General features: G+C 66.0%; 88 protein-coding genes and 1 tRNA gene. 34 read left to right on the top strand and 55 right to left on the bottom strand.

Features of this window, described 5'->3' with window-relative positions:
* The first annotated feature begins 235 nt into the window (after nucleotides 1-235).
* The 4 genes from BDI24065_RS31405 (at nucleotide 236) to BDI24065_RS31390 (ending at nucleotide 4,048) form a co-directional block, all read left to right on the top strand.
* A complete protein-coding gene (locus tag BDI24065_RS31405) occupies nucleotides 236-1,453 on the top strand; it encodes a DUF2863 family protein (protein WP_175034482.1) in 1,218 nt (405 codons plus the stop codon).
* A 212-nt stretch (nucleotides 1,454-1,665) separates the two neighbouring features.
* Nucleotides 1,666-2,502 (top strand): response regulator transcription factor, encoded by an 837-nt coding sequence (locus BDI24065_RS31400; RefSeq protein WP_175034481.1) that lies wholly within the window; start codon nucleotides 1,666-1,668, stop codon nucleotides 2,500-2,502.
* A gap of 75 nt (nucleotides 2,503-2,577) precedes the next feature.
* Nucleotides 2,578-3,252 (top strand): energy-coupling factor ABC transporter permease, encoded by a 675-nt coding sequence (locus BDI24065_RS31395; protein WP_175034480.1) that lies wholly within the window; start codon nucleotides 2,578-2,580, stop codon nucleotides 3,250-3,252.
* Between the two features lie 139 nt (nucleotides 3,253-3,391).
* Complete coding sequence (locus BDI24065_RS31390; protein ID WP_175034486.1) at nucleotides 3,392-4,048, top strand: BspC domain-containing protein; 657 nt, start codon at nucleotides 3,392-3,394, stop codon at nucleotides 4,046-4,048.
* Nucleotides 4,049-4,130: 82 nt separating this feature from the next.
* On the opposite strand, the gene BDI24065_RS31385 is transcribed toward BDI24065_RS31390, so the two are convergent.
* Together BDI24065_RS31385 and yaaA are read right to left on the bottom strand one after the other, a co-directional pair.
* Nucleotides 4,131-5,285, bottom strand: a complete 1,155-nt coding sequence (locus BDI24065_RS31385; protein ID WP_175034479.1) for a M14 family metallopeptidase — start codon at nucleotides 5,283-5,285, stop codon at nucleotides 4,131-4,133.
* Between the two features lie 88 nt (nucleotides 5,286-5,373).
* Nucleotides 5,374-6,156 carry a peroxide stress protein YaaA gene (gene yaaA / locus BDI24065_RS31380; RefSeq protein WP_175034478.1) on the bottom strand — a complete coding sequence of 261 codons (783 nt, stop codon included), beginning with the start codon at nucleotides 6,154-6,156 and terminating at the stop codon, nucleotides 5,374-5,376.
* A 57-nt stretch (nucleotides 6,157-6,213) separates the two neighbouring features.
* Between yaaA and BDI24065_RS31375 the strand changes: the two genes are divergently transcribed.
* Together BDI24065_RS31375 and BDI24065_RS31370 are read left to right on the top strand one after the other, a co-directional pair.
* Complete coding sequence (locus tag BDI24065_RS31375; protein WP_089450945.1) at nucleotides 6,214-6,693, top strand: putative toxin-antitoxin system toxin component, PIN family; 480 nt, start codon at nucleotides 6,214-6,216, stop codon at nucleotides 6,691-6,693.
* Nucleotides 6,694-6,726: 33 nt separating this feature from the next.
* Nucleotides 6,727-7,899 (top strand): pyridoxal phosphate-dependent aminotransferase, encoded by a 1,173-nt coding sequence (locus BDI24065_RS31370; RefSeq protein ID WP_175034477.1) that lies wholly within the window; start codon nucleotides 6,727-6,729, stop codon nucleotides 7,897-7,899.
* A 42-nt stretch (nucleotides 7,900-7,941) separates the two neighbouring features.
* On the opposite strand, the gene BDI24065_RS31365 is transcribed toward BDI24065_RS31370, so the two are convergent.
* Nucleotides 7,942-8,598: a glutathione S-transferase gene (locus BDI24065_RS31365; RefSeq protein ID WP_175034476.1), complete on the bottom strand. Its 657-nt coding sequence runs from the start codon at nucleotides 8,596-8,598 to the stop codon at nucleotides 7,942-7,944.
* 14 nt (nucleotides 8,599-8,612) lie between these two features.
* Between BDI24065_RS31365 and BDI24065_RS31360 the strand changes: the two genes are divergently transcribed.
* The 3 genes from BDI24065_RS31360 (at nucleotide 8,613) to BDI24065_RS31350 (ending at nucleotide 10,533) form a co-directional block, all read left to right on the top strand.
* A complete protein-coding gene (locus BDI24065_RS31360) occupies nucleotides 8,613-8,804 on the top strand; it encodes a hypothetical protein (RefSeq protein WP_175034475.1) in 192 nt (63 codons plus the stop codon).
* Nucleotides 8,801-9,592 carry an oxepin-CoA hydrolase, alternative type gene (locus tag BDI24065_RS31355; protein WP_175034474.1) on the top strand — a complete coding sequence of 264 codons (792 nt, stop codon included), beginning with the start codon at nucleotides 8,801-8,803 and terminating at the stop codon, nucleotides 9,590-9,592. The genes BDI24065_RS31360 and BDI24065_RS31355 overlap by 4 nt, the downstream gene beginning before the upstream one ends.
* Before the next feature lie 248 nt (nucleotides 9,593-9,840).
* Nucleotides 9,841-10,533, top strand: a complete 693-nt coding sequence (locus tag BDI24065_RS31350; RefSeq protein ID WP_175034473.1) for a glutathione binding-like protein — start codon at nucleotides 9,841-9,843, stop codon at nucleotides 10,531-10,533.
* 47 nt (nucleotides 10,534-10,580) lie between these two features.
* Here the strand turns inward: BDI24065_RS31350 and BDI24065_RS31345 are convergent, their stop codons facing one another.
* The 28 genes from BDI24065_RS31345 to BDI24065_RS31210 all read right to left on the bottom strand — a co-directional run bounded on the left by BDI24065_RS31345 (nucleotide 10,581) and on the right by BDI24065_RS31210 (nucleotide 37,275).
* Entirely contained in the window at nucleotides 10,581-11,057 is a 477-nt protein-coding gene (locus BDI24065_RS31345; RefSeq protein WP_175034472.1) for a MaoC family dehydratase, read from the bottom strand.
* Nucleotides 11,054-11,515 (bottom strand): MaoC family dehydratase, encoded by a 462-nt coding sequence (locus BDI24065_RS31340; RefSeq protein ID WP_175034471.1) that lies wholly within the window; start codon nucleotides 11,513-11,515, stop codon nucleotides 11,054-11,056. The genes BDI24065_RS31345 and BDI24065_RS31340 overlap by 4 nt, the downstream gene beginning before the upstream one ends.
* Before the next feature lie 37 nt (nucleotides 11,516-11,552).
* Nucleotides 11,553-12,686 (bottom strand): acyl-CoA dehydrogenase family protein, encoded by a 1,134-nt coding sequence (locus BDI24065_RS31335; RefSeq protein WP_175034470.1) that lies wholly within the window; start codon nucleotides 12,684-12,686, stop codon nucleotides 11,553-11,555.
* A gap of 19 nt (nucleotides 12,687-12,705) precedes the next feature.
* Nucleotides 12,706-13,902, bottom strand: coding sequence for an acyl-CoA dehydrogenase family protein (locus BDI24065_RS31330; protein ID WP_175034469.1), 1,197 nt, complete (start codon nucleotides 13,900-13,902; stop codon nucleotides 12,706-12,708).
* 54 nt (nucleotides 13,903-13,956) lie between these two features.
* Nucleotides 13,957-14,379 (bottom strand): DUF1178 family protein, encoded by a 423-nt coding sequence (locus tag BDI24065_RS31325; RefSeq protein ID WP_122945890.1) that lies wholly within the window; start codon nucleotides 14,377-14,379, stop codon nucleotides 13,957-13,959.
* 136 nt (nucleotides 14,380-14,515) lie between these two features.
* Nucleotides 14,516-15,106, bottom strand: coding sequence for an NUDIX domain-containing protein (locus BDI24065_RS31320; protein ID WP_175034468.1), 591 nt, complete (start codon nucleotides 15,104-15,106; stop codon nucleotides 14,516-14,518).
* A gap of 36 nt (nucleotides 15,107-15,142) precedes the next feature.
* On the bottom strand, nucleotides 15,143-15,439 hold the full coding sequence (locus BDI24065_RS31315; RefSeq protein WP_046544751.1) for a DUF2818 family protein: 297 nt from the start codon (nucleotides 15,437-15,439) through the stop codon (nucleotides 15,143-15,145).
* On the bottom strand, nucleotides 15,439-16,893 hold the full coding sequence (gene nuoN / locus BDI24065_RS31310; protein ID WP_175034485.1) for an NADH-quinone oxidoreductase subunit NuoN: 1,455 nt from the start codon (nucleotides 16,891-16,893) through the stop codon (nucleotides 15,439-15,441). Before nuoN ends, BDI24065_RS31315 begins: the two co-directional genes overlap by 1 nt.
* Before the next feature lie 36 nt (nucleotides 16,894-16,929).
* Nucleotides 16,930-18,420 carry an NADH-quinone oxidoreductase subunit M gene (locus BDI24065_RS31305; RefSeq protein ID WP_043188824.1) on the bottom strand — a complete coding sequence of 497 codons (1,491 nt, stop codon included), beginning with the start codon at nucleotides 18,418-18,420 and terminating at the stop codon, nucleotides 16,930-16,932.
* A gap of 16 nt (nucleotides 18,421-18,436) precedes the next feature.
* The gene (nuoL, locus tag BDI24065_RS31300) at nucleotides 18,437-20,491 is read right to left on the bottom strand and encodes an NADH-quinone oxidoreductase subunit L (RefSeq protein ID WP_175034467.1); all 2,055 of its coding nucleotides are present in this window, start codon (nucleotides 20,489-20,491) and stop codon (nucleotides 18,437-18,439) included.
* Nucleotides 20,492-20,508: 17 nt separating this feature from the next.
* Entirely contained in the window at nucleotides 20,509-20,814 is a 306-nt protein-coding gene (nuoK, locus tag BDI24065_RS31295; protein WP_006478272.1) for an NADH-quinone oxidoreductase subunit NuoK, read from the bottom strand.
* 17 nt (nucleotides 20,815-20,831) lie between these two features.
* Nucleotides 20,832-21,482 (bottom strand): NADH-quinone oxidoreductase subunit J, encoded by a 651-nt coding sequence (locus BDI24065_RS31290; protein ID WP_046544750.1) that lies wholly within the window; start codon nucleotides 21,480-21,482, stop codon nucleotides 20,832-20,834.
* A gap of 112 nt (nucleotides 21,483-21,594) precedes the next feature.
* Nucleotides 21,595-22,083 (bottom strand): NADH-quinone oxidoreductase subunit NuoI, encoded by a 489-nt coding sequence (gene nuoI / locus BDI24065_RS31285; protein ID WP_011352695.1) that lies wholly within the window; start codon nucleotides 22,081-22,083, stop codon nucleotides 21,595-21,597.
* 12 nt (nucleotides 22,084-22,095) lie between these two features.
* Entirely contained in the window at nucleotides 22,096-23,163 is a 1,068-nt protein-coding gene (gene nuoH / locus BDI24065_RS31280) for an NADH-quinone oxidoreductase subunit NuoH (protein ID WP_122945895.1), read from the bottom strand.
* On the bottom strand, nucleotides 23,164-25,494 hold the full coding sequence (nuoG, locus tag BDI24065_RS31275) for an NADH-quinone oxidoreductase subunit NuoG (RefSeq protein ID WP_175034466.1): 2,331 nt from the start codon (nucleotides 25,492-25,494) through the stop codon (nucleotides 23,164-23,166).
* Nucleotides 25,495-25,576: 82 nt separating this feature from the next.
* A complete protein-coding gene (gene nuoF, locus BDI24065_RS31270) occupies nucleotides 25,577-26,887 on the bottom strand; it encodes an NADH-quinone oxidoreductase subunit NuoF (protein ID WP_006478267.1) in 1,311 nt (436 codons plus the stop codon).
* Nucleotides 26,884-27,369 carry an NADH-quinone oxidoreductase subunit NuoE gene (nuoE, locus tag BDI24065_RS31265; protein WP_006750460.1) on the bottom strand — a complete coding sequence of 162 codons (486 nt, stop codon included), beginning with the start codon at nucleotides 27,367-27,369 and terminating at the stop codon, nucleotides 26,884-26,886. The genes nuoF and nuoE overlap by 4 nt, the downstream gene beginning before the upstream one ends.
* Nucleotides 27,370-27,541: 172 nt before the next feature.
* The gene (locus BDI24065_RS31260; RefSeq protein ID WP_175034465.1) at nucleotides 27,542-28,795 is read right to left on the bottom strand and encodes an NADH-quinone oxidoreductase subunit D; all 1,254 of its coding nucleotides are present in this window, start codon (nucleotides 28,793-28,795) and stop codon (nucleotides 27,542-27,544) included.
* A gap of 9 nt (nucleotides 28,796-28,804) precedes the next feature.
* Complete coding sequence (locus BDI24065_RS31255) at nucleotides 28,805-29,407, bottom strand: NADH-quinone oxidoreductase subunit C (RefSeq protein WP_043188849.1); 603 nt, start codon at nucleotides 29,405-29,407, stop codon at nucleotides 28,805-28,807.
* 21 nt (nucleotides 29,408-29,428) lie between these two features.
* On the bottom strand, nucleotides 29,429-29,908 hold the full coding sequence (locus BDI24065_RS31250) for a NuoB/complex I 20 kDa subunit family protein (RefSeq protein WP_006398799.1): 480 nt from the start codon (nucleotides 29,906-29,908) through the stop codon (nucleotides 29,429-29,431).
* A gap of 62 nt (nucleotides 29,909-29,970) precedes the next feature.
* Complete coding sequence (locus BDI24065_RS31245; protein WP_006398798.1) at nucleotides 29,971-30,330, bottom strand: NADH-quinone oxidoreductase subunit A; 360 nt, start codon at nucleotides 30,328-30,330, stop codon at nucleotides 29,971-29,973.
* A gap of 154 nt (nucleotides 30,331-30,484) precedes the next feature.
* Nucleotides 30,485-30,569, bottom strand: a tRNA-Leu gene (locus BDI24065_RS31240).
* Nucleotides 30,570-30,681: 112 nt separating this feature from the next.
* Nucleotides 30,682-31,059 (bottom strand): preprotein translocase subunit SecG, encoded by a 378-nt coding sequence (gene secG, locus BDI24065_RS31235; protein WP_011352700.1) that lies wholly within the window; start codon nucleotides 31,057-31,059, stop codon nucleotides 30,682-30,684.
* 72 nt (nucleotides 31,060-31,131) lie between these two features.
* Nucleotides 31,132-31,887 carry a triose-phosphate isomerase gene (gene tpiA / locus BDI24065_RS31230; protein WP_175034464.1) on the bottom strand — a complete coding sequence of 252 codons (756 nt, stop codon included), beginning with the start codon at nucleotides 31,885-31,887 and terminating at the stop codon, nucleotides 31,132-31,134.
* Nucleotides 31,888-32,028: 141 nt separating this feature from the next.
* Nucleotides 32,029-33,048 (bottom strand): NAD(P)H-quinone oxidoreductase, encoded by a 1,020-nt coding sequence (locus BDI24065_RS31225; RefSeq protein ID WP_175034463.1) that lies wholly within the window; start codon nucleotides 33,046-33,048, stop codon nucleotides 32,029-32,031.
* Between the two features lie 152 nt (nucleotides 33,049-33,200).
* A complete protein-coding gene (gene pnp, locus BDI24065_RS31220) occupies nucleotides 33,201-35,348 on the bottom strand; it encodes a polyribonucleotide nucleotidyltransferase (protein ID WP_175034462.1) in 2,148 nt (715 codons plus the stop codon).
* A gap of 290 nt (nucleotides 35,349-35,638) precedes the next feature.
* Complete coding sequence (gene rpsO, locus BDI24065_RS31215; RefSeq protein ID WP_043188860.1) at nucleotides 35,639-35,908, bottom strand: 30S ribosomal protein S15; 270 nt, start codon at nucleotides 35,906-35,908, stop codon at nucleotides 35,639-35,641.
* 107 nt (nucleotides 35,909-36,015) lie between these two features.
* Complete coding sequence (locus BDI24065_RS31210) at nucleotides 36,016-37,275, bottom strand: branched-chain amino acid ABC transporter substrate-binding protein (RefSeq protein WP_175034461.1); 1,260 nt, start codon at nucleotides 37,273-37,275, stop codon at nucleotides 36,016-36,018.
* Nucleotides 37,276-37,444: 169 nt separating this feature from the next.
* On the opposite strand from BDI24065_RS31210, the gene BDI24065_RS31205 reads away from it, so the two are divergent.
* The 3 genes from BDI24065_RS31205 (at nucleotide 37,445) to BDI24065_RS31195 (ending at nucleotide 40,564) form a co-directional block, all read left to right on the top strand.
* On the top strand, nucleotides 37,445-37,957 hold the full coding sequence (locus tag BDI24065_RS31205; protein ID WP_175034460.1) for a hypothetical protein: 513 nt from the start codon (nucleotides 37,445-37,447) through the stop codon (nucleotides 37,955-37,957).
* 383 nt (nucleotides 37,958-38,340) lie between these two features.
* Complete coding sequence (locus BDI24065_RS31200; RefSeq protein ID WP_175034459.1) at nucleotides 38,341-38,982, top strand: carbonic anhydrase; 642 nt, start codon at nucleotides 38,341-38,343, stop codon at nucleotides 38,980-38,982.
* 31 nt (nucleotides 38,983-39,013) lie between these two features.
* Complete coding sequence (locus BDI24065_RS31195; RefSeq protein ID WP_175034458.1) at nucleotides 39,014-40,564, top strand: SulP family inorganic anion transporter; 1,551 nt, start codon at nucleotides 39,014-39,016, stop codon at nucleotides 40,562-40,564.
* Between the two features lie 71 nt (nucleotides 40,565-40,635).
* Here the strand turns inward: BDI24065_RS31195 and BDI24065_RS31190 are convergent, their stop codons facing one another.
* The 6 genes from BDI24065_RS31190 to BDI24065_RS31165 form a co-directional block, all read right to left on the bottom strand.
* Nucleotides 40,636-42,180: a 2-isopropylmalate synthase gene (locus BDI24065_RS31190; RefSeq protein ID WP_175034457.1), complete on the bottom strand. Its 1,545-nt coding sequence runs from the start codon at nucleotides 42,178-42,180 to the stop codon at nucleotides 40,636-40,638.
* Between the two features lie 319 nt (nucleotides 42,181-42,499).
* On the bottom strand, nucleotides 42,500-43,372 hold the full coding sequence (pssA, locus tag BDI24065_RS31185; protein WP_175034456.1) for a CDP-diacylglycerol--serine O-phosphatidyltransferase: 873 nt from the start codon (nucleotides 43,370-43,372) through the stop codon (nucleotides 42,500-42,502).
* Nucleotides 43,373-43,387: 15 nt separating this feature from the next.
* Nucleotides 43,388-44,032 carry a phosphatidylserine decarboxylase gene (locus BDI24065_RS31180; protein ID WP_039370565.1) on the bottom strand — a complete coding sequence of 215 codons (645 nt, stop codon included), beginning with the start codon at nucleotides 44,030-44,032 and terminating at the stop codon, nucleotides 43,388-43,390.
* A 127-nt stretch (nucleotides 44,033-44,159) separates the two neighbouring features.
* Nucleotides 44,160-45,176, bottom strand: coding sequence for a ketol-acid reductoisomerase (ilvC, locus tag BDI24065_RS31175; RefSeq protein ID WP_098551046.1), 1,017 nt, complete (start codon nucleotides 45,174-45,176; stop codon nucleotides 44,160-44,162).
* A 95-nt stretch (nucleotides 45,177-45,271) separates the two neighbouring features.
* Nucleotides 45,272-45,763, bottom strand: coding sequence for an acetolactate synthase small subunit (gene ilvN, locus BDI24065_RS31170; RefSeq protein WP_011352712.1), 492 nt, complete (start codon nucleotides 45,761-45,763; stop codon nucleotides 45,272-45,274).
* 112 nt (nucleotides 45,764-45,875) lie between these two features.
* Nucleotides 45,876-47,639 carry an acetolactate synthase 3 catalytic subunit gene (locus BDI24065_RS31165; protein WP_046544741.1) on the bottom strand — a complete coding sequence of 588 codons (1,764 nt, stop codon included), beginning with the start codon at nucleotides 47,637-47,639 and terminating at the stop codon, nucleotides 45,876-45,878.
* 355 nt (nucleotides 47,640-47,994) lie between these two features.
* Here BDI24065_RS31165 and BDI24065_RS31160 point away from each other — a divergent pair, with 355 nt between their 5' ends.
* The 11 genes from BDI24065_RS31160 to BDI24065_RS31110 all read left to right on the top strand — a co-directional run bounded on the left by BDI24065_RS31160 (nucleotide 47,995) and on the right by BDI24065_RS31110 (nucleotide 57,487).
* The gene (locus BDI24065_RS31160; RefSeq protein ID WP_043188875.1) at nucleotides 47,995-48,558 is read left to right on the top strand and encodes an RNA polymerase sigma factor; all 564 of its coding nucleotides are present in this window, start codon (nucleotides 47,995-47,997) and stop codon (nucleotides 48,556-48,558) included.
* Nucleotides 48,555-48,980, top strand: a complete 426-nt coding sequence (locus BDI24065_RS31155; RefSeq protein ID WP_175034455.1) for a DUF3619 family protein — start codon at nucleotides 48,555-48,557, stop codon at nucleotides 48,978-48,980. Before BDI24065_RS31160 ends, BDI24065_RS31155 begins: the two co-directional genes overlap by 4 nt.
* A 26-nt stretch (nucleotides 48,981-49,006) precedes the next feature.
* On the top strand, nucleotides 49,007-49,765 hold the full coding sequence (locus BDI24065_RS31150; RefSeq protein ID WP_175034454.1) for a DUF3106 domain-containing protein: 759 nt from the start codon (nucleotides 49,007-49,009) through the stop codon (nucleotides 49,763-49,765).
* 6 nt (nucleotides 49,766-49,771) lie between these two features.
* A complete protein-coding gene (locus tag BDI24065_RS31145) occupies nucleotides 49,772-50,278 on the top strand; it encodes an RDD family protein (protein WP_175034453.1) in 507 nt (168 codons plus the stop codon).
* Between the two features lie 225 nt (nucleotides 50,279-50,503).
* Complete coding sequence (locus tag BDI24065_RS31140; RefSeq protein ID WP_175034452.1) at nucleotides 50,504-51,442, top strand: UDP-2,3-diacylglucosamine diphosphatase; 939 nt, start codon at nucleotides 50,504-50,506, stop codon at nucleotides 51,440-51,442.
* Nucleotides 51,443-51,471: 29 nt separating this feature from the next.
* Nucleotides 51,472-52,506, top strand: coding sequence for a glycosyltransferase family 4 protein (locus BDI24065_RS31135; protein WP_175034451.1), 1,035 nt, complete (start codon nucleotides 51,472-51,474; stop codon nucleotides 52,504-52,506).
* Nucleotides 52,503-53,039, top strand: coding sequence for a diacylglycerol kinase (locus BDI24065_RS31130; protein ID WP_175034450.1), 537 nt, complete (start codon nucleotides 52,503-52,505; stop codon nucleotides 53,037-53,039). Before BDI24065_RS31135 ends, BDI24065_RS31130 begins: the two co-directional genes overlap by 4 nt.
* Before the next feature lie 205 nt (nucleotides 53,040-53,244).
* Entirely contained in the window at nucleotides 53,245-54,003 is a 759-nt protein-coding gene (locus BDI24065_RS31125) for a TetR/AcrR family transcriptional regulator (RefSeq protein ID WP_175034449.1), read from the top strand.
* Entirely contained in the window at nucleotides 54,000-54,581 is a 582-nt protein-coding gene (locus BDI24065_RS31120) for a TIGR00730 family Rossman fold protein (protein ID WP_048020480.1), read from the top strand. The genes BDI24065_RS31125 and BDI24065_RS31120 overlap by 4 nt, the downstream gene beginning before the upstream one ends.
* Before the next feature lie 22 nt (nucleotides 54,582-54,603).
* On the top strand, nucleotides 54,604-55,365 hold the full coding sequence (locus BDI24065_RS31115; RefSeq protein WP_175034448.1) for an SDR family oxidoreductase: 762 nt from the start codon (nucleotides 54,604-54,606) through the stop codon (nucleotides 55,363-55,365).
* Nucleotides 55,366-55,594: 229 nt separating this feature from the next.
* Nucleotides 55,595-57,487, top strand: coding sequence for an ArnT family glycosyltransferase (locus BDI24065_RS31110; protein WP_175034447.1), 1,893 nt, complete (start codon nucleotides 55,595-55,597; stop codon nucleotides 57,485-57,487).
* A gap of 186 nt (nucleotides 57,488-57,673) precedes the next feature.
* On the opposite strand, the gene BDI24065_RS31105 is transcribed toward BDI24065_RS31110, so the two are convergent.
* The 16 genes from BDI24065_RS31105 to BDI24065_RS31030 all read right to left on the bottom strand — a co-directional run bounded on the left by BDI24065_RS31105 (nucleotide 57,674) and on the right by BDI24065_RS31030 (nucleotide 74,952).
* Nucleotides 57,674-58,291 (bottom strand): DUF924 family protein, encoded by a 618-nt coding sequence (locus BDI24065_RS31105; RefSeq protein ID WP_175034446.1) that lies wholly within the window; start codon nucleotides 58,289-58,291, stop codon nucleotides 57,674-57,676.
* Nucleotides 58,288-59,019 (bottom strand): alanyl-tRNA editing protein, encoded by a 732-nt coding sequence (locus BDI24065_RS31100; RefSeq protein ID WP_175034445.1) that lies wholly within the window; start codon nucleotides 59,017-59,019, stop codon nucleotides 58,288-58,290. Before BDI24065_RS31100 ends, BDI24065_RS31105 begins: the two co-directional genes overlap by 4 nt.
* Before the next feature lie 106 nt (nucleotides 59,020-59,125).
* The gene (locus BDI24065_RS31095; RefSeq protein WP_175034444.1) at nucleotides 59,126-59,536 is read right to left on the bottom strand and encodes a group II truncated hemoglobin; all 411 of its coding nucleotides are present in this window, start codon (nucleotides 59,534-59,536) and stop codon (nucleotides 59,126-59,128) included.
* Nucleotides 59,537-59,579: 43 nt separating this feature from the next.
* Entirely contained in the window at nucleotides 59,580-62,195 is a 2,616-nt protein-coding gene (locus BDI24065_RS31090) for an ABC transporter permease (RefSeq protein WP_175034443.1), read from the bottom strand.
* Entirely contained in the window at nucleotides 62,192-62,809 is a 618-nt protein-coding gene (locus tag BDI24065_RS31085) for a DUF4126 domain-containing protein (protein WP_011352729.1), read from the bottom strand. Before BDI24065_RS31085 ends, BDI24065_RS31090 begins: the two co-directional genes overlap by 4 nt.
* Before the next feature lie 210 nt (nucleotides 62,810-63,019).
* The gene (sugE, locus tag BDI24065_RS31080) at nucleotides 63,020-63,340 is read right to left on the bottom strand and encodes a quaternary ammonium compound efflux SMR transporter SugE (RefSeq protein WP_175011672.1); all 321 of its coding nucleotides are present in this window, start codon (nucleotides 63,338-63,340) and stop codon (nucleotides 63,020-63,022) included.
* Between the two features lie 145 nt (nucleotides 63,341-63,485).
* Nucleotides 63,486-63,770, bottom strand: a complete 285-nt coding sequence (locus BDI24065_RS31075) for a putative hemolysin (protein ID WP_175034442.1) — start codon at nucleotides 63,768-63,770, stop codon at nucleotides 63,486-63,488.
* Nucleotides 63,771-63,928: 158 nt separating this feature from the next.
* Nucleotides 63,929-64,627, bottom strand: coding sequence for a two-component system response regulator KdpE (gene kdpE, locus BDI24065_RS31070; RefSeq protein ID WP_011352732.1), 699 nt, complete (start codon nucleotides 64,625-64,627; stop codon nucleotides 63,929-63,931).
* Nucleotides 64,620-67,463 carry a DUF4118 domain-containing protein gene (locus BDI24065_RS31065; protein ID WP_175034441.1) on the bottom strand — a complete coding sequence of 948 codons (2,844 nt, stop codon included), beginning with the start codon at nucleotides 67,461-67,463 and terminating at the stop codon, nucleotides 64,620-64,622. The genes kdpE and BDI24065_RS31065 overlap by 8 nt, the downstream gene beginning before the upstream one ends.
* A 164-nt stretch (nucleotides 67,464-67,627) precedes the next feature.
* Nucleotides 67,628-68,209: a potassium-transporting ATPase subunit KdpC gene (kdpC, locus tag BDI24065_RS31060; RefSeq protein ID WP_175034440.1), complete on the bottom strand. Its 582-nt coding sequence runs from the start codon at nucleotides 68,207-68,209 to the stop codon at nucleotides 67,628-67,630.
* Nucleotides 68,210-68,234: 25 nt separating this feature from the next.
* On the bottom strand, nucleotides 68,235-70,319 hold the full coding sequence (gene kdpB, locus BDI24065_RS31055; protein WP_175034439.1) for a potassium-transporting ATPase subunit KdpB: 2,085 nt from the start codon (nucleotides 70,317-70,319) through the stop codon (nucleotides 68,235-68,237).
* A gap of 54 nt (nucleotides 70,320-70,373) precedes the next feature.
* Complete coding sequence (kdpA, locus tag BDI24065_RS31050) at nucleotides 70,374-72,179, bottom strand: potassium-transporting ATPase subunit KdpA (protein ID WP_175034438.1); 1,806 nt, start codon at nucleotides 72,177-72,179, stop codon at nucleotides 70,374-70,376.
* Entirely contained in the window at nucleotides 72,176-72,268 is a 93-nt protein-coding gene (gene kdpF, locus BDI24065_RS31045; RefSeq protein WP_006752209.1) for a K(+)-transporting ATPase subunit F, read from the bottom strand. The genes kdpA and kdpF overlap by 4 nt, the downstream gene beginning before the upstream one ends.
* Before the next feature lie 311 nt (nucleotides 72,269-72,579).
* On the bottom strand, nucleotides 72,580-73,554 hold the full coding sequence (locus BDI24065_RS31040; RefSeq protein WP_175034437.1) for a quinone oxidoreductase family protein: 975 nt from the start codon (nucleotides 73,552-73,554) through the stop codon (nucleotides 72,580-72,582).
* A 177-nt stretch (nucleotides 73,555-73,731) separates the two neighbouring features.
* A complete protein-coding gene (locus tag BDI24065_RS31035) occupies nucleotides 73,732-74,124 on the bottom strand; it encodes a methylglyoxal synthase (protein WP_011352738.1) in 393 nt (130 codons plus the stop codon).
* Nucleotides 74,125-74,172: 48 nt separating this feature from the next.
* A complete protein-coding gene (locus tag BDI24065_RS31030) occupies nucleotides 74,173-74,952 on the bottom strand; it encodes an SDR family oxidoreductase (RefSeq protein WP_175034436.1) in 780 nt (259 codons plus the stop codon).
* Between the two features lie 230 nt (nucleotides 74,953-75,182).
* On the opposite strand from BDI24065_RS31030, the gene upp reads away from it, so the two are divergent.
* The 9 genes from upp to rng all read left to right on the top strand — a co-directional run bounded on the left by upp (nucleotide 75,183) and on the right by rng (nucleotide 83,038).
* The gene (upp, locus tag BDI24065_RS31025) at nucleotides 75,183-75,833 is read left to right on the top strand and encodes a uracil phosphoribosyltransferase (protein ID WP_011352740.1); all 651 of its coding nucleotides are present in this window, start codon (nucleotides 75,183-75,185) and stop codon (nucleotides 75,831-75,833) included.
* Between the two features lie 217 nt (nucleotides 75,834-76,050).
* On the top strand, nucleotides 76,051-76,779 hold the full coding sequence (locus tag BDI24065_RS31020; RefSeq protein ID WP_174942685.1) for a YebC/PmpR family DNA-binding transcriptional regulator: 729 nt from the start codon (nucleotides 76,051-76,053) through the stop codon (nucleotides 76,777-76,779).
* A 104-nt stretch (nucleotides 76,780-76,883) separates the two neighbouring features.
* A complete protein-coding gene (gene purD, locus BDI24065_RS31015; protein ID WP_175034435.1) occupies nucleotides 76,884-78,161 on the top strand; it encodes a phosphoribosylamine--glycine ligase in 1,278 nt (425 codons plus the stop codon).
* 115 nt (nucleotides 78,162-78,276) lie between these two features.
* The gene (gene hemF / locus BDI24065_RS31010) at nucleotides 78,277-79,200 is read left to right on the top strand and encodes an oxygen-dependent coproporphyrinogen oxidase (RefSeq protein ID WP_175034434.1); all 924 of its coding nucleotides are present in this window, start codon (nucleotides 78,277-78,279) and stop codon (nucleotides 79,198-79,200) included.
* 3 nt (nucleotides 79,201-79,203) lie between these two features.
* Nucleotides 79,204-79,929 (top strand): nicotinate-nucleotide adenylyltransferase, encoded by a 726-nt coding sequence (locus BDI24065_RS31005; protein ID WP_175034484.1) that lies wholly within the window; start codon nucleotides 79,204-79,206, stop codon nucleotides 79,927-79,929.
* A 4-nt stretch (nucleotides 79,930-79,933) separates the two neighbouring features.
* Entirely contained in the window at nucleotides 79,934-80,380 is a 447-nt protein-coding gene (rsfS, locus tag BDI24065_RS31000; protein ID WP_175034433.1) for a ribosome silencing factor, read from the top strand.
* 25 nt (nucleotides 80,381-80,405) lie between these two features.
* Entirely contained in the window at nucleotides 80,406-80,876 is a 471-nt protein-coding gene (gene rlmH / locus BDI24065_RS30995; RefSeq protein ID WP_011352746.1) for a 23S rRNA (pseudouridine(1915)-N(3))-methyltransferase RlmH, read from the top strand.
* Nucleotides 80,877-80,927: 51 nt separating this feature from the next.
* Nucleotides 80,928-81,560, top strand: a complete 633-nt coding sequence (locus BDI24065_RS30990) for a Maf family protein (protein WP_175034432.1) — start codon at nucleotides 80,928-80,930, stop codon at nucleotides 81,558-81,560.
* Nucleotides 81,561-81,568: 8 nt separating this feature from the next.
* On the top strand, nucleotides 81,569-83,038 hold the full coding sequence (gene rng, locus BDI24065_RS30985) for a ribonuclease G (protein WP_069248507.1): 1,470 nt from the start codon (nucleotides 81,569-81,571) through the stop codon (nucleotides 83,036-83,038).
* An 82-nt stretch (nucleotides 83,039-83,120) separates the two neighbouring features.
* On the opposite strand, the gene BDI24065_RS30980 is transcribed toward rng, so the two are convergent.
* Together BDI24065_RS30980 and BDI24065_RS30975 are read right to left on the bottom strand one after the other, a co-directional pair.
* The gene (locus BDI24065_RS30980; RefSeq protein ID WP_175034431.1) at nucleotides 83,121-83,501 is read right to left on the bottom strand and encodes a DUF1493 family protein; all 381 of its coding nucleotides are present in this window, start codon (nucleotides 83,499-83,501) and stop codon (nucleotides 83,121-83,123) included.
* Between the two features lies 1 nt (nucleotide 83,502).
* Nucleotides 83,503-83,958: an STM2901 family protein gene (locus BDI24065_RS30975; RefSeq protein WP_175034483.1), complete on the bottom strand. Its 456-nt coding sequence runs from the start codon at nucleotides 83,956-83,958 to the stop codon at nucleotides 83,503-83,505.
* A gap of 272 nt (nucleotides 83,959-84,230) precedes the next feature.
* On the opposite strand from BDI24065_RS30975, the gene BDI24065_RS30970 reads away from it, so the two are divergent.
* Both BDI24065_RS30970 and BDI24065_RS30965 read left to right on the top strand, forming a co-directional pair.
* The gene (locus BDI24065_RS30970; protein WP_039370464.1) at nucleotides 84,231-84,566 is read left to right on the top strand and encodes a YggL family protein; all 336 of its coding nucleotides are present in this window, start codon (nucleotides 84,231-84,233) and stop codon (nucleotides 84,564-84,566) included.
* Nucleotides 84,567-85,044: 478 nt separating this feature from the next.
* Nucleotides 85,045-86,199: a collagen-like triple helix repeat-containing protein gene (locus tag BDI24065_RS30965; protein WP_175034430.1), complete on the top strand. Its 1,155-nt coding sequence runs from the start codon at nucleotides 85,045-85,047 to the stop codon at nucleotides 86,197-86,199.
* Nucleotides 86,200-86,326 lie beyond the last annotated feature (127 nt).

Genomic DNA, 86,326 nt, shown 5'->3' with positions numbered 1-86,326 from the left:
CTCCAGACTCCAGCACACCACCAGCCCTGCTTCCCTCTTCCGCGCCGCGTTTCCGTTAGCGCGAAAGAGGCGTGATTGTAGGCAGCTCCCGGCATTCGCGCAAGGGGTTTGAAGCAACTTTTTTACAAAAGCTGCAATTCGGCCGGCCTGCCACGCCTCGGCACGAGACCGCTTATGGTGCAAAGAACGGACTAGAATGTGAGGTTCTTCGCCTCTTTCTATATACGTCTTTAATATGCGCCAGCGAATCGCCAAACGCCTCCCCCCCGATGCCGACAAACTGGTCGGTCTGTCGCTTGCGCTCTTCGCCTCGGGCAGCCGCATCGAGGATCGCTTCTGGGAAGCGAAGCTCGACGCGCTGCTCGCCAAGATTGTCCGCAACGGCAACCAGACTACGCTCGACGCAGCGCTCGACCATCTTCAGCAGAATCATCCCGACGCCTATGGCGCGCTCGCCGACATGGCCGAGACGCACAGCGAATCGATGGTGATCGAGCACGACGGCCAACCGTACGATGCGCTGCTGGTCGCCGTCCCGGTCCTCGCATGGACGCGCTACATGATTCCGTCGGGCCCGCTCAAGGGTGACGTTGCCGATGCGCTGCGAACGCACCTGCAAGCCCACGTCCTTGCGAACGGCACCCTCGTCGGGCTTGCGCCGTTCCTCTACAGCATCGACCAGTTGCCGCGACATCACGTCGAAACCTACCGGCTGGCCCAGCAGCTCGCGCATGCGGCGATCAGCCAGCACACGCCCAAGCTCAGCTTCGGCGACCTGCCCGAAACGTCGCCGATCCTGGCCGACCCGCGCTTCCTGCTCGCCGTCGTCGCGGCCCCCGCCGGCGCACCGCTGTTCCGCTGGCAGGAAGAAGAAAACGGCAGCCGGATCGAACGTGGCCAGTGCCTCGAGCAATGGACGGCCCAGGGCGGCCCGAACCTGTCGATTGCCCTGCCCGGCTGCGAATTCGAATGCCTACTTCCGGACGCGTACTATTCGGCCTGCCGCGATGCGGACGAACGCGTGCGTCCGCACACGGTCAGAACGGCCATTCGTTATCTTTTCGACACACTTGGTGTAGCGCCGCAAGAGCTGCGCGCGGTGGTCGCCGGCTTCGGCGAACGCCGTATCGACGAGTACCGTGTCGGCTTCACGCGGCGTGCCAGCAACGACGTAATCTACGGCGTCGTGTGGCCGCTCTACGGCCGTGAAAACGGCGACATGTCGATCGACAGCGCGACGCTCGAGGGCGAAGCGCCGATCGAAGGACCGGTCGAGGAAATCGTGAGCCTGCTGAAGGAATGCGGCGTAACCGACGTCAGGCGGCACGCGGGCCGCTTCGAACCCGAATACTGCGATGACTGCGGCGTACCGCTCTACGCAGATCCGCTCGGCGAAATCGTCCACGCGGAAATGCCGGAAGACGCGTCACCCTCCCAGCCGCACTTCCACTGATCCCCACGGCAGTGCCCTGACGGGCACGCCCATTCGAAGCCGCTCACGGTTCCCGCCGGAGCGGCTTTTTACTTGTCCGACCTCCCGCCGCCCGAAATTTCATACTTTTCCTAAGCCTTTCAGCCAAGCAGACATCGTGTAAGGTCTTTGTCATTATCAGACCCAACGCATGCCAGACGGCAGATCAATGGCTCACATTACGGAGGTTGAATATGCGGTTCCTGATGCTCAATTCAGACGCCGAGCGGCGTGACGGACTGAAGGCCCTGTTGCGACAGATCGACCGTCACGCCAGCATCAACGATGCGCCCGACAGCTTCCAGGCGCGCAGGCTGTTGCGAAACCAGCGATTCGACCTCGTCGCGATCGACTGGCTCGACGTCGGCCGCCTCAGCGAGCTTCAGGCGCTCTGCAGCGCGTGCTCGCCGACACCCGTCGCCGTCCTGGTCGACGAAACATCGCCGGAAGCCATCAAACGCTTCTTCAACTACGGCGTCTCGGGTGTGATCCCGCATTCCACCCGGCCGCACCTGATCGTGCGTGCACTCGAGATCGTGCTGCTGGGCGGGCACTACATCCCGCCGATCGCGCTCCGCCTGCTGCCTTCCACCGCAGCGGCGCGCTACGATGCCCATTTCCAGACACTTGCCGGGTCGCTTCCCCGCCGGCCGCCGAACGGCCTCTTGTCGCCGCGGCAAGCGCAGATCATGCGCTTCGTCCACATGGGCAGCACCAACAAGATGATCGCCCGGACGCTCGGCATCAGCGAAGGCACCGTCAAGATCCACCTCGCCAGCATCTTCCAGCAGCTTGGTGCCGCCAACCGCGCCGCCGCGGTCGCGATCTACAACGGCTGGCTGTCGCCCCACCTCGAGGTGCTGCTGGCGAACCGCAGTCGCACACGCAAGCCGCCTATCGGCGAACACGGCCCGGTTCCGCTGCGTACGCAACGGAATGACCGCCCGTACCCGTTGCAGGCCTCGATCGACGGCGGACAGGACCTGCCGATCGCTGCCGAGCCGCCGGCGCGGTTCCGGCGCGAACGCTAGGCAAACAGTCTCGATATTGCGACGGTCGGCGTGTGCGGATTCCCACCTTTGATGCTCAACGAGTAATATGAACGCATGGGTTTTCTTTTCACACCGCTTCCGCTCTGGGTTGGCATCGGCGGCTGGATCGCCGCCGTGGCCCTGCTCGCGCTCGCGATCTGGAAGCATCCCTTCGTGCGCCTGCAGGACGCCACGCTCCAGCACGTGTGGCTCGCGCTCGTCACCGCCATTGCGGTCCTCTGGGCCTCGAATGCGTGGCTCGAAGATGGCATCGTCATGCATCTGCTCGGCGCGACGCTGCTCGTCACACTGTTCGACTGGACACTCGCCCTGATCGCGATGGGCGCCATCACGGCGGTCGCCGCGATCATGTTCGACGCGCCGTGGCAGGGCATTGGCCTGACCTATCTGGTCTACGGCGCGCTGCCGGTCGCCGTGTCGGCATTGCTGCAGCGCGCCGCGCTCGCATGGTTGCCGCACAATCTCGCGTCGTTCATCACCGGCCAGGGATTCCTGTCGCCGGCCATTGCGATCGTCGCGGTTGCCGCTGCCGCGGCCGGGGTCCAGCTCGCGCTCGCCGATGGCGTGCCCGTCGTGATCCCGGCCGGCTATCTGCTGAACACTGCGCTGCTCGCCCTCGGCGAAGCGTGGTTCACCGGCATGGCGACGGCACTCATCGCCGTCTACCGCCCCGCATGGGTCACGACCTTCGACGTCCGGCGCTATCGCCTCGGCGGCCCGCGCGCCTGAATTGCCCGCCTGCCGCGGCATCGTCATCATGTGCCGGCAGTACCTCGCGCGGTGCGGCAGAATGCGACATCTACTGCCGCACAACTTTTTTACGCTAAGATTGAACTCCGGTTCTTCATCGGGCATCTATACGTGCCCGATGTCTCATTCGCTCCTCACCAATAACCAGATGGACAGCTCTCCTGCGTCGCTCCGGATTTTCCGGGCGCTCGGCAAGCTGGCAGCCTGTATTGCGGGCCTGTCACTTGCGCTTCCGACACCGGCATTCGCCGACCTGCTCGACCAGCGCTCCGAACTGATCAACAAATTCGTCAACGAAATGCATGCCGATCCGCTCGCCGCCGATTGTGCGGCGCACGGCAGCTTCATCGCCAGCACGTCGTCGGCCTTCGATCGTGTCGACTTCGCGCCGAACGCCTTCGACAGCGGCAACGCGACGATCACGCCATGGAACGACTCGTTCGACCAGGGCAAGCAGCGCGTGAAGGTCGACAATATCGTCACCGTCGACGGGCTCGGCATCCACAGCGACGGCAGCGACCCGACACCGCTGAAATTCCGGTGCGGCTATGTCGGTCAGCAAATGCTCGCGTTCAGCTGGAACGATCCGGTTCCGCCGCTGAAGCCGCGCGCCGAGCGCTCCACGTCCTCGACGAAGAAATTCAAGGGCAAGTCGCACCACGGCAAGGGCAAGGCAAAGGCATCGGGCCGCACCGGCAGCAAGAAAGCCGTCGCAACGAAAAAGTCGAGCGGCCAGAAGAAGGTCGTGAAGAAGAAAACCGCGAAGAAGTCCTGATACGACGAAGCCGCGTCGACAAAAGCAAAAAAGCCGGGGCATCCTGAGATGCCCCGGCTTTTTTCATACGGCGACGCTACGCTTACGCGAACGTGTCGACGTGCACCAGGATCGCCGCCAGCATCGCCGCGCCAAGCGCCGCGCTTCGCTCGCCGTTCCAGCCGACTCGCTCGTCGGGCAGGTTCGCGTTGTCCTTGAACGGCATCTCGAGCGTCAGAGACAGGCAGCCGAACTGGTGGCCGATGTACTTCGACGCGAGCTTGAGCGCGTCCTCCTTGTACTTGCTCGCCGCATAGCCGTGTTCGGTCTGGAAGTCGGGGCTCGCGACCTTGAACGCTTCGATGAACGCGGTCTGCTCCTTGCCCTGCTGCTCGGTAAAGCTCGGCAGCATCTCCGACCCGGCAACGAACACGTACGGCAGATCCTCGTCACCGTGAATGTCGAAGAACATGTCGCAGCCGATCGCATGGATCGCATCGCGCACGGCCAGCACCTCGGGGCTGCGCTCGGCATCGGGCGCCATCCACTCGCGGTTCAGGTTCGCGCCAACCGCATTGGTACGCAGGTTGCCGTGCACGCTGCCGTCCGGGTTCATGTTCGGGACAATGTGGAACGTCACGCGATCGTAGAGCTTGCGTGCGACCGGATCGCCGGCCCAGTCGCCCCATCCGGCCAGCCGCTTGACGAGGCCTTCGACGAACCACTCGGCCATCGACTCGCCGGGATGCTGACGCGCGATGATCCACACCTTCTTCTTCGGCGCGCCGTCGGTGTCGGGCGTACCGAGCGTGAGCAGCGACATCGGGCGACCTTCGACCGTGCGGCCGAGCTCGACGACGCTCGCCTGCGGCAACTGCTGGACTGCGCCGAGAAACGCCGCGTGACGCTCTTCCGAGTACGGTTCGAAATATGCGTAGTAGATGCTGTCGAATTCCGGCGTATGGTCGATGGTCATCGTCTTGCCGTCGAACGTCGTCGGCACGCGGAACCAGTCGACGCGGTCATAGCTCGCCACCGCGCTGTAATTGCGCCAGCCCGACGGATACGCGCATTCGGCAGCATTCTCGAACGTCATCACGCAGCGCTCGCCGCGCGCGCCCGTCAAGCGGTAATAGAACCATTGCGCGAATTCCGAGCGGTTGTCGCCACGCACGCGCAGCCGAATCGCATCGGGGCTGTCGCACGACACGACGTCGATTGCGCCTGCGTCGAAATTGCTGGTGATCGAAAGGGCCATCTGTCTCTCCTTGGGCGACCGGAACAGGCGGTGTAGCGCTTGCCCGGCCTCATGCATGCGCCGGCCGTCTCGTGAACGGCCGGCAGGGTCACTCGCCGACTCGCCGGCGATATACGTAAGTCGAATCGTTCGACGCAGCCGCATCGAACGCATAGCCTTCCGTCGCGAAATCCTTCAGCGCCGTCGGGTCGGTAATACGGTTCTCGACGATAAAACGCGCCATCAGGCCGCGCGCACGCTTCGCATGGAAGCTGATGATCTTGTAGCGGCCGCCCTTCCAGTCCTCGAACACCGGGGTAATGACGGGCGCGGCCAGCAGTTTCGGCTTGACCGACTTGAAGTATTCGGTCGACGCGCAGTTGACCAGCACGCGCGCCGCGCCGCTGCGCGTTTCGAGCTGCTCGTTCAGCGCCCGCGTGATGCGGTCGCCCCAGAACGCGTACAGGTCCTTGCCGCGCGCGTTCGCGAAGCGCGTACCCATCTCGAGACGGTACGGCTGCAGCAGGTCGAGCGGGCGCAGCAGCCCGTACAGGCCCGACAGCACGCGCACGTGCTGCTGCGCATAGTCGAGATCGGCGGACGACAGCGATTTGGCGTCGAATCCCTCATATACGTCGCCGTTGAACGCGAGCACGGCCTGCTTCGCATTGGCCGGCGTAAAGGTCGGCGACCAGTCCGCGTAACGCTGGAAATTCAGGCGCGCGAGCGGATCGGAGATATCCATCAGCGTCGCGATGTCCTGCGGCGAAAGCTTGCGCAGGCCGTCGATCAGTTCCGACGCGTCATCGACGAATGCAGGCTTCGTGTAAGACTGGACGTGCGCGGGCGTATCGTAGTCGAGGGATTTGGCTGGGGAGAGAACGATTATCATAGAGGCTCGCTGGCACGCCGTGCCTTGCGGTCAGACGAAAACCACCGATTGTAACGAATGACCCGCTCTCTCGCCCCGCATGCCGCACATCGCGTCGTGCTCGACTCGAACGTCTGGATCGACATCCTCGTATTCGACGACCCTGCTACGCGCCCGATCCGTGCCGCGCTCGAACGTGGCACGCTTGCCGCCGTGATCGACGGTCGCTGCCTGACCGAACTCGAGTATGTACTCGACTATCCTCAGTTCCAGTCGCGCGCTGTCGACAAGGCGGCCGCGCTCGCAACCGTCGCCCGCCTCGCGAGCCTCGTCGAGCCGCCGGCCATCGACGCCGACGCGCCGCCACTGCCGAAGTGCAAGGACCGCGACGACCAGAAGTTTCTTGAACTCGCCCGCGCCGCGCAGGCCGAGTGGCTCGTGTCGAAAGACCGCGCGCTGCTGAAGCTCGCGAAGCGGACCGCACGCGACTTCGGCTTCCGGATCGCACAACCCGCGCCCTTTGCCGAGGCCTGCGCGCTCGACGCCACGCCTGCCTGACGCACGCACCCCCACCCGATTTCGACCGTATCGATGAACGCTCCTTCAGACATGCCAACGACTCCCGTTTTCCCCTCGCGCCTGCCGAACGTCGGCACGACGATCTTCACGGTCATGAGCGCGCTTGCCGCAGAAAAAGGCGCGGTGAACCTCGGTCAGGGCTTTCCGGATTTCGACTGCGATCCGCGCATCGTCGATGCGGTTGCCGGCGCGATGCGCAACGGGCACAACCAGTATCCGCCGATGGCCGGTGTCGCGCCGCTGCGCGACGCGATCGCGGACAAGATCGCGCAGGTCTACGGCCGGCGTTACGATCCGGCAACCGAAATCACCGTGACGGCCGGCGCGACGCAGGCGCTGCTGACGGCGATCCTGTGCACGGTGCATCCGGGTGACGAAGTAATCGTCGTCGAACCGACCTACGACAGCTACCTGCCGTCGATCGAACTCGCGGGCGGCAAGCCCGTGTTCGTCACGCTGGAGGCGCCCGACTACGCGATCCCGTTCGACCGTCTGGCGGCCGCGATCACGCCGAAAACACGCATGATCCTGATCAACACGCCGCACAACCCGACGGGTACCGTGTGGCGCGAGGCGGACATGCGCAAGCTCGAGGAGATCGTGCGCGGCACCAACGTGCTGATCCTGTCCGACGAGGTCTACGAGCACATGGTCTATGACGGCGCGCGCCACGAGAGCGTCGCACGCTATCCGGAACTCGCCGCGCGCAGCTTCATCGTGTCGAGCTTCGGCAAGACCTATCACGTGACGGGCTGGAAGGTCGGCTATGTCGCGGCGCCTGCCGCGCTGACCTCGGAATTCCGCAAGGTCCACCAGTTCAACGTATTCACGGTGAACACGCCGATGCAGATCGGGCTCGCCGACTACCTGCGCGACCCGGCGCCGTACCTGACGCTCGCCGACTTCTACCAGAAGAAGCGCGACTTCTTCCGGGCGGGCCTCGAGCGCACGCGCTTCAAGCTGCTGCCCTGCACGGGCACGTACTTCCAGTGCGTCGATTATTCGGCGATCAGCGACCTTCCGGAAGCGGAATTCTCGAAGTGGCTCACGTCGGAGATCGGCGTGGCCGCCATTCCGGTGTCGGCGTTCTATCACGAGCCGCACGAATCGGGCGTCGTCCGATTCTGCTTCGCGAAGCAGGAAAGCACGCTCGCGGCCGCGCTCGAACGACTCGCCCGCCTGTAAGGCCCGCACGGGCGGCCGTACGCCGCCCTGCGGGAACCGCGCTTACGAACGCGCGACGCTCGTCGCGTCGATATACGCCTTGCGCTCGGCCGCCACGCGCTGCGCGACAGGGCGCTCGCCCACCTGCTTCGCATGCGCCTTCCAGTCGATGCCGGCGTCGAGCAGGAAATCGCGTCCGAATATCGCCTTCGTCGCCATGCCGATGACCGGCAGATGGACCCAGGCGGCGATGTCTGCGAGTCCGAACGACTCGCCGAGCACATACGGAGAAAACTGCGTCATCTGCTTGAACGCATCGATCGCGCGCGGCAGGCGCTTCTCGACGTGGGCCTTCATCCCGTCGCTGACCTTGCCGCCGAAAAACGCTTCGGTATAGACCTCGCGCGCCGTCCATTCGAGATACAGCTCGAGTGTCTCGATCAGTTCGCGCACCTTCGCGCTCGCAAACGGGCTTGCCGGAAAAATGCCTTTCTCGGGATAGCGCGCCGCCAGGTACTCGATGATCACCTGCGACTCGAACAACGCGCCTTCTTCGGTCTTCAGAAACGGAATCTTGCCGAGCGGCGAATCGGCGAGCTGCGCCGGATCGCTGATCGGCAAACCGCACACCGACTCCTCGAACGGAATGTCGTGCTCGAGCAGGACGAACTTCACCTTGTTGTAATAGTTGGACAACGGAATACCGCACAGCTGTAGCATCGGAGTCTCCTTCCTTGCTGAAGCGCGGCCGCATCGATGCCGGCCGCATCGGGATTCATCGCGCTGAAAAGCACGTTCGTGCTAGTCTAAAGCAAGTTTTGCGTCCGTCACGACAACATTACATCCGCTACGGCATCGGCTGCATCAGCAAGCGCTACGCGCGCGGCGCCGCAGCCCCGCCATCCGATGGAGACACCCTCGCATGAGTGCTGAACTGCTGGCCTCGCGTCCGCCCGAGAGCGAATCGACGCTCGTCCTCACGCTATCCAATCCCGGCGCACGCAACGCGCTGCATCCGGACATGTACGCGGCCGGCATCGAAGCGCTCGCCACCGCCGAACGCGATCCAGGGATTCGCGCGGTCGTACTCACCGGCGCCGATCGCTTCTTCTGCGCGGGCGGCAACCTGAACCGGCTGCTCGACAACCGCTCGAAGGATCCGTCCTACCAGGCCGACAGCATCGATCAGCTCGCCGCATGGGTGACGGCGATTCACGCTTCGACGAAGCCGGTGATCGCAGCGGTCGAAGGCGCCGCGGCGGGCGCGGGCTTCTCGCTCGCGCTCGCGTGCGACCTGATCGTCGCCGCGCACGATGCGAAGTTCGTGATGTCGTACGCGCGTGTCGGCCTGACGCCCGACGGGGGCGGTTCGTGGTTCATCGCCCGCGCGCTGCCGCGCGCGATCGCGGCCGAGATCCTGTTCGAAGGCAAGCCTGTCGCAGCCGAACGTCTGCACACGCTCGGCGTCGTCAACCGGCTCGCCGTGCCCGGCGCGGCGCTGACCGACGCGCTCGCATGGGCCGATACGCTCGCCGGCATCTCGCCGAACGCGCTCACGCGCATCAAGTCGCTACTCGACGACGCGACGATGCAACCGCTCGACGCCCATCTCGGCACGGAGCGCGATCATTTCGTCGCGTCGCTGCATCATGCGGACGGGCTCGAAGGCATCACCGCGTTTCTCGAGAAGCGCCCACCGCGCTACAAGCGCTGAGCCGTCGAGCCGGCTTTCGAATTGACGCGTCGCCACGGCATCGCCCCGATGCTGCACGGCGACGCCCCCATCTCGGCGCTTCAGAACGACATGCGATCGCCCCCCGACGCCAGGTCGCTCAACACGCGCACGCACGCATCGGCACGCGCATTTCCGTCGCCAGCAGCCCATATCGATCCATGCTCTAATGACCGCCTGTCGCGGCGCTGCCGGCGCCGTTTTTCGCGCATGCAATCAAGGAGTTCACGATGATCGACGTCTATAGCTGGGCGACCCCGAACGGCCACAAGGTGCACATCATGCTCGAGGAAACCGGCCTCGCCTATCGTGCCCATCCGGTCGATATCGGCGCGGGCGACCAGTTCAAGCCGGAATTCCTGAAGATCAGCCCGAACAACAAGATCCCCGCGATCGTCGATCCGGATGGCCCCGGCGGCCAGCCGATCTCGCTGTTCGAATCGGGCGCGATCCTGATCTACCTCGCGGAGAAGACCGGCAAGTTCCTGCCGACCGATCCGGCTGCACGCTACGCGACGCTCGAATGGCTGATGTTCCAGATGGGCGGCGTCGGCCCGATGCTCGGGCAGGCGCACCATTTTCGCCTGTATGCGCCGGAGAAGATCGAATATGCGGTCAACCGCTACACGAACGAGGCGAAGCGCCTGTACAACGTGATGGACAAACGGCTCGGCGAATCCGAATATCTCGCGGGCGACGCGTACACGATCGCGGACATTGCGACGTTCCCGTGGACGCGCTCGTGGCAGAACCAGGGCATCGTGCTCGACGAATTGCCGAACGTGAAACGCTGGCAAGAGGCGATTGCCGCGCGGCCAGCCGTGCAGCGCGGCGTCGAAGTGCTCGCATCGATGCGCAAGGCGCTGCAGGACGACAAGGCACGCGAAGTGCTGTTCGGCGCGACGCAATACGCAAAGCACTGACACGCATGTGACGAGCGGAGCGGCATCCGTGGATGCCGCTCCGCTCGTCAGAAGTAATGCAGCGTGATGAATTCCGCCGCGCAGACAGGCAGCGGCGCGGCGGGATCCTCGACCTGCATCGTCACCGACCATGTCACCTGCACACCGCCTTTCGCGGCCTCGGCGGTTTCCTTGACCGCAAACAGCGCACGCACACGCGCACCGACCGGCACCGGCTTCAGGAACCGCACGCGGTTCAGTCCGTAGTTCACGCCCATCTTCTGCTCGAAACGCATCGCGTCGGCCATCAGCGCCGGAATCAGCGACAGCGTCAGGAACCCGTGCGCGATCGGGCCGCCGAACGGCGACTCGCGCCGCGCGCGCTCCGGATCGACGTGAATCCATTGATGATCGCCGGTCGCATCGGCAAAGCCATCGACACGACGCTGGTCGATCGCGATCCAGCCGCTCGCGAGCGGCTCTGCGCCGACACGCGCCTGCAGCGCCTGTGCCGATGCGATCAGCGGCAAGGTCACGTCGGTCATGCCTGCTTGCCTCCCGGATGGCGCAGCCCGAAGATCACCTTGGTATGGACGGTGATCACCGTCTCGCCGGCGCCGTTCACGCCGACCCACTCCGTCGACACGATGCCGCGGTCGGGCTTGCTCTCCGACACGCGCTTGTCGTGGACCTTCTGATACATCGTGATCGTGTCGCCGGCACGCACCGGCTTGAGCCAGCGAATCGAGTCGATGCCCGGCGAACCCATGCTGGTCGAGTCATGGCCGAGCTTCTTGATGAGCAGGCTCATGAACACCGAACACGTATGCCAGCCGCTCGCGACGAGCCCGCCGAAATGCGATGCCTTCCCGGCTTCTTCGTCGAGGTGGAACGGCTGCGGGTCGTAGCGTTGCGCGAACGCCTTGATGTCGTCGGGTTCGAACGTGTAGCGACCCACTTCGGTGGTGCTGCCGACCACCAGGTCTTCGTAACTGATGCCCACTAGGTGTCTCCTTGTCTGGCGCGCTCACGCGTCGCCGTCATGCTGCGTCGGTCTGCGCGAAATCGGGCAGCGCCGCGATGCGGGCAAGATGATGATCGGTATCGCCGAGCGTCGTCTCGATGATCGTCAGCCGCTTGAACAGGTGTGCAGCGGCGACCTCGTTGGTCACGCCCATGCCGCCATGCAGTTGAACGGCCTGCTGGCCGACGAAGCGAGCGGCGGCGCCGACACGCGCTTTCGCGGCCGACACGGCCTTGCGCCGCGCATCGGCATCGCCGCTCGCGTAGCGCACGGCTGCCAGGTAAGTCAACGAACGTGCCTGCTCGGCATGGATCAGCATGTCGACCATCCGGTGCTGCAGCGCCTGGAAACGCGCGATCGGCACGCCGAACTGCTCGCGCGTCTTCGTGTATTCGACCGTCGCGCGATTCAGTTCGTCGAGCGTACCGACCGCTTCCGCGCACAGCAGGAACGTCGCGTAATCGGCAACCTGCTCGAGGGCCGCGGCGTCGCGCGCACCGCCCGTCAGCAGTCGCGCCGGCGTTTCATTGAACCCGATCGTCGCGGCACGCTGTCCGTCGATCGTCCGGTAGTCGACCACCTTCGCGTTCGCGGCATCCCGTTCGACGACGAAGAGGCCAATGCCGCCGCCGTCGACGCGCGCGGGCACGATCCACGCATGCGCCTGTGCGCCGTGCTGAACGACCGACTTCGTGCCGGTCAGCCGGTACGTGCCGCCCTGCTCGCGCGCATGGGTGTCGAGTTCGAACAGGTCGTAGCGCGCGTGCGGTTCGTGGAACGCGACCGCCACACGCTTCTGCCCCTGCGCAACCGCCTCCAGCAACGCCGCGTCCTCACCGGCGCCGGAGCCGGCGATGCGCAAGGCTTCGACGCCCACCGCCGTTGCCCAGTACGGCTCGATCACGAGCGCGCGGCCAAGCTCCTGCATCACGACCAGCATGTCGACCGGGCCGCCGCCGAAGCCACCCTGTGCGTCCGGCACGGGCAGCGCGGTCAACCCCAGCTCGGCGAATGCGCTCCATTGCGTGTCCGACACGCCCGCGTCGCTGCGCACGATAGCCTGGCGCGCTTCGAAGCCGTATTGCTCGCCGAGATAACGGCGCAGCGCGTCGGCGAACTGCTGCTGCTCATCGGTAAAGCTGAAATCCATGGTTGTCTCCGTTCCCTGATCACAGCCCCAGAATCATCTGCGCGATGATGTTTTTCTGGATCTCGTTCGAACCGCCGTAGATCGATGTCTTCCGGTAATTGAAGTAATAGGCGGCAAGCGGTGCCGCATCGTCGTCGCCCGCGATGCTGTGCTCGCGCTGGCCGTCGAGGAACGGTACGTCGAACGGTGCGGCGAGCGGGCCGATCGCGTCGACCATCAGCTCGGTGAGCGCCTGCTGCACTTCCGTGCCCTTGATCTTCAGCATCGACGCCTCGGGGCCCGGCCCCTTGCCGCTCGTCTCGCGGCTGACGACGCGCAGCACCGTCACCTCGAGCGCCATCAGCTCGACCTCGAGCGCCGCGACCTTCGCGGCGAAAACCGGATCGGCGAGCAACGGCTTGCCGTTCTTGCGCTGGTTCGAGGCGACGCGCTTCAGGAACGCGAGCTCGCGCTTCGACGCGCCGACGCGCGCGATACCGGTGCGCTCGTGTCCAAGCAGGTATTTCGCGTAGGTCCAGCCGCGGTTCTCGTCGCCGACGAGATTCTCGACCGGCACCTTCACGTCCTCGAAGAACACCTCGTTGACCTCGTGGTCCTCGTCGAGCATGACGATCGGGCGCACCGTGATGCCGGGCGTCTTCATGTCGATCAGCAGGAACGAGATGCCCTCCTGCTTCTTCGCGACTGGATCGGTGCGTACGAGGCAGAACATCATGTCGGCGTACTGGCCGAGCGTCGTCCAGGTCTTCTGGCCATTGACGACGTAGTGGTCGCCATGGCGCTCGGCGCGCGTGCGCAGCGATGCAAGGTCGGATCCCGAACCCGGCTCCGAGTAGCCCTGGCACCACCAGTCCGAGCCGTCGAGAATGCGCGGCAGGTAATGACGTTTCTGCGCTTCGCTGCCGTATTTCATCAACACGGGCGCGACCATCGATACGCCGAACGGCAGCACGGTCGGCGCGCCGATCCGTGCGCACTCCTCGTCCCAGATGTGTCGTTGGGTCGCGTTCCAGCCCGGGCCGCCATATTCAACCGGCCATGCGGGCGCAGACCAGCCGCGCTGGCCGAGAATCCGGTGCCAGCTCGCGAAATCCTCGCGGTCGAGTCGTTTGTGATCGAGTACTTTGGCGCGCAGTGCGTGAGGCAGGTTGGCCTCAAGCCAGGCGCGGACGTCGACGCGGAACGCGTCGTCGGCGGGGGAATAATCCAGATCCATGCGCAGTGTCTCCTGTCCGCAGCCGTCCGGCCCGACAAGAACTCACTGCATACGTTATTGCAGCGGTTCTTTCAGCGCGGCAGGAATCGGCAGCGGCATCACGTCGATGCCTTCTTCGGCCAAGGATTGCACATCTTCGGGCGTCGTGACGCCACGGATGCTGCGTGCCGGCGCCTCGTTGTAATGGATGCGCCGCGCTTCCTCGGCGAAGCGCTCGCCCACATTCTCGGTTTTCTCCAGCACCTCGCGCAGCGCACGCATCACCTGTGCCTGCAGTGCACGCGGATCGGCCGGCTGTGCCTGCGTCGCGCCCGACAGGTTCAGGCGCGGCGCCGACGGCAGACGGTTGACCTCGGTCGTTCCGCACACCGGACATTCGACCAGCTTGCGGGACAACTGCGCTTCGAATTCATCGGCGGAAGCGAACCAGCCTTCGAACCGATGACCGTGCGGGCACTGTAAATCGAGGACCTTCATGCTGAATCAGGGCGTGTGACGAGTGTAGCGCAAAAAGCGGTTTTGTGAACGATCGTGCTAAATACCGATCGCGCGACGCGAAGGCGCCGCGTCACCGGATTGTAACGCGGCGCCCCACCCGCCGCTGACGCCGCGCTCAGGGCGTCAGAACCGGCCCGAGCGGCCACGTGCCGGACAGCACCTTGTCGAGCCACATCGTGCCGATGATCGTCTTTACGTCGGAGATCTGGCCCGTACGCACCCATTCCTGCAGATCGGCCTGCGTCGCGGTGAAGGTCTCGAGGAATTCGCCTTCATCGAGCTTGCGCTCGCCGGCCGTCAGCCCGCGCGCCAGGTACAGGTCGATGAATTCGGTCGAATAGGAAATGATCGGGTGAATCCGGGCCAGGAACACGTACTCGCGTGCCGTGTAACCCGTTTCCTCGCGCAGTTCGCGCACGGCGCACGCGAGCGCGCCTTCGTTCGGATCGAGCTTGCCGGCCGGGAACTCGGCCATCACCTTGCCGATCGGGTAGCGATACTGACTTTCCATCAGCACGCGGCCGTCGTCGAACAGCGGGATCACCATCACCGCGCCCGGGTGCTGGACGTATTCGCGTGTGGCCTTCTTGCCGTCCGGCAGACGGACGGTATCGCGCTTGAGCTTGAGGAACGAGCCTTCGAAAATCGCCTCGCTTTCGAGGCAGGTTTCGGTCAGTGCGGCGTCGTGATTGGGTAGGTCGGCCATCGGCGGCTCCGGGAATGAGCGCGACGGCCGGAGCCGTCAGCGTCGTTTGACGAGATACTGGAACGTGAAGCCGGGAAACGCGAACACGACGAAGAGACTGAACGTGATCGCGTAGAACTGCCAGCCCTGTTCGAAGCGGTTGCCGGCGCGCGACTCGAGCCAGAAGCCGAGCGCGCCAACGATGAAGTACAGCACGATCAGCTCGCCGATCCGCACCCACCCGCTCTTCTTCGCCGTGCCGAACGGCACGACGGCGAAGAGGCGTTGGTTGAGGAACGGCAGGTTGGCGCAGACGAGCGCCAACAGCACGATAAACCAGCCGGCTGCCGACATTACAGCGGCAGCGTGTGACGAATTGCCTGCAGGCAGGCCGTCAGCAGCGGGCTCGGGATCAGGCCGAGCACGACGACTGCCAGGCCGTTCAACACGAGAATCGTGCGCTTGCAGAAATCGCCCGTGATCGGCGTCGCATCCTGCGGAGCATCGAAGTACATCAGCTTCACGATGCGCAGGTAGTAGAACGCGCCGAACAGCGACGTGATCACGGCCAGCACGGCCAGCCACGTGAGGCCCGCGTTGACGGTCGCCTCGAGCACGGCGAGCTTCGCGTAGAAGCCGACGGTCGGCGGGATACCTGCCAGCGAGAACATCATGACCATCATCACGAACGCGAACACCGGGCTGCGCTTGTTGAGGCCCTTGAAGTCGTCGATCGTTTCGGCTTCGAAATCGCGGCGTGCAAGCAGCATCACCACGCCGAACGAGCCGAGCGTCGTGATCAGGTAGACGATCGCGTAGAACATCGCCGAGCTGTATGCGTTCGCCGGTGCCGCCGCGTCACCCTTCACGATGCCCGCGAGCAGACCGAGCAGCACGAAGCCCATGTTCGAGATCGCCGAATACGCGAGCATCCGCTTGATGTTGCGCTGGACGATACCGGTGATGTTACCGACGATCAGCGACAGCGCGGCGAGGATCACGAGCGCGGTCTGCCAGTTCTGTGCGAGCGGCAGCAGGCCCATCACCAGGAAGCGCAGGCCCCACGCGAACGCGGCAACCTTCGGGCCACCGCCGACGAACAGCGTCATCGCGGTCGGCGAGCCCTGGTAGACGTCCGGCACCCACATGTGGAACGGCACGGCGCCGAGCTTGAACGCGATACCGGCGACGATGAAGACCACGCCGAACATCAGCACGGCCGCGTCGGTGTTGCCGCCGACCGCCTTGTACACCTCGCCCAGCTCGAGCGAACCGGTCGCGCCGTAGAGCATCGAGATGCCGTACAGCACGAAGCCCGACGCGAGCGCGCCCAGCACGTAGTACTTCATCGCGGCTTCGCTCGACTGAGCGGCATCACGGCGCAGCGCGATGACCGCGTACAGCGACAGCGACATCAGTTCGAGACCGAGGTACAGCGTCAGGAAGTTGTTGCCCGACACCATGACCAGCTGGCCGAGCAGCGAGAACATGCCGAGCAGGAACACGTCGCCGCGGAACATGTCGCGATCTTCGAGGTACTTGCGCGAATAGACGAGCGAGACCGCGAAACCGAACGACACGACCGCCTTCATCATGCTCGCGAACGAGTCGACGACGATCATCTTCGAGAAGAAGTAGTACTGCTGCGGGTCGAGCGCCTGCACCGAGAACCACACGCCGGCGACGACCGACGATACGACCGCGATCAGATAGGTCAGGCGGCGGCCGGAAGCACCGGTAAAGGTGTCGTTCAGCCATGCGACGACGATGGCGGCCATCACCAGCGCGTCAGGCAACAGGACATTCATAGGAGCGTTCATGATCTTGAGTTCCTCCGCTCGCGATTACTGGGCCAGCGGCAGCTTCGACTGCGCGACATGGGAGAGGAGGTTTTCCACGGAAACGTGCATCACGTCGGTGAAAGGCTTCGGATACAGGCCCATCAGCATCGTGAACGCGGCGAGCACGGCCAACATCACGAATTCGCGACGGCCGATGTCCTTCAGCTTGGCAACGTGATCGTTCGCAACCGCGCCGAAGTACACGCGCTTGTACATCCACAGCGTGTAGGCAGCGCCGAGGATCAGCGTGAATGCCGCACCGAATGCGATCCAGAAGTTGTACTGGACGGCAGCGAGAATCACCATGAACTCGCCGACGAAACCCGACGTGCCCGGCAGGCCGCAGTTGGCCATCGAGAACAGCATCGCGAAGGCCGCGAACTTCGGCATCACGTTCACGACGCCGCCGTAATCGGCGATCTGGCGCGAGTGCACGCGGTCGTACAGCACGCCGATGCACAGGAACATCGCGCCCGACACGAAGCCGTGCGAAATCATCTGGATGATCGCGCCTTCAACGCCGAGCTGGTTGAAGATGAAGAAGCCGAGCGTGACGAAGCCCATGTGCGCGATCGACGAATACGCGACCAGCTTCTTCATGTCGGACTGCACCATCGCGACGAGGCCGATGTAGATCACCGCGATCAGCGACAGCGTGATCACGACGGGCGCCAGGAAGTGGCTCGCGTCAGGCGTGATCGGCAGCGAGAAGCGCAGGAAACCGTACGCGCCGAGCTTCAGCATGATCGCCGCCAGCACGACCGAGCCACCCGTCGGCGCTTCCACGTGCGCGTCCGGCAGCCAGGTGTGGACCGGCCACATCGGCACCTTCACCGCGAACGCGAGGAAGAAGGCAATGAACAGCAGTATCTGCGGCGTCATCGCGATCTTGGCGTTCTGCCACGTCGCGAGGTCGAACGAGTGCGTTTCCGTGTACAGGTAGATCAGCGCGACCAGCATCAGCAGCGAGCCGGCCAGCGTGTACAGGAAGAACTTGAATGCCGCATACACGCGGTTCGGGCCGCCCCACACGCCGATGATGATGTACATCGGGATCAGGGTGGCTTCGAAGAACACGTAGAACAGCAGGCCGTCGGCCGCCGAGAACACGCCGATCATGATCCCGGACAGGATCAGGAAGGCCGCGAGGTACTGCGCGACATTCTCGGTGATCACTTCCCATGCGGCGATCACGACGATCACCGTGATCAGCGCGGTCAGCACGACGAACCACATCGAGATGCCGTCGACGCCGAGGTGATACGCGATGTCGAAGCGTTCGATCCAGGTCGAGTTCTCGACGAACTGCAGCGCAGCCGTGCTCGAATCGAAGCCCGTGATCAGCGGGATCGTGACCGCGAGACCGAGCAGCGAACCGATCAGTGCGATCCAGCGGGCCGTCCCTGGATTTTTATCGTTACCCACCGCGAGCACGAGGAGGCCGAAAACAATCGGCAGCCAGATCGCGGTACTGAGAATCGGAAAAGCGTGCATTAAGTTGTCCCCCGCCTTATTTGCCGCCGAGCGTTACAAACAGGGTCAGGAGCCCCAGCATGCCGATGATCATGGCGAACGCGTAGTGATAGATGTAACCGGATTGGAGGAAGCGGATCACGCTGGCGAACCAGCCGATGAACCGGGCGCTGCCGTTGACGAGGCCGTCGATCACCACGACGTCACCTTCCTTCCACAGGCCGCGGCCGATCGCCACCGAACCTCGGGCGAACACCACTTCGTTGATCTTGTCCATGTAGTACTTGTTGTCCAGCAGCGTGTAGATCGGGCCGAACGCGCGGCGGATCGACGCCGGCAGTTCCGGACGCTTCAGGTACAGGAACCACGCGACAACGACACCGGCGAGCGCGAGCCAGACCGGCAGGCCCGAAATCGAGTGCAGACCCATGCTCCACCAGTTGGTGAATTCATGGCCCATTTCCTCGAGCGCCGGGTGGTTTTCGCCGATGAAGATCACCTTGTCGAACGCAACGCCGTGCTGGAAGAAATCGCCGAACAGCATCGGGGAGATCGCGAACGCACCGATGATCACCGACGGGATCGCCAGCAGGACCAGCGGCACCCACACGACCCACGGGGTCTCGTGCGGCTCGTGCGCGTGGTCGTCATGACCGTGGCCATGGCCGTGATCGTCGTGGCCGTGCGCGGCCGCCATGCCCATCGGCGATTCCGGATGCTTCGGCTTGCGGAAGCGCTCTTCGCCGTGGAACACCAGGAAGTACATGCGGAACGAGTACAGCGCCGTGACGAACACGCTCGCGACGACCGCGAAGTACGCGAAGCCCGAACCCGGCAGGTGCGACAGCTTCACCGCGTCGATGATCGAGTCCTTCGAATAGAAGCCCGAGAAGAACGGCGTACCGATCAGCGCGAGCGAACCGACGAGCGACGTGATCCACGTGATCGGCATGTACTTGCGCAGGCCGCCCATGTTGCGCATGTCCTGGTCGTGGTGCATGCCCATGATGACCGAGCCGGCACCGAGGAACAGCAGCGCCTTGAAGAACGCGTGCGTCATCAGGTGGAACACGGCGACCGGATAAGCGGACACGCCGAGCGCGACGGTCATGTAGCCGAGCTGCGACAGCGTCGAGTACGCAACCACGCGCTTGATGTCGTTCTGGACGATGCCGAGGAAGCCCATGAAGAGCGCCGTGATCGCACCGATCACCGTGATGAACGACAGCGCGGTGTCCGACAGCTCGAACAGCGGCGACATGCGCGACACCATGAAGATGCCGGCGGTCACCATCGTCGCCGCGTGAATCAGCGCAGAGATCGGGGTCGGGCCTTCCATCGAGTCCGGCAGCCACACGTGCAGCGGGAACTGTGCCGACTTACCCATCGCGCCGATGAACAGGCAGATACAGGCCACGGTCAGCAGGCCCCAGTCGGTACCCGGGAAGTGCAGGCTCGCCAGTTCCGCGCGTTTCGCGAACACTTCGCCGTAGTTCATCGAGCCGGCGAATGCGAGCAGCAGGCCGATGCCGAGCAGGAAGCCGAAGTCGCCCACGCGGTTCACGAGGAACGCCTTCATGTTCGCGTAGATCGCGCTCTCACGCGTGAAGTAGAAGCCGATCAGCAGGTACGACACCAGGCCCACCGCTTCCCAGCCGAAGAACAGCTGCAGGAAGTTGTTGCTCATCACGAGCATCAGCATCGAGAACGTGAACAGCGAGATGTACGAGAAGAAGCGCTGGTAGCCGTCTTCTTCCGCCATGTAGCCGATCGTGTACACGTGCACCATCAGCGAGACGAAGGTCACGACGACCATCATCATCGCGGTCAGCGAATCGACGAGGAAGCCGATTTCGAGCTTCAGCGAACCGACGTTCATCCATTCGTAGACGGTCGCGTTGAAGCTTGCGCCGCCCATCACGTCGAAGAAGACTTTCGCCGACAGGAGGAACGCGATCATTACGCCGAGGATCGTGATCCGGTGTGCGCCCTTGCGCCCGACTGCGTTCCCGAACAGCCCCGCAATCAGCGAGCCGGCCAGCGGAGCGAGCGGAATCGCCAGCAGCAGGTTTTCATTGAGTGTCGTTGACATAACAGCGTTGCCTGAAATTAACCTTTGAGCTGATCGAGATCCTCGACATTGATCGTGTCGAGCTTACGGAACAGGGTCACCAGAATCGCGAGGCCGATCGCGGCTTCCGCTGCGGCGACGGTCAGCACGAAGAACACGAAGATCTGGCCGTGCACATCGCCGAGGTAATGCGAAAACGCGACGAAGTTGGTGTTCACCGCCAGCAGCATCAGTTCGATCGACATCAGGATGATGATGACGTTGCGGCGGTTAAGGAAAATCCCGACGATCGCGATCGCAAAGAGGATCGCGCCGAGCACGAGGTAATGAGCAAGAGTCAGCATGTTTTCTTTTCCTCCGCTTAGCCGTTGGTGCCCGAACCGGCTTCGCTCTGCGCCGTTTCCGGCTGCGGCTTTTCCGCTTCCATCTTCACGAGGCGCACACGGTCGTTGCGGCGCACCTTGACCTGATCCGACACGCGCTGGCGCTTGCTGTCCTTGCCCTTGCGCTCGGTCAGCCCGATTGCGGCAATGATCGCGACCAGCAGCACGAGGCCGGCGATTTCAAACGCGAAGATGTAGTCGGTGTAGATCACCTTGCCGATCAGGCGCGTGTTCGACCAGTTGGCCATCTCGCCCGTCGCCATCGCGTGCACGGTCTGCGTGTCGCCGTAGCCGCGCCACAGGATCAGCGCGGTTTCGATCACGATGATCGCGCCGACCACGGTCGCCATCGGGACGAAGCGCTTGAAGTCGCGACGCAGGTAGTCGATGTTGATGTCCAGCATCATCACGACGAACAGGAACAGCACCATCACGGCGCCCACGTACACCAGCACCAGCAGGATCGCGAGGAACTCCGCTTCCAGCAGCATCCAGATCGCGGCGGCGTTGAAGAACGCCAGCACAAGGAAAAGCGCAGACGCCACCGGGTTGCGCGAAGTGATCACCTTCAGCCCTGATACCACCAGGAGCAGCGCGAAGATGTAGAACAGTACGGTCGTGAATTCCATGATTACCGGTTCATCGTTAGGCCATAGTCAGGCGCGGCTTGCGGGACGCTCTTGCGAGCCGCACCCGTCGCGGCGGCTCGGCCCGTGCTTCGGGCCGGCACTGCAAACACAATCAACGATACGGCGCGTCGGCAGCCTTCGCCGCGGCGATGTCCTTCTCGTAGCGATCGCCCACCGCGAGCAGCATTTCCTTCGTGAAATACAGGTCGCCGCGCTTTTCGCCGTGGTACTCGAGAATCTGCGTCTCGACGATCGAATCGACCGGGCAGCTCTCTTCGCAGAACCCGCAGAAGATGCACTTCGTCAGGTCGATGTCGTAGCGCGTCGTGCGGCGCGTGTTGTCCGCACGCGTTTCCGATTCGATCGTGATCGCCATTGCGGGGCACACGGCCTCGCACAGCTTGCACGCGATGCAGCGCTCTTCGCCGTTTTCGTAGCGGCGCAGTGCGTGCAGCCCGCGGAAACGCGGCGAGATCGGCGTCTTTTCTTCCGGGAACTGCACAGTGACCTTGCGCTTGAACGTGTAACGGCCGGTCAGCGCGAGCCCCTGCAGCAGCTCGGTCAGGAAGAAGGTCTTAAAGAAGTGTTGGATTGCGCTCATGATTTCGTCCGATTACTTCACCCAGATGTTGAGCGGCGACATCATCCAGAAGCCGACCACGACCACCCAGACCACCGTGACGGGCAGGAACACCTTCCAGCCCAAGCGCATGATCTGGTCGTAACGGAAACGCGGGAACGTCGCGCGAACCCAGATGAACACCGACAGCAGCGCGAATATCTTCAGCACCAGCCAGAAGATGCCCGGAATGAACGACAGGAATTCGAACGGTGCATCCCAGCCGCCGAGGAACAGCGTCGCAGTCAGCGCCGAGATCACGATCATGTTGATGTACTCGGCGAGGAAGAACAGCGCGAACGCCATACCCGAGTAATCGATCATGTGACCGGCAACGATTTCCGACTCCCCTTCCACCACGTCGAACGGGTGGCGGTTCGTTTCGGCGATGCCCGAGATGAAGTACACGACGAACGCCGGCAGCAGCGGCAGCCAGTTCCACGACAGGAAGTTCACGCCGTGGCCGGCGAAGAAGCCGTGCTGCTGCGAACCGACGATTTCCGACAGGTTCAGGCTGCCGGCCGTCATCAGCACCAGCACCAGCGCGAAGCCCATCGAGATTTCGTACGACACCATCTGTGCCGCGGCGCGCATCGCACCGAGGAACGCGTACTTCGAGTTCGATGCCCAGCCCGCGAGAATCACCGCGTACACGCCGATCGACGAGATCGCCATCGCGTACAGCAGACCCGCGTTCACGTTCGCGAGGACCGCTTCGGCCTGGAACGGGATCACGGCCCACACGGCGAACGCCGGCACGACGGTCATCACCGGCGCGATCAGGTACAGCCAGCGGCTGGCGGCGCTCGGCTGAATGACTTCCTTCAGCAGCAGCTTCAGCACGTCGGCGATCGGCTGCAGCAGGCCGCCGGGGCCGACGCGGTTCGGACCGAGACGCACGTGCATCCAGCCGATCAGCTTGCGTTCCCACAGAATCAGGTACGCGACGCACAGCAGGATGACGACGGAGACGACGAGGATGCGCACGACTGCCCACACCGTCGGCCACGCGAAGCCGAGAAGCTGGGACCCGCCCGCGTTGATCGTATCGAACAAGCTCATTTACGCCTTCTCCACCACCAGTTCACCGGACAGGCTGCCGAGCGCTGCGCCGGCAGGCGTTGCCGCCGACACACGAACGACGGTCTCCGCAAGATTCGCGTCGCGCACGGCCGGCAACTGCACCGCACGCTCGCCCTGGCGCACGCGCACCGCGTCGCCTTCCTTCAAGCCCAGCTTGTCGAACAGCGCGGCCGGCAGGGCTGCGGCATTCGCCGCCTTCGCAGCGGTCGTCAGGTGCAGCGCACCTGCGCGGCGCACGAGTGCGTCGGCGTGATAGATCGGCACATCGGCCAGGCGCTCGAAACCGCCGTTCGCGGCATTCGCCGCAACACGCACCGGTGCGACCGACGTCTGGTTCGACAGGCGGCCCGCGACACCGGCGTCGCCGAGCGCGGCGAGACGCACTTCTTCCGAGGTCTCGTATTCGAAGTTCGGCAGGCCGAGCAGGCTGCCGAGCACGCGCAGCACCTTCCAGCCCGGACGCGTATCGCCGAGCGGGCGCACCACGCCGTTGAAGCTCTGCACGGTGCCTTCCGCGTTCACGTACGTACCGGCCGTTTCCGTGAACGGCGCAACCGGCAGCAGCACGTCGGCGTAGTCGAGGCCATGCTTGAACGGCGACATCACGACGACCATCTCCGCCTGGTTCAGCGCGGCGAGTGCCTGCGCCGGATCGGCGGTGTCGAATTCCGGTTCGACGTTCAGCAGCACGTAGCCCTTGCGCGGCTGAGCGAACGCTTCGCGTGCGTTCAGGCCGCCTTCGCCCGGCAGTGCGCCGACGACGTGCGCGCCAACCGTGTTCGTCGCTTCCGTCAGGAAGCCGAACGTGGCGCCGGTGTTGTCGGCGATCCACTTCGCAACGGCGTGCAGCTTCGCGAATTCCGGATGGCGGACCGCGACGTTGCCGAGCAGCACCGCGCGGCGTTCGCCGTTCGCAAGCGACTGGGCGACAGCCTGTGCGGCCGGCGATGCCGTGACGCCCGCGAGCGTGTCGGGCAGCGCGACGCCGCGCAGTTGCGCGACGACCGCAGCGATACCGGCCAGCTGGTCGAGCCATGCCGACGGTGCAGCAACGATACGTTGCGCGGTCGGGATCAGTGCATCGTCACCGGTCGCGTGCAGGAAGTGCAGCTTCGCGCCGTTCTTCGCGGCCTGACGCAGGCGGGCGGCGAACAGCGGGTGGTCGCGGCGCAGGAACGAACCGACGACGAACGCGGCGTCCACGTTCGACAGATCGGCGATCGGCATGCCGAGCCACGGTGCGCCCTGGACCGGCGCCGAGAAATCCTGCTGACGCAGACGGAAGTCGACGTTCGGCGTCTTCAGTTCGTTGGCGAGCTGCTTCACGAGGAACAGCTCTTCAGCCGTGCTGTGCGCGCTCGCGAGCATCGCCAGCGCGTTCGCGCCGTGATCCGCGGCGATGCCCTTCAGGCCCTTCGCAACGTATTCGAGTGCGGTCTGCCAGTCGGTTTCGATCCACTGGCCGCCCTGCTTCAGCATCGGCTTCGTCAGGCGCTCTTCACTGTTGAGGCCTTCGTACGAGAAGCGGTCCTTGTCCGAGATCCAGCATTCGTTGATCGCTTCGTTCTCGAACGGCAGCACGCGCATCACGCGGTTGTTCTTCACCTGCACAACGAGGTTCGCGCCGACGGAATCGTGCGGGCTCACCGACTTGCGGCGCGACAGTTCCCACGTACGGGCGCTGTAGCGGAACGGCTTGCTGGTCAGCGCGCCGACCGGGCACAGGTCGATCATGTTGCCCGACATTTCGGAATCGACCGTCTTGCCGACGAACGTCGTGATTTCCGAGTGCTCGCCGCGGCCCAGCATGCCGAACTCCATCACGCCGGCGATTTCCTGGCCGAAGCGGACGCAGCGCGTGCAGTGGATGCAGCGCGACATTTCTTCCATCGAGATCAGCGGGCCCACGTTCTTGTGGAACACCACGCGCTTCTCTTCCGAGTAGCGCGACGACGACTTGCCGTAGCCGACCGCCAGATCCTGCAGCTGGCATTCGCCGCCCTGATCGCAGATCGGGCAGTCGAGCGGGTGGTTGATGAGGAGGAATTCCATCACCGACTGCTGCGCCTTCACGGCCTTGTCGGATTGCGTATGGACGATCATGCCGGCCGACACGGGGGTCGCGCAGGCAGGCACGGCCTTCGGCATCTTCTCGACTTCGACGAGACACATCCGGCAGTTGGCCGCAACCGACAGTTTCTTGTGATAGCAGAAGTGAGGAATGTACGTATCCGCCTTGTGCGCAGCCTGGATCACCATGCTGCCTTCGGGCACCTCGACCTTCTTGCCGTCTATTTCAAGTTCAACCATGATGGTGAATGGTCCTTAACCTATTTCCGCCCGTTCGCGCCTTCGCCCGACCGTGCGCTCAAATTCCGCAACCGGGTTCGCTTCAGGCTGCCGCCGCGTGCGCGTGGCCGCCGACCATGCAGTGCTTGTGCTCGACGTGGTACGCGAATTCGTCCCAGTAGTGCTTGAGCATCCCGCGTACCGGCATCGCCGCCGCATCGCCGAGTGCACAGATCGTGCGGCCCATGATGTTCTCGGCAACCGAGTTCAGCAGGTCCAGATCTTCCTGGCGCCCTTCGCCGTGCTCGATACGGTTCACGACGCGATACAGCCAGCCGGTGCCTTCACGGCACGGCGTGCACTGGCCGCACGATTCCTCGTAATAGAAGTACGACAGGCGCAGCAGCGAACGCACCATGCAGCGCGTCTCGTCCATCACGATCACCGCGCCGGAACCGAGCATCGAGCCCGCCTTCGCGATCGAATCGTAGTCGAGATCCGTCTGCATCATGATGTCGCCCGGGATCACCGGTGCCGACGAACCGCCCGGAATCACGGCCTTGATCTTCTTGCCGCCGCGCATCCCGCCGGCGAGCTCCATCAGCGTCGCGAACGGCGTGCCGAGCGGCACTTCGTAGTTGCCCGGACGCTCGACGTCGCCCGACACCGAGAAAATCTTCGTGCCGCCGTTGTTCGGCTTGCCGATCTCGAGGTAATTCTGCGGCCCGATGGACAGCAGGAACGGCACCGCGGCGAACGTCTCGGTGTTGTTGATCGTGGTGGGCTTGCCGTACACGCCGAAGCTCGCCGGGAACGGCGGCTTGAAGCGCGGCTGGCCCTTCTTGCCTTCGAGCGACTCGAGCAGCGCCGTTTCTTCGCCGCAGATGTACGCGCCGTAACCGTGGTGCGCGTGCAGCTGGAACGAGAATTCCGAGCCCATGATGTTGTCGCCGAGGAACCCTGCGGCGCGCGCTTCATCGAGCGCGGCTTCGAAGCGTCGATACACTTCGAAGATTTCGCCGTGGATGTAGTTGTAGCCGACGGTGATGCCCATCGCGTACGCGCCGATGGCCATGCCTTCGATCAGCGCGTGCGGGTTCCAGCGCAGGATGTCGCGATCCTTGAACGTGCCCGGCTCGCCTTCGTCCGAGTTGCAGACGAGGTACTTCTGCCCCGGGAACTGGCGCGGCATGAAGCTCCACTTCAGGCCGGTCGGGAAGCCCGCACCGCCACGGCCACGCAGGCCCGACGCCTTGACGTCGGCGATCACCTGCTCGGGCGGGATCTTTTCTTCGAGAATGCGGCGCAGCTGCTTGTAGCCGCCGCGCGCAACGTAATCTTCGAGATGCCAGTTCTCGCCGTTCAGACCAGCGAGGATCAGCGGTTTGATGTGACGGTCGTGGAGGGACGTCATTTCGAGAGCTCCTCAAGCAGCTGGTCGATCTTCTCGCGGCTCATGAAGCTGCACATTCTGTGATTGTTCACCAGCAGCACCGGCGCATCGCCGCACGAGCCCATGCATTCGCCTTCCTTCAGCGTGAACTTGCCGTCGGGCGTGGTCTCGCCGAAGCCGATGCCCAGCTTCTGTTTCAGGTAGTCGGCAGTTGCTTCCGCGCCACCGTCCGGGCCGAGCTGGCACGGCAGGTTCGTGCAGAGCGTGATCTTGTGCTTGCCGACCGGGTTGAGCTCGTACATCGTGTAGAACGTCGCGACTTCCTGCACGGCAACGGCCGGCATGCCGAGATAGTCCGCGACGAACTGCATCAGTTCGGGCGACAGCCAGCCGTGCTCTTCCTGAGCAACGGCCAACGCCGACATCACGGCGGACTGTTTCTGATCGGCGGGATACTTCGTCAACGCTCGATCGATTTCCTTCAGGCCTTCAGCTGAGATCATTTTCAGACACGACTCTTTCAATTCCTACCGAACGAACAACCTGCCGCACACTGGGGTGCATGGACGGCAGACCTGGCGCTCACTCTGTTGACAGCTTGCGAAGCCGCGCCGGTTCAGCGCGCCTTGCGTGTGACTTACTGCTCACCGCCCGCTCGCACGGGCGGCGCAACCATTAGCGATCGATTTCGCCGAACACGATGTCCTGCGTACCGATGATCGTGACGGCGTCGGCGATCATGTGACCGCGCGCCATTTCGTCGAGCGACGCCAGGTGAGCGAAACCCGGTGCGCGAATCTTGAGGCGATACGGCTTGTTCGCACCATCCGACACGAGGTAGATGCCGAACTCGCCCTTCGGATGCTCGACCGCCGCGTACGCTTCGCCTTCCGGCACATGGAAACCTTCGGTGAAGAGCTTGAAGTGGTGAATCAAGTCTTCCATGTTGGTCTTCATGCCGACGCGCGACGGCGGTGCAACCTTGTGATTGTCCGTCATCACCGGGCCCTGATTCTTGCGGAGCCACTCAATACACTGTTTCGCGATGCGGATCGACTGGCGCATTTCTTCGACGCGCACCAGATAGCGGTCGTAGCAATCGCCGTTCACGCCGACCGGCACGTCGAAATCCATGCGATCGTACACTTCGTACGGCTGCTTCTTGCGCAGGTCCCAGGCGATGCCCGAGCCGCGCAGCATCGGGCCCGTCAGGCCCATCTGCAGCGCACGTTCCGGGCTGACCACGCCGATCCCGACCAGACGCTGCTTCCAGATCCGGTTGTCGGTGAGCAGCGTTTCGTATTCGTCGACGCACTTCGGGAAGCGCGCGAAGAAATCGTCGATGAAGTCGAGCACCGAGCCGCTGCGCGCTTCGTTCATCTTCGCGAGCGCCTTCTCGTTGCGAATCTTCGACGCCTTGTATTGCGGCATTGCGTCAGGCAGGTCGCGATAGACGCCGCCCGGGCGGTAGTACGCTGCGTGCATCCGGGCACCGGACACCGCTTCGTACACGTCCATCAGGTCTTCGCGTTCGCGGAATGCGTACAGGAACACGGCCATCGCACCGACGTCGAGCGCGTGCGCGCCGATCCACATCAGGTGGTTCAGCACGCGCGTGATCTCGTCGAACAGCACGCGGATGTACTGCGCGCGCTCCGGCACTTCGATGCCGAGCAGCTTTTCGATCGCGAGCACGTAGCCGTGCTCGTTGACCATCATCGACACGTAGTCGAGACGGTCCATGTACGGCACGGACTGGATGAACGTTTTGGATTCCGCGAGCTTTTCCGTCGCGCGGTGCAGCAGGCCGATGTGCGGATCGGCACGCTGGATGACTTCGCCGTCGAGTTCGAGCACGAGGCGCAGCACGCCGTGCGCTGCCGGGTGCTGCGGACCGAAGTTGAGCGTGTAGTTCTTGATTTCTGCCATGACGCCCCCTTAATGTTTCAGACCGCCATAGCGATCCTCGCGGATCACGCGCGGCGTGATTTCGCGCGGCTCGATCGTCACCGGCTGGTACACGACCCGCTTCTCTTCCGGGTCGTAACGCATTTCGACATAGCCCGACACCGGGAAGTCCTTGCGGAACGGGTGACCGATGAAGCCGTAGTCGGTGAGGATGCGGCGCAGGTCGGGGTGGCCTTCGAACACGATGCCGTACAGGTCGAACGCTTCGCGCTCGTACCAGTTCGCGGAGGTCCAGATGTCGACCAGCGATGCGACGATCGGCAGATCGTCGTCCGGCGCGAATGCGCGCAGGCGCAGACGCCAGTTGTTCGTGACCGACAGCAGGTGCGACACGGCCGCGAAACGCGGGCCGTCGTAGGCGCCGTCGCCGAAGGTCTGGTAGTCGACGCCGCACAGGTCGATCAGTTGCTCGAAACGGAGCTTCGGATCGTCGCGCAGCATCTTTGCGACTTCGAGGTAATCGCTCGCCTTCACGACGAGCGTCAGTTCACCGATTGCTTCGGTGAGGCTCACCACGCGCGCGCCGAGCGCGGCTTCGAGGTTTGCCTTGAGGGTCTCGATTTTGCTTGCCATATTGAGGGGACGCTCGGGGCTTTATTGACGGGCGATGGTATTGGTGCGGCGGATCTTCGCCTGAAGCTGGATCACGCCGTAGACCAGCGCCTCGGCCGTGGGCGGACAGCCCGGCACGTAGACGTCGACCGGCACGATCCGGTCGCAGCCGCGGACCACCGAATACGAGTAGTGGTAGTAACCACCGCCGTTCGCGCACGATCCCATCGAGATCACCCAGCGCGGCTCGGCCATCTGGTCGTACACGCGACGCAGCGCGGGTGCCATCTTGTTGCAGAGCGTGCCAGCGACGATCATCACGTCCGACTGACGCGGGCTCGGGCGAAACACGACGCCGAACCGGTCCAGGTCGTAACGGGCCGCGCCCGCATGCATCATTTCGACGGCGCAACACGCGAGCCCGAACGTCATCGGCCACAGCGAGCCGGTACGCGTCCAGTTGATCAGCTTGTCAGCCGTCGTGGTGACAAACCCTTCCTTCAAGACCCCTTCGATACTCATTTGCTTTCCACTCCAGACGAGCGACCGAGCGTGGCCGCCCATGCAAACCGGCGATTAACCCATCACTCCCAGTCGAGCCCGCCTTTCTTCCAGATATAGGCAAAGCCCAGCAGGAATTCGAGCAGAAAAATCATCATTGCGATGAAACCCGGCCAGCCGATATCCCGGAGCGCGACGCCCCACGGAAACAGGAATGCGGTTTCGAGATCGAAGATGATGAACAGGATGGCGACGAGGTAGTACCGGACGTCGAATTTCATCCGGGCGTCTTCAAAGGCTTCGAAGCCGCACTCGTACGGTGCGTTCTTCTCGACGTCCGGCTTGTTGGGACCAAGGAGCTTGCCGATGCTGACCAGCGCTATACCTAAACCAGTGCCCACGAGGAGGAACAACAAGACGGGGTAATAGGCTGCGAGGTTCAAGGCAATCCTCTATCGGTTGGTTCTGAGCGTCCGGAGAATACCACTATCCGGCGGAAGGGATCATTTCGGAGTGCATGCGATCGCAAGACAACCGCAAGCACACTCCAGAAATGAAAAATGCCAGCCACTAGAAGCGGCTGGCATTGAGTAACTTTGGTGCCGACGGCGAGACTCGAACTCGCACAGCTTTCGCCACTACCCCCTCAAGATAGCGTGTCTACCAATTTCACCACGTCGGCACTGCATGCAACCGGGGTTGTAACTACTTGTTTCCCGCGAATCGCTTCAAGAATTAAATTCTAACCTGACTTCCAGAATTGTTCAACGCACAAACGCAAAAAATTTAACTTTTTATTTCGGGACGTCCTGGCCCGGCGCGCTTGCAGCCGAACCTGCCGCAGCGGATGCCGCGACAGCCGGCGCCGATGCTGCAGGCGCCGATGCCGGTGCGGTCGCAACCCCACCGAGCACACCTGCCGACGGCGTCGACTTGTACGAACCGAGATACGTCAGCGCGAGCGTCGCGACGAAGAAGATCGTTGCGAGAATGCCCGTCGTACGCGACAGAAAGTTCGCCGAGCCCGTTGCACCGAACAGGCTGCCCGACGCGCCGCTGCCGAACGCAGCGCCCATGTCGGCGCCCTTGCCGTGCTGCAACAGCACGAGACCAATCACACCAAGTGCAGACAGCACCTGCACCACAATAATCAGCGTCTTGAATAACAGCATCACACCCACCCGAATGGATCAGGCGACCGGACCGACCGGCCGCCGTCATGGTTCAATTCGATCGCGGACCGCTCAGCGCGCGGCCCGGCAGATCGCCAGGAAATCTTCCGCCTTCAGCGACGCGCCGCCGATCAGGCCACCGTCGATGTCCGGCTGCGCGAACAGTTCTTCCGCGTTGTCCGGCTTCACACTGCCGCCGTACAGCACGGACACGTCCGCCGCGCCCTTTGCCGCGAGACGCGTACGCAGGAAAGCGTGCACGTCCTGTGCCTGCGCCGACGTCGCGCTCTTGCCCGTGCCGATCGCCCAGACCGGCTCGTACGCGACGACGATCCGTGCAGCCTCGTCGGCCGTCAGCACGGCCAGCACTGCGTCGAGCTGCGCACCGACCACCTGCTCGGTCGCACCCGACTCGCGCTCGTCGAGCGTCTCTCCGACGCACACGACGGGCGTGAGCCCCGCGGCCAGCGCGCGCTGCGTCTTCGCCGCGACCGTCTCGTTGCGCTCGCCGTGATACGCGCGGCGCTCCGAGTGACCGACGATCGCATAGCGTGCGCCGAACTCCGCGACCATCGCGGCTGCCACTTCACCGGTGAACGCGCCCTGCTCGTGCGCCGACACGTCCTGCGCACCCCAGGCGACGCGGCCGCCGTCGAGCTGCGCCTGAACCTGCGCGAGATACGGGAACGGCACGCACACGCCGACCGACGTTTCGGCCGCCACCGCGCCCGCGCCCTGCACCACTTCGTTCAGCAACGCCTGGTTGCCGGCCAGCCGGCCGTGCATCTTCCAGTTGCCGATCACACGCTTAGTTCTCTGTTTCGACATCGTGTCTGTCTCGTCACCGCTTGGTCATTAACGCGCCGGAAACCGGCGGTCAGGTTTGATCTGGCGAAGCAAACCGGCGATTTTACTGCGCGCGGCTTGAACCGGTCAAACCGCGCATGTCAAGCCCGGCCACACGGGCCGTCACGCGTTCGTACCCCAATCGAGCACGATCTTGCCGGTGTGCTCGCTGCTTTCCATCAACGCATGCGCCTGCGCGGCTTCCGCGGCGGGCAATACGCGATAGATCACCGGCTTGACGCGACCGTCGGCAAGCAGCGGCCACACGCGCGCCTTCAGCTGCGCGGCGATCTGCGCCTTGAACTCGACCGGACGCGGGCGCAGCGTCGAACCCGTGATGGTCAGCCGGCGACGCAGGATCTCGCCCAGGTTGACGTCGGCCTTCGCGCCGCCGAGCAGCGCGATCAGCACGAGGCGGCCGCCATCCGCGAGCGCGGACAGTTCGCGCGGCACGTACGAGCCCGCCACCATGTCGAGGATCACGTCGACGCCGCGATCGTGCGTCAACGACTTCACGACCTCGACGAAGTCTTCCGTCTTGTAGTTGATCGCGCGTTCCGCGCCGAGCGCCTCGCACGCGCGGCACTTGTCGGCGGTGCCGGCTGTCGCGAACACGCGAAAGCCGAGCGCATGCGCGATCTGGATCGCCGTCACGCCGATGCCGCTCGAGCCGCCCTGCACGAGCAGCGTTTCCTGCTCGCCGCCCTCGCCCGCGCCGAGCTGCGCACGGTCGAACACGTTGCTCCACACGGTGAAAAACGTCTCGGGCAGCGATGCGGCCTCGATATCGGTGAATCCATCAGGCACCGGCAGGCATTGCAGCAGCGGTGCAACCGCATACTCGGCATAGCCGCCGCCCGCGAGCAGCGCGCATACGCGATCGCCGAGCTTCAGGCCGAACGGATTCAGCGCGGCGTCCGACAGATCGCCGCCGACGATCTCGCCCGCGACCTCGAGGCCCGGCAGATCCGACGCACCGGGCGGCGGCGCATAGGCGCCCTTGCGCTGGAACACGTCGGGCCGGTTCACGCCGGAAGCCGCCACCTTGATCAGCACTTCGCCGCGCTTCGGTTCGGGGCGCGGACGCTCCGCAAGCTTCAGCACGTCGGGGGCGCCGAATTCGGTGATTTCGATGGCTTTCATGGTGATGGTCGCTCCGGGATCGGGATCGGAATCGGATGGCGCGCCCGCACGCGGCACGGGCGCGCTGCCGGCGCTGCTGCGCCGCACAACGATGCTACAGAAAAAACGGCCGGCACGCTTTCGCACTGCCGGCCGTTGGTCCGCCTATCCGCTTACTGCTGCGGCGGCGTGTCCGACTGCGACCCCGCCGCTGCTTCATTCAGCAGCGCCTTCGCCGACAGACGCACGCGACCCTTTTCGTCCGTCTGGATGACCTTGACCTTCACTTGCTGGCCTTCCTTCAGGTAGTCGTTGATGTCCTTCACGCGCTCGTTGACGATTTCCGAGATGTGCAGCAGGCCATCCTTGCCCGGCAGCAGGTTCACGATCGCGCCGAAATCGAGCAGCTTCAGAACCGTGCCTTCGTACACCTGGCCGACTTCGATCTCGGCCGTGATTTGCTCGATGCGCTTCTTCGCTTCGGCCATGCCGTCGCTGTTCGTGCTCGCGATCGTCACGACGCCGTCGTCGGAGATGTCGATGGTCGTGCCGGTTTCTTCCGTCAGTGCGCGGATCACCGAACCACCCTTGCCGATCACGTCGCGGATCTTTTCCGGGTTGATCTTGATCGTGATCATGCGCGGTGCGAATTCCGACAGTTGCGTGTTCGCACCCGAAACCGCCGAAGTCATCTTGCCGAGGATGTGCATGCGGCCTTCCTTCGCCTGCGCGAGCGCGACCTGCATGATTTCCTTCGTGATGCCCTGGATCTTGATGTCCATCTGCAGCGCCGTCACGCCTTGCTCCGTGCCGGCCACCTTGAAGTCCATGTCGCCGAGGTGATCTTCGTCGCCGAGGATGTCGGTCAGCACCGCGAACTTGTTGCCTTCGAGGATCAGGCCCATCGCGATACCCGCGACGTGCGCCTTCATCGGCACGCCGGCGTCCATCAGCGCGAGGCAGCCGCCGCACACCGATGCCATCGACGACGAACCGTTCGATTCGGTGATTTCCGACACGACGCGGATCGAGTAGCCGAATTCGTCGGCGCTCGGCAGGCACTTGACCAGTGCACGCTTCGCGAGGCGGCCGTGGCCGATTTCGCGGCGCTTCGGCGAGCCGACGCGGCCCGTTTCGCCGGTCGCGAACGGGGGCATGTTGTAGTGGAGCATGAAGCGCTCGCGGTACTCGCCTTCGAGCGCGTCGATGATCTGCTCGTCACCCTTCGTGCCGAGCGTCGCGACGACCAGCGCCTGCGTCTCGCCGCGCGTGAACAGCGCCGAGCCGTGGGTACGCGGCAGCACGCCGGTACGGATCTCGATCGGGCGCACGGTGCGCGTGTCGCGGCCGTCGATGCGCGGCTCGCCGTTCAGGATCTGCGAGCGGACGATCTTGGCTTCGATGTCGAACAGCACGTTGCCGACCGTTGCCTTGTCGGCTGCGACCGTACCGCCTGCCTGCGCATCTTCCTCGAGCTTCGCCGAGGTTGCTGCGTAGACTTCCTTCAGCTTCGTCGAGCGCGCCTGCTTGTCGCGGAGCTGGTAAGCAGCGAGCAGGTCGTTCTGTGCCAGCTCGGTCACGCGCGCGATCAGCACTTCGTTCTTCGGTGCCGGCTGCCAGTCCCACTCGGGCTTGCCGCCTTCGCGCACCAGCTCGTGGATCGCGTCGATCGCGATCTGCATTTGTTCGTGGCCGAACACCACGGCGCCCAGCATCACGTCTTCCGACAGCTGATCGGCTTCCGATTCGACCATCAGCACGGCACGTTCCGTACCTGCGACGACGAGGTCGAGGCTCGACGCCTTGATCTGGTCACGCGTCGGGTTCAGCACGTACGCATTGTCGATGTAGGCCACGCGTGCGGCACCGACCGGGCCGTTGAACGGCAGGCCCGACACGGCGAGCGCAGCCGATGCGCCGATCAGCGCGGGGATGTCCGCCGGGATTTCCGGGTTCACGGACAGCACGTGGATCACGACCTGGACTTCGTTGTAGAAGCCTTCCGGGAACAGCGGGCGCAGCGGACGGTCGATCAGGCGCGACGTCAGCGTCTCGTGCTCCGACGGACGGCCTTCGCGACGGAAGAAGCCGCCCGGGATCTTGCCGGCCGAGTAGGTCTTCTCGAGGTAGTCGACGGTCAGCGGGAAGAAATCCTGGCCCGGCTTCGCCGACTTCGCGCCGACGACGGTTGCCAGCACGACGGTGTCTTCCACGTCGACGATCACCGCGCCGCTTGCCTGGCGAGCGACTTCACCGGTTTCGAGGCGCACCTTGTGCTGGCCCCACTGGAATTCCTTCACGACCTTGTTGAACATGGACATGGTTGCTCCTTTGAATTCATGCATTTCATTCGCCGCGCCGGCCATCCCGCGCGGCGGCGTCCCGACCGAATCACCCGGAGCAAGGTGTGTTTTTTATGCCATTCCAGCGCGGCGCTCGTGCAGCGACGCGCTGGAATGACACAAATCCTGCCCCGGTATCAGTCGTTGCGGCAGCCCCGCACAACCGTGCCGGACAGCCTGCGGTGCGTGTGACGCTACGCACCGCGCAAAAACAAAATGCCTGTATCAGCGGACTGACACAGGCATCTTGCTGGCGGCAATCGCCTCGATTACTTACGCAGACCCAGCTTCTCGATCAGCGCGCGGTAACGGTCGGCATCCTTGCCCTTGAGGTAGTCGAGCAGCTTGCGGCGGCGGCTCACCATGCGCAGCAGGCCGCGGCGGCTGTGGTGATCCTTCGCGTGGGTCTTGAAGTGACCCGTCAGTTCGACGATACGTGCGGTCAGCAGTGCGACCTGGACTTCGGGCGACCCCGTGTCGTTGGTAGCGCGGGCGAACTGAGCAACGACTTCCGACTTCTTGATATCTGCAACAGACATGTGATTTCCTTTCTAACTGAACAGGCGGACACGGAAGAATGGCCGTGCCGTGACTTACAACCGGCGCGCATTGTAGCACAACTCCGCGCCGTTCTTACCGCCTCCTGTCACGGGCGCGTCATCGAGCAGGCGGACGGCGTCTCCGTGCGCTGCGCCGGCACCGCGAGCACCGTCCGGAAGCCATAGCCCGAACCCTCGTTGTCGAAGCGCACGCCCGGCGTGCCAAGCTTGTCCATCTCCATCACGTAAAGGGGCTGGATCAATTGATGATCCTGCGCGCGCATCTTCGACGCGTGGAAGCCGTCGTCGAACGACAGGCCTTCGAGCGCGCGCGCGACCGCCACGGGATCGGCCGAACCCGCGCGGTTCATCGCGGCGGCCAGCATCTCGATCATCAGGCTCATCCGCCGTACCGGATAGTCGTCCTGCGCGGCCGGAAAACGGTTCCGGAACGCGCGGTAAAACGCATCGGATTTCGCGCCGCCCGCGTTCGGGTGCCAGTCCGCCACGGCCACGACCCGCCCGACACCGGCATCGCCGAGTGCGGCAGGCGCGCCGAGGCTGTTGCCGTAGAACGTATAGAACTTCGCGTTCAACCCCTGCTCGCGCGCCGCCTTCACGAGCAACGTGAGGTCGTTGCCCCAGTTGCCGGTCACGACGGCGTCGGCGCCGCTTGCGCGGATCTTCGCGATGTACGGCGAGAAATCCTTGATCCGGCCGATCGGATGGAATTCGTCGCCGGCGATCGCCACGTCCGGGCGCCGCGCGGCCAGCGCCTGCCGGGCGAGCGTGCTGACGTCGTGGCCGAAACTGTAGTCCTGGTTCAGCAGGTAGACCTTGTGCAGTGCGCGATCGCGCGCCATCACGTCCGCGAGCGCGGCCATCCGCATGCCCGCGTGCGCGTCGAAGCGGAAATGCCAGAAACTGCAGCGCGCGCCGGTCAGCGCCGGATCGTCGGCCGAATAGTTGAGGAACAGCATCCGGTTGTCCGGATCGCGCGCGTTCAGCTTGTCGAGCGCGGCGACGAGCGCGGCCGCGACAGCCGAGCTGTTGCCCTGCGCGACGAACCCGATATGGCGGTCTGCGGCCGCGCGCAACTGCACGAGCGCCTCCTCGGGACTGCCCTTGCTGTCGAGCACGACGAGTTCGAGCGGATGCGCACCGTCGCGCAGCTTCACGCCGCCCGCCGCGTTGACCTGTTCGACGCCGAAGCGCAGGTTGCGCTCGACCGCCGCGCCCGCATTCGCGAACGGGCCCGACATTCCTTCGATCAGCGCAATTCGTACCGGCTCGCCGCCGGCAAACGCGGACGACACCAGCATCCACCCCGCGCTCAACGCGAGCGCGCACCGCTTCCACCCCTGCATTGGCCACCTGCCCTTCAATCTGCCCGAGAAGCGCGGATCATAGGCTGGCGCCCCCGCCGCCCGCAAGCGCGACCGCGTCGGCGATCCGCACCGATTTTTTCCGCGCAATGCGCGGTCGCGCGCCGTCCGTGATAAAACGGGAATTGTTTCCGTGTTCTGGAGAATCCCCATGCGCATTCGCATTTCCGCGCGCCTGCCGGTGCTGGTCGCCAGCGCCGCCGCGCTGCTGGCCGGTTGCGCGCAACCGTGGCAGCAATACCAGGCCGGCCAGGACGAGTCGGCGATCGTCGCACGCATGGGCCCGCCGCGCGAGATCTACGACCTGCCCGGCGGCGGCAAGCGCCTGATGTGGCCGACCCAGCCGATGGGCGAAATCACCATCGCGGCCGATGTCGACGCGGCCCACAAGATCGTCAACGTGCGCCAGGTCCTGCAGCCGAGCGAGTTCTATCGCGCGGAGATCGGCAAGTGGACGAAGACCGATGTCCTCGTCAACTTCGGACGCCCCGTCGAGACGTCCTACTTCCCGCTGATGAAGCGCGAGGTGTGGACCTACCGGTATCTCGAGGACAACGTCTGGTACATGATGTACAGCTTCTACTTCGATCCGCAGGGCATCCTGCGCATCACGCAGAAAACGCCCGATCCGCTGCACGACCCCGACCGCCGCAACCTGTTCTGACCGATTACGCATTTACGCGCAATTTTCAGCATGGCCATTCACGAATCATTGCGCGAATGGCCATTTCCTTTTTTCCGCCCCGCTATTTAATTCGGCAAATACGACGGAAATCTTTTCCGATCGATGACATGCCGATGGCAATACGCTGACACCCCCGTCATGCGGGCCTTTGCGCGGAAACAGGCACGCGCCGCGCATGTCATGCGGCGAACTGGTGCATGCAATGCACTACGCCAAATCAATTTGAAACAAATTGTTTCAGCACCCCCGAAATGCTAGGGCATACCCCTAATATCAGTCGAAACCAAACCTTTCAATTTAGAAAGAATGCCATTGCGCCATTTCCGTCGATATTCGTTTGCCTTTATCACAAAGGAGTCCTCATGAATCGCCCCAAGAGCATGCTGGTTGCCAACATCGCCTGGGCCCGCGAAACGCGTGAACACACGCCCGGCTTCTTCGACGCACTCGCGCGCGGCCAGAACCCGCGCGTGCTGTGGATCGGCTGCGCCGACAGCCGCGTGCCGGCCGAAACCATCACCCACTGCGCGCCCGGCGAGCTGTTCGTCCATCGCAACATCGCGAACCTGTTCCATCCCGACGACGACAATTCCGCCAGCGTGCTCGAGTACGCGGTGCGCGTGCTGCAGGTCGACCACGTGATCGTGTGCGGGCACTACGGGTGCGGCGGCGTACGCGCGTCGCTGCTGCCGCCGCCGTCCGAGCTGCCGCACGTCGCGCGCCGCATCGCGCCGCTCTGCGCGCTCGCGCGGCGCCATCGCGACACGCTCGACGGGCTCGACGACACGGCCGCTGCCGACCGCCTCGCCGAACTCAACGTGCTCGAGCAGGTGCGGCTGCTGCGCGCGTCCCCGATCGTGCGGGGCCGCGAACGGCCGCCGCTCGTGCATGGCTGGATCTTTTCGCTCGCCGACGGCCGCCTGCAGGAACTCGATTCCGGCTACACCACGCCGCCCGTCGACGTCGAACCCGTGCAGGCCGTGACGGCCGACGCGCTCGGCTGACCTCCCCCAAGCCAATGAAATCGCCCCAACCATGAAACTGAACGAGCGCCTGTCCACCCTGCCGCGCGACATCGTCGCCGGCGTCGTCGTGTTTCTCGTCGCGCTGCCGCTGTGTCTCGGCATCGCCAATGCATCCGGCGTCGAACCGTTCGCCGGTCTCGTGTCCGGCATCGTCGGCGGGATCGTCGTCGCGCTGCTGAGCGGCTCGTCGCTGTCCGTCAGCGGGCCGGCCGCCGGCCTCGTCGTGATCGTCGTCGAAGGGATCGCCCAACTCGGCAGCTTTTCCGCGTTCCTGCTCGCAGTGCTGCTGTCCGGCGTACTGCAGTTCGGGTTCGGCATGCTGCGCGCCGGCCGCTTCGCCGCCTATGTGCCGTCCCCCGTCATCAAGGGCATGCTCGCCGCGATCGGCCTGCTGCTGATCGTGAAGCAGATTCCGTTCGCGTTCGGCATCGGCGGCTCGGCTGCGCAATCGTTTGCGAACTGGCCGGGCCTGCCGGTCGCGTGGGCCGCGACGGCCATCGCGCTCGCGTCGCTCGCGCTGCTGGTGGCGTGGGACACGCTCGCACTGCGCCGCTTCGCACTGGTGCGCTCGGTACCGGCCCCACTCGCCGTGGTCGTGCTCGGGATCGGCGCCACGCTCGTGCTGGGCGTCGTGGCACCGTCGGTTGCGCCGGGCGCCGCCCATCGCGTGACACTGCCCGAACTCGGATCGTTCGCGGCCTTCGCGGCGTCGCTCAAGCATGCGGAGCTCGGGCCGAACTTCGCGCAGCTCGTCAATCCGGACGTGTGGCGCGTCGCGATCACGCTCGCGGTCGTCGCAAGCCTCGAGACGCTGCTGAGCCTCGAAGCCGTCGAGCAGATCGACCCGAAGCGCCGGCCGACCCAGCCCGACCGTGAGCTCAAGGCCCAGGGCGTCGGCAATCTCGTCGCGGGTGCGGTCGGCGGACTGCCGATCACGTCGGTGATCGTGCGCAGCTCGGTGAACGTCAATGCGGGCGCGCAAAGCCGGATGTCGGCGATCGTCCACGGGATGCTGCTGCTCGCCAGCGTGTTCGCGCTCACCGGCCTGATCAACCTGATCCCGCTCGCGAGCCTGGCCGCGATCCTGATCCATACCGGCTTCAAGCTCGCGAAACCGGCACTGTTCCGCTCGGTGATGAAACAGGGCCCGGCCGCGTTCGTGCCGTTTGCCGCGACGATCGCTGGCGTGCTCGCGGTCGACCTGCTGTTCGGCATCGCGCTCGGCCTCGCGTGCAGCGTGCTGGCAGTCGCCGTCGCGAACCTGAAGAGCCCCGTCACGCTCGCGCAGCACGACGACCACTTCCTGCTGTCGTTCCGCAAGGACGTGTCGTTTCTCGGCAAGGTCCAGGTCAAGCACCACCTGCGGCACATTCCCGACCGGGCCGCAGTGATCATCGACGCGACGCGGGCCGACTACATCGATCACGACGTGCTCGAACTGCTCGACGCGTTCGTCGCCGATGCGCCGCGACGCGGCATCGCGGTCGAGTTCCGGCGGCGCAGCCCGGCGCCGCGCACGGCCACGCGCCGCTGGCTATTCCGCGCGCCGGCCGCCGAATGAACGGCGCATGAAAAACGCCCCGGCGGCGCAGGGCCGCACGGGGCGTTTCGGTGACGCGCGGTGCGCGGCGCTTATGAGCGCTGCGGATTGAGCTTGTCGTCCTTCGAATGCAGCTTGTTCAGTGCAGAAATGTAGGCCTTTGCAGACGCGGCGACGATGTCCGGATCGGTACCGACGCCGTTGACGATCCGCCCGCTCTTCGACAGCCGGACCGTCACTTCGCCCTGCGCCTGCGTGCCGGTCGTGATCGCGTTCACCGAGTACAGCAGCAGCTCGGAACCGCTGCCGACCTCGCTCTCGATCGCATTGAACGTCGCATCGACCGGACCGTTGCCGCGTGCCTCGCCGGTCACTTCCTTGCCTTCGACCCCGAACACGACCTTCGCGTGCGGCTGCTCGCCCGTTTCCGAGTGCTGCGACAGCGACACGAACTTGAAGTGCTCCTGCTCGTGCGCGAGCGCCGACTCCTCGGACACGATCGCGATGATGTCCTCGTCGAAGATCTCGGCCTTGCGGTCGGCCAGATCCTTGAAGCGCATGAACGCGGCATTCAGTTCGCTCTCGCTGTCGAGCGCCACGCCGAGTTCCTGCAGGCGCTGCTTGAACGCGTTACGGCCCGACAACTTGCCGAGCACGATCTTGTTCGCGGTCCAGCCCACGTCTTCCGCGCGCATGATCTCGTAGGTGTCGCGCGCCTTCAGCACGCCGTCCTGATGGATCCCCGATGCGTGCGCGAATGCGTTCGCGCCGACCACCGCCTTGTTCGGCTGCACGACGAAGCCGGTGATCTGCGACACGAGCTTCGACGTCGGCACGATCTGCGACGTGTCGATGCCGACGTCGAGACCGAAGTAGTCCTTGCGCGTCTTCACGGCCATCACGATTTCTTCGAGCGACGTGTTGCCCGCGCGCTCGCCGAGACCGTTGATCGTGCACTCGACCTGACGCGCGCCGCCGATCTTCACGCCGGCGAGCGAGTTCGCGACGGCCATCCCGAGGTCGTTATGGCAGTGCACCGAGAAGATCGCCTTGTCCGAGTTCGGAATGCGTTCACGCAGCGTCTTCACGAGGTTGCCGTACAGCTCCGGCACGCCGTAGCCGACCGTGTCGGCGATGTTGATCGTCGTCGCGCCTTCGGCGATCACGGCTTCCAGCACGCGGCACAGGAAATCCATGTCGGAGCGGCTGCCGTCTTCCGGCGAGAATTCGACGTTGTCGGTGAACTTGCGCGCGAAACGCACGGCGAGGCGTGCCTGCTCGAACACCTGGTCGGGCGTCATCCGCAGCTTCTTCTCCATGTGCAGCGGCGACGTCGCGATGAACGTGTGGATCCGGAAGCTCTCGGCCGGCTTCAGCGCGTCGGCCGCGCGCTGGATGTCCTTGTCGTTGGCGCGCGCCAGCGAGCAGATCGTGCTGTCCTTGATGAGACCGGCGATCGTGTGGATCGCGTCGAAATCGCCGTTCGAGCTGGCCGCGAAGCCGGCCTCGATCACGTCGACCTTCATCCGCTCGAGATGCTTCGCGATGCGGATTTTCTCTTCCTTCGTCATCGACGCGCCGGGCGATTGTTCGCCGTCACGCAACGTCGTATCGAAAATGATCAGCTTGTCTGTCATGGGGGGCTCCAGGGCTCTTTATACGGAAGTCAAACGTAACGAGATCGCGCCACCGCTGGCGACGCTCAACAACAGACGAGGCTTGACGGGGGGCGAGAACGGTCAGCGCGGCAGGCGCGCCAAAGCTAGCGCGCGTAGCGGCGCACCGGCTAGAAGGAGGGAGAGGCGGGAAAATGCAGTCATGCCGAAGACTATAGCGGCAATCCGTTGGGCGCGCAATCGGCCGGCACCCGGGGTTTCCGGCCGCACGAGTCGAATCAGGGACAAATGAAAACGGCGGCCCTGAGGCCGCCGTTTCCGGGTAAAAAACGCGTGTGCGTCAGTGATCGCGCTGCGACGAGCGCGCCGGATTCGCACGCCCGCGGATGGCCATGTAGCCCCAGAACACGTAGCCGGACAGCCCGTACAGCACGAACAGGCAGAACAGCATCAGCGGCGGGTCGGACGACACGAGCACGAACGCGACGACGACGAGCAGGATCGCCGCGAACGGCACGCGGTGCCGTACGTCGAGCGCCTTGCCGCTGTAGAACGGCGCGTTCGACACCATCGTCACGCCGGCGTAGATCGTCAGCACGAACGCGACCCACGGCAGCCAGCCGAGCTTCATCGGCACGCGGTTGTCGGTGGCAAGCCACACGAAGCCCGCGATCAGCGCGGCCGCGGCCGGGCTCGGCAGCCCCTGGAAGAAACGCTTGTCGACGACGCCGATGTTCGTATTGAAGCGCGCCAGGCGCAGCGCGGCGCCCGAGCAGTAGACGAACGCGGCGAGCCAGCCCCAGCGGCCGAGATCCTTCAGCACCCACTCGTACATCACGAGCGCGGGCGCGACGCCGAACGACACCATGTCCGACAGGCTGTCGAACTGCTCGCCGAACGCGCTCTGCGTATGCGTCATGCGTGCGACGCGCCCGTCCATCCCGTCGAGCACCATCGCGACGAAAATCGCGATCGCGGCGATCTCGAAGCGCACGTTCATCGCCTGCACGACCGCAAAGAAGCCGCAGAACAGCGCGGCGGTCGTGAATGCGTTCGGCAGCAGGTAGATGCCGCGCGTCTTCAGGAACCGCTGGCGCGCGGCGCGGCGGCTCTCGATGGGCACCGGATCCGATGCCATCCCCTTGTTGCGGCGGAACGGGCGTGGCGTCTGGCCGGCGCCATTGCGCGGCCGACGCGGTTTGAATGCGGCCATCGTGCGCCCCGCCGCTTACTGTTCGAGTTCGGCGAGGATCGTCGACGACGCGTAGACCTTCTCGCCGATCGACACCTTCGCGCGGCTGCCGAGCGGCAGGTACACGTCGACGCGCGAACCGAAGCGGATGAAACCATAGCGCTGGCCGCGCGACAGCGGCTCGCCGGCGCGCACGTAGCAGAGAATCCGGCGGGCAACGAGGCCGGCGATCTGCACGGCGGTCACGGTCTTGCCGCTCGCCGTCTGGATCACGACCGCATTGCGCTCGTTCTCGGTCGACGCCTTGTCGATCGCCGCGTTCAGGAACGCGCCCGGGAAGTATTCGACCTTGGAGATCGCGCCATCGACCGGCGAACGCTGCGAATGGACGTTGAAGACATTCATGAACACGCTGATCTTCAGCGCTTCGCGGTTCGCGTACGGGTCCTGCGTGGTCTCGACCGCGACGATGCGGCCGTCGGCCGGGCACAGTACCGCATTCGGCTGCGCCGGGATCGGGCGCTGCGGGTCGCGGAAGAACTGGACGACGAAGACGAGCAGCAGCCAGAACGGCCACGCGAAGCCGAAGCCCCCGACAGCATGGATCAACAGCGCGATGACGGCTGCAATCGCGATGAACGGCCAGCCTTCGCGCGCGATGATCGGATGAGGATAGTTCATGGATTCGTTCTGTGTTCGGTGAATTGCAAAGCCCGTAGGATAGCAAAAGCCGCCCGGGGCACTGCTGCCTTCGGGCGGCTTTTTGGTACCGGCCCTCTATTCGAGGGGCCGGAACAGCTCGCGATGCTTAGTTCTTCGTCTGGTCGACGAGCTTGTTCTTCGCGATCCACGGCATCATCGCGCGCAGCTTCGAGCCGACCTGCTCGATCTGGTGCTCGGCCGTCAGGCGGCGGCGCGACTGCAGCGTCGGCGCGCCTGCCTTGTTCTCGAGAATGAAGCTCTTCGCGTACTCGCCCGTCTGGATGTCGGTCAGGCACTGCTTCATCGCCTTCTTCGTCTCTTCCGTGACGATGCGCGGACCCGTCACGTACTCGCCGTACTCGGCGTTGTTCGAGATCGAGTAGTTCATGTTCGCGATGCCGCCTTCGTAGATCAGGTCGACGATCAGCTTCAGTTCGTGCAGGCACTCGAAGTACGCCATTTCCGGCGCGTAACCTGCTTCGACCAGCGTCTCGAAGCCAGCCTTGATCAGCTCGACGGTACCGCCGCACAGCACGGCCTGCTCGCCGAACAGGTCGGTTTCGGTTTCTTCACGGAAGTTGGTTTCGATGATGCCTGCACGGCCGCCGCCGTTCGCTGCCGCGTACGACAGCGCGATGTCGCGTGCCGCGCCCGACTTGTTCTGCGCAACCGCGATCAGGTGCGGCACGCCGCCACCTTGCGAGTACGTGCCGCGAACCGTGTGGCCCGGTGCCTTCGGCGCGATCATGATCACGTCGAGGTCGGCGCGCGGGATCACCGCACCGTAGTGGACGTTGAAGCCGTGCGCGAATGCCAGCGCTGCGCCCTGCTTGATGTTCGCGTGGACTTCCTTCGCGTACACGTCGGCGATCTGCTCGTCCGGCAGCAGCATCATCACGACGTCGGCGCTCTTCACCGCTTCCGCGACTTCCTTGACCGACAGGCCGGCGTTTTCGGCCTTGCTCCACGACGCGCCGCCCTTGCGCAGGCCGACCGTCACGTTCACGCCGCTGTCCTTCAGGTTCAGCGCGTGTGCATGGCCTTGCGAGCCGTAGCCGATGATCGTGACTTGCTTGCCCTTGATGAGGGAGAGGTCAGCGTCTTTGTCGTAGAAAACGTTCATGATGGTTCCTTCGCTAATTCAAAAATTCAACAATTCGTTCGGATGGAGTACTGCGGGCCGGGACATGACGGCGCACCCGGCGTGCCTGTCTGGCATCACACCTTCAGGATGCGCTCGCCGCGTCCGATGCCGGAGCTGCCGGTGCGCACGGTCTCTAGGATCGCGCCCGCGTCCAGCCCCTGGATGAATGCGTCGAGCTTGTCGCTCGCGCCCGTCAATTCGATCGTGTAGGTCTTTTCGGTCACGTCGATGATGCGGCCGCGGAAAATGTCCGCCATCCGCTTCATTTCTTCGCGCTCCTTGCCCACTGCACGTACCTTGATCAGCATCAGCTCGCGTTCGATGTGTGCACCGTCGGTCAGGTCCACCACTTTCACCACCTCGATCAGGCGGTTCAGATGCTTCGTGATCTGTTCGATCACGTCGTCGGAGCCAATGGAAACGATGGTGAGCCGCGACAGCGATTGGTCTTCGGTCGGCGCCACCGTCAAGGTTTCGATGTTGTAGCCGCGTGCGGAAAACAGACCGACCACGCGCGACAGCGCGCCCGGTTCGTTCTCCAGCAGGACGGAAATGATGTGTCTCATGTTCGCTTCTTCCAGAATGTGTCCGTGTCGATTCACTCGCGCCGCGCGCTGCCGCATGCCGCACCGCCCTTCGTGAAGGCGGCCGCATCGGGCTCAGGCGCGCGTCGCGCCGTTACAGATCTTCCGATCCGAGCAGCATCTCGGTGATGCCCTTGCCGGCCTGTACCATCGGCCAGACGTTTTCGGTCGGATCGGTCTGGAAGTCGAGAAACACGGTGCGGTCCTTCAGGCGCAGCGCTTCCTTCAGCGCCGGCTCCACATCCGAGGTCTTTTCGATCCGCATGCCGACATGGCCGTACGCTTCGGCGAGCTTCACGAAATCAGGCAGCGCATCCATGTACGAATGCGAATAGCGCTTGCTGTATTCGATCTGCTGCCACTGGCGAACCATGCCGAGATAGCGGTTGTTCAGCGAAATGATCTTCACGGGCGTGTCGTACTGCAGGCAGGTCGACAGTTCCTGGATGCACATCTGGATCGAGCCTTCGCCCGTGATGCACAGCACGTCGTCGTCCGGGTGCGCCATCTTGACGCCCATCGCTGCCGGCAGGCCGAAGCCCATCGTGCCGAGGCCGCCGGAGTTGATCCAGCGACGCGGCTTGTTGAAACGGTAGAACTGCGCGGCCCACATCTGGTGCTGGCCGACGTCCGAGCACACGAACGCATTGCCGTCCGTCAGCTCCCACGCCTTCTCCACCACGTACTGCGGCTTGATGATCTCGCTTTCGCGGTCGTACTTCAGGCAGTCCTTCGAGCGCCAGCCCTCGATGTCCTTCCACCATTGCGCGAGCGCCTCGGTGTCAGGGCCATGTTCGGCCGTCTGCAGCTGCTCGATCAGCTCCTTGAGCACTTCCTTCACGTCGCCGACGATCGGGATGTCGACCTTCACACGCTTCGAGATCGACGACGGGTCGATGTCGATGTGGATGATCTTGCGCGGACGCGACGCGAAGTGCGCCGGGTCGCCGATCACGCGGTCGTCGAAGCGGGCACCGATCGCGATCAGCACGTCGCAGTGCTGCATCGCCATGTTCGCTTCGTAGGTGCCGTGCATGCCGAGCATGCCGAGGAATTTCTTGTCCGACGCGCGATAGCCGCCCAGGCCCATCAGCGTGTTCGTGACCGGGTAGCCGAGGAGATCCGCGAACTGGTTCAGCTCACGCGACGCATCGGCGAGGATGATGCCGCCACCCGTGTAGATGTACGGACGCTTCGCCGTCAGCAGCAGCGACACGGCCTTGCGGATCTGGCCCGAATGGCCTTTCGTGACGGGGTTGTACGAACGCAGCGACACGCTCTTGACGGGCTCGTACTCGCACGGCGTCTTCGAGATGTCCTTCGGGATGTCGATCAGCACCGGGCCCGGACGGCCGGTACGGGCGATATAGAACGCCTTCTTGACGGTTTCCGCGAGGTCGCGCACGTCCTTCACGAGGAAGTTGTGCTTCACGCACGGACGCGTGATGCCGACGGTGTCGCACTCCTGGAATGCATCCTGGCCGATCGCGGCCGTGGGCACCTGGCCGCTGATCACGACCATCGGGATCGAATCCATGTACGCCGTGGCGATGCCGGTCACCGCGTTGGTGACACCGGGGCCCGACGTCACGAGGCAGACGCCGACATTGCCGGTGGAACGCGCATACGCATCGGCTGCGTGCACGGCCGCCTGTTCGTGGCGCACCAGCACGTGCTGAATCTTGTCCTGCTTGTAAAGCTCGTCGTAGATGTAGAGTACCGAGCCGCCGGGGTAGCCCCAGATGAATTCGACGTTTTCATCGGCCAGTGCCTTCATGAGCACGGTACCGCCGATGGAGTCGCTATCGGGAGGGGAAAGGGGTTCCGACGTGGAGAATTCCGCGCTGGGCATGTTCATTTTGACCTTTCGAATTTTCGGCAAAAAATTGATCGGGTGCTCTCTGCCGGGCTTGTGGCTCGGGTTCAAGCGGCGCGTCCAGTTTGAAGGGCAGGCTTCTTGGGCCAGCCTCAAATGAGACCATCACTTCATGTTGCGAATCATTGACGATAGCGGGTCGCGATTGGGTCGTCAAGCAAAATATCCCGCAGCGCATCATGGGCGCCGCTTGGCACCCCGCCGCCGCGGCTCGCGCGCAACGTGCGGCGCCCAACCCGGTGCCAAGTAGCGCGAAAATTTGATAGCATCCGCGGGTTTTACGAAATTTTTCGACCTTTTACACCACGCAGCGGTCCGCAGCGCATACCTTCACGGAATGGCATCAGACAAGGAACTCGCCGACTTTCTGGCGGGCGTCGAAAGGCGCGCGTTCAAGCAGGCTGCGTACGCCGTGCGTGACGACGATGCGTCGCTCGACATCGTGCAGGACGCGATGATCAAGCTTGCGGAGAAGTACGGCGACCGGCCGGCGGCCGAGCTGCCGCTGCTTTTTCAGCGAATCCTGCAGAACGCGATCCACGACTGGTTTCGCCGGCAGAAAGTCCGCAACACGTGGGTCACGCTCTTCTCGTCGCTGAACAACACCGACGACGACGACTTCGACCCGCTCGAAACACTCGAATCCGCGAACGACAATGTGGGCGTCGAGAGCAGCGAGCACCGCCTCGAACGAGAGCAGGTTCTGGCCCTGATCGACGAAGAAATCCAGAAACTTCCGGCGCGTCAACGGGAAGCGTTCCTGATGCGTTATTGGGAAGATATGGATGTCGCCGAGACTGCCGCCGCAATGGGGTGCTCCGAGGGCAGCGTGAAGACGCACTGCTCGCGGGCCACCCACACGCTGGCGCACGCGCTCAAGGCCAAAGGAATCACGCTATGAGCTCCGCTCCCGCAAATCGAGAACACGAATTCGCGCTGAAGGTGCGCCGCGCGCTGGACGAGTGTGCGGCCGACCTGCCTGCCGCGACCACCGACCGTCTGGCCGTCGCCCGCCGGGCTGCGCTCGCGCGCAAGAAGCCCGAACCCGCGACCGCGCCGGTGTTCGTGCCGGCCTTCGCCGGCGCGGCCGGTGCGTACGGGATGGCGCCCGCGAGCCGCCCGCAGGCGTCGTTCGCGCGCCGCCTGCTGCGCGCGTGGCCGCTGGCGCTGCTGCTCGCGGGGCTCGTCGGCATCGCCTACTGGGAAGACATGCAGCGCACCGCCGAACTCGCCGACATCGACGCGGCGATGCTCAGCGACGACCTGCCGCTCAACGCGTATCTCGATCACGGGTTCAACGCGTATCTGTCGCGCGCTCACTAACAGACAATAACGAGGGGATCGCACGGGTGAGTCAGAAGCGCGGCCTGGCCGTATTTTTCGGATGCGTAATCGCGATCGCCGTTTCCTACGTCGCCACTTACCCACGATTCCACCCGGCCCCCGCGACGACCACCGCCGCGGCCAGCAGCCCTGCCGCGCCCGCGTCGGCCGCGACCGGGCTGACCACCGAACTTCCCCCGCTGCCCCTGCCGCTGCCGGCCGCTACTGGCCCGCTGTCGTGGGCGCGCCTCACGCCGGCGCAGCACGCGGCACTCGCGCCGTTTGCCGACCAGTGGGACGGTTTCAGCGAAGCCCGCAAGCGTAAATGGCTGAAGATCGCGTCGCGTTTCGCGAAGTTGACACCCGATGACCAAAAGCGCCTGCAAGACCGGATGACCGAATGGGCGCGGATGACGCCCGAGCAGCGTCGCGTCGCGCGCGAGAACTACCAGAGTGCGAAGGAGCTTTCCGCGCAGGCGCGCGAGCGCGCCTGGAAGGCGTACCAGCAACTCCCCGAAGAGCAGAAGGAACGTCTCGCGGCCGCCGAGCGCCGCCGCCGGCCGAGCGTCGTCAGCGCGCCGCCGACCATCGCCGACCGTGACGTCCGCCGCCTCGTCAATTCGCACGAACACCCGGCAAGCGGTGCGGCCACTGCACCGGCGCCCGTCTCGGCCGCCGTCGCGCCGCCGGTGCCCGCATCGTCGACGGCCGGCACCGCATCCGCGCCGGCTGCCGTGGCGCCGGTGTCGCCCGCCGACGCACCCTCGCTGTTCAAGGGCTCCTGAGCGCCCGTGGCGAACGCCCACGCCCCCGAAACCCCGGCCGCAGCGCCGTCCGTGCGGCGGCGCCTCGCCGCGCTGCTCTACGAAGGCGTGCTGCTGTTCGGCGTGGTGTTCTTCGCCGGGCTCGCATTCAGCCTCGCGACGCAACAACGCAACGGCCTCGTCCATCACAACCTGCTCGCCGCCTGGATCGCGCTCGTGGTCGGCGCGTACTTCGTCTGGTTCTGGACGCATGGCGGCCAGACGCTGCCGATGAAGACCTGGCGGTTGCGGCTCGAATCGTCGAGCGGCCGGCCGCTGAGCGCGGGCCACGCGCTCGTCCGCTATGCGCTCGGCTGGCTGTGGTTCCTGCCGCCGCTCGCGCTGCACCCGCTCCTCGGCCTGTCGGTACCCGTCACGCTCGCGCTCACCGCCGCGTGGATCGTCGTGTGGGCCGGCGCCGCCCGGCTGCATGCCGGCCGCCAGTTTCCGCACGACCGGATCGCACGCACGCGCGTCGTCGCGATGCCGCGCTGACGCATCGCATTCACCTGACGAAAACACCCCGCAGAGGCGACGCCCGCCCGGCCCGACAGCCTTGCCGGACAACGCCCGTACGTTCCGTACGGCAGGTTGCACAACGTCCCGTGATTCACTGCTAAACACCCTACAGCGGTCGTAATAAGAACGTCTCGTGACTGTCACGGCACAGTCACGCCCGCATGGCGGAATGCCGGTAATGTCAACCGGCGCGAGTCATGCATGGGCCAGAAAACGTCCGCGACCTCCCTGTTCCGTCACCCCATCGGCGCCCGCGCCGCCACAGCTTTCCTGTCCGGTTCTGCCGCAACCGACGGGCTGGTGTCGCAAGACCCGCCTGCCGGGCATGCGACTCAGCATGACGACCCCGACTCGTCGGCACACCGCTATCGCACCATCTGGCTATCCGACATCCACCTCGGCTCGAGCGGTTGCCAGGCGCCGTACCTGCTCGACTTCCTGCGCCACAACGATTCGGAGTACCTGTACCTCGTCGGCGACATCATCGACGGCTGGCAGCTGAAGAAGGGCTGGTACTGGCCGCAGGCGCACAACGACGTCGTGCAGAAGATCCTGCGCAAGGCGCGCAAGGGAACGCAGGTCGTCTACATCCCCGGCAACCACGACGAAGGCGCGCGGCAGTTCTGCGATCTCGCGTTCGGCGACATCCAGGTGCGCGGCGAGGCGTTCCACACGACGCTCGCGGGCAAACGTTTGTGGATCGTGCACGGCGACCTGTTCGACGGCGTGATCCAGCACGCGAAATGGCTCGCGTACCTCGGCGACACGCTCTATACGCTGATCCTCGTGCTGAACCGCTGGTTCAACCGGATCCGCAGCCGGCTCGGCTTCCAGTACTGGTCGCTGTCGCAGTACCTGAAGCACCAGGTCAAGAACGCCGTCAACTTCATCTCGCAGTTCGAGACCGTGATGACCGACGAGGCGCGCCGCCGCGGCTGCGACGGCGTCGTGTGCGGGCATATCCACAAGGCGGAGATCCGCGACATCGACGGCGTGCTGTACTGCAACGACGGCGACTGGGTCGAAAGCCTGTCCGCGCTCGTCGAAACGATGGAAGGCGAACTGAAGATCGTCTACTGGACGGTGATGCGCACCGCACCGTCGGAGACCACGTCGCGCAAGGCCAAGGCCACTGCCTGACACACCCCTACTTACAGGACAAAGCCGCGATGAAGATCATGATCGTCACCGACGCGTGGGAACCGCAGGTCAACGGCGTCGTGCGCACGCTGAAGAGCACGTCGCGCGAACTCACCGACCTCGGCCACCGCGTCGAAATGTTGACGCCGCTGGAATTCCGCACGGTGCCCTGCCCGACCTACCCCGAGATCCGCCTGTCGATCCTGCCGTACCGCAAGCTGCGCGCGCGGATCGATGCGTTCGCACCCGACGCGCTGCACATCGCGACCGAAGGTCCGCTCGGCCTCGCCGCGCGGCGCTATGCGCGTTCGCGCAAGCTGCCGTACACGACCGCGTACCACACGCGCTTTCCGGAATACGTGCAGGCGCGCTTCGGCATTCCGCTCGCCGCGACCTACCGCTTCCTGCACTGGTTCCACGGCCCGTCGCTCGCGGTGATGGCGCCGACGCCGGTCGTCAAGCAGGACCTCGAGAAATTCGGCTTCACGAACGTCGTGCTGTGGACCCGCGGCGTCGATCTCGACGTGTTCCGGCCGATGGAATCGAAGGTGCTCAACACCGCCCGGCCGATCTTCCTGTACGTGGGCCGCGTCGCGATCGAGAAGAACGTCGAGGCGTTCCTGCGCCTCGACCTGCCCGGCTCGAAGTGGGTCGCGGGCGAAGGCCCCGCGCTCGCGGAGCTGAAGTCCCGCTATCCGGAAGCGAACTATCTCGGCGTGCTGTCACAGGCCGAGCTCGCGAAGGTGTATGCTGCGGCCGACGTGTTCGTGTTCCCGAGTCGCACCGACACGTTCGGCCTCGTGCTGCTCGAGGCGCTCGCCTGCGGCACGCCGGTGGCCGCGTATCCCGTGACGGGCCCGATCGACGTGCTTGGCGAAGGCGACGCCGGTGCAATGCACGAAGACCTGCAGGAAGCCTGCCTCGAGGCGCTGAAGATCGAACGCACGACTGCGCGCGAGTGGGCCGAACGCTTCTCGTGGCGCGCGGCATCCGAGCAGTTCGCGTCGCATCTGAAGCCGCTGCCGAAGACCGCGTACTCGCCAGCAGAAGGTGCCGCCGTTTGAAACGAGACCTGAACGACAAGACCCCGCCCCCCGACGCCACGCCGCAACGGCACCGCCCGTTCGACGAGGAAGAGCCGCACGCCGACGCGGACGTGCACCCGCACGAGCCGCTCGGCCCCGACGATCAGCTGACGCCGCTGCCGCCGAACCCGTACAAGCGCCACCGCGGCATCACGCGCGCCTGGTACGCCCTCAAGCATTCGCTGAACGGCTTTCGCGTCGCGATCCGCGAGGAGAGCGCGTTTCGCCAGGAACTCACGCTCGCCGCGCTGATGCTCCCGATCGGCGCGTTCGCGCCGGTGCCGGCCGCTTCGCGCGCACTGCTGATCGCGTCGGTGCTGCTCGTGCTGATCGTCGAGCTGCTGAATTCGAGCGTCGAGGCCGCGATCGACCGCATCTCGCTCGAGCGCCACGAACTCTCGAAGCGCGCGAAGGACCTCGGCAGCGCAGCCGTGACGGTCGCGTTGTTCGCATGCGTGACGACTTGGGGCTTCGTGCTCGGCCCGGTCGTCGCACGCTGGCTCGGGTTCTAGACGGCTGCCCTGCGAGCCCCCGGCGCACCGCCCGCGTGCGGCGCTGCACCATGCGCCGCGCGGGGCCGCGAACACGAAATGCCCCGATGTGGCGAAACCCCGGTTTATAATCGTCCGCTAGACATAGAACAGCAACCCGCGCCGGACGAATCACGCAGCATCGATTGCAGCGCCCGCCAGTCCGGCACACACAGGGCCGGACGACATGGAAGCGAAACCTCCCCGCCGCACCCGCGAACGGATTCTCGAGTTGTCGTTGAAACTCTTCAACGAGATCGGCGAGCCGAACGTCACGACCACGACGATCGCCGAGGAAATGGAAATCAGTCCAGGCAACCTGTACTACCATTTCCGCAACAAGGACGACATCATCAACAGCATCTTCGCGCAGTTCGAGCAGCAGATCGAACGGCGGCTGCGCTTTCCCGAAGATCACCGTCCGACGATCGACGAAACCTGGTCGTACCTGCAGTACATGGCCGATTTCATGTGGACCTACCGGTTCCTGTATCGCGACCTCAACGACCTGCTCGCCCGTAACCGCACGCTCGAGACGCACTTCAAGCAGATCATCAGCCACAAGGTGCGCTTCGCGCGCGAGATGTGCGAGCTGCTCGTGTCCGACACCGAGATGGTCGCGACGCCCGCCGAGATCGAAGTCATCGCCACCAACATGGCCGTCATTTCGACCTACTGGCTGTCGTATCAGTACGTGATGCATCCGCGCAAGTACAACGACCAGGACGCGATCCGCGAGGAACTGCACCAGGTCAGCATGCACGTGATCTCCGTGATGGCGCCGTACCTGCGCGGCCGTTCGCGCCAGCTGTTCGACGACCTGGTCTCCGGCAAGCTGCCGAAGCGCCAGTTCACCGACTACCTGCCGCCGCGCGACGGTTCGCCGCGCCCTGCCGGCAGCCCGGTCGTCGGTGGGCAAGCCCCCGCCAAGGATTCCAAGCAATGAAGGCAGTGTGTGTTTACTGCGGCTCGTCGTCCGGCGTGCGGCCCGTCTATGCCGACGCCGCGCGCGCATTCGGCCGCGCGCTCGTCGATGCGGGCCTCACGCTCGTCTACGGCGGCGGCCGGGTCGGCCTGATGGGCGTGATCGCCGACGAAGTGATGGCGGCCGGCGGCCGTGCGGTCGGCGTGATCCCCGAACTGCTCGTCGACAAGGAAGTCGGCCATACGGGGCTGTCGGAACTGCACGTCGTGCCCGACATGCACCACCGCAAGAAGATGATGGCCGACCTCTCCGACGCGTTCGTCGCGATGCCCGGCGGCGCCGGCACGCTCGAGGAGCTCTTCGAGGTCTATACGTGGGCGCAGCTCGGTTATCACCGCAAGCCCGTCGCGGTCTACAACATCGATTCGTTCTACGATCCGCTGATCGCGCTGCTGCGCCATACGGTCGACGAGGGCTTCATGCGTCCGGCCTATTTCGACGCGCTGTGCGTCGAGTCGGAACCCGTCGAACTGATCGAGCGGCTGCGTCGCTACCAGCCGCCCGCTCGCGACAAGTGGGCGCCCGACGCGGCCAAGTAACCGTCACCGGAACCCGCACGCGATGACCGCTCCGTCCGACCGCAAGGCCGTCCTCATCACCGGCGCGAGCCGTGGCATCGGCCGCGCGACCGCGGTGCTCGCGGCCGCGCGCGGCTGGGACGTCGGCATCAACTACGCACGCGACGCGGCGGCGGCCGAACTCACCGCGCAGGCCGTCCGCGACGCGGGCGGTCGTGCGTGCATCGTCGCGGGCGACGTCGCGAACGAAACCGACGTCGTCGCGATGTTCGACACCGTCACGGCCGCATTCGGCCGCCTCGACGCGCTCGTCAACAACGCGGGCATCGTCGCGCCGTCGATGCCGCTCGCCGACATGCCGGCCGACCGGCTGCGGCGGATGTTCGACACCAACGTGCTCGGCGCATACCTGTGCGCGCGCGAAGCCGCGCGCCGGCTGTCCACCGACCGTGGCGGCCGCGGCGGCGCGATCGTCAACGTATCGTCGATCGCGTCCCGGCTCGGCTCGCCGAACGAATACGTCGACTATGCGGGGTCGAAAGGTGCGGTCGACTCGCTGACGATCGGCCTGGCAAAGGAACTCGGCCCGCACGGCGTGCGCGTCAACGCGGTACGGCCCGGCCTGATCGAGACCGAAATTCATGCAAGCGGCGGCCAGCCGGGCCGAGCGGCCCGCCTCGGCGCATCGACGCCGCTCGGCCGCCCGGGCGAAGCGCAGGAGATCGCCGAAGCGATCCTCTGGCTGCTGGGCGACGCGGCGTCTTACACGACGGGCGCCCTGCTCGACGTCGGCGGCGGCCGGTAATTCCGCATCGCGGCGCGGCAAACACCGCCGTCCGAAACAATCCGTCGTCACCACACCACAAATCTCCACAATTCCGTGACACGAACGGTAATCCTCCGTAACAATTCCGTGTTCTACTAGCGGACATTCAGACAGGTGTCATAAACACCCGTCCGTTGGCCCTTGATGTGGCCCCAATCGGTCCTGCCCATGTCGCCGGACCCGCTCGACTCGACCCGAGATTCCTTCCATGCCTGGAACCGCAGCGCCCAGCCGGCGACGCACGTCTGTGCCCGCTCCGGCCCAGCACACCCATTCGACCGACGCCGCCGACCTCACTGCAACGCTCGACGCCGCCGGCACGCCCATCGCCGCCTCGACCGCCGCCACCAGCACGACGCGCGAACGCTCGCTCCTGCTCGGCTGGCGTGCGTGGCTGTTCGTCGCCGCGCTGATCTGCGCGTATACGCTGCCGGGCGTGCTCGGGCACGACCCGTGGAAGCAGGACGAAACCTACACGTTCGGCATCATCCAGCACATGCTCGAGACCGGCGACTTCGTCGTGCCGACCAATGCCGGCCTGCCGTTCATGGAAAAGCCGCCGCTATACGCGTGGGTGGCGACCAGCCTCGCATGGCTGCTGCAGCGCGTGATGCCGCTGCACGACGCGGCCCGGCTCGCGAGTGCGCTGTTCGCCGCACTTGCATTCGGCTTCATCGCACGCGCGGCGCGCGTCGCCAGCCGCGCGGACTCCTGGTTCGACCTGCGCGTGATCGGTCCCGTCGCGTTGAGCGCGGGCACGCTCGTCGTCATCAAGCATGTGCACGACATGATGACCGACGTCGCACTGTTCGCCGGCACGGCGATCGCCTTCTGCGGGCTGCTCGAACTCGTGATGCAGCACGTCGCGCGCGCGCAGCAGATGCGGCACGGGCTGCCGGTCCGGCCGTCGGGCCGCTGGGCCGCGCCGATCTTCGGCGCGGGCGTCGGCATCGCGCTGATGACGAAGGGGCTGTTCGTGCCGCTCGTGTTCGCGGCCACGCTCGTCGGCGCGCTGGTGCTCTATCCGGCCTGCCGCACCCGCTCGTTCGCGCGCTCGCTCGGTGTCGCCGCGCTCGTATTCGCGCCGTTCGCGCTCATCTGGCCGATCGCGCTGTTCCTGCGCTCCGAGACGCTGTTCATGACGTGGTTCTGGGATAACAATGTCGGCCGCTTCTTCGGCTTCTCCGTCCCCGAACTGGGCGCGGAAAACGACAAGCCGTTCTTCATCCTGCGCGCGTTCCTGCTCGTCGGCTTCCCGGTCGCGCCGCTCGCGATCGTCGCACTCGCGCGCGGTGTGTGGCGCGACTGGCGCACGCCGCGCGTCGCGCTGCCCGTGATGTTCGCGGGCGTCGGACTCGCCGTGCTGCAAGTGTCCGCGACGTCGCGCCAGCTCTACATCCTGCCGTTCTTCGCACCGCTCGCACTGGTCGCTGCGCAGGCCATCGAACGCCTGCCGCGCCGACTACATCTCGCGTGGGACTACCTGAGCCGCGTCCTGTTCGGCGCGACCATCGCACTCGCATGGGCAATCTGGGCGGTGATGGCCGATCCGGCCGCGTCGCGCAAGGATCTCGCGCTGCTCGGCCGCTGGCTGCCGCTCGACTGGACGATACCGATCGAACCCGCGCTCGTGATCGGTGCGCTCGCGCTGACGGTCGGCTGGCTGACACTGCTGCCGAAGCTGCGCGCGACAGGCCTCTGGCGCGGCGCGCTGTCGTGGGGCGCCGGCGCACTCGTCGCATGGGGGCTCATTTACACGCTGCTGCTGCCGTGGCTCGACGTCGCGAAAAGCTACCGCTCGGTGTTCGACGACCTGAACGCGCATCTCGCGCTCGAGTGGAACGACGGCGACTGCATGGCGAGCCTGCACGGGCTCGGCGAATCGGAAGCGCCGATGCTGTACTACTTCTCCGGCATCCAGCACACGCCGATTGCCGACGCAAAGACGACGCGCTGCACCTGGATGATCGTCCAGGGCGTACGGGCCGTCGATCCAGCGCCTGGCAACGAATGGAAACTGTTCTGGACGGGCGCACGCCCGGGCGACAACGAAGAACTGCTGCGCGTGTACGTGCGCACGCCTGAGCAGCACCTGCAGTAATGCGGGGCCGCACGGCGCGCCGCCGTGCTTGCCCTCATGCCAGACGTGAAGCGGTGAACACCACCGCCTGAGCAGCAAACCGCCGCCGGGACAGGTGCGCCACCGACCGGCGTCCCCGGCTGACACGGCACCCGCGCGACGCCGCGGGCCTCCCCCGCCCCTTGTCGCGCGAGACCGCCCGAATCCTCAGAACGACGAACCGGGCTCGCGAAGAAACGCCTTCTCCTCGTCGCTCGATGCCCGACCGAGAATCGCGTTCCGGTGCGGAAAGCGGCCGAAGCGCTCGACGACGGCCGCGTGCAGCAACGCGAAGCGGTGATAGCTCTCGCACCCCGCCTCGTCGCGAATGCCCGCGCACAGGCGCACGGCCTCGCGCTGGCTCTCGACCGACTCGTCGTGCTCGAACGGCAGATACGCAAACGCGCGGTGATGTCCGCTCGGCAACTGCGCATCCCAGCCGGCCGCGACGACGCGGCGCGCCAGCGCGAGCGCCTTCGGATCGGCGGCAAACGCGCGTGGCGTGCCGCGATGGATGTTGCGCGAGAACTGGTCGAGCACGACGATCAACGCAAGCGCGCCCGACGGCGAGCCTGCCCAGTGATCGCATGCGCCGTCGCACGCGGCGTCGAGCAAGGCACCGTAGCGCGTGCGCAGCACGTCGTCGAACGCCGCGCCGCCGTTGAACCAGACCTTGCGGTCCTGCCCGAATTCGGCCGAGCCCGGCTCGCCGAACCAGAAATCCAGAATGTCCCGCGCTTGCGGATCCAGCGCTGCCGCGCCCGCGCGGGTGGTGTCGATCGTCATGCAAACTCCAGTACGAGGCGCCGGGTGCGCGCGCTCTTTTTTTCCAGTTTCGCGATCCGCAGCTCGCCGATTTCGGACGTGTTGCGCACATGCGTGCCGCCGCACGGCTGCAGGTCGACCTGCTCGATGCGCAGCAGCCGCACGCGGCCAAGGCCCATCGGCGGCTTCACGCTCATCGTGCGCACGAGGTCCGGCCGCGCGGCCATCTCGTCGTCGGTGATCCATTCGGTCGTGACCGGGTGCGCGCCGACCACCAGGCCGGCGAGGCGTCGCTCGACGTCGTCGCGGTCGATCGCGTCGGACGTCGCGAAATCGAGCCGCACGTAGTCGGCCGTCACGCTGCAGCCGTCGACCGCATACGGCAGCACCGCGCACATCAGGTGCGCCGCGGTATGCAGCCGCATGTGGCGATAGCGGCGCAGCCAGTCGATCTCCGCGACCACGCGCGTGCCGGGCTCGAGCGCCGCAACACTCGCCTCCTGCCCCGGTGCGGGCACGTGCACGGCATCGTCGGGCGTCGCGCCGTCGAACTTGGCCTTGCGCGTATCGGCAATCGCGATCGTGCTGCCGTCGGGCAGCGTCAGCGTGCCGGTGTCGCCGGCCTGGCCGCCGCCGAGCGGATAGAACACGGTGCGGTCGAGCCGGATACCGTCGTCGCCGACGGCCAGCACGGCCGCGTCGCATTGCGTGAGGTACGCGTCTTCGCGAAACAGCGCTTGTGTCGTCATCGGGCGAGCCTCGTATCGATTGGGGGGAAGCGGCCAGTGTCGCGCCGCACGGCGCGTGCGCCCAGACGCAGATCGTCCCGCGCACGGGCGGCGGCGTACCGGTCGATCAACCGGGCCGGTTACGCATCCAGTCGGCCGTGTCGTAGAAGGAATGCATGAGCCGTTCGCGCAGCGGCTCGGGCAGCCCGATGTCGTCCATCGCCCACGCCATGCAGCGCAGCCACTGGTCGCGCTCGACCGACGCGATCGGGAACGGCAGGTGCCGCGCGCGCAACCGCGGATGGCCGAACCGGCTGATGTAGTGGTCGGGGCCGCCGAGCCACCCGCACAGGAACCAGAACAGCTTGTCGCGCGAACCGTCGAGCGAGGCCGGGTGCAGCGCGCGAATCTCCGCGAACTCGGGCTCGAGATCCATCAGGTCGTAAAAGCGGTCCATCATTTCGCGCACGCGGGCTTCGCCGCCCACGAGCTCGAACGCCGTCGGTTGCGACGGCGCATCATCATTCACATCGGTCATACGGATAGTCGGAAAACGGGATCTTCAGGGCTGCCGGCAACGCTCATGCGTCGCGCAGCGACTGCAGCGCGGGGCGCCGCAGCACATTATGCAGGCTCAGCCAGCCGGCCGCACCGGCGCACACGACGCCGGCCGCGATGCCGGCCGGCACGAGCCACGGATCGACCGCGAGCTGGAAGTCGAACACGCGCGACGCGAGCACCCAGCCGACCGCGATCGCGCCCGCCGACGCCAGCGCACCGGCCAGCGCGCCGACCACGACGAATTCCGCGCGCTGCACCGCGTTGACCTGCGCGCGCGACGCGCCGAGCGCGCGCAGCAGCGCGGCCTCGCGCACCCGCTCGTCGCGCGTGCCGGCGAGCGCCGTGTACAGCACGAGCACACCGGCCGCCAGCGTGAACACGAACAGGAACTGCACCGCGCCGACCACCTGCAGCATCATCCGTTGCAACTGCGCGAGGATCGGCGCGACGTCGATCGCGGTCAGGTTCGGGTAGCGCGCGATCAGCGGATCGAGCAGCGCGGCGTCCGATGCCGGCAAATGGAAGCTCGTCAGGTACACGGCCGGGAAATCCTTCAGCACCGGCGGCGGCATCAGCACGAAAAAATTGACGCGGAACGAGCCCCAGTCGAGCTTGCGCACGCTCGTGATCGGCGCGTCGACCGTCAGCCCCGTCACGTCGAAGCGCAGCACGTCGCCCGGCTTCACGTTCAGCGTCTTCGCGAGGCCGGCCTCGATCGAAATCTGCGGCGTTGCCGCGGTGCCGAACCAGTCGCCGTCGACAATCCGGTTGTCGGACGGCAGCTTGGTCGTATAGGACAGGTTGAACTCGCGATCGACGAGCCGGCGCGCCTCCTCGGACGGGTACGCGTCCGGATTCACCGGCTTGCCGTTGATCGCGACGAGGCGGCCGCGCACCATCGGCTCGGGCACCGCGTCGCGCACGCCGTGCGCGGCCAGATAGGCCGCGACGTCGGCGCGCTGGTCGGGCTGGATGTCGATCAGGAACTGGTTCGGCGCATCGGGCGGCGTCGACTGCCGCCAGCCCGCGACGAGGTCGTTGCGCGTGATCGCGATCAGCAGCAGGCACATCAGGCCGAGCGCGAGCGCGGTGATCTGCAGCGCGCTGGCCGTGCCGCGCCGGTGCAGCGACGCAAGCGCGTAACGCCAGCCGACACCCGCGGCCACACGTGCATTGCGCACCGCGCGCGCGGCGGCGAACAGCACGAGCCGGGCAATCAGCGAGAAACCGACCAGCGCGCCGGCGAAACCGCCCGCGACGATCAGCCCGAGCTTCAGGTTGCCGGCTGCCACGATCAGCAGCCCCGCGAACAGCACGACGCCGATCGCATACGCGGCCCACGCGGTGCGCGACGCGTCGCCCCACTCGCGCCGCAGCACGCGCACCGGCGGCACGCGCGTGAGCGGCACGAGCGGCGGCAGCGCGAAGCCAAGCAGCAGCACGAGCGCGGCACCCACGCCGATCAGCGCCGGCCACAGCGTGGGGGACGGCAACACCACGTCGATCAGGCCGCCGAGGGCCGCCAGCAACGCCCAGTGGCCGCCATAGCCGAGCACCGCGCCTGCGGTGCCGGACACGATCCCGATGCCGGCGAATTCGAGCGCGAACAGCGCGCCGAGCGTGCGGCGGCTCACGCCGAGGCAGCGCATCGTCGCGCAGCCGTCGAGGTGGCGCCGCATGTAGCGCTGCGCGGCCATCGCGATCGCGACCGCCGCGAGCAGCGCGGTCAGCAGTGCGACGAGCGTCAGGAAGTGGCGCGCGCGATCCAGCGTCTGCCGCACCTGCGGCTGGCCTTCCTGCAACGACTCGAGACCGACGCCGCGCAGTTTCCCGCCGTCGACGCGGGCGTGCGCATACGCTTCGAAGCGCGCGACGGCCTGCTGGTCGCCGGCGACCAGCAACCGGTACGTGACGCGGCTGCCATAGCCCGTGAGCCCCGTCGCGGCGAGCTCGTCCGCACGCATCATCAGCCGCGGCGAAAAATTGACGAACGAGAACCCGCGATCGAGTTCGCGGGAGATCGATGCGGCGACCTTGAACGTGCGCAGCCCGACGCGCACCGTATCGCCCGCCTTCAGGTGCAGCGCATCGAGCAGCGCCGGATCGGCCCACACGGTGCCGGGCGCGGGAATCGCGGCCGCCTTCTGCGCGGTGGCAGCGCCGGCCGGCAGGATCTCGAGCGCGCCGCGCAACGGATATCCGGGCGACACGGCCTTCACGGCCGCGAGGCGCGAGGGTGCCGCGTCGGTCGCCTGCCCGCCCGCGGCGGACGCGATCATGCTCGGGAAGATTGCCGTCGTCGCGGTACGCAGGCCGAACGCGCGGGCCTGCCGGTCGAACGACGGATCGACGGGGCGATCGGCTCGCACGACGAAATCGGCGCCGAGCATCTGGCGCGCGTCGCGCTCGAGCCCCTGGCGCAGCCGGTCGGCGAGGAAACCGACACTCGTCAGCGCCGCGACCGCGAGCACCAGTGCAAGGACGAGCAGCGTCAGCTCTCCCGCGCGCCAGTCGCGCGCGGTCATGCGCGCGGCCTGGCGGATCAGGTCGCGCAGGCCGAAGCGGCCGGCATGCGCGCGCACTTCATGGCCGGGTTGCCCGGCCGGCGGCCGTGCCGCGTATTGCCGCCCCTTCAATCGCGCTTCCCCCCGATCGAGTTGAGCCGCGACACCATGTGGTTCGCCATGCCGCGAAAGCCACCCGACACGCCGCGCCACAGGCGCGGGAGCGCCCATGCCGAAGCCGCGATGAACGCGGCGAGCAGCACGAGGAACGCGAGCGGAACGAAGAACGCGAGCACGAGCCCGCCGACCACGAGGCCATCCTCGGTCGATGAGGCGATCCAGTTCGAAATCGGTTCGGGAGACAGGTTGATCATCGCGCGCGTGCCGGCCTTTGCCACATGCGCGGCACCCGCCAGCGAGCCGCCGGCGAGCCCGGCGACCGCGAGCACGGTCGGATCGGCGTGGCCGAGCGCGCCGGCCGCGAGCACGGCACCGGCCGGGATGCGGATGAAGGTATGCACGGCATCCCACAGCGAGTCGAACGCGGGGATCTTGTCGGCAAGGAATTCGGTGACGGTGAGCACGGCCGCCGCGCCGATGACCCACGGCGACATCAGGACGGCCAGCGTGTCAGGCAGGTGGAGCCAGCCGAACCGCGCCAGCACGCCGGCGATCAGCACGGTCAGGTACAGGCGCAGGCCGCTCGCCCACGCGAGCCCCGCGCCGAGCGAAATGGCTTCGATCATGGCCCTCTCCTTGCACTTTCCGTGCGCTTTGCCGATTGATCGGATCGGGTCGGACAGACCGGCCGCGCGGCGCGTGGCGACCGGCACCGCGTGCTGCGAGAAGCACGACGGTATTCAGGCCCGAATGCGTTCCATTATAGACAGGCTATGCGGACGGCCGGCGCAATTCCGCGGCGCGGCACCCGGGTGACACGCGCCCGGGTGCCGTCGTCAGGCAGCCGACGACAGCTTGAGGCCGATCAGCCCTGCGACGATCAGCGCAGCGCTCGCGACGCGCGCGACGGTCAGCGCCTCGCCCATCATCACGATGCCGAACACGAACGCACCGACCGCGCCGATGCCCGTCCACACCGCGTACGCGGTGCCGAGCGGCAACTGGCGCATCGCGACCGCGAGCAGCCCGAAGCTGGCCAGCGCCGTCACGATCGTAAACACCGACGGACCGAGCTTCGTGAAGCCGTCCGACGATTTCATGCCGGCCGCCCAGGCCACTTCCAGCACACCGGCAATCAACAACAATACCCACGCCATCTCGACGTACTCCGTATCGGATGGGGCCGTCCCCGTTGAAGCGAATGACCCGGGGTCGTCCCCGGGCGGCGCCGAGTATAACAAGATGCTTACGGACGCGGCGTGTGGCCGGCGGCCGATCGGGGGCGGGATCGGCCGGGCCCGGTCAGTTCGATACGCGCTTCGGCGTGGCGCCGCCGACGCAGCGATCGTCGCGGTACAGCGCCCACTCTTCGCATACGCGGCCGTCCTTGAACACGCACATGCCGACCTGCCCGCTCGACAGGTTGCGGATCGTGTGGCGGCCGCCGAGCTTGGCGCAATTGACCGACGCGGGATTGGCCATCGCCTGCTGGGGCGATGACGGTTGCTGCCCGGGCGGCAGCGGTTGGGCGAACGCGCCAGACGCAGCAAGCGCCAGCGCACAGATGACGACCGGACGGACAGACATTGCACGCTCCTCGTTTTCGTTCGCGGAACGGTCAGGATAACGGGGAATGAGCGCCGGGTGTGCAACGCGCGCGCCGGCCGCGAGACTGTCGCGCCGACGCAACCCTGCCGGCGCGCAACGTCACGCGCACCTGCGCCGTTGCGGCCCGGCGTGGCCCGTCATGCGGCGCCGACGAGCCGGTAGCCGACGCCCGTCTCGGTGACGATGTATTCGGGCTGCGCCGGGTCGCGCTCGAGCTTCTGGCGCAGGTGCGCCATGTAGATGCGCAGGTAGTGGTGGCTTTCGACGTGCGACGGCCCCCACACGTCGCGCAGCAGCTGGCGGTGCGTGAGCACGCGCCCCGCGTGCCGCACGAGCGTCGCGAGCAGCCGGTACTCAAGCGGCGTCAGGTGCACGATCTCGTTGTCGCGCCACACCTGGCGCAGCGCGAGATCGACGATCACGGTGCCGAAGGTCACCTTCGGCGACTCGTTCGCACCGCCCTGGTTGCGCCGGCGCAGTTGCGCGCGGATCCGCGCGCGCAGCTCGGACACGCCGAACGGCTTGGTCAGGTAGTCGTCGGCGCCCGCGTCGAGCGCCGCGACCTTCTCTTCCTCCTGCGTGCGCGCGGACAGCACGATCACCGGCACCTCGGACCAGCCGCGCAGTTCGCGGATCACGTCGAGGCCGTCGGTATCGGGCAGGCCGAGGTCGACGATCACGAGATCGGGCTTGCGCGTCGCCGCGTCGATCAGCCCCTGCTTGCCCGTCTCGGCCTCGAACACCGCGATGTCCTCCTCCTCGAGCGCGGCGCGCACGAAACGGCGGATCTGCTTTTCGTCCTCGATCAGGACGACGGTCAGGCTGGGTTCACTCATGGTCTGGCAATGATTCGGATGGGGACGACGCACCCGGCACATCGGGTTCGTCGTCGGATACGGCGGGCGCGGCCGGCGGTGTCTCGACCGGTAGCGTGAACCAGAAACGCGCGCCCGTCACGTGGCCGTCGGGCGCGGTACGGTTGAGCGCGCCGATTTTACCGCCGTGCGCTTCGACGATCGCGCGGCAGATCGCGAGGCCGAGGCCGATGCCCGGCGTCGCCGACTCCTTCTCGCCGCGCGTGAACTTGTCGAAGATCCGCGTTTCCATGCCGGCCGGCAGGCCGGGACCGTAGTCGTCGACGAGCACGCGCACGAACGGCAGCCCGTCTTCGGTCACGCGCTCGGCGCCGATGTCGAGCGGCGTATCGGGCGGCGTGTACTTCGCGGCGTTCTCAAACAGGTTGGTGAACAGGCGCTCCATCAGCACCGCGTCCATCTGCAGGAGCGGCAGGTCGGCCGGCAGCACGACGCGTGCGGGATGGCGTGCAAGCACGCGCTTGCATGCGGCGAGCGCGGCGCCAACGGTCTCCTCGAGCAGCGACCACTGGCGCTTGAGCTGCAGGCTGCCGGCCTGCAGCCGCGCCATGTCGAGCAGGTTCGTGACGATGCCCGTCATCCGCAGCGCCTCGTCGTGGATCGCGTCGACGAGTTCGCCCTCGCGTTGCGCAAAGCGTTCGGCCGCCGCCGCGTCGCCGCCCTGCGCGGCCGCGCGCCCGTTCGCGAGCATCGACGAGAAGCCGACGATCGTCGTGAGCGGCGTGCGCAGGTCGTGCGAGATCGCCGACAGCAGCGAGTTGCGCAGCCGCTCGGACTCCATGTTGACGAGCGCGTCGCGCGCGATCTCGACGTAGTGCACGCGTTCGAGCGCGAGCGCGATCTGCGCGGCGAACGCGTCGAGCATCCGCTGCTGCTCCGGCACCTCGAGTTCGCGCGGCTCGCGCGATGCGACCGCCAGCACGCCACGCGTGCGCATCGGCGCCTTCAGCGGCAGGTACAGCGCAGCCGTCGCGGGCAAGGTATCCGTGCCGCGGCCGGCCGGCTTCTGCTGGTCGTACACCCACTGGCCGACGTCGCTGTCGAGATCGGCGCCCGTCAGCGTGACAGCCGCATCGGGCTCCTCGATCTTCTGCCGCACCTTGTCCACGCTGTCGGGCAGCAGGAACGCGACGCGCGCGCGGAACACCTCGCCCACGTGGCGGCTGCCGATCTCGACGATCTGTTCGGTCGTCAGCGCCGCGCCCAGCTCGCGCGCCATCGCGTAGATCGCGCCGGTGCGGCGCTCGCGGCGCTGCGCGACGCTCGCCTGGCGGGTCAGCGTCGACGTCAGGTGGCTGATCACGAGCGACGTCAGCAGCATCCCGAAGAAGGTCAGCAGGTATTGCGTGTCGCTGACCGAGAACGACATGCGCGGCGGCACGAAGAAGTAATCGAACGCGGCCACCGACAGGAACGACTGCAGCACGCCCGGGCCGCGCCCGAGCCGCACGGCCGAGAACACGACGCCGAGCAGGTACAGCATCACGAGGTTCGTGAGGTCGAGCCGCTCGGACACGAGGCTCGCGACGACCGTGATCGCCGCGCAGATCGCGGCCGCATACACGTAGTGCCGCGGCGGCGATCGATGCGTGCCGAACTGCGCGAACGCATCGCGCCAATCGCGCGCACGCGGGTCGAGCGGCGCGGCACGCGCCTCGTCGCTCGCGGACGCGCGGATCAGCATCAGGTCGACGTCGCCCGCACGTTCGGCAAGCTTCTCGCCGAACGGCCGCACGAAGCGGCGCACGAGCCCGACCTTCGGCGAGCCGCCCGCGACGACCTTCGATACGTTGCGCACCTTCGCATAGCCGATCAGCGCGGCGACCGCGTCGGCGCCGGCGAGCGTGGCCGTCTCCGCACCGAGTTCGGCCGCGAGCTTCAGCGCGTCGAGCGTGCGCTGGCGCTGCGCATCGGGCAGCCGCTGCAGGCGCGGCGTCTCCACGTAGACGGCGATCCAGTCGGCCTTCAGGCTCGCGGCGAGCCGCGCGGCCGCGCGCACCAGCGTCGGCGCCTCGGCGCCCGGGCCGACGCACACGAGCAGCCGCTCGCGCGCCTGCCAGATCCGCTGGATCGAGCGGTCGGCGCGGTATTCGCGCATCTGCGCGTCGACGCGATCGGCCGTGCGCCGCAGCGCCAGTTCGCGCAGCGCGATCAGGTTGCCCTTGCGGAAGAAGTTGCGTACCGCGCGCTCGGCCTGCTGCGCGAGATAGACCTTGCCGTCGCGCATCCGCTCGAGCAGCTCTTCGGCCGGCAGGTCGACGAGCGTCACTTCGTCGGCCGCGTCGAACACGCGGTCGGGCACGGTCTCCCATACGCGGATGCCGGTGATCGCGCCGACCACGTCGTTCAGGCTTTCGAGGTGCTGGACGTTGACGGTCGTATACACGTCGATGCCCGCGTCGAGCAGTTCGTACACATCCTGCCAGCGCTTCAGGTGCCGGGCGCCCTGCACGTTCGAATGCGCGAGTTCGTCAACGAGGATCAGTTGCGGCTGGCGCGCCAGCGCGCCGTCGAGATCGAATTCGGCGAGCGTGCGGCCGCGGTAGTCGATGCGCGCGAGCGGCAGCACGTCGAGGCCGTCGAGCAGCGCCGCGGTTTCGCTGCGGCCGTGGGTCTCGACGATGCCGACGACGACGTCGACGCCTTCCTGCAGGCGCTGGCGCGCGGCCTGCAGCATCGCGTAGGTCTTGCCGACACCGGCCGATGCGCCGAAGAAGATCTTGAGCTGGCCGCGCCGCTGTTTTTCTTCGTCGCGCTGCAGCTTGTCGAGGAGTTGGTCTGGATCTGGACGGTTCATGCGTCAGGAAGGCGGAGCGCCTGGATGCGCGCGAGTACGAGCATTGTTGTTCCAAATCGCCGCAAAAGGCAAAGACGGCGCATGCGCCGTCGGGAAAAAACGCGTCCGGCGCGGATCGGGCCGCGCCGAACGCCGGTTGCCGCGCCGAAAGCCCGGACGCGCGGTCAGTGCGCGGCCTGCGCCGCGTCGAGCGCGAGGTTCAGCTGCAGCACGTTCACGCGCGGTTCGCCGAGCACGCCGAACTGGCGGCCCTTCGTATTCGCGGCGACGAGCTGCGCGACCGCGTCGGGCGCCAGGTTGCGCGCCTTCGCGACGCGCTCGACCTGGTACGCGGCGGCGGCCGGCGTGATCTCCGGATCGAGGCCGCTGGCCGACGCCGTCACGAGGTCGACCGGCACGGGCTTCGACATGTCGGTGCCTGCGTCGTGCAGCGCGGCGATACGCCCCTTCACCTGGTCGGCGAGCGACGGGTTCAGCGGGCCCAGGTTCGAGCCGCCGGAGCCGGTCGCGTTGTACGGCATCGGCGACGTGGCCGACAGCCGGCCCCAGAAGTACTTCGGCGCATCGAACTGCTGGCCGATCAGCGCGGAGCCGACTGCCTTGCCGTCCTTCTCGATCAGGCTGCCGTTCGCCTGCGACGGGAACACGGCCTGGCCGAACACGGTCATCACGGCCGGGTAAGCGAGCCCCGTCACCGCGGTCAGCACGACAAAGATCACGACGAGCGGACGAATCAACGTTTTCATGATGTTTCCTTCAAATACGGCCGGCTCAGGCCCAGCCGAGTGCAGCGAGCGTCATGTCGATCAGCTTGATGAACGGGAACGGCAGCAGCACGCCGCCGAGGCCGTACACCAGCAGGTTGCGGCGCAGGAGCGACGCGGCACCGAGCGGCCGGTACGTGACGCCCTTCAGCGCCAGCGGAATCAGCGCGACGATGATCAGCGCGTTGAAGATCACCGCCGACAGGATCGCGGACGCCGGCGACGTCAGGTGCATGATGTCGAGCACGCGCAGTTGCGGGTACGTCGTCACGAACGCGGCCGGGATGATCGCGAAATACTTCGCGATGTCGTTCGCGATCGAGAACGTCGTCAGCGAACCGCGCGTCATCAGCATCTGCTTGCCGATCTCGACGATCTCGATCAGCTTCGTCGGGTTCGAGTCGAGGTCGACCATGTTGCCGGCTTCCTTCGCGGCCTGCGTGCCGGTGTTCATTGCCACGGCGACGTCGGCCTGCGCGAGCGCCGGCGCGTCGTTCGTGCCGTCGCCCGTCATCGCAACGAGACGCCCTGCCGCCTGGTGCTCGCGGATCGTCGCGAGCTTGGTTTCCGGCGTCGCTTCCGCGAGGAAATCGTCGACACCCGCTTCCGCCGCAATCGCCGCGGCCGTCAGCCGGTTGTCGCCCGTCACCATCACGGTCTTGATGCCCATCTTGCGCAGTTCCGCGAAGCGCTCCTTGATGCCGCCCTTCACGATGTCCTTCAGTTCGATCACGCCGAGCACGCGCGACGCCCCTTCATGCAGGTCGGCCACGACGAGCGGCGTGCTGCCGCGGCGCGCGACTTCGTCGACTGCGCGGCGCACTTCTTCCGGGAAGCGGCTGCCGTGCGTCTCGACGTAGTTGCGGATCGCGTCGGCCGCACCCTTGCGGATCTCGCGGCCCGGCAGGTCGACGCCGCTCATCCGCGTCTGCGCGGAGAAGCCGATGAACGTCGCGTGCAGCTGCCCCATATCGCGCTGGCGAATGTTGAAGCGCTCCTTCGCGAGCACGACGATGCTGCGGCCTTCCGGCGTTTCGTCGGCGAGCGACGACAGTTGCGCCGCATCGGCCAGCGCTTCCTCGGTCACGCCCGGCGCCGGCACGAACGTCGATGCCTGGCGGTTGCCCAGCGTGATCGTGCCGGTCTTGTCGAGCAGCAGCACGTCGACGTCGCCCGCGGCTTCCACCGCGCGGCCCGACGTCGCGATCACGTTAGCCTGCATCATCCGGCTCATCCCCGCCACGCCGATCGCGGACAACAGGCCGCCGATCGTCGTCGGGATCAGGCACACGAGCAGTGCAACCAAAGCGGTGATCGTCACGACGTGGCCGGCCTTCATCGCTTCCACCGAGAACATCGAGAACGGCAGCAGCGTCGCGGTCGCGAGCAGCATCACGATCGTCAGCGCGACGAGCAGGATCGTCAGCGCGATCTCGTTCGGCGTCTTCTTGCGCTTCGCGCCTTCGACCATCGCGATCATCCGGTCGAGGAACGCCTCGCCGGGGTTCGCGGTGACCTTGACGACGATCCAGTCCGACAGCACGCGCGTGCCGCCCGTCACCGACGAGAAGTCGCCGCCCGATTCGCGGATCACCGGCGCGGATTCACCGGTAATCGCCGATTCGTCGACCGACGCGACGCCATCGACCACCTCGCCGTCGGCCGGGATCACGTCGCCCGCTTCGACCAGCACGACGTCGCCCTTGCGCAGCTCGGTCGCGGTCGTGATGCGGATCGGCGACTTCGGATGCGGCTCGTTGAGCTTCTTCGCCATCACGTCTTTCTTCGCGCTGCGCAGCGAGGCCGCCTGCGCCTTCGAGCGCCCTTCGGCGAGCGCTTCGGCGAAGTTCGCGAACAGCACGGTGAACCACAGCCACAGTGCGATCGCGAGGATGAAGCCCGCGGGCGCCTCGGCCTGGCCGGCAAGCGCCGCGATCCACAGAATCGTGGTCAGGATGCTGCCGACGTACACGCAGAACATCACCGGATTGCGGAACTGCGTGCGCGGCGTGAGTTTCTTGAACGAGTCCACGATCGCCGGGCGCAGCAGCGCCGGATCGAACATGGACCGTGTTGCGGAATGTTGAGTCATTGCGATCTCTTCAATCTCTTCAGTCTTTTCAATGTGTCGCCATATGGGCGCGCATTACGCGCCCAGCCACATCATCAGGTGCTCGACGCCCGGGCCGAGCGCAAGCGCCGGCACGTAAGTCAGCGCGCCCACCAGCAGCACGGTGCCGAGCAGCAGCACGACGAACAGCGGACCGTGCGTCGGCAGCGTGCCGCTCGTCACCGCGATGCGCTTCTTCGCGGCCAGCGAGCCGGCAATCGCCAGCACCGGCACGATCGTGCCGAAGCGGCCGAACCACATCGCGATCGCGGTCATCCAGTTGTAGAACGGCGTACCGACCGTCAGGCCCGCGAACGCGCTGCCGTTGTTGTTGGCGGCCGAGCTGAACGCGTACAGGATTTCCGAGAAGCCGTGCGGCCCCGGGTTCGCGATGCCGGCCTTGCCTGCATCGGCGAGCACGGCGATCGACGTGCCGACCAGCACCAGCAGCGGCGTGAGCAGCACGACGATCGACACCATCTTCATCTCGTACGACTCGATCTTCTTGCCCACGTATTCCGGCGTGCGGCCGATCATCAGGCCGGCGACGAACACCGCGAGCAGTGCGAACACGAGCATCCCGTAGAGACCCGAGCCGACCCCGCCGTAGATCACTTCGCCCAGCTGCATCAGCAGCATCGGTACGAGGCCGCCGAGCGGCGTCAGCGAATCGTGCATCGTGTCGACCGCGCCGCACGACGCGGCCGTCGTCGCGACCGTGAAGATGCCGGTCTGCGCGATGCCGAAGCGCGTTTCCTTGCCTTCCATGTTGCCGCCAGACTGCAGCGCGCTCGCCGACTGGTCGACGTGCAGCGCGGCGAGCGTCGGGTTGCCGCCCTGCTCGGCGCTCACCTCGGCGCCGATCGCGATCACGAACGCGACCGTCATCGCCGCGAGCACCGCGATGCCCTGCCGGCGGTCGCCGATCATGCGGCCGAACACGAGCGCTAGCGCGGCCGGGATGATCAGGATCGCGAAGATCTGGATGAAGTTCGCGAACGGCGTCGGGTTCTCGTACGGGTGCGCGGAGTTCGCGTTGAAGAAGCCGCCACCGTTGGTGCCGAGCATCTTGATCGCTTCCTGCGACGCGACCGGGCCCATTGCGAGCGTCTGCTTCGTGAGCTGGGTCGGCACCGTCACCGGGTTGCCCTTGTCGTCCTTCACCGGATTGCCCTGCGCGTCCAGCTTCGGCGCCGCATAGGTGCTCGTCTGCAGCACCGGCACGTCCTCGTACGCCTTCATGTTCTGGATCACGCCCTGGCTCATCAGCAGCGCGGCGATGATCACCGACATCGGCACGAGCACGTACATCGTCACGCGCGTGAGGTCGACCCAGAAGTTGCCGATCGTCTGCGCGGTATGACGTGCGAAACCGCGGATCAGCGCGATCACCACGACGATGCCGGTTGCCGCCGACAGGAAGTTCTGCACGGTCAGGCCGAGCATCTGCGTCAGGTAGCTGACGGTCTGCTCCGGCGTGTAGTCCTGCCAGTTCGTGTTGGTGACGAAGCTGACGGCCGTGTTGAACGCACCGTCGACCGTCATCGCACCGAACTGCTGCGGGTTGCCGGGCAGGAAGCCCTGCAGGCGCAGCAGGCCGTAGAGGAACAGCGCGCCGAGCGCGTTGAACACGATCGTCGCGATCGCGTACTGCTTCCAGTTCATCTCGCTGCCGGCGTCGACGCCGGCGATGCGGTACAGCGCGCGCTCGAGCGGCCCGAACACGCGCACGACGCGCGAGCTGCCGTCCATCACCGCCGACAGGTAGCGCGCGACCGGAACGGCCGCCGCCAGCAGCACGACGATGAAGAGCAGCGTTTGTAAAAGATTGTTCGCGTTCATTCAATGTCCTCCGCGCGCAGCAGCGCAAAGACGAGATACGCGAACAGCAGGGCCGTCGAGGCGCCCGCCAGCCAAAGCATCCAGGTCATGCTCGCCCCCCGCGACCGTATTGCACGAGCTTGTCGCAACCGGCAATCAAACCGAGGATCAGCGCGGTGAAGAGCACCAGCACGCCGATGAAAACCCCATCCATTTTTCTGTTCTCCATCGTCGAAATCAGACGACTAGAACCTTATGGGAACGCACGTAAAGGACGGGTCAAAGGTATCGGGGCGCGTATAAAAAACGCGTAAACGTGGAATTCGGGGGAGGACGGCAGGAACCGGGAAGCGGGACGGACGGCGCCGCAGCGCCGCCTGGAACAGCGCGTGCCGGCGTGGCGCCGGCACGGGGGGACGGGTCAGGGAACGAGGATCGTCGAGCCGGTGGTCTTGCGCGCTTCGAGATCTTCGTGCGCGCGGCCGACTTCCGCGAGCGGGTAGCGCTGGTTGATGCTCGTCTTCACCTTGCCCGACAGCAGCACGTCGAACAGCTCGGCGGCGGCAGATTCGAGATCGGCGCGCTTCGCGATGTACGAGAACAGCGTGGGTCGCGTAAAGAACAGCGAGCCGCGCGACGAGAATTCCTTCGAGTCGATCAGCGGCAGCGGGCCCGACGCGTTGCCGAAGCTGACGAACAGCCCGAGCGGCGCGAGGCTGTCGAGCGAGCCGATGTAGGTGTCCTTGCCGATCGAGTCGTAGACGACCGGCACGCCGGCGCCGTTCGTGATCTCCTTCACGCGCTGCGTGAAGTTCTCGCGCGTGTAGACGATCGGATGGTCGCAGCCGTGCGCCTTCGCGAGCGCGGCTTTCTCGTCGGAGCCGACCGTCCCGATCACGGTCGCGCCGAGTGCCTTCGCCCACTGGCACACGAGCAGGCCGACGCCGCCGGCCGCCGCGTGGATCAGGATCGTGTCGCCGGCCTTCACCTGATACGTGCGGCGCAGCAGGTAATGCGCGGTCAGGCCCTGCAGCATCACCGACGCCGCGTCGTCGTAGCTGATGCCGTCCGGCAGCTTCACGAGCCGGTCGGCCGGCATCACGCGTTCCTGCGCGTACGCGCCCGGCGGCTGCCCGACGTATGCGACCCGGTCGCCCGCCTTGAGCGCGGTCACGCCTTCGCCGACGGCCGTCACCTCGCCCGCCGCCTCCATCCCGAGGCCGCCGGGCAGCGCTTGCGGGTACAGGCCGGTGCGGAAATAGACGTCGATGTAGTTGAGGCCGACCGCGTGCTGCCGGATGCGGACTTCACCCGCCTTCGGTTCGCCGACCTCGACATCGACCCACTTCATCACGTCCGGGCCGCCCGGCTGGTCGTATCGGATTGCTTTCGGCATCGTTTCGCTCCTCGTTTCTGATTCGGTCAGGGAAAAATCCGGGTCGCCGATACGCGAGCCGGCCGGTTCAGGCCGGAACCGGGCGGCAGGCGCGCGTCGCGACGCACGATTCTCGCCCGACGCCGCCAACCGTGCATGGCCCTGCCACCAACAGGGGCAATCGGGTGCGGACAGCGCCTAGCAAACGTCCTGCATGTTGCGCGCCAGATCGTCGAGCAGCATTCGCGCGGTTGCGACGTTGGTCGCGACCGGCACGTCGTGCACGTCGCACGCGCGCACGAGCGCGGTGATGTCGGGGTCGTGCGGCTGCGCGGTCATCGGGTCGCGCAGGAACACGACGATGTCGATGCGGCCGTCGGCCAGTTCGGCACCGATCTGCAGATCGCCGCCGAGCGGCCCCGACAGCTTGCGCTCGACCTCGAGCCCGTGCGCGTCCGCGATGCGGCCGCCCGTCGTGCCGGTCGCCACCAGCCGGCATTGCGCGAGCGTCGCGCGGAATTCGCCCGCGAGCGCGACGATCTCGTCCTTCTTCGCGTCGTGCGCAATCAATGCGATGCGGGGTTTGCTCATCTCCAGATCCTTCGTTTCAGGTTGTTGTCGTGAAAAGCGGTGCGCGCGTCAGAACGTGCCCGGATACGAGCCGCCGTCGAGCAGCCAGTTCTGCCCGGTGATGTAGCCGGCATGCACGCTGCACAGGAACGCGCACGCCGCGCCGAATTCCGCACGTGTGCCGAGACGGCCGGCCGGGATGTCCTTCGTGCGCCGCGCGCGCATCTCGTCGACGCTCACGCCCTGCGCCTTCGCCGACGCGGCAAGCGTGGTGGCGATCCGGTCGGTGTCGAACAGGCCCGGCAGCAGGTTGTTGATCGTCACGCCCTGCCCTGCGACCTTGCGCGACAGCCCCGCGACGAAGCCGGTCAGCCCCGAGCGAGCGCCGTTCGACAGCGCGAGCACGTCGATCGGCGCCTTCACGGCCGAGCTCGTGATGTTGACGATCCGGCCGAAGCCGCGCGCGGTCATCCCGTCGAGGGTCGCGCGGATCAGTTCGATCGGTGTCAGCATGTTCGATTCGAGCGCGCGAATCCAGTCGTCGTGCGAGAAGTCACGGAAATCGCCGGGCGGCGGGCCGCCGGCATTCGTCACGAGAATGTCCGGCTGCGGGCACGCGGCGAGCGCGGCTGCACGCCCGTCCGGCGTCGTGATGTCGCAGGCCACCGACGTAACCGACACGTTCGCGCCGGCGCGGATCTCCTCCGCGGTTTCCTCCAGCGTGTCGCGCGTGCGCGCGACGATCACGAGGTTCACGCCCTCGGCGGCCAGCGCTTCCGCGCAGCCGCGACCGAGCCCCTTGCTTGCCGCGCACACGAGCGCGGTTTTTCCTGCGATACCGAGATCCATCGTCGATTCCTTGGTGGCGACGCACGCCGGTGCGGCCCCGTCGCGCCGGCGCATGGACCACGGGCGGGCCAGGCAGGCGAACGGGCGGGCGCGGGCGCGCGGATTGTCGTGAGACGTCGATATTATCCGGATCATGCGGCGCGCCTTGGTAAAATTGCGGACATAAGCGCGCGGCCGGCTTGCGCCCGCCACCGCCCCCGATCCTCTTTTGCCGCCAAGGCGCCCCCGTCATGAAACAGGACAGCCGTTTCCCGAATCTCTTCATCACCGATCACCCGCTGATCCAGCACAAGCTCACGCACATGCGCGACAAGGACACGTCCACGCGCACGTTCCGCGAGCTGCTGCGCGAAATCACGCTGCTGATGGGCTACGAGATCACCCGCAACCTGCCGATCACGACCAAGCGGGTCGAAACCCCGCTCGTCGAGGTCGACGCGCCGGTGATCGCGGGCAAGAAACTGGCGATCGTGCCGGTGTTGCGCGCGGGCATCGGGATGTCGGACGGCCTGCTCGACCTGGTGCCGTCCGCGCGCGTCGGTCACATCGGCGTGTACCGCGCCGACGACCACCGCCCGGTCGAATACCTGGTGCGCCTGCCGGACCTGGAAGACCGCATCTTCATCCTGTGCGACCCGATGGTCGCGACCGGCTACTCGGCCGTGCACGCGGTCGACGTGCTGAAGCGCCGCAACGTGCCGGCCGCGAACATCATGTTCGTCGCGCTGGTCGCCGCGCCCGAGGGCGTGCAGGTGTTCCAGGACGCGCATCCGGACGTGAAGCTGTTCGTCGCGTCGCTCGATTCGCACCTGAACGAGCACGCGTACATCGTGCCGGGCCTCGGCGACGCGGGCGACCGCCTGTTCGGCACCAAGAACTGAGTCCCTGCACGGCTGCGCGGCGCGCGGCCCGGCTCGCGGCGGCCTGCCCGGCCGTTCGGCCATGCGCGGCGGCCCCGATCCGGCGGTCGCCGCGTGATAAAATCTCGTTCCACTCGACACGCGCGGCCCCGCGGCTTCATGCCCGCCGAAACGGCCGCCGATTCAACGACACATTGAAACAATCGCCCGCGCAGCGCGCCCGGGCACGGAGAAAGGTATGGCTGGTCATTCGAAATGGGCCAACATCAAGCACAAGAAGGCAGCGGCCGACGCGAAGCGCGGCAAGATCTGGACTCGCCTGATCAAGGAAATCCAGGTCGCGGCGCGCCTCGGCGGCGGTGACGTCAACTCGAACCCGCGCCTGCGTCTCGCGGTCGACAAGGCGGCCGACGCGAACATGCCGAAGGACAACGTCAAGCGCGCGATCGATCGCGGCGTCGGCGGCGCGGATGGCGCGAACTACGAGGAAATCCGCTACGAAGGCTACGGCATCAGCGGCGCGGCGATCATCGTCGACACGCTGACCGACAACCGCACCCGCACGGTCGCGGAAGTCCGCCACGCGTTCTCGAAGTTCGGCGGCAACATGGGCACCGACGGCTCGGTCGCGTTCATGTTCGATCACGTCGGCCAGTTCCTGTTCGCACCGGGCACGTCGGAAGACGCGCTGATGGAAGCCGCGCTCGAAGCCGGCGCGAACGACGTCAACACGAACGAAGACGGTTCGATCGAAGTGCTGTGCGACTGGCAGGCATTCTCGGCGGTGAAGGACGCGCTCGAAGCCGGCGGCTTCAAGGCCGAACTCGCCGAAGTGACGATGAAGCCGCAGAACGAAGTCGAATTCACCGGCGACGACGCAGCGAAGATGCAGAAGCTCCTGGACGCGCTCGAGAACCTCGACGACGTGCAGGACGTGTATACGAACGCCGTCATCGTCGAGGAATGAGGTGCCGGCCGCCGTGCTCCTGTCGCGGCGGCGGCCCGACCGAATCCGCGGCCGGCGCGCCTGAGCGTGCCGGCCGCCCTGTTTTCTAGTCTGCGGGGAATCCCATGAAACTACTCGTCGTCGGTTCCGGCGGCCGCGAACATGCGCTGGCGTGGAAGCTCGCGCAGTCGCCGCGCGTCCAGATGGTCTACGTCGCGCCCGGCAATGGCGGGACGGCGCAGGACGAGCGTCTGAAGAACGTCGACATCACGGCGCTCGACGAACTCGCCGATTTCGCGGAACGCGAAGGCGTCGCGTTCACGCTCGTCGGGCCGGAAGCGCCGCTCGCGGCCGGCATCGTCAACCTGTTCCGCGCACGCGGCCTGAAGGTCTTCGGCCCGACCCGCGAAGCCGCGCAGCTCGAGAGCTCGAAGGATTTCGCGAAGGCGTTCATGAAGCGCCACGGCATCCCGACCGCCGAGTACGAAACGTTCTCCGACGTGGTCGCCGCACACGCGTACATCGACGCGAAGGGTGCGCCGATCGTCGTGAAGGCCGACGGCCTCGCGGCCGGCAAGGGTGTCGTCGTCGCGATGACGCTGGAAGAAGCGCACGAAGCCGTCGACATGATGCTGTCGGGCAACAAGCTTGGAGACGCCGGCGCGCGCGTCGTGATCGAGGAATTCCTCGATGGCGAGGAAGCAAGCTTCATCGTGATGGTCGACGGCAAGCACGCGCTGGCGCTGGCTTCCAGCCAGGATCACAAGCGCCTGCTCGATGAGGATCGCGGCCCGAACACCGGCGGCATGGGTGCGTATTCGCCCGCGCCGATCGTCACGCCGCAGATGCACGCACGCGTGATGCGCGAGATCATCATGCCGACCGTGCGCGGGATGGAGAAGGACGGCATCCGCTTCACGGGCTTCCTGTATGCGGGCCTGATGATCGACAAGGAAGGCAATCCGCGCACGCTCGAGTTCAACTGCCGGATGGGCGACCCGGAAACGCAGCCGATCATGGCGCGCCTGAAGAGCGATTTCTCGAAGGTCGTCGAGCAGGCGATCGCGGGCACGCTCGATACGGTCGAGCTCGACTGGGATCGCCGCACCGCGCTTGGCGTCGTGCTGGCCGCGCACGGTTATCCGGACGCGCCGCGCAAGGGCGACCGCATCAACGGGATTCCGGCCGAGACCGAACAGGCCGTCACGTTCCATGCGGGCACGACGCTCGACGGCGACAAGCTGACGACGTCCGGCGGCCGCGTGCTGTGCGTGGTCGGCCTCGCCGATTCGGTGCGCGAAGCGCAGCAGCATGCATACGACACGATCAACCAGATCAATTTCGAAGGCATGCAGTACCGCCGCGACATCGGCTTCCGCGCGCTCAACCGCAAGAGCGCTTGACGTCGCAATTGCCGCCCCGCCCTCGCGCGGCGGCCCCTCTGCCGGGGTTCGATAGAATGCCCGGCAGAGGCCTTTTTTACGGCTCCCGCTTCAGGCGGGGGCACCCAGTCCAGACATGACCGATTCGACCTACGACGTAGCGCGCGTGCGCACGTACCTCCAGGGCCTGCAGACACGCATCGCCGACGCGCTCGGCGCGCTCGACGGCACGCCGCTCGCGACCGATGCGTGGCAGCGCGGGCCGGCCGAACGCCTGCGCGGCGGCGGCTGCACGCGGATTCTCGAAGGCGGCCGCGTGTTCGAACGCGCGGGGATCGGCTTTTCCGACGTCGCGGGCGATGCGCTGCCGCCGTCGGCGAGCGCGGCGCGCCCGCAGCTCGCGGGCCGCGGCTTCGAGGCGCTCGGCGTGTCGCTGGTGCTGCACCCGCGCAATCCGTACTGCCCGACCGTGCACATGAACGTGCGGATGCTGATCGCGACGAAGCCGGGCGAGGAGCCCGTGTTCTGGTTCGGCGGCGGCATGGATCTGACACCGGTTTACGGTTTCGAGGACGACGCCCGCCATTTCCACCAGACCTGCAAGGATGCGCTCGACCCGTTCGGCGTCGAGCTCTACCCGCGCTTCAAGAAATGGTGCGACGAGTATTTCTTCCTGAAGCACCGCAACGAGATGCGCGGCATCGGCGGGATCTTCTTCGACGATTTCTCGGAGCCCGGTTTCGAACGCTCGTTTGACATGATGCAAAGCGTCGGCGACGCGTTCCTGCAGGCCTACCTGCCGATCGTCGAGCGGCGCGCCGAGCTGCCGTACGGCGAGCGCGAGCGCGACTTCCAGGCGTACCGCCGCGGCCGCTACGTCGAATTCAACCTCGTGTTCGACCGCGGCACGCTGTTCGGCCTGCAAAGCGGCGGCCGGACCGAGTCGATCCTGATGTCGATGCCGCCGGTCGCGAACTGGCGCTATAACTGGCAACCCGAGCCGGGAACGCCTGAAGCGCGCCTGTACAGCGACTTCATCGTGCCGCGCGACTGGGTCTGACCCCTGCATCAAGCAAAGGACGCGTTTCTGGACACCTCCGCCCGCCCCGCCCCGCTGCCGCGTCGTATCGGCTTGCTGGGCGGCACTTTCGACCCGATCCACGACGGCCATCTCGCGCTCGCGCGCCGGTTCGCCGAGCTGCTCGGCCTGACCGAACTCGTGCTGCTGCCCGCCGGGCAGCCGTACCAGAAGCGCGACGTGTCGGCCGCCGAGCATCGGCTCGCGATGACACGCGCGGCCGCCGGCTCGCTGTCCGTGCCGGGTGTGACCGTGACCGTCGCCACCGACGAGATCGAGCACACCGGCCCGACCTACACGGTCGAGACGCTCGCGCGCTGGCGCGAGCGGATCGGCCCGGACGCGTCGCTGTCGCTACTGATCGGCGCCGATCAGCTGGTGCGCCTCGACACGTGGCGCGACTGGCGCAAGCTGTTCGACTACGCGCACATCTGCGTGTCGACGCGTCCGGGGTTCGACCTCGGCGCGGCGCCGCCGGAGGTCGCGCAGGAAATCGCCGCGCGGCAGGCCGGCGCCGACGTGCTGAAGGCCACGCCGGCAGGCCACCTGCTGATCGATACGACCCTTTCGTTCGACATTGCCGCGACCGACATCCGCGCCCACCTGCGCGAATGCATCGCGCGCCATGCGCAAATGCCCGACGCATCGGCCGAGCATGTGCCGGCCGCCGTATGGGCCTATATTCTTCAACATCGCCTCTACCATTCCTGAATCCATGGATATTCGCAAACTGCAGCGCGTGATCGTCGACGCCCTCGAAGACGTCAAGGCGCAAGACATCAAGGTGTTCAACACCAGCCACCTGACCGAACTGTTCGACCGCGTGGTCGTCGCTTCGGGCACCTCCAACCGCCAGACCAAGGCCCTCGCGTCGAGCGTGCGTGACAAGGTCAAGGAAGCCGGCGGCGACATCGTCAGCTCCGAGGGCGAAGACACCGGCGAATGGGTGCTCGTCGACTGCGGCGACGCGGTCGTGCACATCCTGCAACCGGCCCTGCGCCAGTACTACAACCTCGAGGAAATCTGGGGTGACAAGCCCGTGCGGATGAAGCTCGGCGGCGGCAAGGGGAACGGCTTCGCCACGGCCAGCGAAGGCGACGACGAAGAAGAGGAAGCCGCGCCCGCACGCCCGGCGCGCAAGACGGCCGCTCGCCGCCGTTGAGCCTCGGGTCGTTACGCATCTTCCGATGAAGCTTTTCATCCTTGCGGTCGGTCACAAGATGCCCGGCTGGATCGCGTCCGGCTTCGACGAATACACGAAGCGGATGCCGCCCGAGCTGCGCATCGAGTTGCGCGAGATCAAGCCCGAACTGCGTTCGGGCGGCCGCAGCGCCGAAAGCGTGATGGCGGCCGAGCGGCAGAAGATCGAGGCCGCGTTGCCGAAGGGCGCGCGCCTCGTCGCGCTCGACGAGCGCGGCCGCGACTGGACCACGATGCAGCTCGCGCAGGCGCTGCCCGGCTGGCAGCAGGACGGCCGCGACGTCGCGTTCGTGATCGGCGGTGCCGACGGGCTCGATCCGGAACTGAAAGCACGCGCCGACACGCTGCTGCGCATCTCGAGCATGACGCTGCCGCACGGGATGGTGCGCGTGCTGCTCGCCGAACAGCTTTACCGGGCGTGGAGCATCACGCAGAATCACCCCTACCACCGCGCATGACGTGTCGTCCTCGAGACGCGCGCCACGCGCGCACACCGAGATAACGACACCATGCCGTCCAGCACGTCCCCCGCGCTTTTCCCGACCCTTTACCTCGCTTCGCAAAGCCCGCGCCGCCAGGAGCTGCTGCAGCAGATCGGCGTAAGCTTCGAGCTGCTGCTGCCGCGCCCCGACGAGGACGCCGAAGCGCTCGAGGCCGAGCTGCCCGGCGAAGCCGCCGATGCGTACGTGCGGCGCGTGACCATCGCGAAGGCAGAAGCTGCGCGTGCGCGCCTCGTCGCGAGCGGCAAGCCGGCCTCGCCGGTGCTGGTCGCCGATACGACCGTCACGATCGACGGTGCGATCCTCGGCAAGCCGGTCGACGCCGACGACGCGCTCGCGATGCTGACGCGCCTCGCGGGCCGCGAGCACGCGGTGCTGACCGCCGTCGCCGTGATCGATGCCGACGGCGAACTGCTGCCGCCCGCGGTGTCGCGTTCGTCGGTGCGCTTTGCCGCCGCATCACGCGACGCGTATGCCCGCTACGTCGAATCGGGCGAGCCGTTCGGCAAGGCCGGCGCGTACGCGATCCAGGGGCGCGCGGCCGAGTTCATCGAGCGGATCGACGGTTCCCATTCAGGTATCATGGGTCTGCCCCTTTTTGAGACTGCCGCGCTGCTCCGCACCGCGCGCGTCGCCTTCTGAACCGCACCATGAACGAAGAAATCCTGATCAACCTCACGCCGCAGGAAACGCGGGTCGCACTCGTCCAGCAAGGCGCGGTGCAGGAGCTTCACGTCGAGCGCACGCTGTCGCGCGGGCGGGTCGGCAACATCTATCTCGGCAAGGTCGTGCGCGTGCTGCCCGGCATGCAGTCGGCGTTCATCGACATCGGCCTCGAACGTGCGGCATTCCTGCACGTCGCCGACATCTGGCATCCGCGCCTCGCGGGCGAGCCGCAGTCGGGCACGCCTCACCAGCCGATCGAGAAGATCGTGTTCGAGGGCCAGACGCTGATGGTCCAGGTGATCAAGGATCCGATCGGCACGAAGGGCGCGCGGCTGTCGACGCAGGTCAGCATTGCCGGCCGCACGCTCGTCTACCTGCCGCAGGAGCCGCATATCGGCATCTCGCAGAAGATCGAGAGCGAGGCCGAACGCGAGGCCGTGCGTGCGCGCCTGACCGCCGTGATCCCGCCGGACGAGAAAGGCGGCTACATCGTGCGCACGATCGCCGAGGATGCCACCTCCGACGAACTCGCGGGCGACGTCACGTACCTGCGCAAGACCTGGGCGACGATCGTCGCGCAAGCGCAGCGGCTGCCGGCGACGAGCCTGTTGTACCAGGATCTCGATCTCGCGCAGCGCGTGCTGCGCGATTTCGCGAACGACGACACGACGCGCATCCAGGTCGATTCGCGCGAGACGTACCAGCGCCTCTCGGAATTCGCGGGCGAGTTCACGCCGGCCGTGAGCCCGAAGCTGCACCACTACACCGGCGAGCGGCCGCTGTTCGACCTGTACAACATCGAGACGGAGATCCAGCGTGCGCTGTCGCGCCGCGTCGACCTGAAGTCGGGCGGCTACCTGATGATCGACCAGACCGAGGCGATGACGACGATCGACGTGAACACCGGCGGCTACGTCGGCGCACGCAACTTCGACGACACGATCTTCAAGACCAACCTCGAGGCCGCGCACACGATCGCGCGGCAGCTGCGGCTGCGCAACCTCGGCGGGATCATCATCATCGACTTCATCGACATGGAGAACGCCGAGCATCGCGACGCGGTGCTGTCCGAGCTGAAGAAGGCACTTTCGCGCGACCGCACGCGCGTGACGGTCAACGGCTTCTCGCAGCTTGGGCTCGTCGAGATGACGCGCAAGCGCACGCGCGAATCGCTTGCTCACGTGCTGTGCGAGCCGTGCCCGACCTGCCAGGGCAAGGGCCAGGTGAAGACGTCGCGCACCGTGTGCTACGACATCCTGCGCGAGATCCTGCGCGAGTCGCGGCAGTTCAACCCGCGCGAATTCCGCGTGATCGCCGCGCAGCAGGTAATCGATCTGTTCCTCGACGAGGAATCGCAGCATCTCGCGATGCTGATCGACTTCATCGGCAAGCCGGTGTCGCTGCAGGTCGAGTCGAACCTTAGCCAGGAGCAGTACGATATCGTGCTGATGTAACAGCCGTTCGAGTGCGGTTGCGCGAATCCTGCCCGGCGCGGTACGGTTTTCGCGCGGCCTGCCTGCATGCGTTGGCGAACGGCTATTCCTCGCGGGTTACTTCCCGTGCGAAGCGCTCGATCGCTTCGGTATCCCACCGGCCGAGACGCATTGCTTCCTCCAGCATGCCAAGCGTAAGCGGCACGCGTTCCGGATCACGATATTTCGACGAAAGCAGCCCCAGGAACGTTCGGACCATATCCAGCGTTTCCGGACCGATGTATCGCTGATACGGGAAACGCTCGACGTCGATCCCGAAGGTCTCGCCCCACTTGTCGATAAATTCGATCGCATCGATTCCCGTGATGCGGAGGTCTTCTTCCATCCGGCTTGAACGTGACAACTTCAACGGACCGCCAAAGAGCGGGCGCCCCAATTCCTCCCGCGCGAAAGTTTCGAGCCGATCCCATGCCGTGTCCGTCATATCAGAGCACCCTGTCTTCCGGTTTTGCAATGCTGTTGTAGACCTGCACCGTATTCCACATGACAACCGCCGCATCCGTGGCAAGCATGATGGTGCCGACAACCGGTACTGCACGCCCGACGAACGCACCGAGGTTACGAGTCATCGCGATTCGCACACCCCCTGCACCAGCGTTCGTGATGGTCGGCAACCGAATTCCGACGTTGAACGGCAGCGCTTTGCGAGCGGCAATCGACACAACGGATGTGCCGGCCACTGCGCCACGCAGCTTGCCGGGAATCGGCACATCGTTCTGTCCCAACAGGACGGCAGCCACAGCGCCAAGGTCGTGAAAGCCAAACCGTTTGCAAACCTGATTCACGGCAACCCAGAAAAACAGATCCCCAGGCGTGAGATCGACACGCCCCTCGTACGAATAGCGATTCGTCCGACATTCGGCCCTCGTTGTTGCTCGAATAGCCGCAGACCTTAGCAAAGACGAACACGCGCGCCATCCCTGTATCATTCGGTCATGCGTGCAATGGGCCCCTTGACGAGGCCACACGGCGAAAGGTGCATCGGGCAATTGTTTAAGAACAGTTTCCAGACGAGCCCCGCGATAACGACACATCGCGATGGCTCGATGCTCTACCCTTTCGCCGCCAGCCTCGGCCGTGCGGCACGTCGACATGGTGCCCGCGCCAGCCGGCGCGCTACCCTTTCTCACCTCTCATTCATTCACCACACACCATGAGCCAAGGCCACAACCGCCGCCAGCGCAAGAAACTCCACATCGGCGAATTCCAGGAACTCGCGTTCAACGCCACCGCGCATTACCGCAACGAAATGACCGACCTCGAGCGCGGCGAACTGATCGACGCGTTCATCGATTTCGTCGAAGCGAACGGGCTGCTGACCGTCGCGTCGGCAGACGAAGGCATCGGCGCTTACGTGATTTCCGGCGCGCCGCGCGGCACGACGACCGACGCCGATCGCGAACTCGTGCGCGGCTGGCTGGCCGCACGGCCGGAACTGTCCGACGTCAAAGTCAGCGAATTCACCGACGCGTGGTACCCGGAAGCCTGAGTTTCCGGCTTCACTGCCCTCGCTCAGCGCCCGCGCCTGCCCGCCATCACGGCGCGGCAGGCCGGCGCCACCCTGCTCCCTCCGCACCTCTTCCGCATCCCCTTCCGCCGTCACGCGACACCCGCGCCACCGGCACCGACTCACACGATTTTCGCCGCGTCGACAGTGATTACCCCGATTTCGGCAATGAATCGGACGCTTACTTCAATTTAACGTTGATTAAAGGACGTCTCCCGCCGACGCACCTACTCTGATCGCCAGGAATCCGATGTTTTCCGGCGCGATCGGCAAGCAAGACGAAAGAATGCAAACCGCTCACCCGACAGCTGTTCCGGATTCCGGTACGGGCGAAAACGCGACACGGCGACAAGTCAATCAGGGAGACAACCAACCATGCGCCAGCCGCTTCCCCCTCGCAGCGACGAATTGACGCATGCGAAGGCCGCCTGACCCACTCTTCAATGAATACGAGGACGACATGGATACGCCGACCACCTATCAGGAAGGACTCCGAATGATCATGATCGCGGCTGGCGTCGCAGCGCTGGTATCGCTGTCCGCGTGCGGCGGCTCCGGCTCGCTGAGCCAGGGCACCGGCGGCACCGGATCGGGTTCGGGCGACACGACGGCCACGACCGGCGGCACGGGCAGCGGCTCCGGCGGCACGCAGGCCAATTCGGTCGGCCAGACGACCGCCGCGTCGAGCAACGTGGTGACGGCCGCGGGCGGCACCGTGTCGGGCGTCGGCGCGACGATCGCCAGCCAGTCGCTGCCCGGCACGAACGCCGCGACCACGCAGGGGCTCGGCACCGTCGTACAGGATGCCGGCGCGGCCGTCACGACACTCGGCACCGGGCTCGGGTCGGGGCTCGGCCAGCTCGGCGCATCGTCGAACCCGGTCGGCACGACGGTCGCGAGCACCGGTGGCGTGGTCACGAACCTCGGCGACGCGGTCGCGGCAACCGGCGGCGTCGTGTCGAGTCTCGGCGGCAGCGGTTCCGCGCTGGCGCCGCTCGCGCCCGTCACGTCGCCTGTCGGCGGCGCAATCACGACGCTCGGCAACACGATCGCTGGCGGCGGCGCGACGCTCGGCACGCAGTTGTCGACCGGCCCCGTCGCGCAGGTCACGGGCGCCGCCAGTTCGGCAATCACGCCGATCACGACGCAGGTCGGGTCGGTCACGCAGACCGTCGCGTCGAGCACGCCGCTCGGCGCACCGCTGACGAATCTCGTGACGACGGTCGGCAACGGCGTCGCAAACGCCGGCACGACGATCGCTAAAACCGGCGGGAATCCGGTGACGACCGGCGTCGGCAACGTCGTGACCGCGACCGGCAACACGGTGGCCACTGCCGGCACGACACTGCTGGGCGGCGGTGGCGCCGCGACGAGTCCGCTCGCGCCGGTCACGGGGCTCTTGTCGACGGGCGCACTCGCCGGCGCAACGGGCGGCAGCAACCCGGCAGGTGCGCTCACGTCGGCGGTCGGCACCGTGACGGGAGCGGTGTCGGGCGCGGCCGGCGGCTCGCCCGTCGCAGGGCTGACGGGCGGCAGCGGCACCGGTACGCTCTCGAAGACGGGCGGCGGCGTGCTCGCACCGGTGACGACAACACTCGGCTCGCTGGTCAAGTAAGCAGCCGGCCGGCACGGCGCCCGTATCGTCGATGACGATCGGGCGCCTTGGCCTTGGCCTTGGCCTTGGCCTTGGCCTTGGCCTTGGCCTTGGCCTTGGCCTTGGCCTTGGCCTTGGCCTTGGCCTT

Origin of the sequence: Burkholderia lata (genome assembly GCF_902499025.1) — a bacterium.
GTDB lineage: Bacteria > Pseudomonadota > Gammaproteobacteria > Burkholderiales > Burkholderiaceae > Burkholderia > Burkholderia lata_C.
The sequence above is the reverse complement of the archived record's forward strand: the minus strand, read 5'-3'. Positions and strand labels throughout refer to the sequence as shown.

Coding starts and splice junctions, on each gene's coding strand:
- BDI24065_RS31105 (WP_175034446.1), bottom strand. CDS start 58,291: ATGACGATCGACACCACCCGCGCGGGCGCGGCAGCGCTGGATCCGCAA.
- BDI24065_RS31350 (WP_175034473.1), top strand. CDS start 9,841: ATGATCGACGTCTATAGCTGGGCGACCCCGAACGGCCACAAGGTGCAC.
- BDI24065_RS31320 (WP_175034468.1), bottom strand. CDS start 15,106: ATGGCCGACCTACCCAATCACGACGCCGCACTGACCGAAACCTGCCTC.
- rng (WP_069248507.1), top strand. CDS start 81,569: ATGAACGAAGAAATCCTGATCAACCTCACGCCGCAGGAAACGCGGGTC.
- BDI24065_RS31325 (WP_122945890.1), bottom strand. CDS start 14,379: ATGAAGGTCCTCGATTTACAGTGCCCGCACGGTCATCGGTTCGAAGGC.
- BDI24065_RS31190 (WP_175034457.1), bottom strand. CDS start 42,180: ATGACAGACAAGCTGATCATTTTCGATACGACGTTGCGTGACGGCGAA.
- BDI24065_RS31120 (WP_048020480.1), top strand. CDS start 54,000: ATGAAGGCAGTGTGTGTTTACTGCGGCTCGTCGTCCGGCGTGCGGCCC.
- kdpC (WP_175034440.1), bottom strand. CDS start 68,209: ATGAAAACGTTGATTCGTCCGCTCGTCGTGATCTTTGTCGTGCTGACC.
- BDI24065_RS31020 (WP_174942685.1), top strand. CDS start 76,051: ATGGCTGGTCATTCGAAATGGGCCAACATCAAGCACAAGAAGGCAGCG.
- BDI24065_RS31160 (WP_043188875.1), top strand. CDS start 47,995: ATGGCATCAGACAAGGAACTCGCCGACTTTCTGGCGGGCGTCGAAAGG.
- BDI24065_RS31405 (WP_175034482.1), top strand. CDS start 236: ATGCGCCAGCGAATCGCCAAACGCCTCCCCCCCGATGCCGACAAACTG.
- BDI24065_RS30965 (WP_175034430.1), top strand. CDS start 85,045: ATGGATACGCCGACCACCTATCAGGAAGGACTCCGAATGATCATGATC.
- nuoK (WP_006478272.1), bottom strand. CDS start 20,814: ATGCTGACTCTTGCTCATTACCTCGTGCTCGGCGCGATCCTCTTTGCG.
- BDI24065_RS31195 (WP_175034458.1), top strand. CDS start 39,014: ATGAAACTGAACGAGCGCCTGTCCACCCTGCCGCGCGACATCGTCGCC.
- pnp (WP_175034462.1), bottom strand. CDS start 35,348: ATGTCCATGTTCAACAAGGTCGTGAAGGAATTCCAGTGGGGCCAGCAC.
- nuoF (WP_006478267.1), bottom strand. CDS start 26,887: ATGACGTCCCTCCACGACCGTCACATCAAACCGCTGATCCTCGCTGGT.
- BDI24065_RS31355 (WP_175034474.1), top strand. CDS start 8,801: ATGAGTGCTGAACTGCTGGCCTCGCGTCCGCCCGAGAGCGAATCGACG.
- BDI24065_RS31115 (WP_175034448.1), top strand. CDS start 54,604: ATGACCGCTCCGTCCGACCGCAAGGCCGTCCTCATCACCGGCGCGAGC.
- kdpB (WP_175034439.1), bottom strand. CDS start 70,319: ATGACTCAACATTCCGCAACACGGTCCATGTTCGATCCGGCGCTGCTG.
- BDI24065_RS31370 (WP_175034477.1), top strand. CDS start 6,727: ATGAACGCTCCTTCAGACATGCCAACGACTCCCGTTTTCCCCTCGCGC.
- BDI24065_RS31075 (WP_175034442.1), bottom strand. CDS start 63,770: ATGTCTGTCCGTCCGGTCGTCATCTGTGCGCTGGCGCTTGCTGCGTCT.
- BDI24065_RS31040 (WP_175034437.1), bottom strand. CDS start 73,554: ATGCCGAAAGCAATCCGATACGACCAGCCGGGCGGCCCGGACGTGATG.
- BDI24065_RS31210 (WP_175034461.1), bottom strand. CDS start 37,275: ATGCAGGGGTGGAAGCGGTGCGCGCTCGCGTTGAGCGCGGGGTGGATG.
- BDI24065_RS31385 (WP_175034479.1), bottom strand. CDS start 5,285: ATGGCCCTTTCGATCACCAGCAATTTCGACGCAGGCGCAATCGACGTC.
- BDI24065_RS31290 (WP_046544750.1), bottom strand. CDS start 21,482: ATGGAATTCACGACCGTACTGTTCTACATCTTCGCGCTGCTCCTGGTG.
- BDI24065_RS31065 (WP_175034441.1), bottom strand. CDS start 67,463: ATGAACCGTCCAGATCCAGACCAACTCCTCGACAAGCTGCAGCGCGAC.
- ilvN (WP_011352712.1), bottom strand. CDS start 45,763: ATGAGACACATCATTTCCGTCCTGCTGGAGAACGAACCGGGCGCGCTG.
- BDI24065_RS31095 (WP_175034444.1), bottom strand. CDS start 59,536: ATGACCGATGTGAATGATGATGCGCCGTCGCAACCGACGGCGTTCGAG.
- BDI24065_RS31165 (WP_046544741.1), bottom strand. CDS start 47,639: ATGAACATGCCCAGCGCGGAATTCTCCACGTCGGAACCCCTTTCCCCT.
- nuoN (WP_175034485.1), bottom strand. CDS start 16,893: ATGAATGTCCTGTTGCCTGACGCGCTGGTGATGGCCGCCATCGTCGTC.
- kdpE (WP_011352732.1), bottom strand. CDS start 64,627: ATGAGTGAACCCAGCCTGACCGTCGTCCTGATCGAGGACGAAAAGCAG.
- BDI24065_RS31035 (WP_011352738.1), bottom strand. CDS start 74,124: ATGAGCAAACCCCGCATCGCATTGATTGCGCACGACGCGAAGAAGGAC.
- BDI24065_RS31330 (WP_175034469.1), bottom strand. CDS start 13,902: ATGGATCTGGATTATTCCCCCGCCGACGACGCGTTCCGCGTCGACGTC.
- nuoG (WP_175034466.1), bottom strand. CDS start 25,494: ATGGTTGAACTTGAAATAGACGGCAAGAAGGTCGAGGTGCCCGAAGGC.
- BDI24065_RS31030 (WP_175034436.1), bottom strand. CDS start 74,952: ATGGATCTCGGTATCGCAGGAAAAACCGCGCTCGTGTGCGCGGCAAGC.
- BDI24065_RS31345 (WP_175034472.1), bottom strand. CDS start 11,057: ATGACCGACGTGACCTTGCCGCTGATCGCATCGGCACAGGCGCTGCAG.
- BDI24065_RS30980 (WP_175034431.1), bottom strand. CDS start 83,501: ATGACGGACACGGCATGGGATCGGCTCGAAACTTTCGCGCGGGAGGAA.
- BDI24065_RS31395 (WP_175034480.1), top strand. CDS start 2,578: ATGGGTTTTCTTTTCACACCGCTTCCGCTCTGGGTTGGCATCGGCGGC.
- BDI24065_RS31200 (WP_175034459.1), top strand. CDS start 38,341: ATGAATCGCCCCAAGAGCATGCTGGTTGCCAACATCGCCTGGGCCCGC.
- BDI24065_RS31140 (WP_175034452.1), top strand. CDS start 50,504: ATGGGCCAGAAAACGTCCGCGACCTCCCTGTTCCGTCACCCCATCGGC.
- BDI24065_RS30970 (WP_039370464.1), top strand. CDS start 84,231: ATGAGCCAAGGCCACAACCGCCGCCAGCGCAAGAAACTCCACATCGGC.
- nuoI (WP_011352695.1), bottom strand. CDS start 22,083: ATGAGCGCAATCCAACACTTCTTTAAGACCTTCTTCCTGACCGAGCTG.
- kdpF (WP_006752209.1), bottom strand. CDS start 72,268: ATGACCTGGATGCTTTGGCTGGCGGGCGCCTCGACGGCCCTGCTGTTC.
- BDI24065_RS30990 (WP_175034432.1), top strand. CDS start 80,928: ATGCCGTCCAGCACGTCCCCCGCGCTTTTCCCGACCCTTTACCTCGCT.
- BDI24065_RS31390 (WP_175034486.1), top strand. CDS start 3,392: ATGTCTCATTCGCTCCTCACCAATAACCAGATGGACAGCTCTCCTGCG.
- secG (WP_011352700.1), bottom strand. CDS start 31,059: ATGCTGTTATTCAAGACGCTGATTATTGTGGTGCAGGTGCTGTCTGCA.
- BDI24065_RS31260 (WP_175034465.1), bottom strand. CDS start 28,795: ATGGCAGAAATCAAGAACTACACGCTCAACTTCGGTCCGCAGCACCCG.
- upp (WP_011352740.1), top strand. CDS start 75,183: ATGAAACAGGACAGCCGTTTCCCGAATCTCTTCATCACCGATCACCCG.
- BDI24065_RS31180 (WP_039370565.1), bottom strand. CDS start 44,032: ATGAACTATCCTCATCCGATCATCGCGCGCGAAGGCTGGCCGTTCATC.
- nuoL (WP_175034467.1), bottom strand. CDS start 20,491: ATGTCAACGACACTCAATGAAAACCTGCTGCTGGCGATTCCGCTCGCT.
- BDI24065_RS31335 (WP_175034470.1), bottom strand. CDS start 12,686: ATGGATTTCAGCTTTACCGATGAGCAGCAGCAGTTCGCCGACGCGCTG.
- rlmH (WP_011352746.1), top strand. CDS start 80,406: ATGAAGCTTTTCATCCTTGCGGTCGGTCACAAGATGCCCGGCTGGATC.
- nuoE (WP_006750460.1), bottom strand. CDS start 27,369: ATGATCTCAGCTGAAGGCCTGAAGGAAATCGATCGAGCGTTGACGAAG.
- BDI24065_RS31085 (WP_011352729.1), bottom strand. CDS start 62,809: ATGATCGAAGCCATTTCGCTCGGCGCGGGGCTCGCGTGGGCGAGCGGC.
- pssA (WP_175034456.1), bottom strand. CDS start 43,372: ATGGCCGCATTCAAACCGCGTCGGCCGCGCAATGGCGCCGGCCAGACG.
- sugE (WP_175011672.1), bottom strand. CDS start 63,340: ATGGCGTGGGTATTGTTGTTGATTGCCGGTGTGCTGGAAGTGGCCTGG.
- purD (WP_175034435.1), top strand. CDS start 76,884: ATGAAACTACTCGTCGTCGGTTCCGGCGGCCGCGAACATGCGCTGGCG.
- BDI24065_RS31205 (WP_175034460.1), top strand. CDS start 37,445: ATGCGCATTCGCATTTCCGCGCGCCTGCCGGTGCTGGTCGCCAGCGCC.
- BDI24065_RS31155 (WP_175034455.1), top strand. CDS start 48,555: ATGAGCTCCGCTCCCGCAAATCGAGAACACGAATTCGCGCTGAAGGTG.
- nuoH (WP_122945895.1), bottom strand. CDS start 23,163: ATGAGCTTGTTCGATACGATCAACGCGGGCGGGTCCCAGCTTCTCGGC.
- BDI24065_RS31225 (WP_175034463.1), bottom strand. CDS start 33,048: ATGAAAGCCATCGAAATCACCGAATTCGGCGCCCCCGACGTGCTGAAG.
- BDI24065_RS31135 (WP_175034451.1), top strand. CDS start 51,472: ATGAAGATCATGATCGTCACCGACGCGTGGGAACCGCAGGTCAACGGC.
- BDI24065_RS31255 (WP_043188849.1), bottom strand. CDS start 29,407: ATGGCAAGCAAAATCGAGACCCTCAAGGCAAACCTCGAAGCCGCGCTC.
- BDI24065_RS31400 (WP_175034481.1), top strand. CDS start 1,666: ATGCGGTTCCTGATGCTCAATTCAGACGCCGAGCGGCGTGACGGACTG.
- BDI24065_RS31315 (WP_046544751.1), bottom strand. CDS start 15,439: ATGTCGGCAGCCGGCTGGTTTATCGTGCTGTTGGCGCTCGTCTGCGCC.
- BDI24065_RS31375 (WP_089450945.1), top strand. CDS start 6,214: ATGACCCGCTCTCTCGCCCCGCATGCCGCACATCGCGTCGTGCTCGAC.
- BDI24065_RS31250 (WP_006398799.1), bottom strand. CDS start 29,908: ATGAGTATCGAAGGGGTCTTGAAGGAAGGGTTTGTCACCACGACGGCT.
- BDI24065_RS31305 (WP_043188824.1), bottom strand. CDS start 18,420: ATGCACGCTTTTCCGATTCTCAGTACCGCGATCTGGCTGCCGATTGTT.
- ilvC (WP_098551046.1), bottom strand. CDS start 45,176: ATGAACGTTTTCTACGACAAAGACGCTGACCTCTCCCTCATCAAGGGC.
- yaaA (WP_175034478.1), bottom strand. CDS start 6,156: ATGATAATCGTTCTCTCCCCAGCCAAATCCCTCGACTACGATACGCCC.
- kdpA (WP_175034438.1), bottom strand. CDS start 72,179: ATGAACGCGAACAATCTTTTACAAACGCTGCTCTTCATCGTCGTGCTG.
- BDI24065_RS31100 (WP_175034445.1), bottom strand. CDS start 59,019: ATGACGACACAAGCGCTGTTTCGCGAAGACGCGTACCTCACGCAATGC.
- BDI24065_RS31365 (WP_175034476.1), bottom strand. CDS start 8,598: ATGCTACAGCTGTGCGGTATTCCGTTGTCCAACTATTACAACAAGGTG.
- rsfS (WP_175034433.1), top strand. CDS start 79,934: ATGGATATTCGCAAACTGCAGCGCGTGATCGTCGACGCCCTCGAAGAC.
- BDI24065_RS31110 (WP_175034447.1), top strand. CDS start 55,595: ATGCCTGGAACCGCAGCGCCCAGCCGGCGACGCACGTCTGTGCCCGCT.
- rpsO (WP_043188860.1), bottom strand. CDS start 35,908: ATGTCTGTTGCAGATATCAAGAAGTCGGAAGTCGTTGCTCAGTTCGCC.
- hemF (WP_175034434.1), top strand. CDS start 78,277: ATGACCGATTCGACCTACGACGTAGCGCGCGTGCGCACGTACCTCCAG.
- tpiA (WP_175034464.1), bottom strand. CDS start 31,887: ATGTCGAAACAGAGAACTAAGCGTGTGATCGGCAACTGGAAGATGCAC.
- BDI24065_RS31125 (WP_175034449.1), top strand. CDS start 53,245: ATGGAAGCGAAACCTCCCCGCCGCACCCGCGAACGGATTCTCGAGTTG.